This is a genomic window from Streptomyces sp. NPDC028711, from assembly GCF_055565415.1.
On sequence record NZ_JBVHUJ010000008.1, the window covers coordinates 284,143 to 395,183 of the forward strand.

Below are 111,041 nucleotides of genomic sequence, written 5' to 3' on the forward strand. Positions count from 1 at the left end.
AAGGGTGGAACGGACCGGTCGGACAGGCCGGTCAGGTGGGCCGGTCGGACGGACCGGTCGGACAGGCCGGTCAGGTGGGCCGGTCGGAGAGGCCGACCAGAGGGGCCTGTCGGACGGGTCGGTCGGACGGGCCGGACGGTCGGGTGTCAGGCGAAGGGCTGGGGGTGCGGGTTGATCTCGTCCTCACCCCGCACCGGATGGCCCATGGCGGCGGGCGCCGCGTAGAGCCGGGGGTGCGCCAGGTAGCGGGCCCGGTGCACGAAGGACAGCGGCATGAGCTGAGGGATGAGCATCCGTACGACGGTGGCTCCGACCTGCTCGGCCTCGTCGGTGGTGAGGTCGACGGCGACGACCTCACAGCCCGCGGCGTGCAGCCGTTCGAGCAGCCAGGCCAGGGCCGGCAGCGGTTCCTCGGACGGGGCCCGGGGAAGGTCGCGCAGCCCGTGCACCGGGCGTTCGCCCTCCAGCAGGAAGTCGAAGCGGTGCCGCTGGGAGAGCGGGCCGGACAGCAGGGCGCCGTCGACGACGCTGACGATGTCCTCCTCCTCCGCGGGGGCCGTGGAGTCCTTCTCGGCGGCCCGCGCCATGTGACGGAGCGCGATCCGCAGGGAGGACGCCTCGCGGTAGAGCTTGGCGATCCCCTTGCCGGGGTCCAGCTCCGCCGTCGCCGCGACGAGCTGGGCGATGACCCGGTCGTCGTCGGCGAGCTGCACCCCGTAGATCACCGGGATGCCGAGGTCGGTGGTCGCGTCGTACAGCTGGGTCCGCAGCCGTTCGCTGCTGCCGCGCTCCACGAAGGCACGGAACTCCGGGGCCAGTTCGTCCGGGTCGAAGTCCAGCCGGGGCAGCCGCAGCCGCTGGAGCCAGGTCAGGGCGATGGCGTCGCGTTCGACGATCTCCAGGATGCCGTTGACGACGGCGGCGGCCGGATCGGAGTGTGCGGCACAGCCGGTCGAGACCGGGTGGACGTAACGCTCCGCCATGGACTCCACCGGGTTCTTCAGCCAGACCTGCATGGCCGGCACGTACACCGGGCGGTTGCGGGTGAAGGACCAGCCGCGTACCCAGCGCATCGGACCTTCGGGGTCGGTGGGGACGAGCCCGCTCCGGGGGTCGGCCAGTTCGGCCGGCGAGCACCGGGGCCAGCGGTCGCTGGGGATGGCGTCCTCGCCGAGTTCGGCGGCGGTCGCCCAGACGATCTGCTCGGGGTCCCGGGCGCAGGAGGAGTAGCGTTCCAGCGATTCGGCGACCGCGAGGTGCGCGGCGCGCTCCGGGTCGAGGTCACCGCCGGCTCCGTCGAAGTTCCCGGAGCTGGGGTTGTGCTCCCAGCCGGTCTGCTCGCTGAGGACTTCGCCGGGGTTGCCGAGCGAGGCCGTGAAGATCGGGAAGTCGGGTTCGCCCTCGGCGACGGGGAGCCGGGTCACCCGGTTCACCAGGCCGTAGGAGGAGGCCAGTTGACCGATGCGGAGGAGAGATTCGGGTATGGCGGGGTGTTCGGCCCCGGCGGCCTCGGCGGCCCCGGCGGGGCTCTGGCCCATCGTACGAACGGTCATCATGCACGCTCCGTGTCCCAGCGGAACGTCCGTGCCGCGAGGGCCGTGAGCCCCGCGGCCGTCGCCGCCATCACTGTCCAGTCGAGCCACAGGGCGTGGCGTGTGATCCCGCCGACCACGTCGTGGCGCAGGGCGTCTCCGAACATCGCCAGCGGGGTCCAGGAGAGCGGCCCGGCCACCGAGTCGGGGAGGAGTTCGAGGGGGAACAGCAGTCCTGTGCTCATCAGCAGGACCGGGGTGAGCAGCCCGGAGATCGCGTTGGTCACCTCGGGCGAGGACAGCAGTCCGCCGAGCAGGTAGCCCAGGGCGAGCAGCATCACCAGGCCGATGGCCGTGGTCAGCAGCAGCCGCAGCATCGAGGCCGGCTCGAGCAGTCCGCCGGCGACGGCGCCCGTTCCCATCAGGGCCAGTACGGCCAGGGCCAGCAGGCCTCGGCCCGGGATGAGCGAGAGCAGGACGGCGGGCCGCCGGGCCGGTGTCGTCGACAGCAGCCGCAGGGTGCCGCTGGCCCGCATCGCGACGAGGGCGGAGGCGGTGCCGGTCAGGGCGAGCGAGAGCAGCGCGAAGGCGAGTACGCCGGGGATCACGAAGGCCATGGGGTCGAACAGCGCGGACCCGTCGCTGCCGACGGCCGTGACCTCCCAGCCCCGCCAGTCGGTGTCGTCCAGCGCGGCGCGCACCGCGGCGACCACCGACGGCTGTTCCGGGTCCACGGCCATCCGCAGGGTACGGGAGGCCGCGTCGGGGACGATGACCGCCGCCTTGTCCGGCTGTGGGCCGGCCTCGGCGACGGCCACGGCGCTGCTGCCGCCGCCGAGGGCCTCCTGCAGGGCGGTCGCCTGGGTGGCGGGGCCGACGACGGCGAGGTCGAAGGGGCCCCGTACCCAGGTGAGTTGCATGAGGACGACGAAGAACACCGCCATGAGGAGCGGGAAGACCACGGTGAAGAAGAGCGCCGCGGGATCGCGCAGGAGCTGTCGGGTCATGGCCCGGGAGAGCGCCTTCCACTGGCGCGTCGTCGACACGGGTGGTGCGTCGAGACCGATGCGGTTCATCGCCTGCCCTCCTGTTCCGATGCCGTGCCCGATGCCGTGCCCGATGTCATGTCCGAGGCCGTTTCCGAGGCCGTTTCCAACGAGGTTCCGGTGAGGCGGAGGAACACGTCCTCCAAGGTCGCGGGGCGCGGCCGGACGTCGGCCGCGGGGTCGAGCCCGGTGATCCACGCGGCGGTGGCGTGCGGCTCCTCCGCCGTCACCTCGAACCGCGTCCGGCCCGAGCGTCCGGCCGACTCGACGGCCGTCACGGCGTCGCCGTGACGTGCGCGCACCTGGTCGGCGAGTTCGGCCCGTCCGGTTCGTACGGAGACGACACCGCCCGGCGCGCACCGGGTGATCAGCTCTGCCGGAGAACCGGCTGCCACCACCCTTCCCTCGTGCATGACGGCGAGCCGGTCGCACATCTCCTCGGCCTCGGCCATGGCGTGGGTGGTGAGCAGGAAGGTGGTGCCGCCGGCCTGGGCCCTGCGGATCAGGTCCCAGACGGCGTGCCGGGCGTGCGGGTCGAGTCCGGTGGTGGGTTCGTCGAGGACGACCACCGGGGTGTCGCCGACCAGCGCCGTGGCAAGCAGCAGCCGCTGCTGCTGGCCGCCGGAGAGCCGGGCGGAACGTGCCCCGGCCTTCTCGGCCAGGCCTATCTCGTCGAGCAGGGCGTCCACGTCCCGGGGCGCCGGGTACAGCGCGGCCCAGGTTTCCAGGGTCTCCCGCACCTTCAGCCTCGGGAAGAGGCTCGCCTGCTGGGGCTGGAGGGCCAGGGAGGCCCGCAGGAGGTCGGTCCGTACGAGCGCGTCCTCACCGAGGACGCGGACCTGCCCCGCATCGGGCCGGCGAAGGCCCGCGATGGCCGAGATGGTACTGGTCTTGCCGGCTCCGTTACGGCCGAGGAGACCGAATATCTCGCCCGGGGCGACGGAGAAGGAAATTCCCGCCACCGCCTCGATGTCGGCGTATCTCACCCGTAGGTCGACGACTTCGAGGACGTTCTCCGAACTTTCTGGGAATTCCCTGACGTCTGGGAGCTGACTGGTCATGGCCATCTCTGCTCTCGCCCTCTGGATCAGCAGTCGTGGAAAGGGGCGGGAACTACTGCCAGCCGTTGACCGGCTTGCAGCGCGGGATCTGAACCGGGTGCGGGGTGTGAACCGAGTGCGGGATGTGCGCCTGGATCTCGCAGATCAGGTCGCCGACCTCCGGCGGCACGGGCACCGGTACCGGCCACTGCGGCCCGCCGTGCCGGTCGGCGCTCTGGCCGGCGATGTGTCCCTCGCCCTGCTCGGCGGCCGACGCGCTGCCCGCCGTCACAGCGAGACCGGTGATCGCCAGAGCCAGACACGCAGCCGCTGAAGTGATTCGAATCCGCACTGTTTCCCCCTGTTTTCGGCTTCCGTGTTCCCTCTGCGTTTCCGCTGAGAAAGACAATGCCAGCGGGGCAGGGGCCACTCCACGGCACTTGGTGTCAGCTTGCTGCAGGAGCCCTTGCAACAAGCTGACGGACGGGAAGAACCGCAGGTCGGACACGGAAAGCCGCACACCCGTCCCCCGGGGCCCCGAAGGGACCGCACTGGCGCATCCTCATCCGGCCCGGCGGGCCGGCATCGCCCCGGATCTTTGGTCCGCACATCAAGAACACGCCAAGATGGCACCGAAGACGCTTCGAGAACCCGGGGGGACCATGACGGAGAGGGAACCGGCCGAGGAGCACCTCGACGGGTACGCCGCCATCCTGGCGGACGTGTGCGCGACCGGCCGGGGGCTCACCCGTGACGAACGCGACGCCCTGCGCTCCCGCGGCGAGCGGGCCGCGGAGTCCGGCATCGGGCTCCGGGCCGCCGTCCGCGCCCACCTGACCGCGGCCGAGCGGCTGCGCCCCGGGCTTCCGAATGCCGCCGCCGACCACCTCCTGAGCGCCGTCGAGCAGGCCGTCGACGCCTTCGCCGAGGGCCACGAACGGGCCCAGCGCCTCGCGGTGCGCCAGGAGGAGGCGGCACGGCGGGAGTTCATCGACGACCTGCTCCACGGCCGCAGCGACCTCGGCCGCCTGGCCGAGCGCGCCGAACGCTTCGGGCTGCTCCTGTCCCACGCCCACGCCGTGGCCGTCGCCCAGGGCCCGGAGCCGTACGACGACGGGTACGCGGTCACCCGTACCGTCGAGTCCTCGCTCACCGCCCGCTTCGGCAACCGCCGGCTCCTGCTCACCACCAAGGACGGCCGGCTGATCTGCGTCGCCCCCGCCGACGAGCCCGACGTCCTCGCCCACTTCGCCAAGCAGGCGTACGCCGCGACCGACGGCGGCCGGGTCGCCGTCGGCCGCGCGCACCCGGGGGCGGGCGGTGTCGTCCACTCCTACGAGGAGGCCCTCAACGCCCTCGACCTCGCGGACCGCATGCACCTCGACGACCCGGTCCTGTACGCCGCCGACCTCCTGGTCTATCCCGTCCTCACCCGTGACCGGCAGGCCATGGCCGACCTCGTCCGCACCGTCCTCGGGCCGCTCAAGGAGGCCCGCGGCGGCGCGAGGCCCCTCCTCGACACCCTGAGCGCGTACTTCGACACCGGCTGCGTCACCGCCCAGGCGGCCCGCCGGCTCAATCTGAGCGTGCGGGCCATGACGTACCGCCTCGACCGCATCCACCGGCTGACCGGCGCGGACCCCGGCGACCCGGTCCAGCGCTACACCCTCCAGACCGCCGTCGTCGGCGCCCGCCTCCTGGACTGGCCCGACCAGCCGCTCTGAGCTGCGCGAGCCCCCCGTCGACGAGGACGCACACAAGCGGCATCAAGAACGCGTAAAGACTGCCGGAACCCTGCAGTGAACGTCCGTACCGCCCCGTGGGAAACTCCCAGGACAACGGGAGAGACACAGCACGGGGACAGGTGGGGCACATGGGCTGGTTTCTCGGTCTCGGCATCGTCGGTCTGGTGCTGCTCGTCCTGGCCCTGGTGCTCGACGGGGTGCTGGAGGGGGTCCTCGACGGGTTCGGCGGGGGTCTCGACGGGTTTCTCTCGTTGCCGGTGATCGCCGGGTTCGTGTCGGCGCTCGGGTTCACGGGGGCGATCGTCCTCGGAACCACCGGTACGGGGGCGGGGGGCGCCGCCGGTGCGGGCGTGGCCGTGGGGGGTGTCGTGGGGTGGGTGACCTGGCGGTTCAGCCGGGCACTGACGCGCGACGGGGCCGCGCCCGCACCGCGGGGCGAGGACCTGGCCGGTACGAGCGGCTCGGTGGTCACCGCGATCCCGGCGGACGGGTACGGCGAGGTCCTGCTGTATCTCGCGGGCCAGCCGGTGAAGTACGCGGCGAAGGCCGACGCTCCCGTCGCCCGCGGCACCGAGGTGTGGGTCGAGTCCGTGCTGTCACCGACGTCGGTCACCGTCCGGCCGGTCGAGCGATGACCACCCGCCGCCCGCTGTTCTTCAAGGTTCGTCTCTGATCGAAAGGGGTTCCCATGAGCCCTGTACTGGTGTCCGTGGTGGGCATCGTCGTCCTTCTCGTCCTGCTCGCCCTCGTCGTCATCACCCGCTACAAGGTCGCCGGGCCCAGCGAGGCGTTCATCATCACCGGCCGGCGCGGCAAGCAGGCCACCGATCCGGCCACCGGGCGGGTGTTCACCGACAACAGCGGCCAGAAGGTCGTGGTCGGCGGCGGCGTCTTCGTCGTCCCGTTCGTCCAGCAGAAGTTCACGCTCGACCTCTCCAGCCGGCACATCCCCGTCGCCGTCCGCGGCGCGGTCACCCTGCGCGGAGTGAAGGCGAACCTGGAGGGCGTCGCGATCGTCAAGGTCGGCGGCACCGAGGACTCCATCCGGGCCGCCGCGCAGCGGTTCCTGATGCAGCAGGACGGCATCGTCGGCTTCACCCAGGAAGTGCTGTCCGGCGCGCTGCGCTCCATCGTCGGCCGGATGTCGGTCGAGGACATCATCCGCGACCGCGCGGCCTTCGCCGGGCAGGTCGCCGAGGAGGCCGAGGCCAGTCTGTCGGGTCAGGGCCTGGTCCTCGACGCCTTCCAGATCCAGGACATCACCACCGAGGGCTCCTACCTCGAGGACCTCGGCCGCCCCGAGGCCGCCCGCGCCAAGCAGGAGGCGGACATCGCCGAGGCGGTCGCCCGCCGCGCCGCCGAACAGGCCCGGCTGAAGGCGGAGGAGGAGATCGCGATCGCGCAGCGCACCCTCTACCTGAAGCAGGCCGAGATCAAGGCCCAGACCGACGAGGCCGCCGCCCAGGCGAACGCGGCCGGCCCGCTCGCCGAGGCCGACCGCCAGCAGCAGATCCTCACCGAGCAGGAGAAGGTCGCCGAGCGCCAGGCCGCCCTGACCGACCGTCAGCTCGACACCCAGGTCCGCAAGCCCGCCGACGCGGCCCGCTACCAGGCCGAGCAGGAGGCCGAGGCCCGCCGTATCGCCCTGGTCAAGCAGGCCGAGGCCGACGCGCAGCGTTCCCGCCTCACCGGTGAGGGCGAGAAGGCCCACCGCGCGGCTCTCGCCGACGCCGTCCGCATCGAGGGCGAGGCCCAGGCCGCGGCCATCGCCGCCAGGGGCTCCGCCGAGGCCGAGGCGATGCGCAAGAAGGCCGACGCCTTCGCCCAGTACGGCGACGCGGCCGTCCTGCAGATGCTCGTCGAGGTCCTGCCGCAGGTCGTCGCCAAGGCGTCCGAGCCGCTGTCCGCCATCGACAAGATGACCGTCATCTCCACGGACGGGGCGAGCCAGTTGACCCGCACGGTCACCGACAACGTCGCCCAGGGCATGGAACTCCTCTCCTCCACCACGGGAGTCGACCTCGCCCAGCTCCTCCAGGGCATCACCCGGAAGAAGCCGGTCCCCGGCCCGGCCCAGCCGGTACCGTCCGCCGACGGCGCCATCGAGATCACCGACTGAGCGAAGAACCGAGAGAGGGGGGGCGCGGTGAGAACCGGCTTCAGGATCCACGCGGGGGCACGGTGAGAACCGGCTCCAGGATCCACGCGGGGGCTCAACTCGCCCTCTCCGGCCTGGGACTTCTCGCCGCGACCCTCGCCGCCGTGCCACTCCTCCCCCCGTTCGCGGACGAGTGGCTCCTTCTCGGCACCGGCATCGCCCTGCTGGTGCCCCTGCACACGGCGACGCTCGTCCGCGCCATCGCCGTCGGCTCCCGGGACATGCGTTTCGCGAGCAGCAGGGCGAACCAGTGGCGCGCCCTGCGTTCCCTGCCCCGGCGCGTCCAGGCGCTGCTCGCCGCCATGGGCCTGGCCGGCCTGGCGCTGATCACCGGTGTCGGTGCGGACGACTCCTCGCTCCAGAAGGCGGACTCCGTCCGGGGCCGGTACTTCGCCGTCGACCCCACCGACCCCCGACGCACGCGGTTCGAGATCACCAGGGAGACGTACGAGACGCTCCGCAAGGAGGACCAGCGGGTGGCGTTCGCGTCCTACGCCCTCGTCGCGGCGGGGGGCGCCGGTCTGACGCTCGTCTTCGCGAGGCTCGACGGCCGGGTGGCCGGACGGTGAGCGGCCGGCCGCCGTCCTCGCGGCCGCACGGTGGAGTGTGGGCGGGTGACCCGCTAGGCCGCATCTCCACAGACTTCAGGTGATACGGGGAGGGACCATGACCGCGCTACCGCACCAGGGAACCGAAGCCCCACGGAACGGCGACGGCCACATGGTGGTCTGCGGCGACGACGGGCTCGCGCTCCGGCTGGCCTCCGAGTTACGGGACGTCTACCGCCAGCGGGTCGTCCTCGTCGCGCCCGGCGACGGGTCCGAGGAGACGGAGCCGTCCGCCGTACTGTCCCGGGCGTCACGACTTCTGCGCGGGGCCGACGGCGCGTCCCCGCACCCGAGGGACGTCGTATCGGCCTCCCCCACGGAGACGGCGCTGCTGCGGGCCGGAGTGGACCGGGCCGCGGCCCTGGCGCTGCTGTACGAGGACGACGAGACCAACCTGCGGGCCGCGCTCGCGGCCCGCAGGCTCAACCCGGGCCTGCGGCTCGTGGTCCGCATGTACAACCGGAAGCTCGGTCAGCACCTGGAGGAACTCCTCGACCAGGCCGCCCTGGTGACCGCTCCCGGAACCGACCGGGCCGTTCTCGACGCCTCCACCACCGTCCTGTCCGACGCGGACACCGCGGCCCCCGCGCTCGCGGCCACCGCCGTCGCCGGCACGAGCAAGGTCGTCCAGGCCGACGGCGTACTCCTGCGCGCCGCCGAACGCACCCCGCCCGGCCCCGACGAGGTCCCCGAACCCGGCCTGTGCACCCTGGCCCTGCTCTCGTCCACCGCCACCGACCCGGCGGGCGCGGAGGGTTCGGAGAGCAGCGGCCCGCAGGGCCCGCTCCTCCTGCCCGACGACCGGGCCGTGGCGGGTGCGAGCGGGCGCGGCAGCGTCGTCCTGGAGACCGTGCGGTACGCCGGTCCCAGCCTGTCCGCACGGCGACTGGCCCGCCGGGGAGCGCCGCTGCGGGAGCTCTTCTCCAGCCGCCTGAGGTGGGCGCTCGCCGGCATCGTGGTCTCCGTGCTCGCCCTGACGGCGGCCTCGGCGCTGCTTACCGACGCGGATCCCGTGCACGCGGCCTATCTGACCCTCCTTGATCTGTTCTCGATCAACGACCCGGCGGTCGAGGAGTCGACCACCCGCCAGATCCTCCAGCTCCTCTCCGGCCTCGTGGGCCTCGCACTGCTGCCGCTCCTGGTCGCCGGAGCGCTTGAGGCGCTGGGCACCTTCCGCGCCGCGGGCGCGCTCCGCCGCCCGCCCCGCGGCCTGTCCGGCCATGTCGTCCTGCTCGGCCTCGGCAAGGTCGGCTCCCGTGTCCTGGCCCGGCTGCGGGAGCTGGACATCCCCGTGGTCTGCGTCGAGGAGGACCCCGACGCCCGTGGCATCCCGCTCGCCCGGGCCCTCGGCATCCCCGTGGTCCTCGGCGACGTCACCGAGGAGGGCGTGCTGGAGGCCGCCAAGATCCACCGGGCGCACGCCCTGCTCGCCCTCACCAGCTCCGACACGACCAACCTGGAGGCGACGCTCTACGCCCGCACGGTCAAGCCCGACCTGCGCGTGGCCCTGCGCCTGTACGAGGACGACTTCGCCACCGCGGTCCACCGCACCCTGCGTACCGCGCACCCGGAAGCCCTCACCCGCAGCCGCAGCGTCTCCCACCTGGCCGCACCGGCCTTCGCGGGCGCGATGATGGGCCGCCAGATCCTCGGCGCGATCCCCGTCGAACGCAAGGTCCTGCTCTTCGCCGCCCTCCTCGTCGCCGGCCACCCCCAGTTCGAGGGCCGCACCGTCGCGGACGCCTTCCGCCCCGGCTCCTGGCGCGTCCTCGCCCTCGACACGGCCGCCCCCACGACCCGCCGCCCCGACCTGGCCTCCTCCCACCGAGCGGGCGAGGAACCCCAACTCCTCTGGGACCTCCACCCCGGCTACGTCCTGCGCCCCGAAGACCGAGTGGTCATCGCCGCCACCCGCCAAGGCCTGGCCGAACTCCGGGCCACGTCCCCGGAGCCCCACCCGAACCCGCGATAACCGCCGGGCGACCTAGGGGGGCGACCTCCGTATGCCCGATCCGCTAGGCTGTCACCGGTCAGTCGACCTGCAGGGCCCCTGCCCGGGAACCGTCCCTCCGGACCCACCCCGACAGCACCCCGCCGGAAACCTGACCAGGGCGCTTGTCTCAACCGTCCGGCGTTCCCCCCGGGGTCCCGGCCAGTCTCTTCGACAAGCCCCGCCTTCGTAGCTCAGGGGATAGAGCACCGCTCTCCTAAAGCGGGTGTCGCAGGTTCGAATCCTGCCGGGGGCACAGTGTTGGACGATGTCGAGGGTCCTTTCGCCGGGAGGCGGGAGGACCCTTGGCGTATGGGGGATGGTCTCGTGGACGTGTTGCCGTTCGTCGATGAGCATGCCGTTGTCGTCGATGCCGGGGCCCAGGAGTTGTGGCAGCGGCTGGTCGTGGGGGTCGAGCGGGCGCTTTCGCGGGAGGGTGGGGCTCGGTACGCGCGGGTGGTGCGGGCTGTGCCTCGGGGGGCCGGTGGGGTTCGGCCTCTTGCCGAGGGGTCCGAGTTTCCCGGGTTCCGGGTCTCCCGGGTCGTGCCCGGGCGGGAGCTCGCGCTTCGGGGCGGGCACCGGTTCTCCTCGTACAGCCTCGTCTTCCGGATCGAGGAGCTGACCGACGGGCGCTGCCGGTTGCGGGCCGAGACCCGGGCCGCGTTTCCCGGGGCGGCGGGGTGGGTCTATCGGCTTCTCGTCATCCGTAGCGGCGGGCACGCCCTCGGCATGCGGCGGATGCTCGCCGGCTACCTGCGGCCGTAGTGGCCTGGAGAGCCCTTCAGCGGAGTTCCTCCGGGCAGGCCGTGCCGCGTGAGAGCTTGTACGGGGCCGCCAGGCGGTAGACGCCCGCCTTCGGGGCGAGCAGTTCCGTCCACTCGTCGCCCTCCGTGTCCGCCTCCGCCTTGAACAGGCAGCCCTCCTTGTTGGCGAAGACCTTGGGGAGCTCCGTCTCCGACTCCTCGCGGGCCAGCTTCGAGGCCTCCGTCTCCTGCGGCGGTTCGATCTTGCCGCCGTTCTCGTCCACGAGCGCCAGCCACGGGGAGTACGGGACGCGGATGAGGACCCTGCCGGGGCGGTCGACGCTGATCACGACCTCGTTCGCCTCCGCGCTGTGCACCTCGGCCGGCGGGTCCGCGAGGGGGGTCGGGTTCTCCACCTCGTACAGGCGCCAGTTCGCGTCCGACCAGACCTGCTCCAGGTACGGCAGGCCCTCGCCGACCAGTTCCGCCTCCTGCTCCGCGCCCGAGTCGGGCTTGCCGGTGGGCAGGACCACGTAGTGGACGGCCCAGCGGTCGAGCCACTCCTGGTAGTTCACGGCGTTCAGGGTGTCGTCGTAGAAGAGCGGGTTCCGTTCCATGTCGGCCTGGCGGTTCCAGCCCCGTGCCAGGTTGATGTACGGGCTGAGCGCCGACGACTCGCGGTGGCTGGACGCCGGTACGACCTCGACCCGCGCCTTCCCCGCGCCCCGCACCTGGAGCTGGTTGACGAGCGGCGCGAGCTCCCGCGCCCAGGAGGCGTCCGGTGCCGTGCGGATCACGTCGTCGACGCCCTTGAAGCCGATCCAGAAGTTCAGCCCCGCGAAGGCGAGCAGCAGCGCGTACCAGCGGCGGGAGCGCGGCGCCGTGTACGGCAGGGCCGCGAGCAGCACGACTCCGGCGAAGAGCATCGGAAGCCGCGAGATGTTCGAGCCGATCTGCGAGTCGATCAGCCAGGTCAGGAGCGTGCCGATCGTGTAGACCGCCGCGGCCGTGCGGACCGTCCGCCAGTCCGCCGGGACGAGGAGGAACACCAGCGCCCCGAACGCCAGCGGCAGCGCCGTCGAGCCGAACGCCATCGGCTGCGTGCCGGAGAAGGGGAAGAGCCAGGAGGAGAGGGCGACCACGGCCACCGGCGCCAGACCGAGGGCGTACGCCCCGGGGCGCCGTTTGTTCAGGAACAGCGCCGCCGCCGCCACCCCGAGGAACAGACCCGCGACCGGGCTGCACGCCGTCGCCAGACCGGCGAGCGGCGCGGCCACCGCGGCCTTCGCCCAGCGCTTGCGGCGCCAGCGGTGCGGCCAGCAGAACACGGCCGCGACCGCGCCGAGCGCGAACATCATGCCCAGGCCGAACGTGACCCGCCCCGACAGCGCGTTGCACAGGAGGGCGAAGACGCCCGCGACCGAACAGGCCAGCGGGTTGCGGACCGTCGGGACCCGCACCAGGATCAGCGCGATCAGCGCCGCCGACAGGGTCCCGGCCACCATCATCGTGCTGCGCACACCGAGCAGCGACATCAGGTACGGCGACACGACGCTGTACGAGACCGGGTGCATCCCGCCGTACCAGGCCAGGTTGTACGCCGAGTCCGGGTGCCGGCCGACGAACTCCGCCCACGCGTCCTGCGCGGCCAGGTCCCCACCGCTGTTCGCGAAGAAGAAGAACCAGAGGACGTGGATGACGGCCGCGAGTCCGGTCGCCGCCATGACCGTGTGGCGACGCTTCCGCCGGACGACCGGAGGGCCGGGGATCGTGGCCGTGGCGGGCGGATCCATGGGGGGCGGGGTGTTCCGCTGCGCCGGGAGCACTATTCGCGACTGTGAAGTAGGACCGGATTCTGAGTCACGGTCGGCTTCACCGGTGGCTTCACGTTCGGCTTCACGGGCGGATCCGGCTTCGGCGCGGTCGGGACGGGATTCGGGGGCGGTGGGGCGGACCGGGGCAGGGGCGGGGACGGGGGCGGAGTCGTCGTCGGATCCGCTGTCGGCGCGGTCGGCGCGTGTCGGCTCGGCGGTGGTCACTGCGGCCCTTTCCCGTACTGCCCGTCTCACTTCTCACGTGTGTCACGCGTGCGTCTCGTCCCCCGAAGACGCTAACAGCTGGGCGCCCCGGAGAACCGGGGCGCCCAGCCGAGCGGGTGGCTTCTCAGCCCGCGCGGGTGTTTCTCGGCCCGCGCCCGCGCCGCTCAGCCCACGCGCGTCAGCTTCTTGTCGAAACCGGGCTCCACCAGGTCCGTCTTGAGCGCCACCGGGGAGCTGACCTTGCCGGCGCCGGTGCCGATCGACACCTGCCCGACGATGTCGCCCGCCCTGCCCGCGTGCGGGAGGACCTTGCCGCCGTCCGTGAGCTCCAGCTTCACCTGGAGGCCCGGCCAGCCGATCGCCTTGAGCTCCTTGGTGGCGACGACCGGCGTGTGGCCGCCGAGGCCGTCGTCGACGTACCCGAGGACCTGGCCCTCGCGGACCACGGCGGCCGAGGTGACGTCTTCCTTGGCCTTCTTGATCAGCTCGTAGCTGTAGTCGATGGAGAGCTGGAGCTTCTCGCCGAGCTGGTCGGCGTCCTTCGCCCCCATCACGATGCCGAGGATGCGCCTGATCTTGCCGTCGACGACCGTGTTGGCCGACCAGAGCAGATTGCCGCCCGCCGGGGTGGAGGAGCCGGTCTTGATGCCGCTCACACCCGGCTTCAGCAGGATGTTGTTGTTGTTCTCGACCCGGCCGACGCCGTCGATCGTCGCGTTCGGCATGTTCACGATCTCCCGGAACACGTCGTACTGCATGACCGCCTTCGCCAGCTTCAGCTGGTCCTGCGGGGTCGACACGGTGCTGTCGAGGAGACCGGACGGGTCCGTGTACGTGGACCGGGTCATGCCCAGGTCCTTGGCGGCGGCGTTCATCTTCTCGACGAAGGCGGCCTCCGAACCGGCGTCCCAGCGGGCGAGGAGCCGGGCCACGTTGTTCGCGGAGGGGATCATGAGGAGCTGGAGGAGCTCCTTCTCCGAGTACGTCTGGCCCTCCTGGACCGCCGCCGTCGACTCGTGCTCCGCCCTGGCCTCGTCGGCGGCCTTCTTGTCGATGGTGATCTCGGGCCCCTGCTGCTGCCCCTTGAGCGGGTGGTCGCGGAGGATCACGTACGCCGTCATCGTCTTCGTGACGCTCGCGATGGGGGCCGGCTTCTGCGCCCCGTACGTGCCCATGGAGCCGACGCCCTCGACCTCGACGGCGCCCTGCCCCTCGGTCGGCCACGGCATCGTGAGGTCGCCGCCCTCGAAGGTGAAGGTCGGCGCGGCGGAGAGCGTGAGGACGGGCGCGGGAAGCGGGCGGACCATCTGCACGATCGCAAAGACGATCAGGACGAGCAGCACGAGCGGCGTCCAGATCCGGACCCGGCGCATGGTCGTCCGCAGCGGGGTCGGCGGAGGCGGCGGCGTGTTCGTCAGCTCGGCGAGCAGGTCGAGCGGCGGCAGCGGCGGCAACGGCTGCTGCCGCGTCCGCTCCGCCTCCGCGAGAGCGGCCGGCGGGGGTACGGGGGTGGGGGCAGGGGCGGGAGTGGTGGGCCGGGCGGTCGTGGCGGGCCCGGCCGCCTCCGGTGCCGGTGCCGGTGCCGGTGCGGCTGCGGCTGCCTTGGGGGCCTTCTGCGCCGTGCCGGCGCGCTCGGCGGCCTTCTCGGCCTTCTGCTCGGCCGGGATGTCCGCACGCAGCGGCAGGAAGGTGCTGGTGCGCTCGCTGTCGGAGTCCGCGCCCAGGCCGGGCGGGAGCTTCAGCGCGGTCGTCGGCTGATCCACGGGGGGCGCCACGGGCAGACGGACGGCCTTGAACATGGTCGTCGGCTGGTCGACCGGTTCCGGGTCCTCGTCGTCAGCCGGGGCCGGGGAGCCGGACTCGGGCGCGGACGCGGACGGCGACGGGGATGCGGGGTCGGACGCGGTCGGCGGGGTGGGCTCCGAGGGCTTCTCGTCCGCCGCCCCCGGCTTCCGCGCCGCGAACCACGAAGCGGCGGACTCCTTGGCCTCGCCGGGCTCCTCCACGGGCTCCTGGACGGGCTCCTCGGCGGGTGCCGCGTCCACGTCGTCGGTCGGAGCCTCTGCCGCGGTCTCTGCCTGGGCGTCAGCCGTCGCCGTGCCGGCCGGCTCATCGGCCTCGGCGTCGGCATCGGTCTCGGCATCGGCCTCGACACCCGTCGGCTCGTCCTCCGGCTCCGGCTCGGGCTCGCCCTCGGGCTCAGCCTCCGCCCCCGGCTCCCCCGCCGTCGCGACCCACGCCGCCACCGCCGCCTTCAGGCGCTCACTCTCCGGCTCGTGAGGCTCCGGCTCGTGAGGCTCCGGCTCCGAGTCCGACGCCGGCTCCGGCTCCGCCGTCGGCGCGTCGTCCTCCGGGGTCCGCGGGGCCAGGTTCTTGAAGACGGCCGTCGGCTGGTCGACCTGAACCGACGAGGCCGACGAGGCGTCTGACTCACGTAGCACGGAGAGCCGAGGATCCCGGCCGCCGCCGCCCGAGGCCGCCGTCTCCTGAGACGACCCCTGCTGCTCCGCCCTGTCGGGGGACTCGCCCGCCACCGTGCCTCCTCCATGCGTCATGCGTACGTACGGACCATGTACCGGTCCGTGTACCAGTGTCCTGTGTGAACCCCTTGGCCCCCGTGCTAGACGAGAACGACATACCTACTGGTTCCCGGATGAACCACCCAGGCACTCTCGACAGATGAATGTGAGAGGGGTCACCCTGTCATTCATCCACGCGGGGAGGCATGGATGGGCAGGAGCCGCAGAAGTATTCCGGAAGAGCTTCTGTTGCTCGCTCTGGACCCGACCACGGGTACCACAGCGCAGCCGCAGTCGCTCGACCTCGGTCTGGCCGGAGCTCAGCTAGTGGAGCTGGCGCTGGCAGGCCGGATAGCCCCTGACGGGGATCGTATCGCCGTGGTGATGCCACGGCCGACCGGAGATCCGACCTTGGACTCCGCACTGGAACTGCTGCGCAGGCGTGGCAGTCCGGTCCGGGCCGTCCACTGGATCGGCGGGCCCCGACTGGGGCTCCGCCAGACGTATCTCTCGCATCTGGAGCGATGCGGCATGGTGCATGCCGTGGAGGGCCAGATGTGCGGGGTGTTGCCGACGACTCGCTACCAGGCGACGGAGACGGCTATCAGTCGGGAGATCCGTTCCCGGCTGGACAGTGCGATCCGCACCGGCGTACCGCCGGACCCGCGGACCGCGGCGCTCGCCGCGCTGGCCCACGCGGTCGGTCTCGGCAAGCACCTGTACCCCGGCAACGAAGGACGATCGTCGCGGTCCCGGCTGCGCGATCTGATCCGGCACGACCCCATGGGCGGACTCGTGGCGCACGCCGTGATGGACGTCCAGAACGGCGCGGCGGCACAGCCGCGCCGGAGCGCCGCGGGTGTCCCGGCGCAGCCTCGCGGCAGCATGGCCCGCGCGGCGGCGCACTAGGACGACTCCGAGGACTCCGAGGAACCCAACCGGGAGCCGCGCGGTGTGCGGGGCGGTCAGGACGGCCGCCCCGCACACGTACGCGCGCCACGAGGGCACCCGTACGTACGCCCTCCACACGTCCCACACCAGGAAGTGCGCCGGAACGTTCCTGTTCCGCCCGCGCATACGTTGTGGTCATTTTCCAGCGCACACCCGGCCATTGGTGGCAGTCTGCCAAGCGGTAGATACTCACAGCTACGCAGCAGACAGCCGGAGGTGCAGTTTCCGTGGCGTCCAACGTCAATCCCACCGTCAGGCGACGCCGATTGGGCCAGGAGCTGCGCAAGCTCCGCGAGGCGAAGAACATGACGGCCGAGCAGGTCGCCGAGCGTCTTCTCGTCTCCCAGTCCAAGATCAGCCGGCTGGAGAACGGCCGTCGCTCCATCAGTCAGCGCGATGTCCGTGACCTGTGCGGCGTGTACGAGGTCGAGGACGAGCGCATGGTCGACTCCCTCATGCAGATGGCCAAGGACTCGCGCCAGCAGGGCTGGTGGCACGCCTTCGGCGACATCCCGTACAGCGTGTACATCGGTCTGGAGACGGACGCGGAGAGTCTGCGGATGTACGAGTCGCAGATCATCCCCGGGCTGCTCCAGACCCCCGCGTACGCGGAGGCCGTCATCTCGGGCGCGATGCCGGAGTCGACACCGACCGACATCGAGAAGCGGGTCACGGTCCGCACCCGTCGTCAGGAGCGGATCCGGGACGAGGAGCGTCCGCTGCGCCTGTGGGCGGTCATCGACGAAGGTGCGCTGCACCGGATCGTCGGCAGCAGGCAGTTGATGGCGGAGCAGCTGGAGCACCTCCTGGAGCAGTCGCACCTGCCGCACGTCACCGTGCAGGTGATCCCGTTCGAGATGGGCGCGCACCCGGGGATCAGTGGCCAGTACTCGATCCTGGAGTTCCCGGACACCTCCGACTCCAGCGTCGTGTACATCGAGGGCGTGACGAGCGACCTGTATCTGGAGAAGGCGCAGGACGTCGGCAAGTACAGCGTCATGTACGAGCACCTCAGGGCGCAGGCGCTGAACGTGGAGGCGACCCGTGACTTCATCTCGGAGATGGCGAAGAAGCACGCCAGGGGCTGACTCCGAGCCGCCGGCGGGAACTCCGAGCCGGTCGAAGCAGGCTCCCACCCGGCCGGGGCAGGCACGGTACACCGGGTGATCGCTTCCACGGAAGCCGATCTGGAATATGCCACTCGGACGTGTGAACGCCGGTCCCGCCGGCGGGGACCGGCGAGTAGCGTCGATCACGCCGCCAAGAAGGTCGGTGCGACATCCCCACTGGCAGAACCGGAGTTGAGCGTCATGGCGATCATTCAGGGTGCAACGGACACGTGGACCAAGTCTTCGTACTCCGGCGGGAACGGGGCCTGCGTCGAAGTGAAGTCCCCCGTCCTCGCCGCGATCGCGGTACGGGACTCCAAGGCCCCCGAAGGCCCGTCCCTCTCCTTCGGACCGGGCTCGTGGAACGCGTTCGTCGGCGAGGTGAGCAACGGGGCCCTCTGAGCCCCGGTGCGCCCGTCACCAGCAGTACCCGAAGAGCCCTCTCGTCCGGTCCGCCGTCCTGGCCGAGGGGGCTCGGTCGTGCCCGGAAGTCCCGAAGCTCCGAAGTCCCGGAAGCTCCGCAGCCCCGGCTCAGCGCAGCTCGTCCACGTACCGGTCCGTTCCCGGCACCGTCGGGATGAACGGCGCCACCAGTTCCACCCGGCCTCCCGCCTCCCCGAGTGACTCCAGGTCCGCGAAGTGCTCCGCCCAGCACTCCCGGGGGTCCCGTTCCAGGAACCAGAGCAGCGTCAGGCGGGTGTCGACGCCCTCGACCTGCTTCACGTACGTCATGCGGTCGCCGGGCAGCGGGGTCGGCCGGAAGACCGTGACCATCGCCGCCGGTGAGCCGGCGAGGCGGCGCGGGAGCTCCCGGGTCCGCAGCCGGTCGAGCAGCGCCGCCCGCTCCTCGGGGCCCTCGGCGCCGACGACCTGGAGGACGAGCCCGGCGTAGGGGTGGTCGAGGGCGTGGAAGTCGCGGGGGCCGGCGGGCCCGTCGCGGTAGACGGTCGCCTCGTGGTCCTGGAACGAGGTGAAGACGTGCGTCCGTTCCTGGTGGACGCGGCCGTCGCGGTTGAGCCGCTTGTTGATGCCGACGGTCCACCTCATGTGTTCGTCGTAGCGGCCCTCGGTGATCCAGTACGTGGAGAGGTAGCAGCCGGCGGTGACGGGCTGCGCGACGGCGGACTTCTCCGGGCGGCGCAGTTCCCGGAGGTCGCGGGTGGCGACCCAGCGGCGGCCGGCGTACATCCAGGGCATGGCCATGGCGCCCGCGTAGTAGTGGTCGTCCTCGTACCAGCGGTTGTACGCGTACTCGTGGCCCGGGTGCGGTTCGACCAGGGTGATCAGCGCGTGTCCCGGCCGGACGCCGTACGGGCCGACGGAGGCCAGTTCCGCGTACGCCTCGCCTGTCGTGACGGCGGTGCCGCGGGTCTCCTCGCTCACTCGCGTACCCCTTCCCAAGTAGGTGACGGAGACCTACTCTGACGGACCGTCAGATGCTTTGCCAGGGTCGAGAGGGGTTCGGATGCCGCTCCGGGGGAAGACGGTCGTCGTGTCGGGTGTCGGCGCCGGGCTCGGCCACCGTGTCGCGGAGACCGTGGTGCGGGACGGGGGCAACGCGGTGCTCGGCGCGCGGACCGGGGGCAATCTCGCCACGTCCGCGGCCGCGATCGACCCGGAGGGGCGCCGTACCGCGTACCGGGTCACCGACATCACCGACGAGGAGCAGTGCGAGGCCCTCGCCGCGCTCGCCGTCGAGCGCTTCGGCGGGCTCGACGCGGTGGTCCACGTGGCCGCCCTGGACTCCCACTTCGGCGGTCTCGAGGACGCCGACTTCGCGATCTGGCAGGCCGTCCTCGACGTCAATCTGCTCGGCACGCTGCGGATGACCCGGGCCTGCCTTCCCGCGCTCAAGGAGCACGGCGGTTCGGTGGTCCTGATCGGTACGCAGTCGGCGGTGGCCGCGCCCTCGCAGGTGCGGCAGGCGGCGTACGCGGCGTCGAAGGGGGCGCTCACCTCCGCGATGTACTCGCTCGCGCACGAGCTCGGGCCGCACCGGATCCGGGTCAACACCGTGCTGCCCGGGTGGATGTGGGGGCCGCCGGTGCAGGCGTACGTCCGGTTCGCGGCGGACGCCGAAGGGGTGCCGGAGGCGGAGGTGCTCGGCCGGCTGACGGAGCGGATGGCGCTTCCGGAGCTCGCGACCGACGGGGACGTGGCGGAGGCGGTGGCCTTCCTCGCCTCGGACCGGGCGCGGGCGATCACGGGACAGTCCTTGCTGGTCAACGCGGGTGAGCTGATGCGCTGACCCGGCTCGGGAGCGCTCCGCGAAGCAACAGCACCAGTTCATGGACATGAACGAGAGTCAGTGAACAGAACGATTTTACTCTCCCTTGACCCTCCATTGCATTGTCCCCGCCTTGCCGCACGCCACACCATGAACGGCGTTCACAAGGCGGACCAGACCCCTGGAGGGGGCTCCATGAACAGTCTCGACTGGGCCGTGCTCATCGGCTACTTCGGCGTGATGGTCGCGATCGGCGTCTGGTCCCACAAGCGCGTGGACGACGTCTCCGACTTCTTCACCGCCGGAGGCAAGATGCCCTGGTGGCTCTCCGGCATCTCGCACCACATGTCGGGCTACAGCGCCGTGATGTTCACCGGGTACGCCGGCATCGCCTACACCTACGGCGTCACGTCCTACGTCACCTGGTCCTTCCCCATCGCGATCGGCATCGCCATCGGCGCGCACCTCTTCGCGCCCCGCCTCAACCGGCTCCGGTCGCGGCTCCACGTGGCGTCCCCGCTTGAGTACCTGAAGAACCGCTACAACCTGCCCACACAGCAGGCGCTCGCCTGGTCCGGCGTCCTGCTCAAGATCGTCGACGTCGGCGCCAAGTGGGCGGCCATCGCCACCCTGCTCTCCGTCTTCACCGGCATCTCCCTCAACCAGGGCATCCTCATCACCGGCGTGATCACCGGCATCTACTGCACGGTCGGCGGCCTGTGGGCCGACGCGCTCACCGAACTCGGCCAGTTCATCATCCAGTTCTTCGCCGGCATCGCGATGCTCGTCGCCGTGCTCGCGAAGCTGGGCGGCTTCAGCGCCCTGTGGACGGTCTGGGACCGGCCCGAGCTCCAGGGGCACACCGCGCCGACCGCCGGCCCGTACACGCTGACGTTCCTGCTCGCGTACCTCTTCATCAAGACCTTCGAGTACAGCGGCGGCATGTGGAACCAGGCCCAGCGCTACATGGCCACCCCCAACGCCCGCGAGGCGACCCGCTCCGGCCGGCTCTCCGCCGTCCTCTGGTTCGTCTGGCCGCTGGTCCTCTTCTTCCCCATGTGGGTCGCGCCGCTCCTCGTCACCCCCGAGAAGCCCGACGCCTCCGACTCGTACGCCCTGATGACCGAACAGCTGCTGCCGCACGGTCTGCTCGGCCTGGTCATCGTCGGCTTCTTCTCGCACACCATGGCCATGTGCTCCTCCGACGCCAACGCCATCGCGGCCGTCTTCACCCGCGACATCGCGCCCGTCCTGAGCAGGTCGGCCCGCACCTGGTCGCAGCGGGCGGGGCTGCTGGCCGCCCGCTGGTCGACCGTCGCCTTCCTCGGCCTGTCCATGGCGGTCGCGACGCAGATCAACTCCCCCACCTTCAAGGACATCATCACCGTCGTCATCAAGTGGGTCGCCGGACTCATGGGACCGATCGCGATCCCGTTCATGCTCGGCCTGCTGCGGAGCTTCCGGAAGTCCGGTCCGACGGCGGCGCTCGTCTCGTGGGCGGCCGGCCTCTTCGCCTTCTGGCTGACCAACTACGGCCTCGACGGCATCGAGCTGCAGATCCAGATCGTCTCGCCGCTCGCCACCTCCCTGATCCTGTACGTCCTCATCGGCTTCATCAGGCCGGAGGACACCCCGGAGCGGGACGCGGTCCTCGACAAGCTCCACTCGGACGACGGCAGCCCGGCCGGAGGAGCCGCGATCCCGGCCCAGGCCGGAAGCGACCGCTCGGATCAGCCCCTCGGATAACGGGCCAGCCAGCCCGGTGAGGACTCGGCGGGGGTGTGCAGGGCGGCGCCCTGGGTCATCTCCATCGAGAAGTCGTCCGCGAGTTCCAGGACCGTCGCACGGCCCTCAAGCTCGGCCAGCCAGGCCGGCGGGAGGGCCGTCTCGCCGTGCAGGGCGCCGAGCAGCGCGCCGGTGAGCGCGCCCGTCACCGCCGAGGGCCCGTCGTGGTTGACCGCGAGCCGTAGCCCGTGCCGTACGTCCTCGCCGACGAGGGCGCAGTAGACGGCCGCCGCCAGCTGTCCCTCGGCCCGGTCGGCGTCCGCGCCGAGGGCGGTCACCCGCTCCGGGTCCGGCGCTCCTTCCCGTACGGCTCCGAGGGCGCGGCCGAGTGCCTCGGTGACCGGCTCGTGGCCGGGGCGGGCCGCCAGCTGTTCCAGGGCCCGGTCGACGGCCGCCTCCGGGGAGCCGCCGCGCGCCAGGCCGTGGACGGTGACCGCGAAGGCGCCGGCGGCGAGGGTCGCGGTGGGGGCGCCGTGGGTCTGGGCCGCGCATTCGACGGCGAGCTGGCAGACGAGCTGGGGCTCCCAGCCGACGAGCAGCCCGAAGGGGGAGGAGCGGACGAGCGCGCCGGAGTCGTCGGCGGTGGGGTTCTTGGGCTTGTCGAGGGTGCCGATGCGCTCGTCGCCGAGGCCGGTGAGGCAGGCGCGGGGCGGGTTGCGGCGGGCGTAGAGCCACTCCTCGCGGGCGAGCCAGCCATTGTCCTTGCGGCGTTCGTCGGGGCCCCAGTCGCGCTGGGTGGCGGCCCAGCGCAGATGCGCCCGGTGGACGTCGGTGGGCGGGTGCCAGGCGCCGGTGTCGCGGCGGACCTGGGCGCGGATGAGGCCGTCGACGGTGAAGAGGCCCATCTGGGTGGCGGCGGTGACGGCGCCCCTGCGGCCGAACGCGGGGACGTGCTCGGTGAGTCCGTCAGGTCCGTGGGCGTCGCGGATCCCGTCGAGGGTGAGCTCGTCGACGCCCGCGCCCAGGGCGTCGCCGAGGGCCCCGCCGAGCAGACAGCCCCGTACGCGGGCCCGGAAGTCCTGCTGTTCGGCGCGGCCCCACACGGCCGCGGCTGTCGTGGCCACGACGTGCCCTCCCCCCGTAGACCGGTCTGCGCAGCACTGTAATCGACCGGGTACGTCCGTTCGGGGGACGGAACGTTATGTGATCCGACGCCCTTCAGGCCGCTTTTGACCGAAGAGCGCCGGACCTCCACCTCACTCCGTGGGCAGGACCGGCAGCAGCTCCGGGAGGTGGCCGTCGGAGGCCTCCGCCGTGCGGCGGCGCTCCTCCGGGACCTCGCCGTACAGGGTCGTCCGGGGCTTCGCCGGGCGGCCCGCCGCCTCCGCGATGGCCTCCAGGTCGCGGATCGAGCGGTACGAGCCGTAACTCGACCCGGCCATCCGGGAGATGGTCTCCTCCATCAGGGTGCCGCCCAGGTCGTTGGCGCCCGAGCGGAGCATCTCGGCGGCACCGTCCGTGCCCAGCTTCACCCAGCTGGTCTGGATGTTCGGGATGTGCGGGTGGAGGAGGAGGCGGGCCATCGCGATGACCGCGCGGTTGTCGCGGGCGGTCGGGCCGGGGCGTGCGATGCCCGCCAGGTAGACGGGCGCGTTGGTGTGGATGAAGGGGAGGGTCACGAACTCGGTGAAGCCCCCTGTCTCCTGCTGGATGCGGGAGAGGGTGCGGAAGTGGCCGAGCCAGTGCCGGGGCTGGTCCACGTGCCCGTACATCATCGTGGACGAGGACCGGATGCCCAGCTCGTGCGCCGTGGTGATCACCTCGATCCACGTCGCCGTCGGCAGCTTGCCCTTGGTGAGGACCCAGCGGACCTCGTCGTCGAGGATCTCGGCGGCCGTGCCGGGGATCGAGTCGAGCCCGGCCTCCTTCGCCGCCGTCAGCCACTCGCGGATCGAAAGACCCGTCCTGGTGGCGCCGTTGACGACCTCCATCGGCGAGAAGGCGTGCACGTGCATGCCGGGGACCCGCTCCTTCACCGCGCGCGCGATGTCGAAGTACGCGGTGCCGGGCAGGTCCGGGTGGATGCCGCCCTGCATGCAGACCTCGACGGCGCCGACGTCCCACGCCTGCTGGGCGCGGTCCGCGACCTGGTCGAGGGAGAGGGTGTACGCGTCGGCGTCCGTGCGCCGCTGGGCGAAGGCGCAGAAACGGCAGCCGGTGTAGCAGACGTTGGTGAAGTTGATGTTCCGTGTGACGACGTAGGTGACGTCGTCGCCGACCGCCGCCCTGCGGACGTCGTCCGCGATCCGGGTCAGCGCGTCGAGCGCGGTCCCGTCGGCGTGCAGCAGCGCGAGCGCCTGCGGGTCGGTGAGGCGGGTCGGGTCGTCGGCGGCGACGGCGAGGGCCTCGCGGACGTCGGTGTCGATGCGCTCGGGGACCATCCCGGGGGCGGCGGCCTCGCGCAGCGCCTCCCAGTCGCCGTACACCTCGTCGAAGTCGTCACGCCGGTCGTGGGTGCGGCCCGTGGTGTCGATGGTGCGGTGCAGATCGGTGCGTCCGACGGCGGTGAACGCCTCGTCGGGCTCCTGCCAGGGCAGGCCGCGCACCTCCGCGTCCGGGTTCGCGAGGCCGGTCCCGGGGTCGGCGAGGGCGCGGACGTGCGGGAGGAGCCGGGGGTCGAGCCAGGGTTCTCCCCGGGTGACGAACTCGGGGTAGACGCAGAGGCGTTCGCGCAGTTCGAAGCCGGCGACGGCGGAACGGGCGGCGAGCTCCTCGATCTCCGGCCAGGGCCGCTCGGGGTTGACGTGGTCGATGGTGAGCGGCGAGACCCCGCCCCAGTCGTCGATGCCGGCGGCGATGAGCCGCTCGTACGCGGAGTCGACGAGGTTCGGCGGGGCCTGGAGGCAGGCGGAGGGCCCCATGATGAGCCGGGCGACGGCGACGGTGGCGACGAGGTCGTCGAGCTCGGCGTCGGGCGTTCCGCGCATGGCCGTGTCGGGCTTGGCGCGGAAGTTCTGGATGATCAGCTCCTGGATCGAGTGGTACGCCCTCGCCACCCGCCGCAGCGCGAACAGGGACTCGGCCCGCTCCTCCAGGGTCTCCCCGATACCGAGGAGCAGCCCTGACGTGAACGGGACGGAGGAACGTCCCGCGTCCTCCAGGACCCTGAGGCGGACGGCCGGTTCCTTGTCGGGGGACCCGTAGTGGGGGCCGCCGGGCTCCGACCAGAGCCGGGTCGCGGTCGTCTCCAGCATCATGCCCATGGACGGGGCGACCGGCTTGAGGCGCTGGAAGTCGGTCCACGACAGCACGCCGGGGTTGAGGTGCGGGAGGAGGCCGGTCTCCTCCAGGATGCGGATCGCCATGGCCCGCACGTACGCGATGGTGTCGTCGTACCCGTGCGCGTCGAGCCACTCGCGGGCCTCGGGCCACCGGTCCTCCGGCTTGTCGCCCAGGGTGATGAGGGCTTCCTTGCAGCCCATGGCGGCCCCGCGCCGTGCGACGTCGAGCACCTCGTCCGGCGACATGAACATCCCGTGCCCGTCCCGGCGCAGCTTGCCGGGGACGGTGACGAAGGTGCAGTAGTGGCACTTGTCGCGGCAGAGCCGGGTGAGCGGTATGAACACGCTCTTCGAGTACGTGATGACCCCGGGCCGCCCGGCCGCGTCGAGCCCGGCGTCCCGCACCCGCCCGGCAGACGCGACCAGGTCCGTCAGGTCGTCCCCCCGCGCCCGCAACAGCACGGCGGCCTCACCGACATCGAGCGCCACCCCGTCCCTGGCCCGCTTGAGGGCGCGGCGCATGGCGTTCGCGGTGGGCCGTGCGTCCTGGTGATCCGTCATGGACCGAGCATACGAGTGTCTCCGGAAGGGACAGGAGGCGCTTTCAGACCTTGAGTACGGAGACGTTCGGCCCGCGGAGCCGTTCGAGGTCCTCCCTGTCGGAGGTCAGCACGACGACCGGCGGCTGGGCGGCACGGGCGGTCGCGGCCACGATGGCATCCAGCGCGTACTTGTGGCCGCCGCTGCTGTCGACGTCGGCCAGAAGACCGACGGCCGCCGCCGCGATCTCCTTGGTGACCGGCTCGACGGTCAGCCGGGAGAGGGCCCAGGAGACCCGCGCCCGGTGCGCACCCTTCGGGTCGGCCTCGACGATCGTGACCGCACTGACGACGACCCGCATGTCGTCCAGGCGCGCCGCCTCCAGGCGCGCCGTCATGGTGCGGTCACCGCGCAGGTACCGGGAGAGCCCTTCGGAGTCGAGTACGAGAGTGCCGCTCACGCGGCCTTCTCCGCAGCGTCGCCCGGCTGGGACGCGCGGCGCCGCGCCTCGCGCAGCTCCGCGCGGGCCGCCTCGATCTCCTCGGAGGTCAGCGGGCCGTGGATCTCCTCGTTCGCCGCCACCAGTTCGGCGAGATTGTCCCGCTCGATCTGACGCTGGACGGCATGCTCCACGTACGCGGAGAAGCCGCGGGAACCGACGCGGGCATTCACCGCCTCCGTGGTGCCGACGTGAAAGGACACGGACTTGGTGTGCGTGGGTCCCTCACCGGCGTCGTACATCGATTCACCCATGCCGGCGACTCTAACAGAACTTCCATGAGAGAGGGTGGAGCTCTACAGATACCGGGCGAACTCGTCCACAACTCCCAGCACCTCCCGCTCACCCCCCGGCGGCAGCTGGAGGACCACCTCCTCGCAGCCCAGTTCCTCGTAGCGGGCGAGCTTTCCCGGGTTCGGGCGGACCGCGTACGGGACGACCTGGAGGGCCTTCGAGTCGCGGCCGGCCCCCTCCCACACCTCCCGCAGGACCGGGAGCGACTCCGCGAGGCCCCGGCCGCCGATCGGCATCCAGCCGTCGGTCCCCGCGGCGATCCGCGCGAAGAGCTTCGGGCCCGCCGCGCCGCCCAGGAGGACGCGGGGCGCGCCGCCGGCGGGCTTGGGCCAGGCCTCCGACGCGCGTACCAAGTCGCCGAACGCGCCCGTGTACGCCGTCGGTTCCGGTGCCCACAGGGCCCGCATCAGGTTCAGCCGGTCGTGGGTGAGCTCCCGGCGGGCGGACCAGTCGACGCCGTGGTCGGCGGCCTCCTCGCGGTTCCAGCCGTAGCCGACGCCGAGGGTGAAACGGCCGCCGGAGAGGTGGTCGAGGGTGGCGATCTGCTTGGCGAGGGCGATCGGGTCGTGCTGGGCGAGCAGGGTGATGCCGGTGCCGAGCCCGAGCCGTTCGGTGACGGCGGCGGCCTGCCCGAGCGCCACGAAGGGGTCCAGGGTGCGCCCGTACTCCCGGGGCAGCTCGCCGCCCGCCGGGTAGGGCGTGGTCCGCTCGACGGGGATGTGGGTGTGTTCGGGGAGGTAGAGCCCGGCGAAGCCCCGCTGCTCGAGCTCGCGCGCGAGCCGCACGGGGGTGATGGTCTCGTCGGTCAGGAAGATCGTGGTCGAGATCCGCATAGCGGCACGGTAGGGGGTGCGGTGCGGATTTCCGAGGGGTACGGCGGCGGCGCCGCGCGGTTCCCGGGGCGGGCCCCCGGAAATCCGCCTGCGCCGCCCCGCCCCCGCGCCTACCGTGGCCCGGTGCTGAAACGAATCGAGACGTACTACGACGCCGTACCCCGGTCCTCCGCCCGTGCGGAGGAGTTCGGGCCGCTGACCCTCTTCGTACGAGAGGGGGAGGGGTGGCCCTACTACGCGCGGCCGGCCCTGGGGGCCGCCGGTGAGATCCCGGTCGAGGCCGTGGAGGAGGTCCGGGCCCGGCAGCGGGAGCTGGGTGTGCCCGAGGCCTTCGAGTGGGTCGCGGAGACGACCCCGGGGCTGCGGGCCGCCGTGGAGGCGAGCGGGCTCACCGTCCACGAGCACCCGCTGATGGTCCTGGAGGGGGACGGGGCCGCCGTACCGGAGCCGGAGGGCGTCACCGTACGGATGGTCGGCGCGGACGACTCCGCCCTGGAGAGCGCCACCGCCGCCCCGCACGCCGCGTTCGGCGTCGCCCCCGAACCGGGCACCGCGGCACGCGTCGGCGCCAGGATCGAGGCGGGGTGGACCCGGCTCGCGGCGGCCCTCGACGGTACGGGGCAGGCCCTCGCCGCCGGCCAGCACCAGCCGGTCGGGCCGGTCTCCGAGGTCGTCGGCGTCGGCACCGTCCCGGCGGCGAGGCGCCGGGGCCTGGGCCTCGCGGTGACGGCGGCCCTGGTCGCCGACGCCCGCGCGCACGGGGCGGAGCTCGTGTTCCTGTCGGCGACGGACGCGGACGTGGCCCGGCTGTACGGCCGACTCGGCTTCCGTACGGTCGCGACGGCCCTCATCGCGGAGGCGTAGGGCCCCGGGCGAGCGGCGACGGGGTCGGTCGGGCGCTGAGCCGGTACGCCCGGGGAAGCGGGAAAAAGACGAAGGTGGCGGGACCCCCCACGGGCCCGCCACCTTCGCGTTTCTCGGATGACTCAGGATTCGGCGCACTGACAGGTCAGTCGGCGACCACCAGCGACGGCGTCTCCTTCGTGAGGACCTCACCGCGGAAGAAGGCGGGGCTCCTGCGCTGCATGACCAGCATGATCACCACGCCGAGGAGCAGCAGCCCGACGCCGATCACGAAGACCGAGCCCATCCCGAGGACCGAGGAGCCGGAGCCGTAGGCCGGGTCCCACATGTCGTAGAGCGTCTTGCCGAAGACGGCGGTCAGCATGAGGCCGCCGATGCCGGGGAGGACGCCCTTGACCATCAGGTTGCGGAAGGACCCGGTCAGCTCCTTGCGGAAGAACCAGACGCAGGCGAAGGCCGTGATCGAGTAGTAGAAGCAGATCATCAGGCCGAGCGCGTAGATGGTGTCGACGAGGACGTTCTCGCTGACCAGGCTCATCACCGCGTAGAACACTCCGGTGGCTACGCCCGCCCACACGGTGGCCCGGCCCGGCGTCTTGAAGCGCGGGTTCATCCGGGCGAAGGACGCCGGCAGCGCCTCGTACGTGCTCATGGCGAGCGCGGTGCGGGCGACCGGGATGAACGTGGTCTGGAGGCTGGCGGCGGCCGAGGCGAGGACGGCGACGAAGAGCAGGATGCCGAGGCCGGGGCCCATGACCGGGCCGGCGAGGACCGCGAAGACGTTGTCGGAGGTCTCCGGGTTGCCGAGGCCGGTGCCCTCTTCGCCGATGCCCGCGTACATCTGCACGGCGATGGCGACCAGCAGGTAGGAGGCGACGATGACGACCATGGCGAGGAAGGCGGAGCGGCCGGGGGTGCGGGCGCTGCCGGTGCTCTCCTCGTTGATGGACAGGCAGGCGTCCCAGCCCCAGTAGATGAAGATCGACAGGGAGAGACCCGCGGTGAAGGCGGAGAAGGACTCGACGCCGAAGGGGTTCAGCCAGGTCAGGGAGAAGTCGAGCGATCCGGCGGCGGTGTCGGCCTTGCCGATCGCCAGGAAGGCGAAGATCACGATGACGGTGAGCTGCAGGCCGACGAGGGCGTACTGAACCCACTTGGTGGCGGTGATGCCGCGGTAGCTGATCGCCGTCGCGATGCCGATGAAGGCCAGCGTGGTGAGGATGTGGACGGCTTTGTTGTCGTCCAGGGCGGCGATGCTCCCGCTGCCGGTGACCTCGCCCGCCGTGAGCCAGAAGAAGGAGGTGGCGACGCCGGCGAGGTTGGAGAGGACGACGATGGTGGCGACCAGCAGGCCCCAGCCGCACATCCAGCCGATCTTCGGACCGAAGGCCTTCACGGACCAGGTGAAGGAGGTGCCGCAGTCGGGGAGGGCCCGGTTCAGCTCGCGGTAGGCGAACGCGACGAGCAGCATCGGCAGGAAGCCCGCGAGGAAGACCGCGGGCATCTGGAGCCCGACCTCGCCGACCGTGGGGCCGAGCGTGGAGGTCAGACAGTAGACGGGGGCGACCGTCGAGATGCCGATGACGGCGCCGCCCATCAGCCCGACGGAGTTGCCGCCGAGGCCCTTCTCGCGCACACCGTCGGTGCCGCCCGGGGCGTTGACGCCCCTTACCTTGTCTCCGGCCTGGGGCCGTGCTTCCACCTGAGTCATGAACAGGACGTTAAATGCTGCGGTTTCCACATCCGGAGGTCTTGACTCCGCAAGACTCGCCGATCTTCTGCCTTGCTTTACGAGGCGCAACAGGGACAGCCGCCAATGATTGAAAGATCGACGACCGCGAGGGGCCGACCAACTGGTAGGTCGGTCGGCCCGTGTCCGGTATGCGGGAACCGCAGCCAAGCCCGAAATGTCCGTTTTCAAATTTTCCGAAGGAATTTTTCAGCCACAGGTCCGGCCCTGCGTCACCCCGGCCAGACAACGGCCTGCAGCTCGCTGTACGCGTGCAGCGCGTACGAGCCCACGTCCCGTCCGACCCCGCTCCTCTTGAATCCGCCGAACGGCGCCTCCATGTTCCGTCCGATCGTGTTCACCCCCACCCCGCCGGCCCGCAGCCGGGCCGCGATCCGGAAGGCGCGGGCCACATCGCCCGACCACACGTAGTCGATGAGCCCGTAGTCGCTGTCGTTGGCGAGCGCGATCCCCTCCTCCTCGTCGTCGAAGGGGACGACCACGACGACCGGACCGAAGATCTCCTCCCGCACCACCCGCATCTCGTTCGTGCAGTCGGCGAGCAGCGCCGGAGCCACGTAGAAACCCCTGGCGAAGCCGGGGCGCTCGCCGCCCGCCACCACCCGCGCCCCCTCCTTCCGCCCGAGCTCGACGTACGACTCCACCCGGTCGCGGTGGGCCGCCGAGATCACCGGACCGACGACCGTGCCCCGCTCCGCCGGGTCCCCCACCTTCATGAAGGCCAGATATCCGGTGAGCTTCTCGACCAGACGCTCGTAGATCCCGCGCTGGGCGAGCACCCGGGTCGGGGCCGTACAGATCTGGCCGCTGTAGAAGGCGAACGTCGTCCCGATCCCCATGACCGCCGACTCCAGGTCCGCGTCGTCGAGGACGAGCGCCGCGCCCTTGCCGCCCAGCTCCATCAGCTGCCGCTTGAGCTGCCGGCCGCAGACCTCGCCGATCGCCTGCCCGACCGCGGTGGAGCCGGTGAACGACACCATGTCGACGTCCGGGGAGTCCACGGCCGCCTCGCCCGCGTCCGCACCGGACCCGGTGACCACGTTCACGACACCCGCCGGGACCCCGGCCTCCTCGAGGGCCCGGGTCATCGCGTACACGGAGAGCGGGTCCTGCGGGGCGGGCTTCACGAGGACCGTGTTGCCCATCGCGAGCGCCGGGGCGATCTTGCCCGCCGGGTTGGCCCAGGGGTTGTTGTACGAGGTGATGCAGGTGACCACGCCGACCGGGCGCCGCACCGCGACCGCGCCGAACACCCCGGCCCTCCCCATCGGACCCGCCTCGTTGATCTGCGGGGGCAGCGCCTGCTCGACCGGTTCCATCGCGCCCCGCGCGTACCGCCGGAAGCGGGCCGCGCCGACGGCGACCTGCATCCCGCGCGCGGTGGCGGTCGTCGCGCCCGTCTCGGCGCGGGCGAGGAGCGTGTGCGCCCCGGCGTCCCTGGCGATGAGGTCGGCGGCCCGGTCGAGGATCGCCGCCCGCTCCTCCGGCCTCGTACGGGACCAGGGGCCGAAGGCCTCCCGGGCCGCGGCGGCGGCCTCGTACACCTGCCGTCTGCTCGCCTCCGGCGCGAGGCCGACGACCTCCTCGGTGGCCGGGTTCACCACCTCGTAGTGGCCGCCGTCGGGCTCGACCCACTCGCCGCCGATGAAAAGCCGCTCGGTCCTCATCGCGTGCTCACCGTCCTCGTGTCACGGCCCGAGCGCAGCACGCGCCCGGGGACCGCGCCGGTCACCCGGTCGTCCCGCACGGTCTCGACCCCGTTGACCCGCACCGACACGATCCCGACCGCGCGCGAGTCGAGCCGGGGACTGGCGCCCGGCAGGTCGTGCACGAGGGTCGCGGGGCCCGCGTCGATCCGCTCCGGGTCGAAGAGGACCAGGTCGGCGTGGAAGCCCTCGGCGATCCGGCCGCGCTCGCGGAGCCCGAAGAGCCGGGCCGGGTCGTCGGTCAGCATCTTCACGGCCCGCTCCAGGGGCACCAGCTTCCGGCCGCGCAGGCAGTCGCCGAGGAAGCGGGTCGTGTACGGGGCTCCGCACATCCGGTCCAGGTGGGCGCCCGCGTCGGAACCGCCGAGCAGGACGTCCTCGTGCTCCCAGGTCTCCCGGCGCAGCGCCCAGGACGCCGCGTCGTTGTCGCTGGGCATCGGCCACAGGACGGTCCTCAGGTCGTCGACGGCGCAGATCTCGACGAGGCACTGGAAGGGGTCCTGGCCGCGCTCGGCGGCGATGTCGCCGACGACGCGCCCGGTGAGCCCCTCGTTCTCCTTCGCGTACGTGTCCCCGATGACGTACCGCCCGAAGTGGGCGAGCCGCCGGAACACCCCGGCCTCCCGGGAGTCGGCGCGCCGCAGCATCCCGGCCCGCACCTCCGGGTCGCGGAGCTTCGCGATCCGCTCGGGGACGGGGAGGGCGAGGATCTCGCCCCACCCCGGGATGAGGTTGAGGGCGCAGAACGTGCCGAGCGACATGTTCATGGGGGTGAGGATCGGCATGGTGAGGGCGACGATCCGGCCGCCGGCCGCGCGGGCCCGCGCGGAGGCGGTGAGCTGGCGCGGGACGCGTTCGGGGACGGCGGCGTCGATGGTGAGGACGTTCCAGTTGAGCGGGCGCCCCGCGGCGGCGGTCATCCCGACGAACAGCTCGATCTCCTCGTCGGAGAACTGGTCGAGGCAGCCGGCCAGGATCGCCTCGATCTGGGTGCCCTCGTGCTCGCCGACGGCCGCGGAGAGGGCGAGGAGCTCGGCGGGCGTCGCGTGCCGGGAGGCGACGGGGGCGCCGTCGCCGTCGGAGTGCGTGGACGACTGGGTGGTGGAGAGCCCCCAGGCCCCGGCCGCCATGGCCTCCTTGAGCAGCGCGACCATCTGCTCCAGTTGCCCGGGCGTGGGCTGCCCGCCGACGGCGTCGGCGCCCATCACGTACCGGCGCAGGGCGCAATGCCCCACCATGAAACCGGCGTTGACGGCGATCCGCCCCTCCAGGGCGTCGAGGTACTCGCCGAAGGACGACCAGCTCCAGTCGACGCCCTCCTCCAGTGCCTTCAGGGCCATGCCCTCCACCTTGGACATCATGCGGCGCGTGTAGTCGGCGTCCTCGGGCCGCTCCGGGTGGAGCGGCGCGAGCGTGAAACCGCAGTTGCCGCCGGCGACGGTGGTGACGCCGTGGTTCATGGAGGGGGTGGCGTACGGGTCCCAGAACAGCTGGGCGTCGTAGTGGGTGTGCGGATCGACGAAGCCGGGCGCGAGGACGAGCCCGGTGGCGTCCCCGGTACTCCGTGCCTCCTCCCGCACGGCACCGGGCTCGGCGACGAACGCGATCCGGCCGTCGCGTATGCCGACGTCGGCGACGAAGGCGGGCTCGCCGGTGCCGTCCACGACGGTGGCGCGCGTGATGAGGTGGTCGAGCATGACGGTCCCTTTCTGCGCGGGTCTCTTTGGGGGGTGCGGGTCTGTGTGGTGACGCGGGTGTGCCCCGGACCGGGGCCGCCGCGGAACGGCCTCCGGCCGGGGCCGGTACGGGGCGGCGGTCCGGGAAGACACCACCCCGCGCTCATGGCGGCGGCCGGGGGCCGTGGCGAGCGGCGCCCGTTGTGGCCGGTCGCCCCGCGTGGACGGCGCCCACCCCGCCCGTTGCCCAGCCCCGTTGTGGCCGGCCGCCCCGCTGGGACGTCGCCCACCCCCGTTGTGGGCATTCGTTCCGCTGGGGCGGAACGGGTGGGCACAACGGACGGCGCCCCCTGCCGGGCCTAGGCTTCCGCGCCTGAACCCGCACCCCGTTGTGCGGTGCGGGTCCAGGCACAAGGGGCGGAGGCGCCCGCCGAAGGGCGCCGTCCCGTGTGCCCACCCGTCCCGCCCAGCGGGACGATTGCCCACACGGGGGTGGACGGTGGCCCGGGCGGCCGCCCACACGGGGGTGGGCAGGGTGTACGCCCCAACGGGCCAATCGCCCACACGGCAGCGGGCGTCCGCGCGGGCGGCTGCCCACACGGGCAGCGGGCCGTGGCACGGGCGGCCGACGCGAGCGGCGCGCCCGTCAGGACCCGGCGCCCCGCCGGAAGCGGGTCGTCCGGTGGATCGGGTCCGTGTCGATCTTCGGGATCACGTGCTCCCCGATCAGCCGGATCGAGTTCATCGTGTCCTCGTACGAGATCCCGATCGGCAGCCCGAAGGACAGCTGGTCCGCCCCCGCCTGCTCCCACCGCTTGCACTGCGCGAGCACCTCCGAGGGGTCGCCGCAGATCATCAGCTCCTCCTGGATGAGGAGTTCGATGATCTCGGCCGAGTACTCGGGCAGCAGCTCGGGCCACTCGGGGATCCCCTCGGGCCGGGGGAACGTGTCGTGGTAGCGGAAGAGCAGCGACTGCAGATAGTTGAGGCCGCCGCCGACCGCGATCTCGACCGCCTTGTCGTGCGTCTCGGCGCAGATCGCCGTCGACGTCACCATGACGTTGTCGTTGACGAAGTCGCCGATCGCCCTGGCCTCCTTGATCGCGGTCTTGTAGGACTCGACGACCCACTCCATGTCGGAGACCTTCTGCACGCTGAAGCCGAGGACGCCGAGCCCCTTCCTGCCGGCCATGGCGTACGAGGAGGGGGACCCGGCCGCGTACCACATGGCGGGGTGGGACTTCCCGTACGGCTTGGGGAGGACCTTGCGGGGCGGCAGCGACCAGTGCTTGCCCTGGAAGCCGACGTACTCGTCCTGGAGCCACATCTTGGGGAACTCGGCGATCGTCTCCTCCCACAGCTCCTTGGTGTGGTTCATGTCGGTGATGCCCGGCATGAACCCGAGGATCTCGTGGGAGCCCGCGCCCCGGCCCGAGCCGAACTCGAAGCGTCCGCCGGAGAGGTGGTCGAGCATGGCGACCTTCTCGGCGACCTTCACGGGGTGGTTGACGGGCGCGAGGGGGTTGAAGATGCCGGAGCCGAGGTGGATCCGGTCGGTGGCGTGGGCGAGATAGCCCAGGTAGACGTCGCTGGCGGAGAGGTGCGAGTACTCCTCCAGGAAGTGGTGCTCCGAGGCCCAGGCGTACTTGAAGCCGGACCTGTCCGCCTGGATGACGTACTCGGTCTCCTCCATGAGCGCCTTGTGCTCGGCTTCGGGATCGGTCTCGGCGCGCTTGCCGACGTATCCCTGTACGAAGATCCCGAATTCCAAGGGGGTTCACCGTCCTCGTCGTCACCAGCATTTCTGACTGACCGTCAGATTCTCGATGTGCCCGACTGTCGCACCGCGGGGTGGGCTCGTCAATAGCTGACGGACCGTCAGAAGAGACTGACTCCCGCCAGCCAGCCGCCGTCGATCACGAACGGCTGGCCCGTGATGTACGCCGAGTCGTCCCCGGTCAGGAAGAGCGCGAGGGCCGCCACCTCGTCCGGGCGCCCGATCCGCCCGAGCGGCACGAGCTTCCGGTACAGCTCGGCCGTCGCCGCCGGGTCCACCCCCTCCGGGTTGCTCATGGGGGTGTCGATCGCCCCCGGACAGACCGCGTTCACCCGGATCCCCCGCGCGGCCAGCTCCAGGGCGGCGACCCGGGTGAGCCCGAGGACGGCGTGCTTGGAGGCCGCGTAGGCGCCGACCCCGGCCATCCCGGTGAGCCCCGTGTACGAGGCGGTGTTGACGATCGTCCCGCCGCCGGCCGCCGCGATCTCGGGCGCGACCGCCCGGATGCCCAGGAAGCAGCCGGTCTGGTTGACGGAGACGATCGCCCGGAACTCCTCAAGGGGGGTGGAGAGCAGCTCGTTGAAGCGGAGGATGCCGGCGTTGTTGACGAGCCCGTCGACCTTCCCGAACCGCTCCTTGGCCGTCGTCACGGCCGCCGCCCACTCCTCCTCGCTGGTCACGTCGAGGTGGACGTACAAGGCCCCCAGCTCCTTGGCCAGCGCCTCGCCGGGGCCGTCGAGGACGTCCCCGAGGACCACCTTCGCCCCCTCGGCGGCGAACAGCCGCGCCTCCTGCTCGCCCTGCCCGCGCGCCGCGCCGGTGACGAGGACGACCCGCCCCTCCAGCTTGCCCATGACTGCCACGCTCCTCAGTTCAGACGGGGGGCGACCTCCGTGCCGAAGGCCGCCATCTGGTCGACGAGTTCGGTACGGCTCCGGGAACGGAACCGCACCTGGATCTGGTGCACGCCCATCTCCCCGTACGCGCGCAGGGAGGCGGCGATCTCCTCCGGGCGGCCGCTCAGGGTGCGCCGGCCGGTCTGCCAGGCGGGCGTGCCGACGTACAGCGGTTCGACGATTGCGCCCACGGTGATCGGCTCCTCGATGCCGGCCTCCGCGCGGAGCCGCAGCAGCCGCTGGATCTGCTCGGCGAGCCGGTCGCGCGGATCGCCCTGCGGCAGCCAGCCGTCCCCCTTGAGCGCGGCCCGGCGCACGGCGGCCGGGGACGAGCCGCCCACCCAGAGCGGGACCCGCTCCTGCGCGGGCCGCGGCAGCTGGCCGAGGTCCTTGAACGCGAACCGCTCCCCCAGGTGCTCGGGGAACTCCTCCGGCCCGAGCGCCGCCCGCAGCGCGTCCACGGTCTCGTCGAGCACCGCGCCCCGGCGCGCGAAGTCCACCCCGAGCGCCTCGAACTCCTCCTGGACGTGCCCGGCCCCGACCCCGAGGACGAGCCGGCCGCCGGAGAGGTGGTCGAGCGTCGCGTACGCCTTGGCGGTGACCAGCGGATGACGCAGCCCGACGACGGCGACGTGCGAGAGGAGCCGGACCCGCTCGGTGGCGGCGGCGAGGAAGGAGAGGGTGGCGACCGGGTCGTACCAGACGGTGCTCATGGCCGCGGCGAGCCGGCGCGGGATGGCGACGTGGTCGCAGCTCGCGAGGTAGTCGAAACCGTGCGCGTCGGCGGCCCGTGCGACGGCGAGCAGATCCGCCGGCCCGGCCGCCGCCTCCCAGGCCTCCGCGTAGAGGGCGGACTGCGACTGGACGGGAAGCTGCATCCCGTAGACCACCATGGGAAACCCCCTTGCGCCCCGGACCGACCGGGACCAGACCTGACGGACCGTCATTTACGCGAGCGGGCCCATGCTCGTACCTGACGGCTCATCAGACAAGGGGTGGGGGCTTGTCGGGGTTGTTCGGCTGCGGGCGTACGGGGTCGGGTGGGCGGGGCCGGACGCGCGTCCGCTCGGGCAGCGGGGTGGCTGCCCGAGCGGGGAATCGCGTGCGTACGCCGGTATGCGGTACGCCCGTACGTCAGGTGCTGTCCGGCGCGTCGACAGCCCTGGCATGGCGCACCACGGCCGAGCCTGCCAGGCAGACGATGACCACGGCGCTCAGCAGCGCCAACGCCTTCGCCCAGGCGAAGGTGGTGCCGAGACTGCCGCCCAGCAGGTCGACGGTACGGGCGCTCGCGACTCCGTGGAGCGCGATGACGACGACGGCAAGACCCGCGGCGGCGGCCCAGACGATCAGCGTGTCCCGGGCGGCGAGCCATGCGGCGCACACCAGGCAGAGCACGGTGACGACCACGGACATCGTCTCCGCGTCACCGCCCGAGCGCAGGCCCGAGAGGTCCGTCGGCAGATGGAGGAGGCCGCAGGTGAACAGGGCGAGCGCCGCGGGCCAGCGCAGTGCCGAGCGCAGCGCGGGAGAGGCGCTGTGGCTGCCGGGCCCGGTGGCGAGGGCGCCGTCCAGGGCCGACTTCCGCTGCTTGGCCCCCCGGGAACGCTTCGGGACGGTGACGACGGGGGTGGTTCCGTCGGCCCGTGCGTCGTCCTGGCCGGGTTCGCCCTTGGCCGCGGTGGCGTCCCCGCCGGGGGTGGGCTGCCAGTCGCTGCTGTCGGCGCCGAGGATGCCCACGAGCTGGACCACGTCCTCGATCGGCCGGCCCACCGCCGCGGCGCGCAGCGTGGTCTCGGCCTGGTGGAGGTCGTAACCGGACGCGTTCAGGAGCGCGAGCAGTTGGCGCACCTCCCCGAGGGGGCGCGTGACGGCGGCGGCGCGGAGCGCCACATCGGCGGGGCTGGAGAGTTCGCCGGTCTGCTGGAGGCGGGCCACGAGCGCGGCGACCTCCTCGACGGGACGCTCGGTCGCGGCGGTCCGCAGGAGCGTGTGGACCGCCTCGTCACCGGAAGCGTCCTGGGCGGGGTCCGCGTCCTGGGCCTGGTCAGGGCCCTGGGCCGAGGCCGGGTCCGGGGCCGGTACCTCAGAGGGATCGCTCTGGACCTCCGGGACGGCCTGCGGCTCGGGATCGCTCACCGCCTCCGGAACGGCCTTCGGCTCCGGGTCGGTCACCGCCTCCGGAACGGCCTTCGGCTCCGGGTCGCTCACCGCCTCCGGATCGCTCGGCATCTCCGGGCCGGCCACGGCCTTCTCCCCCCGTGCGGTGTCGACGTCCTGCGCCGGGCCCGCCGGGAGCCCCGTCACGATCGGGGCGGTCGGTACGGCGGGGGCCATGGGCGGCCGCTCGGGGAAGGGGGGCGCGTCGAGTGTCGGGGGGAAGGGGGGAGGCGGGGGCGGGGGCGCGGACGAGGGTGACGGGTACGGGGACGGGGAGGGGTACGCGGACGGAGAGACAGCCGACTGGTGGCCCGGACCCGGAGCGGGCTCTGTGGTCGGTTCTATGTCTTTGTCCGCGGGATAGATGTGCGGGAGGTCGGGGGTCATGTCAGCTCCGTTCGTGAACATCCCTGGGGCGTCCACCATGGCTGTCTTGTGATGTGCAAGAAACGCACACTTGACTACTATTAGTGCGCATTTCACGACATGAGGCCATCACAGGGCAGCCTTATTCGACCAACGGGGTGACCGACGGTCTGGACCACGACACGCGGGCGCGGGCAGGGCCGATCCCCGGGGCCGGACGGACCCGGGGATCGCGGTGCCGCCCGGGACCTTCAGGGCCGCCAGAGACCCTCCGGCGTCAGGCCGAGCAGCTCGATGGCGTTCCCGCGGACGATCCGTTCCACGACGTCGGGGGCGAGGTGCCCCATCTGCGCCTCGCCCACCTCGCGCGACTCGGGCCAGGTGGAGTCCGAGTGCGGGTAGTCGGTCTCGTACAGGACGTTCCCCGCCCCGATCGCGTCAAGGTTGCGGAGCCCGAAGGCGTCGTCGAAGAAGCAGCCGAAGACGTGCCCGGCGAAGAGCTCGGAGGGCGGGCGCAGCACCTTCTCGGCGACTCCGCCCCAGCCCCGGTTCTCCTCCCAGACGACGTCGGCGCGCTCCAGGATGTACGGGATCCAGCCGATCTGCCCCTCCGCGTACATGATCCTCAGGTTCGGGAAGCGCTCGAACTTGCCGCTCATCAGCCAGTCGACCATCGAGAAGCAGCAGTTCGCGAACGTGATGGTCGAGCCCACGGCCGGCGGGGCGTCGGCGGAGGTGGACGGCATCCGGCTGGAGGAGCCGATGTGCATGGCGATGACCGTGCCGGTCTCGTCGCAGGCACGGAAGAAGGGGTCCCAGTGGTCCGTGTGGACGGAGGGGAGCCCGAGGTGCGGCGGGATCTCGGAGAAGGCGACGGCCCGGACCCCGCGCGCGGCGTTGCGGCGCACCTCGGCGGCGGCGAGCTCCGGGTCCCAGAGCGGGATGAGCGTGAGCGGGATGAGCCGCCCGTGGGCCTCGGGGCCGCACCACTCCTCGACCATCCAGTCGTTGTACGCGCGGACGCAGAGCAGCCCGAGCTCGCGGTCGCCCGCCTCGGTGAAGGTCTGCCCGCAGAAGCGGGGGAAGGTGGGGAAGCAGAGCGCGGACTGGACGTGGTTGACGTCCATGTCGGCGAGCCGTTCGGGCACGGAGTGGGAGCCGGGGCGCATCTGCTCGTACGTGATGACCTCGAGCCGTATCTCGTCGCGGTCGTAGCCGACGGCGGTGTCGAGCCGGGTGAGGGGCCGGTGCAGGTCCTCGTAGACCCACCAGTCGCCGATGGGTCCTTCGTCGCCCTTCGCACCCATGACCGGGGCGAACTTGCCGCCGAGGAAGGTCATTTCCTTGAGGGGCGCGCGGACGACACGGGGTCCGGTGCCGTGGAAACGGGACGGGAGCCGGTCCCGCCAGACGTGCGGGGGCTCCACGGTGTGGTCGTCCACCGAGATGATCTTCGGGAAGGTCTCCATGGCCTTCACGGTAGCGCTGATCTGACGGCCCGTCAGCTATCGTGCCGTACTACGGTCGCGCAACGGCCGTACTACGGGCCCACAACGGCTGACCCGATGCTGACGGAGTCCCTCCGGACAAGGCAGACTGTCCTGGGCGAAACCAGCGGTACGGGCAGGGGGAGCTATGGACCGTGAGGACGGAGCGCGAGTTCCGGTACAGCGGGCTCCGAGGACGCGCGCGGGCGCGGGTGCCGAGTCCGGCGCGGGCGCGGGCAGAGGTCCCGCAGCGACAGCGGACACCGCCGTGGGCACGGCGACCACCGCCTCCGCGAACGCGGACACCACCATGCACGCGGCCACCGGCACGGACACCGCCGCCACCGGAAGCCCCGCCGATCCCGCTCCCACCCCCGCCCTGCGCTTCGCCGTGCTCGGGCCCGTGCGGGCCTGGCGGGACGGGGAGCCCGTGCCCACCGGGTCGCCCCAGCAGCGTGCCCTGCTCGCCGCCCTGCTCCTGCGCGGCGGGCGTACCGCCACCGCGTCCGAGCTGATCGACGCGCTCTGGGGCGAGGAGTCGCCCTCGCAGGCCCTCGCGGCCGTACGGACCTACGCCTCCCGGCTCCGCAAGGCCCTCGACCCTAAGGTCCTCGTCAGCGAGTCCGGCGGCTACGCCCTGCGCACCAAGGCGCTCGACCTCCTGACCGCGCAGGAACTCGCCGCCGAGGCCGAGAAGCTGCGGGTCGCCGGGGACCGCGCGGGCGCCCGCGACCGGCTCGCCGAGGCCCTCGACCTGTGGGACGGCGAGGTGCTGGCCTCCGTACCCGGCCCGTACGCGGAGACGCAGCGGACCCGCCTGGAGGAATGGCGGCTCACCCTCCTCGAGACCCGCCTGGACATCGACCTGGAGATCGGGGCACACGCCGAGGCCGTCTCCGAGCTGACCGCGCTGACAGCCGCGCACCCGCTGCGCGAGCGGCTCCGCGAGCTGCTGATGCTGGCGCTGTACCGCAGCGGCCGGCAGGCGGAGGCGCTCGCCGTGTACGCCGACACCCGCAGGCTCCTCGCCGACGAACTCGGCGTCGACCCCACGCCCGAACTCTCCCGGCTCCAGCAGCGCATCCTGCGGGCCGACGCCGAACTCGCCCGCCCGGTCGAGGAGGCCGCCCCGGCCGCCACGCCCGTCGCCCGCCCCGCCCAGCTCCCGGCGACCGTCCCGGACTTCACGGGCCGTGCCGCGTTCGTACGGGAGCTCGGCGCCCGGCTCGCCACCGCCGAGGGCCACGTCATGGCGGTGTCGGCGCTCGCGGGCATCGGCGGCGTCGGCAAGACGACGCTGGCCGTGCACGTGGCCCACGAGGCGAGGCCGCACTTCCCGGACGGCCAGCTGTACGTGGACCTCCAGGGAGCCGGGAACCGCGCCGCCGCCCCGGAGACCGTCCTCGGCTCCTTCCTCCGCGCGCTCGGCACGCCGGACTCGGCGATCCCGGACTCGCTCGACGACCGGGCGGCGCTCTACCGCTCGACGCTCGACGGGCGCCGGGTCCTGGTCCTCCTCGACAACGCCCGGGACGCGGCCCAGATCCGGCCCCTGCTGCCCGGCACGGCGGGGTGCGCGGCCCTGGTCACGAGCCGCATCCGGATGGTGGACCTGGCGGGGGCGCACCTGGTCGACCTGGACGTGATGTCCCCGGAGGAGGCGCTGCAGCTCTTCACGAGGATCGTCGGGGAGGAGCGGGTCCAGGCGGAACGGGAAGCGGCCCTGGACGTGGTCGCCGCGTGCGGGTTCCTGCCCCTGGCGATCCGCATCGCGGCGTCCCGGCTCGCGGCCCGCCGGACGTGGACCGTGTCGGTCCTCGCGGCGAAGCTGGCGGACGAGCGGCGGCGCCTTGACGAGCTGCAGGCGGGTGACCTCGCGGTCAAGGCGACCTTCGAACTCGGCTACGGCCAGCTGGAACCGGCCCAGGCCCGCGCCTTCCGCCTCCTCGGGCTCGCCGACGGACCGGACATCTCGCTGGCGGCGGCGGCCGCCGTCCTCGACCTTCCGCTCCGGGACACGGAGGACCTCCTGGAGGCCCTGGTCGACACGTCCCTCGTCGAATCGGCGGCGCCGGGCCGCTACCGGTACCACGACCTGGTCCGCCTCTACGCGCGTGCGTGCGCGGACCGCGACGAGCAGCCCCCGTCGGAGAAGGAGGCGGCCCTGTCGCGCCTCCTCGACTTCTACCTGTCGACGGCGGCGCGGGTGTACGCGATCGAACGCCCCGGCGACCGCCTGGTCGACCACCTGGAAGCGACGGCCTACGAGGGCCTGACCTTCACGGACCGCCACGAGGCCCAGGACTGGCTCTACGCGGAGGCGAACTGCCTCCTGGCCACGGTCCGCCAGTCGGCCTCGTCCCCGACGACGCTGCGCCGAGCGGTGGACCTGCTGTGGGCGTCGCTTGACCTCGGAGAATCGGGCGCGAACTCCAGGGAGTTCGAGGCGACGGGCGTCGTCGTACGCGAAGCCGCCCGCACCCACGCGGACGCCAGGGCCGAGGGCCGCGCGCTCATGGTCCTCGCGGGTGTCCACCACACGGCGGGCCGCTTCGAGGAGGCGGACCGCGACGCCGAACTCGCCCTGCCCCACGCGGACCGGGCCGACGATCCGGTGCCGGCCTGCTGGTCCGCCAACGCCCGGGGCATCATCGCGCTGTACCAGAACCGTTTCGCGGAGGGCGAGCAGTACCTCACCGAGGCGATCGAACGCTTCCGTGGCATCGGGGACGAGCCGGGGGAAGCGAGCGCCCTCTGCAATCTGTCGCGCATCCACCTGGCCACCGGCCGTACGTCGAGCGCCATCGCCCTCGCCCGGCAGGGCACGGAGATCTACGACTCGATGGGACACGCGCTCCGGGGTGCCAACGGGCGGTACGCCCTCGGTCTCGCCCTCACCCAGGACAACCAGCTCACCGCGGCCGGCGAACAGCTCCGCGAGGCGCTGGCGGTCTTCGCCGACAGCAGGCAGCGACTGTGGGAGGGCATGACCCTCTTCCGGCTGTCCGAAGTGGACCTCGCCGCCCGTCGGCACGCCCAGGCCGCGTCGAACGCCGAGATGGCCCTCACGGTGCTGCGCGGCATCGGAGGAGAGTGGCGGCGGGGCAACGTCCTCACCGTCCTGGGCCGGGCGCTCTTCGGCATCGGTCAGAGCGGCCGGGCCCTGGTCTGCTGGCAGGAGGCGCTCGGCATCTTCGACGACCTCGGGGCTCCGGAGGCCACCGAGGTCCGTGCGCTGCTGGCCCCCGCGAAGGCCGCTTAGTCCGCTCTGGCCAGTACGTTCATCGTTTGTTTATCGCCGACCGGCATGCTTCACCGCATGACGATCCGCCGCGTCGGGGGGCAGACGGGTCGCCGATGAGGGTCACAGCCCCTGAGTACTAGGGTGATCGGCCCCGGAGATTCGTCCAGCTGTCCACGGGGGAACGGCTGGACGAATCTCCTCACATCCCGGACATCACACGCAGGAGTTGACGAGCATGACCGACCCGATCAAGCAGGACCCGATCATCAAGCCCATGGACATGCACGCCACCTCGGAGCCGGCGGTCGACGCGATCACCGACAAGATCACGGGCAGCCGCGACGAGACGGTCACCACCAAGGACATGCACGCCACGACGGAGCCGGCGGTCGACGCCATCACCAAGAAGGTCACCGGCGGCGCCGCGGAGACCATCACCACGATGGACATGCACGCCACGACGGAACCGGCCAAGTAGACCATTCCCGACGGGGAACGGCCGCGGCGGCGACTTCGGGGGAGCCGCCGGGGCCAACCAGGGAGGTCCGGTCGACGGGGGAGCACACGGGTTCGGGGGACACCCGGCGGAACCAGGGGGGATCCGTCCGGGCAGGGCCCGTGCGCGACGCGATCGGACCACCGCACCAGGAGGGGCCGGGCATCCGCCCGGCCCCTTCGGCCGTCAGCGGGCGTAGGAGCCCAGGCCGATCAGGCAGTACACGTACTCGCTGACGACCGCGCCGTTCATGGTGTAGCGGTGCGAGAAGGCGTACTGCGTCTTCGGGTTGGAGTTGCAGTTGTCCATGTCCGAGGTGAACGGGAAGGTCTGGATCACCTTGTAGTGCGCGTCGGACGCCGAGCACGGGACCTCCTCGACGTCGTCGACGGTCTGCGCGGTCGTCGAGTCGGGGAGCGAGCCGTTGAGGCACGTGCCCTTGTCGTACGGGTCGGGCTCCTCCTCGGTCGGGGTCGCCGTGGCCGTCGGATCGAGGTCGAAGGTGGGGAACGGGGAGTACGAGAAGGTCGGCACCGGGCCCGGGCCCCTGGAGCCGGCCGTGTCGTCCCCGTCGTCCGACAGGAGGGACGCGCCGCCGATGATCGCGCCGATGACGAGGAGCGGGACCAGACACCCGAGGACGCCGGACTTCTTGGCGGGCTGCGCCCCGGCGACCGTGATGCGCAGGTGCACGGTGCCGTCGCCGAGCCGGGCCGCGACGAGTTCGCCGTGGCGGCAGGGGCGGACGGTGAGGTGGGCGGGGCCGGTCGGCAGCTGGACGGTGATGATCACGCCCTGGGCTGCCTGCTGGGGGGTGAGGGTGAGGGGGATCTCTTGCGTCGACACCGGCTGCTCCTGGAGAGGGGGAGGTGAAGGACTGCCCATATGACGTGTACACAAAGGAAGTTGGTTGCGCACGCGACGCGGCGCCGCCGAGACGCCCGTCACCCGACGGGCCCGTCACCGCCCCGCCCGCGCCGACAGCCCCCGCCCCCGCAGCTCCCCCTTCAGCACCTTCCCGCTCGCGTTCCTCGGCAGCTCCGGTACGAACTCGACCTCCCTCGGCACCTTGTAGTTCGCCATCTCCCGCCGCGACCAGGCGATCAGGTCGTCCGCCGTGACCCGCGCCCCCGCCCTCCGTACCGCGAACGCCTTGCCGACCTCCCCGAGCCTCGCGTCGGGGACGCCGATCACGGCCACGTCCGCGATGTCGGGGTGGAGGCCGAGGAGCTGCTCGATCTCCGCCGGGTAGGCGTTGAAGCCGCCCACGATGAACATGTCCTTGAGGCGGTCGGTGATCCGCAGGTTGCCCGCCTCGTCGAGGACGCCGATGTCGCCGGTGCGGAGCCAGCCGTCCTCGTCGATCGCCGCCGCCGTCGCCTCGTCGTCCTCGAAGTAGCCGCTCATCACGTGAGGGCCCCTGACCAGGACCTCGCCGGTCGGCGAGAGGCGGACCTCGGTGCCGGGGATCGCGCGGCCCGAGGTCGTGGCGACGGTCTCGTCCGGGTCGTCGCGGCGGCACATGGTGACGATGCCGCTCGCCTCGGAGAGGCCGTACGCGGTGAGGACCGTGCCGACGCCCAGGTCGGCGCGGAGGCGTTCGACGAGCCGGAGGGGGACGACGGCCGCGCCCGTCACGACGAGGCGGAGGGAGGACAGGTCGTGGGCGGGGCGTGCGGGGTGGTCGAGGAGGGACTGGTGGAGGGTGGGCGGTCCCGGCAGGACCGTGACGCGTTCGGCGGCGATGTTGGCGAGGACGGTGTCGACGGTGAAGACGGACTGGGGGACGATCACCGCGCCCCGCATCAGGCAGGCGAGGATCCCGGCCTTGTAGCCGAAGGTGTGGAAGAAGGGGTTGACGACGAGGTAGCGGTCGCCCTCCCGGAGGCCGGCGAGCCCGGCCCAGATCGCGTAGCAGCGCAGGCTCTGGGCGTGGCTGATGACGGCGCCCTTGGGACTGCCGGTGGTGCCGGAGGTGTAGATGATGTCGGAGGGGGCGGTGGGGTCGATCCCCTCGGCCCGTGCGCGGACCCGCTCGGCGGGGACGGTGTCGCCCTCCGCGAGGAAGGCCTTCCAGGTGGTCCACTCCTCGGGCGCGGTGTCCCCGAGGACCACGACCTTCTCCAGGTGCGGCAGCGGGACTCCGGAGCGGCGCAGGGAGGCCACGTACGAGGTGCCGAGGAAGGTGCCGGTGACGAAGAGCAGCCGGGCCCGGGAGCGCTGGAGGACGTGGGCGGCCTCGGTGCCCTTGAAGCGGGTGTTCAGGGGGACGAGGACGGCGCCGGCGGTGACGGCGCCGAGGGCGGCGACGATCCAGTCGAGGGTGTTGGGGGCCCAGATCGCGACCCGGTCGCCGGCCCGGATGCCGGTGGCGAGGCAGGCGGCTGCGGCCCGTTCGACGCGTCCGCCCAGCTCGGCGTAGCCGACGCGGACACGGCCGTCGACGACCGCCTCCCGTGCGCCGTACTTCTCGGCCGCCGCCCGTACGAGACCGGGGATCGTGCCCCACTCCAGGTCGCCGCGCGGATCCTGACCCGGCTCCATGTCCAGCTCCATGACCGACCTCCCGTAGCTGACTATCCGTCAGATTAGTTGTAACCTGACGCGCTGTCAGCACCGCTGTCGCACCGGGAGGTTCCGTGCTCAAGGACGCCACCGCCATCGTCGGGATCGGACAGACCGCCTTCGCGAAACAGCTCGCGGAGACGGAGAAGGCCCTCGCCTGCCGGGCGGTCCTCGCGGCCCTCGACGACGCCGGGATCGACCCCTCCGAGGTCGACGGCTTCGCCTCCTACACGATGGAGGAGACCGACGAGGTCGAGGTCGCCAAGGCCATCGGCGCCGGAGACGTCACCTTCTTCTCCAAGGTCGGCTACGGCGGCGGCGGCTCCTGCGCCACCGTCGGCCACCTCGCCGCCGCCGTCGCCACCGGCCAGGCGAGCGTCGGCGTCGCCTGGCGCTCCCGCAAGCGCGGCAGCGGCCCGCGTCCCTGGAAGAACACCGCCGTGCAGCTGCCCACTCCCGGCCAGTGGACCCGCCCCTTCGGGCTGCTCCGCCCCGCCGACGAGATCGGCATCCTCGCCCGCCGCTACATGCACGAGTACGGCGCCACCCGCGACCACCTCTTCAACGTCGCCCTCGCCTGCCGCAACCGCGCCAACCAGAACCCCGACGCGATCATGTACGAACGCCCCCTGACCCGCGAGATGTACATGACCGCCCGCTGGATCAGCGAACCCCTCTGCCTCTTCGACAACTGCCTGGAGACGGACGGCGCGCTTGCCTGCGTGATCGTGAGCGCCGAGCGGGCCCGCGACTGCCGCCGGAAGCCCGTGTACGTCCACTCCGTCGCCCAGGGCCTGCCCGCCCAGCACCACGGCATGGTCAACTACTGGAACGACGACCCGCTCACGGGCCCCGCCTGGACCGCCGCCCGCCACCTCTGGAAGCACGCCGACTTCGGCCCCCAGGACGTCGACGTCGCCCAGATCTACGACGCCTTCACCCCGCTCGTCCCACTCTCCCTCGAGGGCTACGGCTTCTGCGGACGCGGCGAGGGCGCCGCCTTCACCGAGGGCGGAGCGCTCGAGATCGGCGGCCGGCTGCCCCTCAACACCGGCGGAGGAGGGCTCAGCGAGGCGTACGTCCACGGCTTCAACCTCATCACCGAGGGCGTGAAGCAGCTTCGCGGCACCTCCACCGCCCAGGTCCCCGATGCCGCCACCTGCCTGGTCACGGCAGGCGAGGGCGTCCCCACCTCCGCCCTCCTCCTCAGGAGCTGATCCCGATGCTGACCCCCGTCACCGACGAGGACGGCGCCCCCTTCTGGGAGTACGCCGCCCGGGGCGAACTGCGCGTCCAGAGCTGCGCCGACTGCGGCGAGCTCCGCTTCCCGCCGCGCCCCTGCTGCCCGCACTGCCGGTCGTTCGCGAGCGAGTGGCGGCTGATGTCCGGACGCGGCCGGATCTGGTCGTACGTCCTCCCCCACCCGCCACTCCTGCCCGAGTACGCCGCCCAGGCCCCGTACAACGCGGTGCTCGTCGAACTCGCCGACGCCCCCCGCATCCGCCTCGCCGGCAACGTCGTCGCCGCCCCGGACGCACCGCTGAACTCGGTCGACCCGGCCCGGCTCCGGATCGGCGCCCCGGTGAAGGTGGCCTTCGCCGCGATCGACGGCGTCACCGTCCCCCGCTGGCTCCTGGAGCGCGGATGACCATCCGTGTGGACCGCGACAAGGAGACCGGGGTCGCCGTCGTCACCCTCGACAGGCCGGAGAGGCACCACGCGATCACCCTGGGCATGGCGCGCGAACTCGGCGCCGTCTGGCGGGGGTTGCGGTACGAGGACGAGATCCGCGCGGTCGTCGTCGCCGGGGCCGGAGCACGGGCCTTCTGCACCGGCATCGACCGGGAGGCAGCGGGGAACGTGCCGCAGCCCTCGTCCCCGTACACGATCGACGACCCCCTCCTCACGATCGGCCCCAAGGCCAACGACCTGTGGAAGCCGGTGATCGCCGCCGTCGAGGGCATGGCCTGCGGCGGGGCCTTCTACCTGCTCGGCGAGGCCGAGTTCCTGATCGCGGGCGAGGACGCCACCTTCTTCGACCCGCACACCACCTACGGGATGGTGAGCGCCTTCGAGACCGTCCACATGGCGCAGCGGATGCCGTACGGGGAGGTCGCCCGGATGGCGCTGATGGGCGGCGCGGAACGGATCTCGGCACGACGGGCGTACGAGACGGGGCTCGTCAGCGAGCTGACGGAGCCGGGCGGGGCGCTGACCGCCGCCCGCGAGGCCGCCGCCGTCATCGCCTCGTACCCGACGGAGGCCGTCCAGGGCACGGTCCGCGCCCTCTGGTCGGTGAAGGAGACGGCCCGCGCCCAGGCCCTCGCGCTCGCCCCGCACCTGGTGGCCCTCGGGAACCTGCCGGCGGACCGGCAGGCCGGACTGTTCACGACGAGGGCGAGGAGCTTCCGGACGCGGTAGGGGCCGTGGCGGCGTCCCGCTTGCGCACGTCGTACACCCAGCAGTTCTTCACCCGGCCGACGGCCTTCGGGGACTTCATCGCGACCTCGAAGGTCTTCTCCTCGTAGCTGCCGACGGTGACGACGGCCACGGCCGAGTCGACCGCCGCCCCCGAGGCGCCCTTGAACTCCAGCGTCACCTCGTACGTCCCGGGGAGCGCGTCGTGCGACGTGATCCTCAGGTTCGCCGTGGTGTCCGCCTTGCGGGCCGGCCTGCCCTTGCGCTTCTTCTGCGCGGGCTTCACACAGTCGACGACCACGACCTCGACCCGCGCCCCCGAGGGAGCCGGGCTCGCCGTGGCCGTGGAGCCGCTGCCCGAACCGCTGTAGTCGTCGTTGCTCTTCTCGTCGCTGGAGCAGCCGCCGCCGGAGTCGTCCGAGCGGCTCTTGCCGCTCTTGCTCTTGCCGCCGCCACCGCCGCCGCTGCTGCTGCTGCTGCCGCCCTTGCCGGTCTGGAATCCGGTCAGCGCGAGCACCACCACCGTGAGCGTCGCCGCCATCTTCAGGCGTGTGCGTCGCATCGCCGCTCCCGTCCGTTCCTGTCGTGTCCGCGCCACTCTAACGGCGGCCCCGGTGCCGCGTGGCGGGCCCCCCGCACCCGGCGTAGCGTCGGGAACGAGAGCCGGACCGCCAAGGAGGCCGCATCGATGATCCGAAACATCGCCGGCTCGGTCCTCGCTCTCGTCGGAGCGGCGGCCGCCGTCTGGAGCCCCTTCCGTGCCTGGTACGACGGCCGTCACGGCCGCGACTACGCGATCGGGGACCTGTTCACCGGCATCACCGGAGACAAGGCGGACGTGTTCGGCTCGATCCTGCTGCCCTTCCTCTTCGCCGCGCTCCTCGCCCTCGTCGGCGTGGTGCTGCGCTTCCGGCTGCTCGTCGCCCTCGCCGGGTTCGTCGTCCTCGGCTTCACGGTCCTGTGGATGGTCCGGGTCGGGCAGGCCGAGGGCGGCCTCGCGGTCGGCGGCGACGGCGCGGGGCTCGGCGACGGCGTCGCGAACGCCCTCGGCGGCGGGGTCCTGCTGCTGATCGGCGCGCTCGTCATGGCGGGCAGGACCCGCGGGCGCCGGGTGGACCGGCACCCCCGGCACACCCACCCGCCGCTCGACGGCCCGCCGCGGGACACGGCGCCCGACGGTCCGCGCGGACACCCGCAGGCCTCGGGCCCGTACGCGCCGACGCAGACCTCCGACGTGCCGACCTGGGACCCGGACCGGGAGAACCCGCCGCCGAAGAACACGCCTTGAGGCCCTCGGGGCCCCGGCGGACTACCGGGCGCCGGACCCCCGCCCCGTCGCCGTTCCCTTGACCGCGTCGAGCGCGTACACGCAGCGGTCCTTGCTGCACGCGTACACGACCCCGCCCCTGGCCACCGGCGACCCGGTGATCTCGCCGCCGGTCGCGAGCTTCCAGCGCAGCTGACCGCCGGTCGCGTCCAGGGTGTAGAGGACGTGGTCGGCCGAGCCGAAGTGCACCCGTCCGTCGGCGACGACCGGGGAGCCGACCAGCTCGCCGCCCGCCGCGAACCGCCACCGGGGCGTGCCGGTGACCGCGTCGAGCGTGTACAGCGCGCTGCCGCTGCCGACGTGCACGTTGCCGTCGGCGACGAGCACCGGCTCGGCCGACTGGCGCGGCTCGGTCGCGATCCGCCAGCGGTCCTGCCCGGTGGTGGCGTCGATCGCGTACACCGTGCCGAGGTGGTCGGAGAGGTACACCCCGCCGCCCGTCACCGCGGGACCCGGCGCGAACGTCGGCGGCGAGAGGAAGACCGCCGGCGCCTCGAAGTGCCAGCGGACGTGCCCGGCGGCGATGTCGATGGACAGGACCCGGGTCCCGGCCGACACGTACACGCAGCCGTCCTCGGCGGGGGCCACCCGGACGGGCACGTTGGCGCAGGAGGCGGCGTCGCCGATGGGGTACGACCAGCGCTCCGCCCCCGTACGGGCGTCGAGCGCCTGGAGCCGGGCGTCCCGCCACACGTACACGGTGTCGCCATGGACGGCGGGCCCCGCCTCCGGGGTCTCGAAGTCGGTCTGCGCGCCGGTGATCTCCCACAGCTTCGCGCCGTTGGAGGCCTCCCAGGCCTGCACCCCGCCGCCGCGCGTACCGGTGACGACCGTGCCCCGGTCGACCTGGAGCGAGTACACCCAGGCGTCCGTCCGCAGCCGCCAGCGCTCACTGCCGTCGGTCGCGTCGAGGGCGTACAGGGTGGGCCCGTCGGAGGCGTGGATACGGCCCGAGGCCACGGCCATGGACCAGGCCACGTCCCGGGTCTTGAACTGGCGCCGGCCGCTGCCGGTGTCCAGGGCGTGTACCTCGAACGAGGTCACGTACAGCAGGTCGCCGGCGACGACCGGGGTGCCCCAGACGTCGTTCGACATCCGGAAACGCCAGGGCCGCCAGGGGCCCGGCTCCGGCGTGGCCTGGTCGGAGCCCTGGGAGGGGACGTTCACCGGGCGGGAGCCGGGCGGCGGGCCTGGCTCTCCCGCGTACGAACCGGGGTCGGCGCCGTGCGGGCCGCCCCCGGGCGGACGGATCCAGCCGGTCGCGGGACCGGCGTCGGCGCTCCGGCCGACGGCGAGCGCGGCCCGGGTGTCGGCGACCCGGGGGCCCGGGCCGATGGGGACGGTCGCGCCCCCGAGGCGTACGGGCCCGCCCGCGCTCTCGGCGGGCCCGGCGTGCCGGCCTCCGCCGACGGGCGCGGGCTCGGGACGACGGCCGCCGCCGACCGGCGCGGGTTCGGGGAAGCGGGGGTCGCCGCCGTGGTCACCGGGCTGCCGGGGCGGGCGCGGCGGGATCGGGGGCGCGGTCGGAGCCGGAGCGGGACGGCCGCCGCGGCGGGTCTCGATCATGGCGGTGGCGCTCGCCGGCAGCCAGGCGGACGCCGTGCCGCTGTCGTCGCTGCCGGGGCCGAAGAGATGCGGGGCCAACTGGGCCTGGAGGTCGGCGGGGGACGGGCGCCGGGTGACGTCCATCTGCATGCAGGAGTCGATGAGGGGCCGCAGCTCGTCGGGCAGGCCCTCCAGGTCGGGGCCCTCACGGAGCAGCATGAAGACGGTCTCGACCGGGTTGGCGCCGTGGAAGGGCGCGTGGCCGGTGGCGGCGAAGACCAGCATCGAGCCGAGCGAGAAGACGTCGCTCGCGCCGGTGACGCTGCGCGAGTCTCGGGCCTGCTCGGGCGACATGTAGGCCGGGGTGCCGACGGCGACATTGGTCATGGTCAGGCGCGTGTTGGAGACGCCCGACGCGATGCCGAAGTCGATCACCCGGGGGCCGTCCTCGACGACGAGGACGTTGGAGGGCTTGAGGTCACGGTGGACCAGGCCCGCGCCGTGGATGGACTGCAGGGCCTCGGCGACACCGGCGGCCAGCCAGCGCACGGCCTGGGCCGGGAGCGGCCCGCACTCGTTCACTATCTCTTCGAGCGAGGGCGCGGGGACGTAGGCGGTCGCCAGCCAGGGCACGGCGGCCCGGGGGTCGGCGTCCACGACGGCGGCCGTGTAGAAGCCGGAGACCGCCCGCGCGGCCTCCACCTCCCGGGTGAAGCGGACCCGGAACAGCTGGTCCTCCGCGAGCTCCGTGCGCACGGTCTTGATCGCCACGCGCCGGCCCGAGGCCGAGCGCGCGAGATAGACCAGGCCCATCCCGCCCGCGCCGAGCCGGCCCAGCACCTCGAAGGGCCCGATACGTCTCGGGTCGTGCTGCGTCAGCTGTTCCACTTGCCTGCCACCTCCCCGTACGGGCCATGAGGGTACGGCCCCGTGGCGCTGATTCTTCCTGTCCGAGGGCCCGGTTGCGAACCCGGGGGCGGATCGGGGTGTCACAGCTCATATGGGGGTGGTCCCGCTCGGTACCGTACCGGCCCGTACGGGACCGTACAGGTCAGGACGTGTCAGGTCATACCGGCAGGTTTCGTTTCCGGGAGGCGTGTCGGTTCTCCGGGGCGCGCCGGTTCGGCGGGGCGCGTCGGTTCTCCGGGGCGCGCCGGTTCTCCGGGGCGTTTCGTCTCCGTGAAGCGTCTCGGCTCGCCGGGCGCCTTCGGTTCGGCGAGGACGGCGAAGCGGGCGCCCTGGTTGTCGTGGAGGACGGCGATGCGGCCGTACGGGGTGTCGAACGCCGGGGTGGCGACGCGGCCGCCGAGGCGGACGGTGATCGCGCAGGCCTGGTCGCAGTCGTGGACGGCGAAGTAGACGAGGACGTGGCCGGGCATCTCGGCGGGGAAGTCGTCGGTGATGACGGCGCGCCCGCCGAAGGCGCTGTCGTCGCCGGGGCGGGAGCCGGGGGGCGACCAGACGCGGTAGTCGAAGCCGGCGTCCCTGCCCACCTCACCGGCGTCGGCCTGGCGGCCGAGGTAGCCGAAGACGGTGGCGTAGAAGGTGTCGACGGCATCGGGCCGGCGTGTGTACACCTCCATCCAGCAGAAGGAGCCCGGCTCGTTCACGACCTCGAAGCCGTCGTCGTCGCCCGACTGGCGGAGGCCGAAGACGGCGCCTCCGGGGTCGGCGGCGAGGGCGAGGACGCCGAACGGGCCGACGGGGTAGGGCTCCATGACCATCTGGCCGCCGGCGGCCTTGATCCGGGTGGAGAGGGCGCCCGCGTCCCGGGTGGCGAGGTAGAGGGTCCAGGTGGTCGGCATGCGGCCGTCGCGCTTGGGGAGGAGTCCGGCGACGCGTCGCCCGTCGAGGAGTGCCTCGTCGCGGTCGGGGTCGAAGGTCCAGCCGAAGAGCTCGCCGTAGAAGCGCTTGCCCGCTTCCAGGTCGGGGAGCTGTGCGTCCACCCAGCAGGGGGTGCCCTCAGTGCGTGCCGCCATGGGTCCACGCTAGGACGGCGCGGGGGGACCCGCATGCCCCGATATGCGAACAAACGAGCGATTTAGGGGGTGGGGGCCCTTGGGGCGCCCGGGTTGTCCACCGAAGTTGTCCACAGCCTGTTCATAAGGCTATTCGAGTACGGGACTCCCCCGGCCGGCCCGCCCGCACCCCGCACTGGCCTGAACCCGCCCCTCGGAGGTCGCGCCCCGGACCCGCGCCGACCTCGCACAACACCCGCGGACAGGGTCGCACCCCATTTGCAGTCGGCCGAATCGCGCGCCGACACCCCCTCGGTAAGCTGACGGCATGACAGGACAAGTACGCACCGTCGACGGCCGCGTGGCCGGACGACGCGGCCAGGCGACGCGGCAGAAGCTGCTCGACTGCCTCGGTGAGATGCTCAGCTCCTCGCCCTACCGGGACGTCAAGGTCATCGATGTGGCCCGGAAGGCGGGTACTTCACCCGCGACGTTCTATCAGTACTTCCCGGACGTCGAGGGAGCGGTCCTCGAGATCGCGGAGGAAATGGCCAAGGAGGGCGCCGGGTTGACCGAACTGGTCTCCGGCCGCTCCTGGGTCGGCAAGGCCGGCTGGCAGACCTCCGAGGAACTCGTCGAAGGCTTCCTCGACTTCTGGCGGAAGCACGACGCGATCCTCCGGGTCGTGGACCTCGGCGCCGCGGAGGGCGACAAACGGTTCTACAAGATCCGCATGAAGATCCTGAACTCGGTCACCAACTCCCTGACGGACGCGGTGAAGGAGCTCCAGGCCAAGGGCAAGGTCGACAAGGAGGTCAGCCCCGCCGCCATGGCCGGTTCGCTCGTGGCGATGCTGGCCGCGGTCGCCGGGCACCAGAAGGGCTTCACGACCTGGGGCGTGAAGCAGGCCGAACTCAAGCCGAACCTGGCCCTGTTGGTACACCTGGGCATCACCGGCAAGAAGCCCACCAGATAACCCCTCCGGAGATACGAGACTCCTTCCCCCGTCCTGTCGTCGACGCCGACGGCGGCCCGCCCCCACGGACCGCCGTCGGCGTCGCCGTTTCCCCGGCCGCAGAGCCCGACTCCCCGAGCGCCGCGACGCTCCCCTCACCGCCGGGTCAGCCGGAAGACTCTGATCTCGCGCTCCACCCGTGCCTGGTACGTGGCGTACGGCGGCCAGAACTCAAGGGCCGCCCGCCAGGCCGCCGCCCGCTCCTCCCCGGTGAGCAGCTCCGCCCGTACGGGGATGTCGTCGCCCCGCCAGTTCACCTCGGCGTCCGGATGGGCGAGGAGGTTCGCCGTCCACGCCGGGTGGCCCGGGCGGCCGAAGTTGGAGCCGACGAGCAGCCAGCCGCCGTCCGGCTCCGGCATACAGGCCAGCGGGGTGACCCGGGGCAGCCCGCTCCTCGCGCCCCGGGCGGTGAGCAGGACCCCGGGCAGCATCCGGGCGCTGAGCAGCACTTTTCCCCGGGTGAGCCGGTGGACGGCCTTGTCCACGGCGGGGACGACACGGGGGGCGATCCGGGCGAAGGTCCGGGTCGAGGAGATCTTCTGCGTGAGTCTGCGGCCGAGGGACATCTACGCCGCCACCTCTCGGAGGAGTCCGGTCCGTTCCGCGGCCCGTGCGCGCAGCCGCCGTACGGGTCCGAAGAGCAGTTCGTCGGATGCGGCCCGCTCGTAGAAGAGGCGCGCCTCGTGTTCCCAGACCGTTCCGGTGCCGCCGTGCAGCTGGAGGGACTCCCCCGTCGTGGCCCGCAGGGCTTCCAGGGCGTGGGCGAGCGCGAGCGGCCCGCTCTCCGGTCCCGGGCCGGGTTGGCGTGCCGCGCAGTGGGTGAGGGAGCGGGCGGCCTCGATCCGGGCGTGGAGGTCGGCGAGCCGGTGTCCGGCGGGCGGGCCGGCCCCTTCCCGGGAGGTGACGTGGGCGACGGTGCGGTCGAGGGCCCCCCGGGCCGCGCCGACGGCCTCGGCGGCCAGCATGACGGCGGCGGTGCGGCCGGTGGCGGCGAGGGCGCCGAGGACGTCGGCCGGTTCCTCGCCGAGGAGTTCGGCTCCCGTGTCGCGGAACTGGACGGTGGCGCGGGCGCGGGTCGGGTCGAGGGCGGGCTGCCGGGCGCGGACGAGGCCGTGCGCCCCGGGCCCGTCGGTCCGTACGAGGAAGAGGAGCGTACGGCTGCGGGCGAAGCCTCCGGCGTGGGCGGCGACGATCAGGAGGCCGGCGCTGTGTCCGTCGAGGACGTGAGCGGCCTCGCCGTACAGCCGCCAGCGTCCGTCGGATGCGCGGGCCTGGACGCCGCCCGCGCGGCCGCCGCCTGACCAGTCGTCGGCGGTGTTGTCGCCGGTGAGGCCGAGGGCGAGGGCGAGGGGCCCGGCCACGGCGAGGGCGCAGGTGAGGGTGGAGTCGGCGAGGCGCGGGAGGAGCGCGGCGCGCTGGGCGGGGGTGCCGAGGGCGGTGAGGAGCGGGGCGGCGAGGACGCCGGTGGCGAGGAGCGGGGAGGGGGCGAGGGCGCGGCCGGTCTCCTCGCAGACGAGGGCGAGTTCGGCGGGCCCGTGCCCCGCGCCTCCGTACTCCCGGGGGAGGGCGAGCCCGGCGAGGCCGAGGGTGGCGGACAGCGCGGCCCAGAGCTCGGGGTCGTACCCCTGGGGGGCGGCGGTGGCCGCGCGGTTCCGGCCCGGCCCGGCCCGTTCGGCGAGGAGGCCCCGAAGGGCGCGGCGGATCTCCTGCTGCTCCTCGGTGAGCGGGATGGTGAGCGGGATGGCGAACGGGGCGGTTCCGGCGGCGGGCGCTGTGCTGTCGGCTGCGTCCATGGGGCTCCCTCCGTATCTGACGGAGCGTCATATTAGGTGCGGGCGCGTCCGCTTGCCCAGAGACGCGCCGGTCCCCATTCACTCGATCTGATGTACCGTCAGATTCATGGATGCCACCCCGCGCCCCGCCCGTCGCGTCGCCGTCGCGGGCGTCGCCCTCGCCGACTGTGGCCGGGTCGACGGGCCCACCCCGTACGCGCTGCACGCCCAGGCCGCCCGTCGCGCGCTCGCGGACAGCGGCCTGGACCGGTCGGTGATCGACGGTCTCGCCTCGGCGGGCCTCGGCACCCTCGCCCCGGTCGAGGTCGCCGAGTACCTGGGGCTTCGCCCCCGCTGGGTGGACTCGACCGCCGTCGGCGGCGCCACCTGGGAGGTCATGGCGGCGCACGCCGCCGACGCGATCGCCGCAGGTCACGCGAACGCGGTCCTCCTCGTGTACGGCTCCACCGCGCGCGCCGACATCCGCGCCCGGCGGCGCACCGCGAACCTCTCGTTCGGGGCGCGCGGCCCCCTCCAGTTCGAGGTCCCGTACGGGCACACCCTGATCGCCAAGTACGCGATGGCCGCCCGCCGCCATATGCACCAGTACGGGACGACCCTGGAGCAGCTCGCCGAGGTGGCCGTCCGGGCGCGGGCGAACGCGGCGCTCAACCCGGAGGCGATGTTCCGCGACCCGATCACCGTCGACGAGGTGCTGTCGGGGCCGATGATCGCGGACCCGTTCACCAAGCTGCACTGCTGTCTGCGCAGCGACGGCGGCTGCGCGGTGCTGCTCGTCGCGGAGGAGTACGTCCAGGACTGCCGTACGACCCCGGTCTGGGTGCTCGGCACCGGCGAACACGTCTCGCACACCACGATGTCGGAGTGGGAGGACTTCACGGTCTCCCCGGCGGCGGTCAGCGGCCGGCTGGCCTTCGAGCGGGCGGGTATCGGGCCCGCGGACGTCGATGTCGCCGAGATCTACGACGCCTTCACCTATATGACCCTGGTGACCCTGGAGGACCTGGGCTTCTGCGCGAAGGGCGAGGGCGGGCCCTTCGTCCAGGAGAAGGACGGGCTGCCGGTGAACACGGACGGCGGCGGACTCTCGGCCTGTCACCCGGGCATGCGGGGGCTCTTCCTCCTGGTGGAGGCGGTGCGGCAGCTGCGCGGCGAGGCACCGGGCCTCCAGGTGCGCCGACCGGACGGAAGCCTGCCGGAGGTGGCGGTGGCCTCGGGGACGGGGGGCTGGTTCTGCTCCTCGGGGACGGTGGTGCTCGGCCGGGGCTGACCATGACCCCCTCCGGATCTATACAGGCGTCATAGACATGCGTGTAGGACATCCGTATAGTCGTGTCCGCGGGCAGGGGAACGGCCCGCACCCACCCGACAAGGAGTCCCGTCATGAGCAGCACCGTGAAGCCCGCCAAGACCGTCCTGATCTCCGGCGCCTCCATCGCGGGACCCGCCCTCGCCCTCTGGCTGCACCGCTACGGCTTCACCCCCACCGTCGTCGAGCGCGCCCCCGCCCTCCGCACCGGCGGCTACAAGGTCGACATCCGGGGCACCGCGATCGAGGTCTGCCGCCGGATGGGCGTCCTCGACGAGGTCCGCGCGAACTCCACGGACATGCGGGGCGGTTCGTACGTCGACGACGAGGGCCGCACGGTCGGCGAACTGCCCGCCGACATCTTCGGCGGACGCGTCGAGGGGGACGACGAGATCATGCGCGGCGAACTCGCCCGCATCCTCCACGACCGGACCCGCGACGACGTCGAATACCTCTTCGGCGACTCGATCGCCGCACTCACCGACGACCCCGAGGGCGCCGACGGCGTCACCGTCACCTTCGAGAGCGGCACCGTCCGCCGCTTCGACCTGGTCGTCGGCGCCGACGGACTCCACTCGAACACCCGGCGCCTCGCCTTCGGCCCGGAGGAGCGCTACAAGCGCCACCTCGGCGCGTACGTCTCCATCTTCACCGCCCCCAACCACCTGGGCCTCGACCGCTGGGAGACGTACCACGCGCTCCCCGGCAAGCTGGTGTGCGTCTACAGCTCGGCCGGCGAGACCGACGCCAAGAACCTCTTCGTCTTCTCCTCGCCCGAGGAACTCCCGTACGACCACCGGGACATCACCGCCCAGAAGCGACTGCTCACCCGCACCTTCACCGGCGACGGCTGGGAGATCCCCCGGCTCCTCGGCCACGCGGCCGACGCCGACGACTTCTACCTCGACGCGATCTCCCTCATCGAGATGGACCGCTGGTCGAAGGGGCGCGTCGTCCTCCTCGGCGACGCCGCCCACTGCTCCTCCCCCGCCTCCGGCCAGGGCACCGGCCTCGCCCTCATCGGCGCGTACGTCCTCGCGGGCGAACTGGCCCGGGCCGGCGGCGACCACGCCGTCGCCTTCGAGCGGTACGAGGCGCACATGCGGCCCGGTGTGGAGCGGAACCAGCGGATGGCCGAAGGCTTCGTCAAGGAGATGACCCTGGACGCGAAGTGGAAGATCGCCCTGCGCATGCTCATGGTGCGGACCCTGCCGAAGACCCCGTGGAAGAACCTCATCGCGAAGAAGATCCGCGCCGACATCCAGGCGGCGGCGAACGCGGTGCCCCTGAGGGACTACACCCCGCTCACGGACCACGCGGCGCCCACCCACGGCAACGGCACCCCGCGCCCTACGGTGGCCGCATGACCGACTTCCACCACGCCCTGCGCTCCCTGAAGGTCTGGGACACCGAGCTGCCCTCCTTCGACCCGGCGGGCGCCCCGCCCGAGCCGCTGCCGCTCTTCCACGACTGGTTCACCGCGGCGGTCGCGGCCGGCCAGACCGAACCGCACACCCTCTCCCTCGCCACCGCCGACGAGGACGGCAGGCCGGACGTCCGTACGGTGATGCTGCACGACGCCGACGCCCGCGGCTGGCACTTCGCCTCGCACGCCACCAGCGCCAAGGGCCGCCAGCTCGCCGCCCGCCCCGAGGCCGCCCTCGGCTTCTACTGGCCGGTCCAGGGCCGCCAGGTCCGCATCAGGGGCCACGTCACCACCGGCACCCCCGAGGAGGCGTACGAGGACCTCCACGCCCGCACCACCGGAGCCCTCGCCTCGGCGCTCGTGGGCCGGCAGAGCGAGGTCCTCGACGCCCCCGAGACCCTCGCGGAGGCGAGCGCGGCGGCCTGGCGCCGGGCCGAGGCGGAGCCGGACGCCCCCGCGCCCAGCTGGACCCTGTACATCGTCGAACCGGCCGAGGTGGAGTTCTTCCAGGGCGACGGACACCGCCGCCACCTGCGCCTCCGCTACCGCCGCGACCCGGCGTCCGGCACCGGCTGGCTGCGCGAGCTGCTCTGGCCCTGAGGGCGCACCATGGAAGAGGAGGTGGGTGAACCATGGGAACGTACATGGACGTGCACCGGGGCATGGTGGGCATCACGGCCGAGCAGCTGAACGAGGCGCACCAGGCCGACCTCGCCGTCGAGAAGGACGAGGGAGTGCACTTCGAGAAGGCGTGGGCCGACCCGGAGTCGGGGACGGTCTACTGCCTGTCGCACGGCCCGTCGGCCGAGGCGGTCCAGCGGGTCCACGCCCGCACGGGCCACGCGGCCGACGAGATCCACGAGGTGTCCCTCATGGTGTGAGGAGCACGGCGCGACCGGGCGGGGAGTTCTCGAGGGCCCTTCCGACAGACCCTAGGAGTCGCCCCCCGCCCCGTACGGAGACCAGCGCTCGCTCCTCATGAGGTTCCCGAGCCCGGCCCAGGCGAAGTTCATCAGCGTCGCCGCCGCCTCCCGCGCCGTCACCCCCGGCGTGTCGTTGGCCCAGGCGGCCAGCGACTCGGCGGAACCGACGAGCGCCTGCGCGAGCGCGGCCACGTCCCGCTCCGTGATGGCGGCGCCGCCCCGCGCCTCCCGAGCCGCCTCACCGATGAGAGCCGCGACGAACGCCGTGATCTCGTCCCGCATCCGGGCCGCCTCCCCCGCGAACGGCTCCCCCTGCGTCCGCGCCTGCCGGCTCAGCACCGTCCAGGAGTCGGGGTGCTCGGCGGCATAGGTGAAGAAGGCGAGCAGCCCCGCCCACAGCCGCTCGTCGGGCGGCGCGCTCCGGTCGGCGACCGCCTCGGCCACCACCGCGAGCAGCGCCTGCGCCTCCCGCCGGATGACGGCGGTGAAGAGCTCCTCCTTGGAGTTCAGATAGAGGTACACGAGCGGCTTGGAGACCCCCGCGAGCTCGGCGATCTCGTCCATGGAAGCGGTCTGGTACCCGTGCCGCGCGAAGCTCCGCACGGCCGCGTCCAGCATCTGCCGCTCCCGCACGGCCCGCGGCAACCGCCGCGCCCTCGCCCCGTCGGCCATGGCGCCCCACCCCTGCTTCCAAGATCCACTGGATGCCCCGCAGAAGCGTACGTGCCCCCTGCCCGGAGGGGGGCAGGGGGCACGAAAGGCTGTCAGAAGGCGAGCCGTGGAGGCGTCAGGCCGCGACGGCGACCTTCGGCTCGGCCTCGCGGCCGCCGGCCAGGTCGTCGATCGGGGACGCCGAGGCGTTCTCGTACGCGGTGAGGTCGAGGATCTTCTCGCGGGCGGAGACGATCACGGGGACCAGCGCCTGACCCGCCACGTTCGTCGCCGTCCTGATCATGTCCAGGATCGGGTCGATCGCCATCAGGAGGCCGACGCCCTCCAGGGGGAGGCCCAGGGTGGAGAGGGTCAGGGTCAGCATGACCGTCGCGCCGGTGAGGCCGGCGGTGGCCGCCGAGCCGATGACGGAGACGAAGGCGATGAGCAGGTAGTCACCGATGCCGAGCTGCACGTCGAAGATCTGCGCGATGAAGATCGCGGCGAGCGCCGGGTAGATCGCGGCGCAGCCGTCCATCTTGGTGGTGGCGCCGAACGGGACGGCGAAGGAGGCGTACTCCTTCGGGACGCCGAGGCGCTCGGTGACCTTCTGGGTGACCGGCATGGTGCCGACCGAGGAGCGGGAGACGAAGGCCAGCTGGATGGCCGGCCAGGCGCCCTTGTAGAACTGGAGCGGGTTGACCTTGGCGACCGTGGCGAGCAGCAGCGGGTAGACGCCGAACATGACCAGGGCGCAGCCGATGTAGACGTCGGCGGTGAAGGTCGCGTACTTGCCGATCAGGTCCCAGCCGTAGTCGGCGATGGCGAAGCCGATGAGGCCGACGGTGCCTACGGGTGCGAGCCGGATGACCCACCACAGGGCCTTCTGGAGGAGCTCCAGGACCGACTCGGAGAAGGTGAGGATCGGCTTGGCCTTGTCGCCGAGCTTGAGGGCGGCGATGCCGGCGACGGCGGCCATGAAGACGATCTGGAGGACGTTCAGCTCGGTGAAGGGCGTGATGACGTCCGTCGGGATGATGCCGGTCAGGAAGTCGATCCAGGAGCCCTCGCGCTTCGGCAGCTTGCCGTCCTGCGGGGTGAGGCCGGTGCCGGCGCCCGGGTTGGTGATCAGGCCGATCGCGAGGCCGATGGCGACCGCGATCAGGGAGGTGATCATGAACCAGAGCAGGGTGCGGGTGGCGAGCCTGGCGGCGTTGTTCACCTTCCGCAGGTTGGTGATCGACACCAGGATCGCGAAGAAGACGAGCGGGGCGACGGCCAGCTTGAGCAGCTGGACGAAGATGTCGCCGACCTGGCCGAGGGTCTCCTTCAGCCAGGAGACGTCCTGGCTGCGGGCGATCCAGCCGAGCAGGACGCCGAGGACGAGACCGAGGATGATCTGGGCCCAGAAGGGGATCTTCGGTATGCGCGAGGAAGCCGGGGACTTCTGCTCGGGTGTGGTCGCGGACGCGGACACAGACACACTCCACAGGTGCGTATCGGGCAATACGGGGACGGGGGTGCGGCACACACGCGTTTTCACGCGGGCCGCTGCATGATGCCGGGTCAGAGCTCGCGGCAACAGACCGCGGGCATACGGCCGCGGCGACAGACCGCGGACATACAGCGGCACAGATCGACGTGCAGGCGCACCACGAGCGGGGTGCTCGCGGCATCAGAGGGGCGCACTGCTGTCTTCATGCCGAACACGTTAACACTTGAACTTTGAGAACCTCAAAGCCCTTCTTTGGGGCGCGGGGACGCCCTTCCGCCTCCGAAACGCAGAACACCCCAGGCGGGAGCCTTGGAAGCTCCGCCCGGGGCAGATGATCTGTGATGAAGCTTACGCAGCCTTTACGGGGCTACAGCGCGTCCTCCTGGGACCGGTTCGCGGCCAGTCGGTCCTTGGCGCGGTCGACCTTCGCCACGACCTGGGCGCTCGCGTCGTCCCGCACCTTGCGCAGGAGGACGAAGCTCAGCGGCGCGGAGATGACGAGCGAGAGCATGAGGACCCAGAGCAGGTTCGAGTCGCCGAGGCCGCGCGGCAGCGCACCGACGTAGACGAGACCCCACAGGGCGAGGAAGCATCCGGCGAAGACACCGAGACGCATCAGCGTGTAGCGGAGCATGTCAGCCCACTCTTCCGTTCCGACGTTCCGAAAAGTTCCCAGGCTCCCATACGGGACGAGTGCCCCTCCAGTGAAGCACGGAGGGCGGGGGCGCCCGGGACCGGGCCTCTTGAGCACCTTGCCAGTAATAGCTAAACTCGCTTCATGACCCTTACGTTCGAGATGGACCCGGCGGTCGACCGCACCCTGCGCGACGGCGTGCTCTCCCTCTGGGCCGACGTCTCCAACGCCGGCGGCTCGGTCGGCTTCGTCCCTCCCGTCACTCCCGACGACATCCGTCCCGTCCTGCTCAAGCACCTCATCGGGATGACCGAGGGCGGCACCCGCCTCCTCGTCGGCCGGGACGAGAACGGCGAGGTCGCCGCCACCGCCTTCTTCACCTTCAACACCCACCCGCTGATGACCCACTGGGTGTGGCTCTACACGGTGATGGTCCACCCCCGGCACCAGGGGAAGGGATACGGCCGCGACCTCATGGCGGCGGTCGAGCACACCGCCCGCACCGCCGAGGGCTTCGAGGGCATCGAGGCGATCCGGCTGACCTGCCGGGGCGGCACCGGCGTCGACGGCTTCTACGCCCGGGCCGGATACAAGGAGGTCGGCCGCGTCCCCGACGCGATCCGGGTCGCCCCCGGCGACGACCGCGACGACATCATGATGCTGCTCCCCCTGACCTGACCCGGAGGACCTGCCCCAGAAGACCCGACCCGACCCTCTCGGTCCGCCCGTCGGAGGACATGACGACGGCGGCGGCGGAGCTGTGGATCCCGGTGGAGCACGCCGGGGCATGAGAAGAGGGCCCGGCGGGGGATCACCCCACCGGGCCCTGCTCACTCGTTCGTCGTCAGACCCGCATCGCCTGCGGCGTCTCCCGCAGGCCCGCGTCCGGTCCCGGGTACTCGCGGATGATCTCGTACCGGGTGTTCCGCTCGACGGGCCGGAAGCCCGCGTCCCGGATGAGTTCGAGCAGGTCCTCGCGGCCCAGCTTGTTCGGCGTGCCGTAGTTGTCGGCGTCGTGCGTGATCTTGTACTCGACGACCGAGCCGTCCATGTCGTCGGCGCCGTGCTGGAGCGCGAGCTGCGCGGTCTGGACGCCGTGCATGACCCAGAAGACCTTGACGTGCGGCACGTTGTCGAAGAGCAGCCGGGAGACCGCGAAGGTCTTCAGGGCCTCGGCGCCGGTCGCCATCGTCGTGCGCGCCTGCAGCCTGTTGCGGATCTTGCCGTCCTGCATGTCCACGAAGTCGTGCTGGTAGCGCAGCGGGATGAAGACCTGGAAGCCGCCGGTCTCGTCCTGGAGCTCGCGCAGCCGCAGCACGTGGTCGACGCGGTGACGCGGCTCCTCGATGTGCCCGTACAGCATGGTCGAGGGGGTCTTGAGCCCCTTCTCGTGGGCGAGCCGGTGGATCCGGGACCAGTCCTCCCAGTGGGTGCGGTGGTCCACGATGTGCTGCCGGACCTCCCAGTCGAAGATCTCGGCGCCGCCGCCGGTCAGCGACTCGAGACCGGCTTCGATGAGCTCGTCGAGGATGTCGGAGGCCGACATCCCGGAGATCGTCTCGAAGTGGTGGATCTCGGTGGCGGTGAAGGCCTTCAGCGAGACGTTCGGCAGGGCCTTCTTGAGCTCGGAGAGGGAGCGCGGGTAGTAACGCCAGGGCAGGTTGGGGTGGAGCCCGTTGACGATGTGCAGCTCGGTGAGGTTCTCGTTCTCCATGGCCTTCGCGAGGCGCACGGCCTCCTCGATGCGCATGGTGTACGCGTCCTTCTCGCCCGGCTTGCGCTGGAAGGAGCAGTAGGCGCAGGAGGCGGTGCAGACGTTGGTCATGTTCAGATGCCGGTTGACATTGAAGTGGACCACGTCGCCGTTCTTGCGGGTCCTGACCTCGTGGGCAAGACCGCCGAGCCAGGCGAGGTCGTCGGACTCGTACAGGGCGATGCCGTCCTCACGGCTCAGCCGCTCACCGTCCCGGACCTTCTGCTCAAGGTCGCGCTTGAGTCCCGCGTCCATGTACGGCCGCCTCCCTTTTCTCCGAAATAAGCCCTGCCCACCGTACTCTCAGCTCTCTTCGGGCAGCTCTCCGACCCGGTTCTCCCACTTCGTGGAGAGCACGATGGTCGTCCGGGTGCGGGAGACGCCCTTGGTGCCGCTGAGGCGGCGGATGGTCTTCTCCAGGCCGTCGACGTCGTTGGCGCGCACCTTGAGCATGAAGGAGTCGTCGCCGGCGATGAACCAGCAGTCCTCGATCTCGGCGAGGTCCTTGAGGCGGCGGGCCACGTCCTCGTGGTCGGCGGCGTCGGAGAGGGAGATGCCGATGAGGGCGGTGACGCCGAGGCCGAGCGAGGCGGCGTCGACGGTGGCGCGGTAGCCGGTGATGACTCCGGCGGCCTCCAGTCGGTTGATGCGGTCGGTGACGGAGGGGCCGGAGAGCCCGACGAGCCGGCCGAGCTCGGCGTACGAGGCACGACCGTTCTCGCGCAGAGCCTGGATGAGCTGCCTGTCCACGGCGTCCATAGGTATGAAGCCTTCCATTGTCCAGCGATACCGCGAGTTTAGGTATAGAATCTAAGGTACACAGGGGTCGACACCCTGTGAATCTTTCAGCAGATCAAAGACGATCTTTCAGGAGTGGTGTTCACCGTGTACACGATCGAGATGGCCTACGCCCGTATGCGCGAGCTGCAGGACCTGGCCAACCGCTCGCGTGCCCACCAGCCGACCGCCGCCTCGAGGCGTGCCGACAAGAAGCACGCCAAGAAGCGCTAATCAGACCGCGGTTCCGACCGGGGGGTCGCGCCACCGAGCTCTCCCTCCCAACGGCGGTACAGCCGGTGCGGCACCCCCGCCGCGTCGAGCACCCGCCCGGCGACGAAGTCCACCAGATCCTGGATGTGCGTCGCCCCCGCGTAGAACGCCGGAGAGGCGGGCAGCACCACGGCGCCCGCCTCGTCCAGCGTCACCATGTGCTTGAGCGTCTGACCGTTCAGCGGGGTCTCCCGCACGGCGACCACCAGCGGCCGCCGCTCCTTCAGCGTCACGCTCGCGACCCGCTGCAGCAGGTCCTTCGAGAGCCCGAGCGCCACTCCCGCTACCGCGGCGGTCGAGGCCGGCACCACCAGCATCCCCTTCGCCGGGTACGAGCCCGAGGACGGCCCCGCGGCCAGATCGCCGGCCGCCCAGTACCGCACGTCGCCCACGTCGACCGTGAACGTACCGGGCTTCCCGTCGGCGCCCCGCGCCAGCCAGGTCTCCAGGTCCTCGCGCCAGTGCGCGTCCCGGAAGGAGATCCCCGTCTCGTCGAGCAGCGTGAGCCGCGAGGCCCGCGACACGACGAGGTCGACGCTCTCCCCCGCGGCGAGCAGCCCCCTCAGCACGGCGGCGGCGTACGGCGTGCCCGACGCCCCGGAGACCCCCACGATCCAGGGGGTGCGCTTGCCGTCGTTCATGCCGTCGAGCCTATCCGTCATCAGGCCGGGGCTACGGGGTGAGCCCGCGGACCAGCAGGTCGAGGAGGGCGCACACGAAGAGGCTGATGCCGATGAAGCCGTTCGTCGTGAAGAACGCCCGGTTCAGCCGGGACAGGTCGTGCGGCTTCACGATCGAGTGCTCGTAGCAGAAGGCGACCGCCACGATCACCAGACCGGTCCAGAAGAAGAGGCCGGCGCCGGTCGCGAGGGCGTACCAGACGAGCAGGCCCGTGGTGACGACCGCGGAGGCGCGGGCGCCCCACAGCGCGGCCGGGATGCCGAAGCGGGCCGGGACGGACAGGACGCCGTGGGCGCGATCCGCCTGCACGTCCTGGCAGGCGAAGATCAGGTCGAAGCCGCCGATCCAGACGCCCACCGCGAGCCCCAGGATCACCGCGTCCCAGGACCACGCGCCGGTCACCGCGATCCAGGCGCCGATCGGCCCGATCGCCTGGGCGAGCCCCAGGATGGCGTGCGGGAAGTTGGTGAACCGCTTGCCGTACGGATAGACGACCATCGGGATGACGGCGAGCGGCGCGAGCGCCAGACAGAGCGGGTTGAGCAGGGCGGCGGCGCCGAGGAAGACGACGACGGCGATCCCGGCCCCGGTCCACGCCGACCGCACGGACACCGCGCCGGTCACCAGCTCGCGGTGGGCGGTGCGGGGATTACGCGCGTCGATCTCGCGGTCGATGATCCGGTTGCAGGCCATGGCGAAGGTCCGCAGGCCGACCATGCAGACGGTGACGAGGAAGAGCGTCCACCAGTGGATGTTCCTGTCCGTCTGGTACATCGCGGTGAGCGCGGCGGTGTACGCGAAGGGCAGCGCGAAGACCGAGTGCTCGATCATCACGAGCCTCAGGAACGCCTTCGTACGCCCCGGCTGGGCGCCCGGTACGGCGGCCGTGGTCACAGGCCGTACTCCTTCCAGCGGCGGTCCACGAGGGCGGCCGTCGCCGGGTCCGACTCGACCATGTCCGGCCAGCCGCCGTCCCGGGTGTAGCCCTCCTCGGGAAGCTTCTTGGTGGCGTCGATACCGGCCTTGCCGCCCCAGAACTGCTGGTAGGAGGCGTGGTCGAGGTGGTCGACCGGGCCCTCGACGACCGTCAGGTCACGGGAGTAGTCGGTGTTGCCGAGGGCCCGCCAGGAGACCTCGTGCAGATCGTGCACGTCACAGTCCTTGTCGACCACGATGATCAGCTTGGTCAGCGACATCATGTGCGCGCCCCAGATGGCGTGCATGACCTTCTGCGCGTGCTTCGGGTACTTCTTGTCGATCGAGACGATCGCGCAGTTGTGGAAGCCGCCCGACTCCGGCAGGTGGTAGTCGACGATGTCCGGCACGATGATCTTGAGGAGCGGCAGGAAGAAGCGCTCCGTCGCGCGGCCGAGCGGACCGTCCTCGGTCGGCGGCCGGCCGACGACGATCGACTGGAGCAGCGGACGCTTCCGCATCGTCACGCAGTCGATCTTCAGCGCGGGGAAGGGCTCCTGCGGCGTGTAGAAACCGGTGTGGTCGCCGAAGGGACCCTCCGGCAGCATCTCGCCGGGCTCCAGCCAGCCCTCGATGACGACCTCGGCGTTCGCCGGGACCTGGAGCGGGACGGTCTTGCAGTCGACCATCTCGATCCGCTTGCCCTGCACGAAGCCGGCGAAGAGGTACTCGTCGATGTCGCCCGGCAGCGGGGCGGTGGAGGCGTACGTGACGGCCGGCGGGCAGCCGAAGGCGATGGCGACCGGCAGCCGCTCGCCCCGCTCCGCCGCGACCGCGTAGTGGTTCCGGCTGTCCTTGTGGATCTGCCAGTGCATGCCGATGGTGCGCTTGTCGTGCCGCTGGAGCCGGTAGAGGCCGAGGTTCCGCACCCCGGTCTCCGGGTGCTTGGTGTGGGTGAGGCCCAGGTTGAAGAAGGAGCCGCCGTCCTTGGGCCAGGTGAAGAGCGCGGGCAGCCGGTCGAGATCGACGTCGTCGCCGGTGAGCACCACCTCCTGCACGGGGGCGTCGTCCGACTTCACCTTCTTCGGCGGGACGTGGACCATCGAGCCCAGCTTGCCGAAGGCCTCCCGGACCCCGACGAAGCCCTGCGGGAGCTCGGGCTTGAGCAGGCCGCCGATCTTCTCGCTGATGTCCGTGTACGACTTCAGACCAAGCGCCTTGAGCAGCCGGCGGTCCGTCCCGAAGACGTTCATCGCGAGCGGCATGGCGGAGCCCTTGACGTTCTCGAAGAGGAGCGCGGGGCCTCCCGCCTTGTTCACCCGGTCGACGATCTCCCCGACCTCCAGGTACGGGTCGACTTCGGCCTTGATGCGCTTGAGGTCGCCTTCGCGCTCGAGGGCCCTGAGCAGCGAGCGGAGATCGTCGTAAGCCATAGGGGCAAGTATCGGTCACCGGCTACCCTGGACCTGTCACCGGGGCCGCCGTAGCGCGCCCCCGCCACCGCTTCCAGGGGGCTCTCCCACATGCTCAGGGCGCTGCTGTTCATCCTGCCGCTGGCGCTGATGATCTACGCCTTCATCGACTGCCTGAACACCCCGGAGGACGAGGTCAAGCACCTTCCGAAGCCGGTCTGGGCCATCGTGATCCTGCTGTTCTCGGTGGTCGGCGCGGTCGGCTGGATCGCCGCGGGCAAGAACCGCCGTCCGAGGACCCGGGGCGGTGCGGGCGGCTGGGTCGCCCCCGACGACAACCCCGAGTTCCTGAAGTCGCTCAAGGACGAGAAGAAGAACGGGGCCGTCCCCGACGAGCCGGACGACCTCGACGAGCTGGAGGCGGACCTCCGCCGCCGCGAGGAGGAGCTCAGGAAGCGCGAGCAGGACGGCGACAAGGGCACCGAGAGCTGACGGCACCGAGCCGCGCGGCGAGCGGCGGAACTGATGGCATCGGAGCACAGGGAGCGGGGGAACTGATGGAGCTGCGGCTCCTGGCCACGTTCGAGAAGGTCGCGGACGTCCTCTCCTTCACCCGGGCGGCCTCCGACCTCGGCTACGCCCAGTCCAGCGTCACCGGCCAGATCCGCTCCCTGGAGACCTCGCTCGGCGTGGAGCTGTTCGAGCGGCTCGGCAGCCGGATCCGGCTGACCGAGGCGGGCGAGCGGCTCCTGCCGTACGCGCGCCGGATGGCGGAGCTCGCGGAGGAGGCCCGTACGGCCGTCGAGGTCACCGCGGAACCCTCGGGGACGATCGCCGTCGGCACCATGGAGTCCCTCACCTCCTACCGGCTGCCGCCGCTCCTGGAGTACTTCCACCACCGCTACCCGGGGGTGCGGCTGACGCTGCGGCCCACGCTCGGCGACGAGACCCGGCAGGCGCTGCGGCAGGGCACGTACGACGTCGGCTTCCTGATGGAGCCGGAGACGGAGCACGAGGGCCTGGAGGCGGAGGTCCTCGCGCCCGAGCCGCTGGTCCTGGTGGCGGGACCGGGCCACGCCCTCGTCGGCCGTACGGGTCTGACCGCCGCGGACGTGGCCGGCGCCCAGCTGGTGGGCACCGAGCCCGGCTGCCCGTACCGCGACCTGTTCGAGGCGGAGCTGCGGGAGTGGGCGCCGCCGTTCATGGAGTTCGGCACGATCGAGGCGACCAAGCGGGGTGTGGCGGGCGGTCTGGGGATCGCGCTGCTGCCCCGGGTCGCCGTCTCCGCGGAGCTGGCGGCCGGGGCGTTGGTCGAACTGGCCTGGGAGGCCCCGTTCACGCTCTTCACACAGCTCGCGTGGCGGCGGGGGAAGCGGCTTCCGGCGCATGTCCGGCTGTTCGTGGAGCAGGCGCGGCGACTCGTGCGGGAGCAGAGCCCGACAGGCTGACCCTGAGGCTGGCGAGGACGATCAGCGGGACGCCGAGCGCCTGGACGAGCCCGATGTGATGCCCGTACACCGCCCAGTCGACGCCCATGGCGACGGCCGGGTAGGTGAAGGCGAGGACGGCGATCTTGGCGGTGGGCAGCTTGGCGTAGGCCGCGTACATGAGCACGTACATGAGCCCGGTGTGGACGAGCCCGAGGCCGACGAGCCAGAGCCACCCGCTCCCGAGCCCGGCGGCGGCGCCGAAGTCGGCGAAGGGAAGAAGGAGCGGCAGTCCGACGAGCACCTGGACGAGGGCGATGAGATGCGGCCGTACGCCGGTGATCCGCTTGGTGACGAAGGTCGCGAGGGCGTAGAGGACGGCGGCGGCGAGGGCGAAGCCGAGCCCCTTGAGGGAGGCGGTGTCCCCGGGCCGTACGCCGGAGACGAGGACGAGCCCGACGAAGGCGAGGGCGAGCCAGCCCAGCTTCCCCGCGGAGATCCGCTCCCTCATGAACACCGCCCCCAGCAGCACGAGGAAGAAGGGCTGGGTGTGGTAGACGACGGTGGCGAGGGAGATCGAGGTGGCCTCGTACGCCTCGAAGAGGAACACCCAGTTGAAGACGATGAAGACCCCGCCGAGGGCGGCGAGTCCCAGCTTCCTGCCGGTGAACCCGTGCCCGGTGAAGAACCCCCGGGCGAGGCTGTACGCGCCGAGGGCGGCGGCGCCGAAGAGGCACCGGAAGAACACCACCTCGAACGGTGAGGCTCCGGACTCGACGACGAAGACGCCGAGGGTGCCGGAGAGCACCATGGCGAGGGTGAGTTCGACGGTTCCCCTGGTCTCGTTTCTCATGGGAACGACGCTACGGACGGGCCCGGAACCGGTCCACGAGCCAGTGGAGGGTCCTCCCGATGGGGGCGATCGGCGGAGCCGATGGGGGGCCGTGGGGGCCGGTGAGGAGCCGGAATAGCGTCGCGGCGAGGGGAGTTGGCACGGGAACACCCCAGAGACCGGAGCAGACATGACCCTCGACGCGACAGGCGCCCCGGACCGCTCGTTCCTCTTCGTCCTCGGCAGTTCACGCTCCGACGGCAACACGGAGATCCTCGCCCGCGCCGCCGCCGCGCAACTGCCGTCCGACATCCCGCAGCGCTGGGTGGACCTGAACCGGCTGGCGCTGCCCGACTTCCAGGACGGCCGGCACGAGACGACGGGCTGGCCGGCCGACGAGAACGAGGAGCTGCTGCGAGAGGCGACGCTGGAGGCCACCGACATCGTCATAGCCTCGCCGCTGTACTGGTACAGCCTGTCCGCGCAGACCAAGCGCTACCTCGACTACTGGTCGGGCTGGCTGAACGTGCCGGAATCGGACTTCAAGCGGCGGATGGCCGGCCGGACGCTGTGGGGGGTGTCGGCCATGGCCGACGACGACCACGTCGTCGCGGAGGGCCTGGCGACGACGCTGCACCACTCGGCGGCGTACCTGCAGATGCGCTTCGGCGGCGTCCTGACGGGAACGGGCTCCCGCCCGGGCCGGGTCCGCGCCGACGAGCGGGCGATGCTGCGGGCGAAGACCTTCTTCGAGGAGGAGACGCCGCTGGCGCGGTTCCCTTACGAGGAGGCGGGCGTCGGCGTGTGAGGAGCCGGGCCGGGCGACCGTGGCACGACCCGCCCCTCGGCCCTCGGGTCGGCGGGCGGGCTCTCAGCGCGTGAAAGGACGAGGGTGCGCGAACAGGACGCCGGTGCGTGGGATGTGTGGGGCGCGGCCAGGCCGGGACGCACGGAGACGAACGCGGCCGGAGTGACCACGTGGTTCAACTGGACGCAGTGGCCCGACCACGGGCCCGACGAGACGATCCTCGGCGAGCTCTCCGGTGCGCGGGTTCTCGACCTCGGCTGTGGCAGCGGCGGAAACCTCGCTCACCTGGTCACGCTGGGGGCCGAAGCGGTCGGGCTGGACATCTCACCCGTGCAGGTGGCCAAAGCGCGTGAACGCTGGCCGCACCTCGACGTGAGGCAGCAGACGGCCGAGGAGTTCCTCGCGGCGGGCAAGGACGAGTTCGCGGCTGTCTGCTCGGTCTTCGGAGCCGCCTGGTTCACCGATCCCGCCGAGTTGCTGCCCCTGGTGCACGCCCGCCTCGGACCTGGCGGCGTCTACGCGTTCTCCCACAACCCTCCGGCTCTGGAGGGCTGTTACGGCCCGCAGGCGTCCCAGGTGCATCCGCCGGGAAGGGCGCGGAGCCCCTGTACGTGAAGCGCTGGGACTACGAGCCCGGCCGCTGGACGGAGCTCCTCCAGCGGGCCGGGTTCACGGACGTGACGGCCGAGGTGCTCGCGCCTCCGGCCGGGAAGCGGACAGGGACTCTGCTCGTCCGGGGCGTCAGGGCGGGGTAGGGGCCGCCGGATGGCAGGCGCACCCGCACACGAGGTAGCGGACTCCTTGTACGCCGCTGTCGCGGGGGACGTGGTCGCGGCAGCGGTCGTGGCGGCCGAGGACGCAGCGCGGTGACCTGTACTCCTGCTCGGGGGCCGTCAGGGACACGGTCACGGCGTCCGCGATCTCCGGTGTCATCCACCATCCGTCCCCCGCGCGGTCGCGGTGCGCACCCTCGTGCCCCACGGCGAGCACGCACACCGAACCGCCCCACACCGGCCGCACCGCCTCGGCGACGTCCAACACGGACCGCCGCGCACCGCAGCGGCTCATCGGGCGGCCCCGGCGTGGATGTTCCGCTGGTCGACGTCCACCCCGACGGTGGCCAGCCACAGCGCCCGCCGACGCCGCCGCTGCACCGCCGCCAGGTAGGGGCGTTCCAGGGGCGACCGGGAGCCGTCGAGCGGCGCCATCTGCTCCTGGGCGTAGGGCGACCGCCGGGCGGGGGCGCGGTGACGCGGCGCCCGGGGCCGGGGCGCCGGGTGCGGGTGGGCAACCGGGCGTGGCCGGTGCCGGCCGGTGGGTGGCAGGGTCAGCATGAGCAGCCCGAGCAGTAGGGGGATCAGGGCCCTGCCGAGTACGCGCGCGATAGGGTTCCGCACGTCATCAACTCCGTTGTTAGTTGGTGGCCGTGCCCCGGGGCCGGTTGCAGCGGTCGCCGGGGTCTTCCGTTTCGTGCCCCACACCGTAGAGCGTGATGCACTGTGATGCATCATGATGCAGCTAGAACCATCCGAACGTGTACTTGTGTGACTATCTAGCATGGATACATGAGCCTTGACCCGCAGTCGGCCCGCCCGCTGTACATGCAGCTGGCCGAAGTGATCGCAGCGAAGATCGAAACCGGGGAGTACGCCCCGGACCGGATGATCCCCACGCCGGTCCGTCTCGCCGAGGAGTACGGCATCGCCGTACTGACTGCCCGCCGGGCCATGCGTGAACTCCGCGAGCGCGGGCTGATCATCACCGTGCCCGGCAAGGGTTCCTACGTCACTCCCGCCGACGGCAGGTAAGGGTCGCCCCCTCTCAGAGGTAGGTCACCTGGAGGACGTATCCGCACGCGTATCGCGGGACGAGAAGCCCACCGCCCTGTGCGCGGCACGGATGATGTCCCCCGCCGCCCGTACGTACCGGCGGCTCTCCGCCGGGTCCTCCGCGATCCGGGCCAGATACTCGGCGCGGCGCAGTTCGCGGGCCGTGTCGGGGAAGCGTTCGATCTCGATGACGGCGGCCCACTGGATCAGAAATACGCGCAGCGGGGTGATATCGCTCTGCTCGATGGCTTCGGTCACGGCGGCACGCTGGCTGGCGTCCATCTCGGGCAACCGTTCCGGAGCGACCACCGCCAGGGCTGCCCGCAGCGCGGAGGGAGTCTGCTCGGGACGGGGGATGAGTTCTCCGGTGTGTTCAGGCTGTGCCGTCACCATGTCCTCCCAGGGGTGCCCCGGTCAGCGTATCCAGCGGCAGGCGGGACGGCGCCGACCGCGCGGAGCCGAGCAGGTGTGATGTCCCCGCGCCGCCGGGGAAGACATCGCGGTATGGACGAACAAGTCGCACGGCGTTGGCTCGCCACCGCCCTCGCCGAAGCCCGCGCCGGGCTCGCCGAGGGCGGGATCCCCATCGGGGCCGCCCTCTACGGAGCCGATGGGACGCTGCTCGGGCGCGGGCGCAATCGGCGCGTGCAGGACGGGGACCCGTCCGCGCACGGGGAGACCGCCGCCTTCCGGGCGGCCGGGCGGCAGCGCTCGTACCGGGGGACGACCATGGTCACCACCCTCTCGCCCTGCTGGTACTGCTCCGGGCTCGTCCGGCAGTTCGGGATCTCGCGGGTCGTCATCGGGGAGGCGGAGACCTTCCACGGCGGGCACGACTGGCTGGCGGAGCACGGGGTCGAGGTCGTGGTGCTCGACGACCCCGAATGTGTTGCTCTCATGCGGGAGTTCATCCAGCTCAACCCCGCCCTCTGGAACGAGGACATCGGCGATGAGTGAAGCCCGCCTTCCCACCGTCGACCTCCGTCTCGACCCCGGCCCTCAGCTCCCCGCCGTCGACCGTGCCCTGCGCGACGCCGGGTTCCTGCTGGTCGCCGGACACGGTGTCGACCCTGGTCTGCGGAAAGACATCCGGGCGGTCGCCCGACGGTTCTTCCATCTCCCGCCCGCCCTCAAGGAGCCGTACGCCGTGCGGGTCGGTGGCCGGGGCTGGCTCGGGCCCGGTGCCGAGGCCAACGGGTACGCGGAGGGGACCGCGACCCCGCCCGACCTGAAGGAGTCGCTCTCCTTCGCGGCGGACGAGCCGACCGGCGACCCGGCCGTGGACGCCGAGTGGTTCCTGCCGAACACCTGGCCCGCCGAGGTCCCGGAGCTGAGACCCCTGGTGGAGAACTACCTCGCACAGATGAAGGCGCTCGCCGACCGCGTCCTCGATCTGCTCGGCACGGCGCTCGGCGAGGAGCGGGACTTCTTCACCCGGCACACCGGGCACCCCACCTTCGGTTTCAACATCAACTGGTATCCGGGGCGGGAGCGGACGGGCGATCCGGAGCCGGGTCAGTTCCGGATCGGCCCGCACACGGACTTCGGCACGGTCACCGTCCTCGACCGGGAGGCGGGCAGGGGCGGGCTCCAGGTCTTCACCGACGCGGGCGGCTGGCAGGACGCGCCGTACGACCCGGCCGCCTTCACCGTCAACATCGGTGACCTGATGGCCGGTTGGACCGGCGGACGGTGGCGTTCGGGACGGCACCGGGTGCTGCCGCCGCCGGCCGACGTACCGACGGAGGAGCTGATGTCGCTGGTGTACTTCTACGAGTGCACGCCCGGGACGACGATCCACGGCATCGAGTCGCACGGGTACCTGCGGGCCCAGCTCGACGCCATCGCCACGGAGAAATGACACCATCCCTCACCACGACTCGAAAGCAGTGTCGAAAAGCGGGCCGCTTTCCCAACACACCGTCGATATCCTTGGGTTGACTGTGACGGGGGTGGCGGGGGCGTGGACAGGGAGCTGTACGGCCGCGAGGCGGTCCTGCACGAGACCGGGCTGGTCGCGCGGCTCAGCGGCCTCACGCGGCACGGTGCCGCCCGGGTGCCGTTCGAGCACGGGGACGATCCACCGGTCACGGTGTTCACGGGCGGGCGCGGCACGGGGAAGACCGCCCTGCTCAAGGAGGTCCGCAACCGCTACAAGGGCTACACCCCGCTCGCCCTGCTCGACTGCGCGCACATCGAGCCGCCCGCCGACCACGGCCCCGGCTGGACGCCGGTCACCGGGGCGCTCGCCGAGCTCGCCGTCCAGCTGTCGCCGAAGGTCCTCGGCGCCCGGCCCGTGCGGTTCCCCCGCCTCTCGCTCGGCCTGGTGGCCGTCGCCTCGCTCGGCTGGTCCCGGGAGGACGACGAGCGGGCCCGTCGCGACCTGCTGCGCCTCGGGCCGCTGCTCGCCACCGTCGACGCGACCCGGGGCGCCGCCGCCAACTGGGTCGGCAAGGTCCTCGCCAAGCTCGCCGCCCGGTTCGCGGAGGCCGCTGTCCCGCTCGCCGGGCTGCTCGCCGAGGCGACCGTGGAGACCGTCCTCGAAGAGGTCTTCGGGCGCCTCCAGCGCACCTCGGAGAACTGGTACGGCAGCTACCGCAACGCGGGCGGGCGCGGCAAGGCCGGTCTCCAGCAGCTCGCGATCGACTTCGAGCAGGGCGGCCGGCGCCGCCGCGAGGCCGAGGACTTCCTCGTCGGCGCCCTCACCGAGGACCTGCTGCACGCCTACACCGGGATTCGGCGCGGCAGCCGCATCGGCCGCCCGCTCGTCCTCCTCGACAACGCCCATGAGCCGCTCGGCCGGCAGCTCGTCGAACCGATCCTGCGCGCTCGCGCCGAGGGCCGCCGCGACCGGGTCGTCGTCCTCGCCGCCTCCCGGATCCGCGAGCACGAGGGGCTGCGGCACGCCACCAGGACCCGGCTGCCGGAGACCGCGCACCGGGCGCCGTGCCCGCGCGGGACGAGCGTCGGCTCCGGCATCCTCGCCGTCGAACTGACGCCGCTCTCCCCCGCCCAGACCCGCTCCGCCTTCGACCACCACGACCCGGCGGGCCGGACACCCCCCGAACTCGCCCGGGCCGTCCACCGGCTGACCGGCGGCCGCCCGCTCGGCGTGGCGCTCCTCGGCCGGGCCGCCGGCGAGGCCCCGGAGCACCTGCGGGCCGGGCTCACCCCGGCCGGGCTGCTCGACCTGACCGTGGAACTGCGCGAGGACACCCCGCCGGTGCCCGTCGCCCCCGCCCTGCTCGCCGAACTCCTCCCGGTGCGCAGACCCGGCCCGTACGCGGTGCTCGCCGCCGCCCACGACGAGGAGTCCGCCCGGATGCTGGCCCACGCCCGGCTCCAGGGCGAGTCCCTCGACGGGGACGTGGCGCTGCGCGTACGGGACCAGCTGCGCTCCGAGGACTGGCCCGAGGGCCCGGGGCACTTCGTCGCCGATCCGCTCCTGCGCGCGCTGCTCCTGCACCGGCTCCGCTTCGAGGACGGCGACCACCCGCACTACGCCGCCTGGCAGGCCGTCCACGAGACCCTGCACCGGCACTACGGGCCCGAGCCCGGCCCGTACCGGCTCCATCACGACCTGGCGCTCGGCCGCACCGAGGAGGCCGTCACCCATCTGCGGGAGACGTTCCCCGAGCAGGACGTCCTCGGCTGGCTGGGCCGGCTGCGGTTCATCGGATCCGCCCCCTGCCCCCGGGAGCGCGACAGGACCGGGCCCGACCCGCGCCGGGCGGTCGCCCTCGGCCAGGGGCCGCTCGGGGAGCTGCCGCCGGGGCTCGACGCCGACACCGCCGAACTCCACCTGTCCGTACGGCGGCTGCTGCACGCCGTATGGCTGCTCACTGATCCGCTCGCACTGCCCGACGACGAGGTGGCCGACCGCCTCGCGCACGAGCTGCGCCGGCTCTCCGGCCGTCATCTGACGGGCAGCGGTTCGCTCTGGGACGCGGCCACCCACTGGCCGCGCGACATCCGTGCCTGGCGGGAGCTCTCGCTTCCGCCGGGCCGCGAGGACGGAGTCTGACGCCATGCCCGACCGTCTGACCGACCGGCTGCGCCGCCGCGTCCGCACCCCCCGCCAGAAGCTCGTCGCCTCGGTCGTCGCGGCCGCCGTCGTCCTCGGCCTCGGCGGCTACGGCGTCGCCCGGCTCACCACCCCGGAGGACCGTTCCTGCGCCCCCGGCGTCGAACGGCCCGCCGGCAGCGACGAGTGCGTCGGCGTCAACGGCGGAGGCCACGACTTCGGCATCGCCGAACTCCGCGACATCGCCGCCGCCATCAGCGGGGAGAACGCCTCGCTCAAGGCCGGCGAGTACGTGACCGTCGCCGTCCTCCTGCCGCTGACCTCGACCGACAGCGGCATGCGGACCAAGGTGCTGCACGAGCTCCAGGGCGCGTACGCCTACCAGTTCCGCGCCAACCACGAGTCCAACGACGAGACCCCCAGGATCCGGCTCGTCCTCGCCAACACCGGCCAGGGCAACGCCCACTGGCGCACCACCGTCGACCGGCTCGTCACCATGACGGACACCGCCGACCGGCTGCGGGCCGTCTCCGGCGTCGCCACCTCCTCCACCGAGATGCGGGAGGCGGTGACCGCCCTCACCGGAGCCGGGATCGCCGTCGTCGGCACCACCATCACCGCCGACGACATCGCCAACGGCCCCGGAGCCGGCAACCGCTACCCCGGCCTCGCCCGCGTCTCCCCCACCAACACCGACGAGGCGAAGGCCCTCGCCCACTTCGGCAAGGTCGACGCCGCCAAGGCCTTCCTCGTCCAGGACACCCGGACCGGCGACCACTACACCGACACCCTCAAGTCCGCCTTCGCCGCCAACCTCAAGGGCGCCCCGCACGAACCGGCGCTCTTCACCTCCCCCGCCGACCCCACGGCGGAGGGCACCACCGCCAACACCTTCCGCCAGATCACCCATCTGATCTGCGACACCCGCGCCGAGACGGTCTTCTTCGCCGGCCGCCACACCCAGCTGCGCCAGTTCATCAACGCGCTCGGCGCGCGCGGCTGCGTCGACCGCGCCTTCACGGTCCTGACCGGCGACGAGGGCTCGTACCTGGGCGCCGACGAGAAGCTCGACCGGGACGCGCTGAAGGCGAAGCTGACCGTGCGGTACGCCGCACTCGCCCACCCCGACGCCTGGAAGCCGGCACCCGGCCGGCCCGTCCCGGCGACGGGCGGCTCGGTGGTGGCGTACTCGACCTTCGTGACGGACATCGCCCGCGCCTCGAAGACGCCGGTGGCCCTCGCGGACGGGCAGGCGATCGTCGCGTACGACGCGATGGCGACGGCGGTCCACGCGATCCGCCAGGCTACCCCGCAGGGCTCCCCCTACCCGCAGCTCGCGGACGTGGTCACCCAGTGGCCGCAGGTCAAGGGCTCGCTGCGGGTCCAGGGGGCGAGCGGCTGGATCTGCCTGGACAACTACGGGAACCCGTACAACAAGGCGGTCCCGATCGTGGAACTGGCCCAGGACGGCACCCAGCGCTTCGTCCAGATCGCCTGGCCGGAGGGCGAACCGCCGACCCTCTCCTGCCTCCCGCCGAAGCGCGGCTGACCGCCCTCCGCCGAGCGCCCGCCGCCGAACCGCGGCTGCCCCCCGCCTTCCCTCCTCCGCCCCCGAACGGCCGAGCCGGGCCGGGCAGCTGTTGTCGCCCCCGGCCGCTCCGCCGAAGCTGGGACAGCGGCGCGCCCGGCATGCCCTCCCGCCCCGGGGGTACGCGGGCAGCCGCATGACCGGACGAAGGGAGCGCCATCCATGGGAGTCGACTCCGCACCGGCGCCGGTGCCGGCGGACACGGGCACGGTCACCACGGCGGTCCCGGCCCGCCTCGACCGCCTGCCGTGGTCACGGTGGCACTGGATGATCGTGATCGGCCTCGGCACCGTCTGGATCCTCGACGGACTCGAGGTCACCATCGTCGGCAACGTCGCCGGCCGCCTCGCGGAGGAGGGCAGCGGCCTCGACATCACCTCCGCGCAGGTCACCGGCATCGCCGCCGCCCTGTACGTGGCGGGAGCCTGCTCCGGAGCGCTGTTCTTCGGCTGGCTCACCGACCGCTACGGCCGCAAGAAGCTCTTCATGATCACGCTGGCGGTCTATCTCGGGGCGACGGCGATGACGGCGCTGTCCTTCGAGTCCTGGTGGTTCTTCCTCTTCCGCTTCCTCACCGGCTTCGGCATCGGCGGCGAGTACGCGGCCATCAACTCGGCGATCGACGAGCTGATCCCGTCGCTCTACCGGGGCCGGGTCGACCTCATCATCAACGGCAGTTACTGGCTCGGCGCCATCGGCGGCGCGCTGCTCTCGATCGTCATGCTGGACACCGACATCTTCCCGAAGGACCTCGGCTGGCGGCTCAGCTTCGCCCTCGGCGTCGTCCTCGGCCTCGTCATCCTGCTCGTACGACGGCATGTGCCGGAGAGCCCACGCTGGCAGTTCATCCACGGCCGGGGGGAGGCCGCCGAAGGACTGGTGTCGTCGGTCGAGCGGGAGATCGGGCGGGAGAAGGGCGAGGCGCTGCCGCCGCCGGCCGGCGAGATCACGATCCACCAGCGCAGGAGCATCGGCTTCGGGCTCATCGCCAGGACGGTCTTCGCCCGCTATCAGCGCCGCGCGGTCCTCAGCCTGTCCCTCTTCATCGGGCAGGCGTTCCTCTACAACGCGATCACCTTCGGCTTCGGCGCCATCCTCACCACGTTCTTCGACGTGCCGACCGGGCACACCGGCTACTACTTCGCCGTCATCGCGGCGGGCAACTTCATCGGCCCGCTGCTGCTCGGCAGGCTCTTCGACACCGCCGGACGCCGGATCATGATCTCCTCCACGTACCTGCTGTCGGGCCTGCTCCTCTTCGGGACGGCGTGGCTCTTCGGCCGGGGCTCGCTGACCGCGACGACCCTGACGGCGTGCTGGTGCGTGGTGCTGTTCTTCGCGTCGACCGGCGCGTCCAGCGCGTATCTGACCGTCTCGGAGATCTTCCCCATGGAGACCCGGGCGATGGCCATCGCCTTCTTCTACGCCCTGGGTACGGCGGCCGGCGGTATCAGCGGTCCGCTGGTCTTCGCCGAACTCACCGAGTCGGGCGTCGTCGGTGACACGGTCCTCGCGTTCCGGATCGGCGCCGGGCTGATGTGCGCCGCAGGCCTGGTGGCGGCGTTCCTCGCGGTGAACGCGGAGCGGCGCTCGTTGGAGGACATCGCCGAACCGCTGTCGGTGGCGAAGCCGGACACCCCCTCCTGAATCAGGGCTCCCACTTCGGCCAGGGCGCGGCCTCCCGCTCGTACAGCTCCCGCAGGTGCCGCCACCGCTCGGGCGTCCACGCCCGCCAGTCCGTCGGGCGGCCGTCCAGCGCCTCGGCGAGCAGCTCGAAGTGGTCGTGCCACCGGGCGAGCGAGTCCAGGCGGTGCTCCCGCGACCCCCGCACCTCGTTGGTGAAACGCAGCACGGTCGACCCGCCGTCCCCGGAGGGCCCCGGCTCCAGATGGAAGCGGATCCGTCCGAGGGTCGTCGGTTCGACCGTGTACTCGGCGACGTAGTCGGGGTCCCAGGCGGTCACCCGCCCCGAGACCTCGGTGTCATCGGTGAGCCGGCGGAGGGTGACCCGGCCGCCGAGCCGGGGTTCCAGCGGGTCCGCCTCGCCGAGCCAGCCCGGCAGCCCCTCGGGGGAGGCGACCGCCGCCCAGACCTCGGGCAGCGGATGGGGAAGCTCGACGACGAACCGCAGCAGATGCGTGTCCCCGTCGTGGGTCTCGCTCCTGCCCCGGGGTATCTCGCTCATGTCTCCAGCGTGGCCCCGGGCCCCCTCACCCGCGAGCTCAGACGCCCGCGTACGAGTGCTTGCTGCTCACGAAGATGTTGACGCCGTAGTAGTTGAACAGGAAGCAGGCGAAGGCGATGAGCGCGATGTACGCGGCCTTCCGGCCCTTCCACCCGGCCGTCGCGCGCGCGTGGAGGTACGCGGCGTAACCGACCCAGGTGATGAAGGACCAGACCTCCTTGGCGTCCCAGCCCCAGTAGCGGCCCCACGCGTCGCCCGCCCAGATCGCGCCCGCGATGATCGTGAACGTCCAGAGCGGGAAGACGGCCGCGTTGACCCGGTACGAGAACTTGTCGAGGGAGGCCGCGGAGGGCAGCCGCTCCATGACCGAGCGGGCGAAGGCGCCGGGGTTCCCGCCGGTCGCGAGCTTGTTCTCGTACGAGTCGCGGAAGAGGTACAGCAGGGTCGCGACCGCGCCGAGGTAGAAGACCGCGCCGCAGAAGATCGCGGTGGAGACGTGGATCCACAGCCAGTACGAGTCGAGCGCCGGGACCAGCTGGTCGCTCGGGGTCTTCAGCCAGGTGGTGGCCATGCCCAGGTCGAGGAGGACCGTGGTCACCAGGGGCAGACCGATCCAGCGCACGTCCTTCTTGGCGAGGAGGAAGCCGAGGTACGCGCCGACCGCCACCGTGGAGAAGGTGGTGGAGAACTCGTACATGTTGCCCCAGGGGGCCCGCTGCACGGCGAACGCCCGGGAGACCACGCCCGAGGCCTCGACCAGGAAGGCGAGGGCGGTGAGCGAGACGGCGATCCGGCCGTACAGGTCGCCCTTGACCGTGCCGCCGGCGGCGCCGGGGCCGTCGGGCACGTCACGGGTGCCGGCGGCGGCGCGGGTGACGACCTTCGGCTTGTCCAGGACGGCGGTGCCACCGGCCTGCTTGGCCTGGACCGTCACGGCGGCGGCGGTCGCGGCGCGCGGGGTGAGGGCGGCGGCGGTACGGCCGACCTTGCTGCGGCTGCCGAGGACCCACTCGGCGATGTGGGCGAAGAAGGCCAGGGTGTAGACGGCCATCGAGGAGTAGATGAGCAGGTCGCTCGTCTGCGCCAGGCTTTCGTTGGTCGTGGCGGCGAGGATCACTTGTCGGCCTCTCCAGAAGGGGCGGGGTCTTCCGCGGGTTCTTCCGCGTGTTCCGGCAGGGCGTCCGGATCGGCTTGCGTGGTGGGGGGCGCCTGCGCGGTGAGCGCGACCGCGAGGTCGCCCAGCTCCTCCGGCAGCTTGGCGGACTCGCTCCGGCCGAGCCCGGCCATCTCGACGACGGTCACGCCGTCCTCACCGCGGACGGCCCGGACCCAGACCCGGCGCCGCTGGATGAAGAGCGAACCGGTCAGGCCGGCGATCGCGGCGATCGCGCCCGCGAGGGCGAGGCCGTTGCCGGGCTGCTGCGAGATCTGGAAGCTCGCCCACTCCTTGATGTCCTTCTCGAAGGTGATCGAGCCGGCGCCGTCGGGCAGGGTCATGGTGCCGCCGGGCAGAATCCGCTTGGCGAGCTTGTTGCCGGACTCGTCCGTGAACTGCTTCATCTTGGACTTATCGAGCTGGTACACGTTCTGCGGCAGCCCGGAGTCGACCCCCAGGGAGCCGTGGAAGCCGGTGAGCGCCATGACGGGGAAGTCGAGAGCGGGGAACTGCGAGAACATGGTGCCCTGGCCGGCGCCCGCGAAGGTCGGCACGAAGAAGGCCTGGAAGCCCAGCTGTTCCTTCTCGCCCTTCTTGTCGCGGTAGCCGTCCATGACCTTGATCGCGCCGGTCGACGTGATGTTGTTGTCGATGGGCAGCAGCGGCACGGCGCCGTGGAAGACGGTCTTGCCGCGGCCGTCCCTGACGGTGACGACGGGCGCGTACCCGTGGGCGATCAGGTAGACCTTGGAGTCGCCCACCTCGAGCGGCTCGTTGACCCGGATGACGGCCTTCTTGTCCGTACCGCCCTGGGAGTAGGAGACGTTCGCCTCGAAGGTGCGCGGGGTGCCGCGCTGCGGGCCGCTCTTCTCGTACGTACCGGTGAAGGCGTCGAGCGTGAAGTTGAACGGTTCCAGCTCGTCGATGCCGAACTGGGAGCCGGACTTGAAGTCGTCGTACTGGGTGAGCGTGTTGGAGAAGCCGTCTCCCTCGACGATCAGCTTGCCGCCCTCGGACTTGAAGAGCTGGCCCCAGGCGAAGGCGACGAGCATCACGATCAGGGCGACGTGGAAGGCCAGGTTCCCGGCCTCGCGGAGGTAGCCCTTCTCGGACGCGATCGCGTCCCCGGCGGTGTGGGCGCGGAAGCGGCGGCCCTTGAGGAGGGTGAGCGCCGCCTCGCGGACCTGCTCGGGTTCGGCCTCCGTACGCCAGGTCGTGTACGCGGGTAGGCGGTCGAGGCGCCGGGGGGCACCCGGCGGGCGGCTGCGGAGCTGGCCGACGAACTGCCAGCTGCGCGGGACGATGCAGCCGATGAGGGAGACGAACAGCAGGATGTAGATCGCGGAGAACCAGACCGAGCTGTAGACGTCGAAGAACTGGAGCTTCTCGTAGAGCGGGGTGAGGGTCTCGTGCGCCTTCTTGAAGTCGGCGACCTTCAGCTCGTCCGCGCTGGTCTGCGGGATGAGGGAGCCGGGGACGGCGCCCAGGGAGAGCAGGAAGAGCAGGATCAGCGCGACCCGCATGGAGGTCAGCTGCCGCCAGAACCAGCGGATCCAGCCGATGACCCCGAGCGCGGGACCGCCGATGCCGGTCTCTTCCCGGGGAGCGGTCGACAGCTGGGCCCCGGCCGCCTCTTCGGCGGCACGCCCGGTCTCGCTCGTTTCGGTCTTGCTCATGGAACTCAGATCCCCACCGTGAAACCGCTGGACCAGCCCTGCATCGTGGCGACCATGCTGTCCCACGCGCCCGTGAGGAGCAGCACGCCGGTGACGATCATCATGCCGCCACCGATCCGCATCACCCACACATAGTGCTTCTTCATCCATCCGAACGCGCCGAGGGCCTTGCGGAAGGCGACGGCGGCGAGCACGAACGGTACGCCGAGGCCGAGGCAGTACGCGAAGGCGAGTATCGCGCCGCGGCCCGCGCTGGCCTGCTCCAGGGCGAGGGCGTTGACCGAGGCGAGCGTCGGGCCGATGCACGGGGTCCAGCCGATGCCGAAGAGCGCGCCGAGGACCGGTGCGCCGATCAGGCCGGTGACGGGCTTCTTGTGGAAGCGGAACTCGCGCTGGGTGAACCAGGGCATCAGGCCGAGGAAGAAGACGCCCATGAGGATCATGAGTACGCCGAGGACCGTGGTGAGCGTCTCGCGGTACTCCTGGAGGGTCGACCCGAAGTAGCCGAAGAGCGCGCCGCCGGACACGAACACGGCGGTGAATCCGAGGACGAAGAGGACGGCCCCCGCGGTCATCCGGCCGCGCCGGCTCTCGGCGAGGTCGGTGCCCGTGACCCCGGTGACGTAGCTGAGGTAGCCGGGGACGAGCGGCAGGACGCACGGCGAGAAGAAGGAGACCAGGCCGCCGAGGACCGCGAGGGGCAGGGCGAGCAGCAGGGCTCCGCTGGTGACCGTCTCGTTCACCGGCTCACTTCTCCTTGAGGAGGGGCTCGATCATCGACCGGAGCTTCTCCTCGTTGAGCGCCATCAGCGAACGGGCCGCGATCTTGCCCTCCTTGTCGAGGACGACGGTGGAGGGGATGGACTGCGGGCTGAGCGTGCCCTTGGGGAAGCCGAAGAGGATGAGCTTGCCCTGCGGGTCGTAGAGGCTCGGGTAGGTGACCCCGTAGTCCTCTTCGAAGGCGAGCGCGGGCTGCTTGTTGGGGTCGCGGGTGTTGAGTCCGACGAACTCGACGCCCTTGCCCTTGAGGTCCTTGGCGACCTTGGCGAAGTGCGGCGCCTCGGCGCGGCAGGGGCTGCACCAGGAGCCCCAGGCGTTGAGGACGACGACCTTGCCCTTGAGGTCGGCGACGTCGAGCTGCCTGCCGTCGAGGGTCTCGCCCGCGAGCTTCCCGGTGGACGCGCGCTCGCCCTTGGCCGCGGTGGAGATGCCGCCCGTGTTGGTCACGAAGTTGGTGTTGCCACCGCCGCCGGACGTGCCGTTGCTGTCGCCGCCGCAGGCCGAGAGCGCGAGGGCGGCGGACAGCACTCCGACGGCGAGCAGGGTGCGTCGAGGGGCACGACCGGCGCGACTGACACGACTGCTAAGGCTCATGTGAAAAGTTTCGCATGGGCGTTTGGGGGATCTTGGGCACCCCCCTACGTGCCCGTAAAGCCCCTTGTCAAGATCTCCTAAGCGAAAGGCCGGTTCCTAGGCGGTCGGGGTGGTCGTGGGGGTCGTGGCGGGCCTGAGGAAGCTGTTCCAGCCGCCGGCGGGCTTCTGTCCCACGTCCAGCGAGCGCAGCTTGCCGAGGATCTTCGGGTCCTGGACGTCGAGCCAGTCCACGAACTGCTTGAAGGAGACGAGCCGGACGTCCTTCTTCCCGGCCATTCCCTTGAGCGCGTCCTCGACGGCGTCCATGTAGATGCCGCCGTTCCACTGCTCGAAGTGGTTGCCGATGTAGAAGGGCGCGCGGTTCGACTCGTACGCGCGCGTGAAGCCGCCGAGCAGGGCGTCGGTGGCCTGCTTGCGCCAGCCCGGGTAGCGCGAGGGCATGCCCTTCGTCGTGTTCTTCGACTGGTTGGCGAGCATGTTGTAGTCCATGGACAGGACCTCGAAGGAGTGCCCGGGGAAGGGCACGGCCTGGAGCGGCAGGTCCCAGATGCCCTGGCGCTTGTCGGGCCAGGTCTGGCGGCCGCCGGGCGAGCTGGCGTCGTAACGCCAGCCGAGGCGCTTGGCGGTGGGGAGCAGGTTGTCCTGGCCGAGGAGGCAGGGGGTGCGGCCGCCGACGAGCTCCTTGGAGTAGTCGAAGGGCAGCGGGTCGAGGTCGGTCCAGCCGCTGTTCGTCTTCCACTCGGTGACGAACTTCATGGCCTGGTCGATCTCGCTCTGCCACTGGGCCGGCGTCCAGTTGCCGACGGAGCCGGAGCCGCCGCAGAAGTGCCCGTTGAAGTGGGTGCCGATCTCGTGGCCTTCGAGCCAGGCCTGCCGGACGTACTTCAGCGTGTCCTTGATGTGGTCGTCGGTGAGGTAGCCGATGTCGGAGGCGCCGACGCGGTTGTTCGGCGGGCGGTAGAGGTTCTTCTTCGACTCGGGGAGGAGGTAGATCCCGGAGAGGAAGAAGGTCATCGCCGCGTCGTGGTTCTTGGCGAGTTCGAGGAAGCGCGGGAAGAGGCCGTTGCCGACCTCGCCCGCGCCGTCCCAGGAGAAGATCACGAACTGGGGCGGGGTCTGGCCGGGTTCGAGCGGGACGGGGGCGTCGGGCTGGTGCGGCTGCTTTCCGGTGTCGGCCGTGGAACCGTCACCGATGAGCCGGGCGTCGTCCTTGGTCGGGGTGGCCGTGCTCGGGTTCGCCGAGACGTCTCCCCCCTTGCCGGGTCCGGAACGTCCCGGCTTGTCCTGGTTGTTGGTGCTGCACGCGGCCACACCCATCGCCGCCGCGGCGCCGATGCCCGCCCCGAGCAGCCCCCTTCGACTGATCCCACTGATCCCGCGCATGACATCCCCATTCGCGCTGACGTATGACCTGAACGTCATCCAAACCGACAATGAGTGAGATGCCGGGAGGAACACGTAGGTTCCGGGAAATAGCACAAAAATTTCAGGGCGACCGGTTGGCATGAACACCACCCGATCGCCCTGAACTGTGGACCGCGCACTCCCTCGCTGTCCAGTGAACCGCTGAGCTCGCCCAGAAGGCCCTGCCCAGGTCTACGCCCCGAAGGCCTTCGACTTCCCCTTGGCCGGCTTCGCGCCCGCCCTCAGGTGCACGGGCACGAGGTCGAGCGCCGGCTCGCTGTACCCGACCGAGACGATCCGGTCGCCCTGGTACGTGAACGAGGTCAGCGAGGCCAGCGTGCACTGCCGCCGCCGCGGGTCGTGCCAGAGCCGCCGCTTCTCCACGAAGCTGCGGACGATCCAGATCGGCAGCTGATGGCTCACGCACACCGCCTCGTGCCCCCGGGCCGCGTCCTTCGCCGCGTCGAGCGCACCCATCATCCGGACGACCTGCTCGACGTACGGCTCGCCCCAGGACGGCTGGAACGGGTTGGTCAGGTGCTTCCAGTTCCCGGGCTTCCGCAGCGCCCCGTCGCCGACACCGAAGGTCTTGCCCTCGAAGACGTTCGCCGCCTCGATCAGACGGGGGTCGCTCGCCACGTCGAGACCGTGCGACTTGGCGACCGGCATCGCCGTCTCCTGCGCCCGCTCCAGCGGGGAGGCGACGACATACGTGATGTCCCGGCCGGCCAGGTGCTCGGCGACCCGGTCCGCCATCTCACGGCCGAGCTCGGAGAGGTGGTAGCCGGAACGGCGCCCGTACAGCACCCCGTCGGGGTTGTGGACCTCGCCGTGCCGCATGAGGTGGACGACGGTGATGTCGCTCGCCCTGGCCTCCTTGTCGATGTGCCGGCTCATGCCGTCGCCTCCGCGGCGGCACGCGCGGCGGCCGGCAGGGCGGCGGCGATCCGCTCGATCGCCCGCTCGTCATGGGCGGCCGACACGAACCAGGACTCGAAGGCGGACGGCGGCAGGTAGACGCCGTCGGCCAGCATCGAGTGGAAGAAGGCGTTGAAGCGGAAGGCCTCCTGCTGCTTCGCCTCGTCGTAGTTCCGCACCTCCTCGGAGGTGAAGAAGACCGAGAACATGTTGGAGGCGGTCTGCAGCCGGTGCGCCACACCCTCCTTGGCGAGGGCGCCGGTGACGAGACCCTGGATCTCCTTCGACACCGCGTCGACCTTCTCGTACGCCGCGTCGTCGAGCAGCCGCAGCTGCGCGAGCCCGGCGGCGGTCGCGATCGGGTTACCGGAGAGCGTGCCCGCCTGGTAGACCGGCCCGGCCGGCGCCAGGTGCCCCATGACATCGGCACGGCCACCGAACGCGGCGGCCGGGAAGCCACCGCCCATGACCTTGCCGAACGTCAGCAGGTCGGCCTTCACGCCGTCGACGCCGTACCAGCCGGCCTTCGACGTACGGAAACCGGTCATCACCTCGTCGGAGATGTACAGCGCGCCGTTCTCCCGGCACAGGTCCGCGAGGCCCTGGTTGAAGCCCGCCACGGGCGGCACGACGCCCATGTTGCCCGGCGAGGCCTCGGTGATGACACAGGCGATCTCGCCCGGGTGCGCCGCGAAGGCGGCCCGCACCGCGGCCAGGTCGTTGTAGGGCAGCACGATCGTGTCCCCGGCCTGGGCGCCCGTCACACCGGGCGTGTCCGGCAGCCCGAGCGTGGCGACACCGGAACCCGCCGCGGCGAGCAGCGCGTCCACGTGACCGTGGTAGCAGCCGGCGAACTTGACGACCTTCGCGCGCCCGGTGAACCCGCGGGCCAGCCGGATCGCGGACATCGTCGCCTCGGTGCCGGAGGAGACGAGACGCACCTGCTCGACCGGCTCGATCCGCGCGACGATCTCCTCGGCGAGCGCGACCTCACCCTCGCCGGGCGTACCGAACGAGGTACCGCGGGCCACCGCGGCCTGCACCGCGGCGGTGACCTCGGGGTGCGCGTGGCCGAGGATCATCGGTCCCCACGAGCACACCAGGTCGACGTACTCACGACCGTCCGCGTCGGTGAGGTACGGACCGGAACCGGACACCATGAACCGGGGCGTACCGCCCACGGCCCGGAAGGCACGCACCGGTGAGTTCACGCCGCCGGGCGTCACGAGGGAAGCGCGGTCGAAAAGCGTCTGTGAGACTGGGGCTTCGTATGAATACGGCACTGTGATCCTGACCTGCGAGAACGACTTCGGGCACGACATCGGGAACGGAGGGACGACGGTGAGCATCCTGTCTGTTACGCCGAAGCGCTCCCCCTCCGCGTCTGCGAAACTGGGGCCTCATAGGGATGACTCACGGAATCCATGGTGTCAGAGGCCACGGCGTTCTTGCGGACAGGTGTTTCACCGTACGAACGCGGGGGAGGTCACTGACACGATGATCGGGTCGCGCGGCGGGGTCGTGTTGCCGAGAAGAAGCAGTCGGGTGGAGATATGCATCGCGGTGGCGGACCGGGCGAGGGGACGGACGACCTGGGTCCGGAGTCTGCCCGGCGGGGGAGGCACCGGCGCCGGCGGGCGGAGGACCCGACCGCGTCGGAGCGCCGGGCGAGCCCGGAACCCGCTGCGGAACCACCTCCCGCTCCCGGGGGCCGGAGCTTGGGCGTGACGTACAAGTACTTCGGCGCGCCCAACAGCGCGACGGCGGCCCAGGTCCCGATCTCGATGCGCCCCGAGGAGCTCGGCGGGGACGAGCTCGGCATGGGCGGCATGTTCACGAAGATCAAGCCGGAGACCATAGCGGCCATGGTCCTGACCGGCATCCAGGGCATGCCCCTGAACAAGGTGCCCCCGCTGGAACTGGTGGTCCTGCATCCCGACTACGCGGTGGTGAAGCTGCCGATGACCGTGGTCGACCCGCTCCGCGCGATCGGCGAGGAATCCGTCGGCGCCGCCGCCTTCATCTGGTCCACGGTGCCCGACCGCGGCGGCCCGCGCGACGCCTTCGACGTCTACCAGCTGCTCCACGAGTGGCAGGACTTCTCCGTCCGCCTCCACGAGGCGGGCCACCAGCCGTACTGCCTGGTGTGGCCCTGAGCGGAACGCCCCGCAGGTCCCACTCCTCCCGGCAGGCGTTTCGCCGCACTTCCAGCGTTCATAAGTGCTGAAATTAGGACGAATGGTATGTGATGCGCGGACATCGCGCCCTGAGGGAGCAGCCCGTTTGCCCCGGGGAGCCCGTGCGCCCGGTGGGAGCCTGACGAGGAAGGACGACGCGTGAGCGGAGTACAAGCGGCACGAGGCGTACGAGTGGCCGGCGAACCGATGCAGATCGGCGAGGTCGCCGCACGCACCGAACTGTCCCTGCGCACGATCCGGCAGTACGAGGACAGCGGCCTGGTCGTCCCGTCCGCGGCCTCACCGGGCGGCTTCCCGCTCTACACGGACGCGGACGTCTCCCGGCTGATGGTGGTCCGCCGGATGAAGCCGCTCGGCTTCACCCTCGACGAGACCCGGGACCTCCTCACGGCCGTGGACCGGCTGGCCGCCGAGCGCGCGGGCACGGAGACGGAGCTCGACCCGGACGAGCGGGCCGCGCTCCTGGCCCGCGTCCGCGGCTACGAACAGGCCGCGGCGGAACGGGTCGCCGAACTGCGGGCCCAGCTGGCCCGGGCGGAGGAGTTCGCCGACTCCCTCCGCCGCACCCGCCTGACGGCGACACCGGTGTGACGGCGACAGCGGCTTGAGGGTGCCGCCGGTGCGAGGGTGCCGCCGGTCGGGGAGCTCGGGGCGTCGCTCAGGAGGTGAGCGGCCACCGCTCAGGAGGTGAGCGGCCACCGCTCAGGAGGTGAGTGGCCACCGCTCAGAATGTGAGCGCCTCGGCGAGGTCGTGGAAGAAGCGGGCGTACGCGGCCGGGCTCGGCGGGGTCTCGGGATTCCACGCCAGGGACCGGACACCGGCCAGGGCCCCGTCCGGCGCGGTGGCGTGGGCCCGGTCGTCGAAGAGGACCAGGTCGGGACGGAGCTCGGCGGCGCGGCCCCAGTCACCGGTGAGCCAGTTGGCGCCGGGCCCGTGCCCCGGATCGACCAGCCGGACCCCGAGCTCGGCGAGCCGCGCCAGCTCCGGCCAGGCCTGCGGCCGTGCCAGGTGCACCTGGTCCGGGCCGGCCCCGGAGAGGGCGAGCACGGCGAGCCCGCTCCGGACGGCGGCCTCCCGGAGCGCCTCCTCGGCGCCCCGGAGCAAGGCCGATGAGCCGGCCTGACCTGCTCCGGCGCCCGGCCCCGCCGCCCCCGTGGCCCCCGCCGCCCCCAGGCTGACCGCCAGCGCGCCGAAGCGGCCGAGTATCGCCGACAGCCTCAGCTCGTTGCCGACGGAGAGCGCGACGAGCGGCACCCCCGCCCGTTCGGCGACGGCCTCGTCGAGCGCGTACGGGCTCTTCCCGTCGTAGGTCACGTCGACGATCACGTCCGGCCGCAGCTCCCGCAGCCGCGCCTCGTCCAGGCCGCGCCCCGGCCCGAGGTAGGTCACCCCGGCCGCCCGCAGCCCGCCCTCCTTGGCCGGGTCGAGGACCTCGCCGTCGTGCCCGGAGCCGTACACGGCGACCGGCGTCACGCCCAGGTCGCACAGGGCCGCCCCCGCCCGCACGTATGCGATCACCCGCCGCGGCACACGCGCCGCGCCCAGCTCCGTACCTCTGTCGTCCGTGAATCCCCATGGCTGCGCGCCGGACATACGGCTGCTCCCTCCCCGGCCGGAATGTGCCTCTTCCGCCACCTTGGAGCGGTTCCCCGGCGCGCACAAGAGGGCCTCCGGCCCTCGCCCGGCGGCCGGGGCGGGAAGGGCCCAGCGGGGCGGGGAGCGCGGTCCCGGGACCCCTGCCGAAAGCCCCCCATGGTGGTGTTAACTGAACAGACCGGGAGGAAGCAGCAGGAATCCCTGGAGTGAGTCATGTCCTTGCCCGGCCGGTTCTCCGACCCCCGTGTGATCACGCTCGCCGGTCTGCTCACCGTCTCGACGGCGGTGTGGCTGTCGCTGAGCCTGCGGTCCCGGGCCCGCGACCGGGCCCGGGCGCCACTGGAGCGCGTCTGGCACCCCCAGGAGTCGGTGGAGCTGACGCCCGCGGAGGAGCACGCCTTCGGCCAGGTCGTCTCCCGACTCTCCCCGGGCTCGCCGGGGGACCTGCGCTGAGAGGCGGAGCCGAGCCTCTCAGGCGCGCGGATCGCGTCCCGTCGTGGCGAGCAGCCGCTCGAAGACGGTGGCGTCCGCGGGCACGTCGACCGCCTCCCCGAAGACGTTCATCCTCCGGGCCATCGGCGCCATCCCCTCCACCTCCTCGACGAGCCCCGCGACCACCTCCGGGTCGGGCGCGAAGCTCCGCCCGGTGGCGCGGGCCAGGTCCCAGGCGTGCACGGTCAGGTCGAGCAGCACCATGGACCCGACGGTCCGCGCGGGCAGCCCCATGGCTCCGGACGTGCCCTCCTCGGCACCGGGAGCCGACCAGGCCTCGACGAGCTTGCCGGTCTCGGCCTCGAAGAGGTCGCGCCAGTCCGCGTCGGCGAGCCGGTCGGGGGTGCGGGAGAAGTCGGCCGGCTGCTTGGCGGCGAGGGCCTGGAAGTTCACGACGACGTCGAAGAGATGGTTGAGCAGGGCGCGCACGTCGTACTCGGCGCAGGGCGTGGGCGCGCCGAGCGAGGCGTCGGCGGTGGCCCTGACGAGGGGTGTGGCCTGCGCGGCGGCGGTACGGAGCAGGTCACCGATACGGGGCGGGGCTTCGTTCGTCATGGAACCGATGCTGGGGGATCATGCCCACCGGCGTCTTGAAGAAACGCGCCAGGGCACGGAGAGGATCCCGGGCACGACGAAGGATCCCTAGCATCGGAGGATGTCCGCTTCCGCTCCCCGCAGGGACACCCGGGGCATCGTCGACCCCGCCGAACTGCTCTCCCGGGTCCGCTTCCGCCGCCACGCCCCGGCACCCGAACTGCGGCCCTATCTGGAGCACTACTGGCTGATCGACTGGGAACTGCCGGAGCCGTACGCGAGCCACGTCGTCCCGCACCCGTCGGTGAACATCGTCTTCCAGCGGTACGGAGCGCTCGGCGCCCCGGCGGCAGCGGCGGAGGTGTCCGCCGAGGTGGCCGGGGTGGGGCTCGGTCTGTTCACGCACAAGCTGACGGAGGCGGGCCGGGTCTGCGGCGTGCAGTTCCGGCCCGGCGGCTTCCGCCCCTTCGCGCCCGCGTGGCCGGTGTCGGCCTGGACGGGCCGCCGGGTCCCCCTCACGGACGCGTTCCCGCGGCCGGCCCCGGAAACCGACCCATCGCCGGCCGCCCTCTTCCCCGACACCGACCCGCTGTCGGCCGTCCTCTCCCCCGACGCCGACCACGCGCGCGTGGCGGCGCTCGACGCCTTCCTCCTGGCCCACGGCCCCGCTCCGGATCCGGACGCGGCTCGGGCCATGGAGCTCGTCGACCTGATCCGCGCGGACCGGTCGGTCCGCAGGGTCTCCCGGCTGGTCTCGGCGACGGGCCTGTCCGCGCGTTCCCTCCAGCGTCTCTTCGCGAGCCGTGTCGGCGTCGGCCCGAAGTGGGTGATCCTGCGCTACCGCATCCACGAGGCCCTGGAACGCGCCGAGGCGGCGGAGGGCACCCCGGACTGGGCGGCCCTCGCGGCCGAGCTGGGATACAGCGACCAGGCCCATCTCGTACGGGACTTCACGGCGACGATCGGGGTGCCGCCGACGGCGTACGCCCGTGGAGTGTCAGGGGCCTGACCCCGGCCTGATCGGGACGACAGCCCTAGGAGGCGTCCTCCGGCGCGGTGAGCGGCCGGGTGAAGTGGAAGGCCACGATGTCGAAGCGCTCGCGCAGGTAGAAGCGGTGGGCGCCGGTGCGGTGGGTGCCGGAGTCCAGGTTGAGCTCGTGGCAGCCGGCGGCGCGCGCCCGGGCCTCCAGGTGGGCGACGAGCGCGTGGCCGACACCGGTGGAGCGGCTGGCGGCGGCGGTCACGAGGTCGTCGACGTAGAGCTTGCGCAGGGAGCTCGTGTTGTGGATGATCCGCCAGCCGGCCGCGCCGACGCAGCGGCCGTCGTCCGCGTACGCGGCGGTGAAACGGAGCCCCTGCGGGTGGCCGGCCTCGTGGACCTCGCGGAAGAGCTCCGGGGTGAGGTGGGGGCGGAGTTCGGAGAGGACCGGCAGGAGGTCGCTCTCAAGGCGGGGGTCGCCGAGCTCGAGGTCGATGATCTTCATGGCGGGACGGTACCGCGCACCCCACGAGACCCGCCGCCCGGCCCTCGCCCGACCGACCGCACTGCGCCCGCCACCACCTGCGGCGACCGCCACCGGCACCGAATTCCCTGGCCGCCCGTCCCTCCCCGATGCGATCCTGTCCCCGTGAACGGACCGGAGATCCAGATCAGCTTCGCCCCCGGCCTCGGGCTCTTCGTCTCGCCGGAGCGGCGCGCGGGCAGCACGACCGTGACCACGGACGGCGCCTCCTCGCTCGGCCATGTCGTGGAGTCGCTCGGCGTACCCCTCACGGAGGCCGGGACGCTCCTGGTGGACGGGCTGCCCGTCGACACCTCGCACGTCCCGGTCGCGGGCGAGACGGTCGTGGTGGAGGGCGTGGCCCGTCCGCAGCCGGTGCCGGGCGCACCGCTCCGGTTCCTGCTCGACGTACACCTGGGCACGCTGGCCCGGCGGCTGAGGCTGCTCGGGGTGGACGCGGCGTACGAGAGCGCGGACATCGGCGACCCGGCGCTCGCCGCGCTCTCCGCGCGGGAGCGGCGCGTCATGCTCTCGCGGGACCGCGGTCTGCTGCGCCGCCGCGAACTGTGGGCGGGCGCGTACGTCTACAGCGACCGGCCGGACGAGCAGCTCCGCGACGTCCTCGAGCGGTTCGCGCCCCCGCTCGCGCCGTGGACGCGGTGCACGGCGTGCAACGGGGAACTGAGCGACACCGACAAGGACGCGGTCCGCGAGCGTCTGGAGCGGGGCACGGAGAAGACGTACGACGTGTTCGCGGAGTGCGTGGGGTGCGGCCGGGTGTACTGGCGCGGCGCGCACCACAGCCGTCTGGAGGAGATCGTCTCCGACGCGGTACGCGAATTCGGCGGCGCGACGACGGCCTGACGCCCCGGATGTCGGGCCCGACAGCCGGCCCGACCGGACCCTCGGACCGAGCCGCCCCTCAGACCGACCGGCCCTCGGACCGACCCGCCCGTCAGGGCGCCTCGGCCGTCAGATAGCGCTGCACGGTCGGACCCAGCCAGGCCACGATCTCCTCGGCGGACATGTCGACGGCCGGCGGCAGCCGCAGGACGTAGCGGGTGAGCGCCATCCCGAGGATCTGGGACGCGACGAGCGCCGCCCGGTGCGGCGCCTCCGCCGGATCGGGGCAGACGCCCCGGGTGATCGGCCCGAGCTGCTGGGCGAAGATCTCCCGCATCCGTTCGGCCCCGGCGGCGTTGGTGACACCGACCCGCAGCATCCCGGTGAGGACCTCGTCCCGCTCCCAGCGCTCCACGAAGTGGGTGACCAGGACGGCCCCGATGTGCTGCGCGGGCAGCGCGCCCAGTTCGGGCATGCCGATCTCGATCTCGGAGGCGGCCGCGAACAGACCCTCCTTGTTGCCGTAGTAGCGCATCACCATCGACGGATCGATCCCGGCGTCACGGGCGATGGCCCGGATGGTGGCGCGGTCGTACCCGTCGGAGGCGAAGCGCTCGCGGGCGGCCTCCAGGATGGCGGCTCTGGTGGCGTCGGAGCGGCGGGCGGTCGTCATATCAACGACTGTAGGCCAACAGGCGTTGACACACCACCGAGGCGCCCCTACAGTTGCCAACAAGCGTTGACCAACGCCCGTTGGCCAACGATCGTGGGCACCCTGGAGGCAGCCATGAGCACCACGAAGAAGACCGACACGGACACCGAGACCGCCACCGACACCCAGGTACTCGTCATCGGCGCCGGCCCCACCGGCCTGCTCCTCGCCGGCGACCTCGCCGCCGCCGGCATCGACGTCACCCTCGTCGAGCGCCGTCCGCACGGCCTCGCCAACATGACCCGCGCCTTCGGCGTCCACGCCCGCACCCTGGAGCAGCTCGACGCCCGCGGCCTCGCGGACGAACTCCTCCGGACGGGCACGACCCTCAGCCGCGCCCGGCTCTTCGGCCGCCTCGACCTCGACCTCACCCGACTGCCCAGCCGCTTCAACCACCTGCTCGTCACCCCGCAGTACGAGGTCGAGCGCCTCCTGGAGCGCCGCGCGGTCGCCGCGGGAGTCACCTTCCGGTACGGGACGGAGCTCCGCGGACTGCGCCAGGACGCCGACACGGTCACGGCCGAGCTCACCGACCAGGACGGGACCCCGCTCACCCTCACCGCCGACCACCTCGTCGGCACGGACGGCGTCCGCAGCGTGGTCCGCACCGCCCTCGGCCTGCCCTTCCCGGGCGGCTCCGTGATCCGCTCCATCGTCCTCGCCGATGTCCGCCTCGCCGAGGAACCCGCCGAATCGTTCACCGTCAGCGGCTCAGGCGACACCTTCGCCTTCCTCGCCCCCTTCGGCGACGGCTGGTACCGGGTGATGGGCTGGAGCCGCACCCGCCAGGTCGCCGACAGCGAACCCGTCGACCTGGACGAGGTCCGCGAGATCACCCGCCGCGCCTTCGGCACCGACCTCGGCATGCACGACCCCCGCTGGATCTCCCGCTTCCACAGCGACGAGCGCCAGGCCCCGGCGTACCGCGTCGGCCGGGTCTTCCTCGCCGGGGACGCCGCCCACGTCCACTCCCCCGCCGGCGGCCAGGGCATGAACACCGGCCTCCAGGACGCCGCCAACCTCTCCTGGAAGCTCACCGCCGTCCTGCGCGGCGAGGCACCCGACCCCGAGGCACTCCTCGACAGCTACCAGTCCGAGCGCCACCCGGTCGGCGCCATGGTGCTCCGCAGCAGCGGCGCGATCGTGCGCCTCGCGATGGCCCACACCCCGCTCACCCGCGCCGCCCGCTCCCTCGCCGCCCGCTTCCTCAACGCGGTACGGCCCGCCTCCGCCCGCGCCATGGGCATGATCAGCGGCATCGGCATCGCGTACGCGCCCCCGGCGGGCGCCGGCCGCCCCGCGGGCCGCCGCGCGCCGGACCTGCGACTGCGCGAGGGACGGCTCTACGAACTGCTGCGCGGCGGCGAGTTCGTCCTGATCGCCCCCGAGGGCGAACCCCCGGCCCTGCCCGGCACCGCCCCGGTCTCCCCGAAGCACCTCATACGGGCCACCTGGACGGACCCGGCACGCCGGACGGCGGTACTGGTCCGCCCCGACGGCTACGTCCAGTGGACGAGCGGCCGCTGACCGGAGCCCGCGTCAGAAGACGTACGGGTCACCGGTGGCGAGCACCAGCACACGGTGCTGGTCGTTCACCGGGTTCCGGTCGGCCACCCCGTCCCGCCAGACCGTGGTGATGTCCACGGTCAGCTCGTCGGGAAGCCCCGCGGTCCGCAGATCGAGCGCCAGCTCACCGACGCCACCCACGGCCCGCAGCTCACCCGTCCGGCACGACACGACCCGGTCGCTGCTCCACAGACAGGCCGGCGGCAGCGCCTGACCACCCGCCATCGGCTCGGAGAAGGCCAGCCGGACCGTCGCCTGGGAGAGGTCCGAGGGCCCGTGGTTCTCACTGACCAGCCAGACACCGACCCTGCCGTCCCAGAGAGAGACATGACCGTGATGGGCCAGATCCGCCTCGCCCCCGCCCACCGGCCCCACAGCGCTGACACCGGCATCGGCACCGGCACTCACGCCCGCACCCCAGACCACCGTCGCCGCCGCCACCGTCGCCGCGAGAGCGACCCCGAGCACACCCTTCCGCATTCCACGCATGAGCCCAAAATACCTACAGACCATCCCATAGTCTGACAATCCATCAGCCAGCGTGTCCCATGGGACGCTCACCCCATGCTGACCGTCCGCTCCATCGCCCTCTTCGCGCTCGCGGCCCTCTTCGAGATCGGCGGCGCCTGGCTCGTCTGGCAAGGCGTCCGCGAGCACCGCGGCTGGATCTGGATCGGCGGCGGCGTCCTCGCCCTCGGCGTCTACGGCTTCGTCGCCACCCTCCAGCCCGACGCCGAGTTCGGCCGCGTCCTCGCCGCCTACGGCGGAGTGTTCGTGGCGGGATCCCTCGTCTGGGGCATGGCGGCGGACGGCTACCGACCCGACCGCTGGGACGTCATCGGCGCCCTCGTCTGCCTTGCCGGCATGGCCCTGATCATGTACGCCCCACGAGGCCGCTGACCGGCGGCCCCACCTATCCTGGCCGGGCGATCGACGAATCGACCACCTGCGCGAGGAGCACCCGACATGACCGCCCCCGGTACCCCCATCGCTGTCGTCACCGGAGCGAGCAGCGGAATCGGCGCCGCCACGGCCAGGCAACTGGCCGCCGCCGGCTACCGCGTGGTCCTCACCGCCCGCCGCAAGGACCGCATCGAAGCCCTGGCCGCCGAGATCAAGCAGGCCGGCCACCAGGCCACCGCCTACGCCCTCGACGTCACCGACCGCGCCGCCGTCGACGAGTTCGCCACCGCGTTCCCGACCCTCGCCGTCCTCGTCAACAACGCCGGCGGCGCCCTCGGAGCCGACCCCGTCGCCACCGGCGACCCCGCCGACTGGCGCCAGATGTACGAGGTCAACGTCATCGGCACCCTCAACGTGACCCAGGCACTGCTCCCGGCCCTCACGGCGAGCGGCGACGGCACGGTCGTCGTCATCTCCTCCACCGCCGGCCACTCCACGTACGAGGGCGGCGCGGGCTACGTCGCCGCGAAGAACGGCGCCCGCGTCCTCGCCGAGACCCTCCGCCTGGAGATCGTCGGCACCCCGGTCCGCGTCATCGAGGTCGCCCCGGGCATGGTCAAGACCGACGAGTTCGCCACGACCCGCTTCCGCGGCGACACCGACAAGGCCGCCAAGGTCTACGCCGGCGTGGCCGAACCCCTCACGGCGGACGACGTGGCCGACACCATCACCTGGGCCTGCACCCGCCCCCCACACGTCAACATCGACCTCCTGATCGTCCGCCCCCGAGCCCAGGCCTCCAACACCAAGATCCACCGCGAGCTGTAGAAACACGGGAGGGGCCGGCGCATCGCGCCGACCCCTCCCGCCCTCACCCGTGCACCGGCTCAGCCCTTCACACAGATGACCTGCTTCAGCTTCGCGACGACCTCCACCAGGTCGCGCTGCTGGTCGATCACCTTCTCGATCGGCTTGTAGGCGCCCGGAATCTCGTCCACGACGCCGGAGTCCTTACGGCACTCCACACCCCGCGTCTGCTCCTCGAGGTCCCGCGTCGAGAAGCGCCGCTTCGCCGCGCTCCGGCTCATCTTCCGGCCGGCTCCGTGGGAGGCCGAGTTGAACGAGGCCGCGTTGCCGAGGCCCTTCACGATGTACGAACCGGTGCCCATCGAGCCCGGGATGATCCCGAACTCCCCGGAGCCGGCCCGGATCGCGCCCTTCCGGGTGACCAACAGGTCCATGCCCTCGTACTGCTCCTCCGCCACGTAGTTGTGATGGCAGGAGATCACCTGGTCGAAGGTCACCCGCGCCTTGCGGAACTCCCGGCGGACGACCTCCTGGAACAGCGCCATCATGATCGCGCGGTTGTACTTCGCGTACTCCTGCGCCCAGAAGAGGTCGTTCCGGTAGGCCGCCATCTGCGGGGTCTCCGCGACGAACACCGCCAGGTCGCGGTCGACGAGCCCCTGGTTGTGCGGCAGCTTCTGCGCCTCGCCGATGTGGTACTCGGCGAGCTCCTTGCCGATGTTCCGGGACCCGGAGTGCAGCATCAGCCAGACCGCACCCGACTCGTCGAGACAGAACTCGATGAAGTGGTTTCCACTTCCGAGCGTTCCCATCTGCTGTCGCGCCCGTTCATGACGGAATTTGACCGCATCCGCGACCCCGTCGAACCGCGACCAGAAGTCACCCCACCCCGCCGTAGGGAACTGGTACAGCCGCCCCGGGTCCACCTCCGAGCGGTGCATCCCCCGGCCCACCGGAATCGCCTGTTCGATCTTCGACCGCAGCCGTGACAGGTCGCCCGGCAGGTCGTTCGCCGTCAGTGACGTCTTGACCGCCGACATCCCGCAGCCGATGTCCACACCGACCGCCGCCGGACACACCGCCCCCTGCATCGCGATCACCGAACCGACCGTCGCGCCCTTGCCGTAGTGCACGTCCGGCATCACGGCCAGTCCCTTGATCCACGGCAGCGTCGCCACGTTCTGCAGCTGCTGCATGGCCCCGCCCTCGACCGTGGCGGGGTCGGCCCACATGCGGATCGGTACTTTCGCCCCCGGTACCTCTACGTACGACATACTTCCTCGATTCCCCCAAAAAGTCTGATAACGCAAAAACCGGAGCCAAAGCCCGTACAGGTGACAGCGGACCGGCATCAACAGCTGCGTGTGCGATAGACATTGTGTCCATCGGCCGGGTTCGCGCGGCAAACAGTTTTCGGGAAAGACTTCGGGAGAAGGGAGCCTGGGACCGTGCAGCGAAAGAGGTACGCCCCCGGCCGCACGGGGTCCGCGGCGCGCACCGCCGTCGTCCTCACCATCGGCCTCGGCCTCGGGATCGGCCTCACCGGATGCTCCGCCGACAAACCGGCGGACGACATCGCCGTGGACGCCAAGGCCGGCCGCGCCGCGCCCGTCGCGCCCCCCGGCCGCTACCGCACGCTCTTCGAGCCCTGCGGCTCCGTCTCGCACGCCACGCTCAGGGACCTGCTCCCCGGCGCCGCCGCGCTCGCCGACGCCGAGCGCGACAAGGCGTACCGGGGCGTCGCGGCGGTGACCTACGACACCGACCGGCGCGTCGGCTGCACGTGGAGGGCCGATACGCCGGACATCTCGCACCGTCTCGTGCTCGACGTCGAGCGGGTCGTGTCGTACGACACGGCCGTCAGCGACGACGCCCGGGCGCAGGAGGTGTACGTCCGCAAACAGCTGGCGGCGGGCATCCCCCTGCCCCCGACGGCCCCGCCGACCCCCACGAACCCCGTCGATCCCACCCACCCCACAGCCACGTCGAGCGCCACGGCCCCGGGCGGGAGCGCCGCCCCCGGCCAGACCCCGGGGAAGACCCCGCAGGGCACCGCCGCACCGACCGGCACCCCGTCTCCCCAGCCGCCCACGGGCACCGGCACGCCCACCGGCACCACCACCGCGACCACCGGCACCGCCGCCCCCACCGGCCCCACGCCCCCCGGCGACCTCGTCTCCACCGGCCTCGAACCCCGCGTTCTCGAAGGCCTCGGGGACGTCGCGTACGTGAACGACGTCGTGAGCACGGTCGGCGCGAAGGGCTCCGAGCGTGCCGTCAGCGTGGTGTTCCGCACATCGAACGTCATCGTGACCGTCTCCTACCGGGAGCGGACGGCGGGTTCGGTCGAGGCCCCGGACAGCCAAGAGCTGCAGGAAAAGGCCCGGAATCTGGCGCGGCTGCTCGCCGAGCGCCTGGAGGAGTAGCGGTTCGGCTCCGCACCGTGACGCGGCGGCGACCACGTAACGTGTCGCCGTACCCGTGGCCCACCAGCACCCGTGCCCGTGGCCGCCGGACCTCCGGCCGGACCGCACGACAAGCGACTGAAGGAACCATGCAGCGATCAGCCCCGCGACTCACCCGCATACTCGCCTGCGCCGCCGTCCCGGTGATGCTCGTCGTCGCCGGCTGCTCATCGGACTCCGGTGACGGGGCCGGGTCGAAGGACAAGGGTGGCGCTTCGGCGTCCGCCACTCCTTCGCCCTCGCAGACGACGAAGACGGTCGAGCCGGCGAAGTTCGCGAAGCTGCCCCAGGCGTGCAAGGCGATCTCCGCCAAGACGACGGCTTCGCTGGTGCCCAAGGCGAAGACGAAGAACGGCACGCCCGCTCCGTCCAGCGATCTCAGCAGCCGTGGCGGCTGTTCGTGGAACGGTCTCGCGGACAAGGGCGTGAAGGGCTCGCAGTACCGCTGGCTGGACGTGTCGTTCTACCGGTACGAGTCGGACGTGTCGCTCGGCAGCGGTCAGGAGCGGGCGGGGGTGAACCTCGCGAAGGAGCTGGCGAAGGTCGAGGAGACACCGAGCGCCAAGAAGCTTCGTACGGCGACGGCCACGGGCATCGGCGACGAGGCGAAGACCGTCGCGTACCAGGTGCGGAAGACCGACGAGGACTTCGTGTACGCCTCTGTCGTGGCGCGTACGGGCAACGTCCTGGTGCTGCTCTCGTACAACGGTGCCGGGTACGCGGGCGCGGCCACCCCGTCGGATAAGACGATCATGGAGGGCGCGGTGAAGGCGGCCAAGGAGGCGGTGGCCGCGGTCGCCACCGCGAACAAGTAGTGCGGCGAGTGGCCAACAAGTAGTCACAAACCTGCGCACAGTGGCACGTGCGTGCGGAGCCCGTCCCTCCCCCGGGGGCCGGGCTCCGTGTGCATGTGCCACTCTGTGCGCGCGGGATGTCGAATGACGGGGAGGGGATCGCGGGTGGCCGCGATGCAGCTGACACGCACACACCGGATACTCATCGGCCTCGTCATCGCCGGTGCGCTGATCATCGCGGGGATCGGTTTCGCGGGTTCGTACGCCGCGGTGCGCGAGCTCGCGATGGACAAGGGCTTCGGCACGTTCTCCTACTTCTTCCCGATCGGTATCGACGCGGGCATCTGTGTGCTGCTCGCGCTTGATCTGCTGTTGACGTGGCTGCGGATTCCGTTCCCGTTGCTGCGGCAGACGGCGTGGGTGCTGACGGCGGCGACGATCGCGTTCAACGGTGCGGCGGCGTGGCCGGATCCGCTGGGTGTCGGGATGCACGCGGTGATCCCGGTGCTGTTCGTGGTGGCGGTCGAGGCGGCGCGTCATGCCGTGGGCCGGATCGCGGACATCACGGCGGACAAGCACATGGAGGGTGTCCGGCTGACGCGCTGGCTGCTGTCTCCGGTGCCGACGTTCCGGTTGTGGCGCCGGATGAAGCTGTGGGAGCTGCGCTCGTACGAGCAGGTGATCAAGCTGGAGCAGGAGCGGTTGATCTACCAGGCGCGTCTGCAGGCCCGTTACGGCCGGAGCTGGCGTCGCAAGGCGCCGGTGGAGGCGTTGATGCCGTTGCGCCTGGCCCGCTACGGGGTTCCCTTGGCGGAGACGGCGGCGGCGGGCCTGGCGGCGGCGGGCATCGAGCCGGCGCTGCTGCCTCCGCAGCCGCAGGTGCAGGTGCAGCCTCAGCTCCAGCAGGTGTCCCAGGCCCCTCAACAGCCGCAGCTGCCCCAGCCGGGTCAGCCGGGTCAGCCCCAGCTTCCCCCGCAGTCGCAGCAGCCCCAGGGCCAGCCGGAGGCGCCGAACCACGACAGTCCCTGGTTCCAGGCGCCGCAGCTGCCGACCGAGGCCCACGAGACGGCGTACGACCCGCAGTACGTCGATGGTCTGGCGCCCACTCCGGTCGCCGTACCGCTCGGCCCGGAGGACGCTCCCGTCCCGGGCCCGGGCCAGGAGCAGGGCCCGGAGTCGTTCGCGCCGTACCCGGAGTACCTGGAAGAGCCGCCGACGGACGACTTCAAGGAGGCCGTGTACAAGATCACGCGGCTGTACGCGGAGGAGACCCGGCAGTTCATCGAGGACGAGGAGCTCCGGAAGCGGCTGGCCGAGCACTACGGTCTGGCCGAGTTCCCTGACACGCACGTCGAGCTGCTGAGCCGGCTGGTCCCGGAGGTCCGGGACCAGATCCGCCAGGAGATGGCCGAGCACGACCCGGCCTGACCGACGCGCCGGCGCATGCGAAGGGGCCGCCACCCGGATCGGGTGGCGGCCCCTTCGCATGGGTCACGCCCCGAGCAGCTTCCTCACCCGGTCCGCGCCCACGGCGAGCAGCAGCGTGGGCAGGCGGGGGCCGGTCTCCCGGCTGACGAGGAGCTTGTACAGCAGGGCGAAGAAGGCGCGCTGAGCGAGCTTCAGCTCGGGCGTCGGCTTGGCCTCGGGGTCGAGGCCGGCCATGACCTTCGGGACGCCGTAGACGAGGGTGGTGAGCCCGTCGAGCGACCAGTGGGTGTCGAGGTCCTCCAGGAGCAGCCGGAGCGACTCGCGGCCCTGGTCGTCGAGGGAGCCGAGGAGCTCGGTGTCGGGCTCCTCGCGGACGATGGTGCGCTGGTCGGCGGGGACCTGGCTGGTGATCCAGTTCTCGGCGCGGTCGAGCCGGGGCCGGACCTCGTCGAGGGAGGTGACGGGGTTCTCCGGGTCGAGTTCGGTGAGGATCCGGAGGGTCTGCTCGTCGTGTCCGGCGGTGATGTCCATGACGGAGGCGAGCGTCCGGTACGGGAGCGGGCGCGGGGTGCGCGGGAGCTCTCCGGCGGCGGTGCGGGCGGCGCGGGAGTGGGCGGCGGCGTCGGCGGGCAGGACGGTGCCGTCGGCGACCTTGGCCTCCAGCTTGTCCCACTCGTCGTAGAGCCGCTGGATCTCCTGATCGAAGGCGATCTTGAAGGACTGGTTGGGCTTGCGGCGCGCGTACAGCCAGCGCAGCAGCGGGGCTTCCATGATCTTCAGCGCGTCGGCGGCGGTCGGTACGCCACCGCGTGAGGAGGACATCTTGGCCATGCCGCTGATGCCGACGAAGGCGTACATGGGGCCGATGGGCTGGACGCCGTCGAAGATCTCGCGGACGATCTGGCCGCCGACGACGAAGGACGAACCGGGCGAGGAGTGGTCGACGCCGGAGGGCTCGAAGATGACGCCCTCGTAGGCCCAGCGCATGGGCCAGTCGACCTTCCAGACGAGCTTGCCGCGGTTGAACTCGCTGAGCTTCACGGTCTCGGAGAAGCCGCAGTTCGCGCAGGTGTAGGCGAGCTCGGTGCTGTCGTCGTCGTACGAGGTGACGGTGGTGAGGTCCTTCTCGCACTGGCCGCAGTACGGCTTGTACGGGAAGTAGCCGGAGGCGCCGCCGGAGCCGTCGTCCTCGCTCGCCGCGCCGGAGCCCAGCTCGGCTTCGAGTTCGGCTTCGTCGACGGGCTTCTGCGACTGCTTCTTCGGTGCCTTCTTCGTCCGGTACTGGTCGAGGATGGCGTCGATGTCGGCGCGGTGCTTCATGGCGTGCAGGATCTGCTCGCGGTAGGCGCCGGCGGTGTACTGCTCGGTCTGGCTGATGGGGTCGTACTCGACGCCGAGCTCGGCCAGCGATTCGACCATGGCGGCCTTGAAGTGCTCGGCCCAGTTGGGGTGGGGCGAGCCGGCGGGGGCCGGGACGGAGGTCAGCGGCTTGCCGATGTGCTCGGCCCAGGACGCGTCGATGCCCTCGATGCCGTTCGGCACCTTGCGGTAGCGGTCGTAGTCGTCCCAGGAGATGAGGTGCCTGACCTGGTGGCCGCGGCGGCGGATCTCGTCGGCGACGAGGTGCGGGGTCATGACCTCGCGGAGGTTGCCGAGGTGGATCGGGCCGGACGGGGAGAGGCCGGAGGCGACGACGACCGGTTTGCCAGGCGCACGTCGCTCCGACTCGGCGATGACCTCGTCCGCGAAACGGGAGACCCAGTCGGTCTCGGTGCTGCTCTGAGCCACGGTCGGTACGTCCTTCTTCCTGAGGGGGTTCTGCCTGACGGCCCTGCGTAAGCCATTCTCCCAGACGGAACAACACTCTCCGAGGTTGTCCACAGCCCGAGGTTGTCCACAGGCGGGAAATTCACGTTGCGCCGCCATGGGACACTTGACAAGCGAATCAGACCTGACGAACTCAACAGGAACGGAAGCTCATGGCCTCGGTCCCTTCCCTCGCTTCGACCGTGCAGCAGCGCCTCGCGGACGGCCTCTCGGCGGCTCTGCCGGAAGCTGGCTCCGCCGACCCGCTGCTGCGACGAAGCGACCGGGCCGACTTCCAGGCCAACGGCATCCTGGCGCTCGCCAAGCGGCTCAAGGGCAATCCGCGTGAGCTGGCGACCCAGGTGGTCGCCGCGATCCCGGAGAACGACGTCCTCGCGGAGATCGAGGTGTCGGGCCCCGGCTTCCTGAACATCACGGTCACGGACGCGGCGATCGTGCGGACCCTCGCGGCCCGCGCCGCCGACGCCCGGCTCGGCGTGCCGTTCAACGAGTCGGCGGGGACGACGGTCATCGACTACGCCCAGCCGAACGTGGCGAAGGAGATGCACGTCGGCCACCTGCGCTCGGCGGTGATCGGCGCGGCGATGGTCGAGATCCTGGAGTTCACTGGCGAGAGCGTGGTCCGCCGGCACCACATCGGCGACTGGGGCACCCAGTTCGGCATGCTCATCCAGTACCTGATCGAGCACCCGCACGAGCTGGACCACAAGGCCGAGGACGGCGGCGAGGTCTCCGGTGAGGAGGCCATGTCGAACCTGAACCGGCTGTACAAGGCCTCGCGTGCCCTGTTCGACTCCGACGAGGAGTTCAAGACGCGGGCCCGCGCGCGTGTGGTGGACCTGCAGGCCGGTGACGAGGAGACGCTCGCGCTGTGGCAGCGGTTCGTCGACGAGTCGAAGATCTACTTCTACTCGGTCTTCGACAAGCTCGACATGGACATCCGGGACGCCGACGTGGTCGGCGAGTCCGGCTACAACGACATGCTGGCGGAGACCTGCCAGATCCTGGAGGAGTCGGGCGTCGCGGTCCGCTCCGAGGGTGCGCTGTGCGTGTTCTTCGACGACGTGAAGGGCCCGGACGGCAACCCGACGCCGCTGATCGTCCAGAAGTCCGACGGCGGTTTCGGGTACGCGGCGACGGACCTGTCCGCGATCCGTGACCGGGTGCGGAACCTGAAGGCGACGACCCTGCTGTACGTGGTGGACGCCCGGCAGTCGCTGCACTTCAAGATGGTCTTCGAGACGGCCCGCCGGGCGGGCTGGCTGAACGACGACGTGAAGGCCGTCCAGCTGGCCTTCGGCACGGTCCTCGGCAAGGACGGCAAGCCGTTCAAGACCCGCGAGGGCGAGACGGTGCGGCTTGTTGACCTGCTGGACGAGGCGGTGGACCGCGCGACGACGGTGGTGCGCGAGAAGGCCGAGAAGGTGGGTCTCACCGAGTCGGAGATCGTCGAGAACGGCCAGTACGTGGGCATCGGCGCGGTCAAGTACGCCGACCTGTCGACGTCCGCCGCGCGTGACTACAAGTTCGACCTGGACCAGATGGTCTCGCTGAACGGCGACACCTCGGTGTACCTGCAGTACGCGTACGCGCGGATCAGGTCGATCTTCGGGAAGGCGGGGGACCGTACGCCGCTGGCCCACCCGGAGCTGGAGCTGGCTCCGGCGGAGCGTGCGCTGGGCCTGCACCTGGACCAGTTCGCCGAGACGGTGTCGGAGGCGGCCTCGGAGTACGCGCCGCACAAGCTCACGGCGTACCTGTACCAGCTCGCCTCGCTGTACACGACGTTCTACGACCAGTGCCCGGTCATCAAGCCGGCGCCGGCGCAGGAGGTCGCGGAGAACCGCCTCTTCCTCTGCGACCTGACCGCCCGCACGCTCCACCAGGGCATGGCCCTCCTGGGCATCAGGACGCCCGAGCGCCTCTGACGCTCCCCGGCCGCGAGGCCTGAGGACGAAGCCCCCGGCACGGGAGTCCCGTGCCGGGGGCTTCGCCGTCGACGCATGTCGTCAACGAACCTCGTCAGCGAACCTCGTCAGCGAATCTCGTCACCGAGCCTCGTCACCGAAGGGAGTGCGAGGTCCGGCCCGACACCTCGTCGATCTCGGTGTGCGCCTTCTGGAGCAGCTGGGAAGCGAGGTCCATCAGGGCGCGCGCCCCGGCGATCTCCTCGCCCACCCGCAGCTGCTCCGGATCGGAGGGGTGACGGTTCGCGGTGCCGTGGGCCCGGAACTCGGTGCCGTCGCTGAGCCGGACCATGGCCGCGGCCCGTGTCCGGTCGCCCTCCTCCTGGAACTCCATTTCCACATGCCATCCGACAAGCGTGTGCATCATGAGGACCACCTCCAGCGAGGTACCTGTCGGCTACCTCTCCAGAGTGCGCCGGACGGCGTTCAGTGGCGAGCCGACCCCAGGTTCTGGGCGACCTCGGTGGCCCAGTAGGTGAGGATCATCTGGGCGCCGGCCCGGCGGATGCCGGTGAGGGTCTCCAGGATGGCCTTGTCGCGGTCGATCCAGCCCTTCTCGGCGGCGGCCTCGACCATCGCGTACTCGCCGCTGATCTGGTACGCGGCGACGGGCACGTCCACGGACTCGGCGACCTTCGCGAGCACGTCGAGATAGGGCCCTGCGGGCTTCACCATCACCATGTCGGCGCCCTCCTCCAGGTCGAGCGCGAGCTCCCGCAGGGACTCCCGCAGGTTGGCGGGGTCCTGCTGGTAGGTCTTGCGGTCGCCGCGGAGGGAGGAGCCGACGGCCTCGCGGAAGGGGCCGTAGAAGGCGGAGGAGTACTTCGCGGTGTACGCGAGGATCGACACGTCCTCCTTGCCGATGGTGTCGAGGGCGTCCCGGACGACGCCGACCTGGCCGTCCATCATCCCGGAGGGCCCCACGACGTGGACGCCGGCGTCGGCCTGGACCTGGGCCATCTCGGCGTAACGTTCCAGCGTGGCGTCGTTGTCGACGCGTCCCTCGGCGTCGAGGACGCCGCAGTGGCCGTGGTCGGTGTACTCGTCGAGGCAGAGGTCCGACATGATGACGAGCTCGTCGCCGACCTCGGCCTTCACGTCGCGGATGGCGACCTGCAGGATGCCGTCCGGGTCGGTCCCGGCCGTACCGGCGGCGTCCTTCTTCTCGTCCTCGGGCACGCCGAAGAGCATGATCCCGGAGACCCCGGCCTCCAGCGCCTCGGCGGCGGCCTTCCGTAGGGTGTCACGGGTGTGCTGGACGACTCCGGGCATGGCCTGGATCGGCACGGGCTCGGTGATCCCCTCGCGTACGAACGCGGGGAGGATCAGATCGGCGGGGTGCAGCCGCGTCTCGGCCACCATCCGCCGCATGGCAGGCGTCGTCCGCAGCCGCCGCGGCCGCGCCCCGGGAAAGGATCCGTACGAGTTCATAATCCCGAGGCTACGCCCGCGGAAACGATGCACTTACCGACCACGTGTGGGCATAAACCCCGCCCCCCACCGTGTGGGCGATCGTCCCGCCGCCCTAACCCCGCACACCACCGTGTGGGCAGTCGCCCCGCCGCCCCAAGCCCCGCCCCCGCCCACCACCGTGTGGGCAATCGTCCCGCCGCCCTAACCCCGCACACCACCGTGTGGGCAATCGTCCCGCAGGGCGGGACGGGTGGGCACACGGGACGGCGCCCCCAGCCGGGCCCAGGCTCCCGCGCCCGAACCCGCACCACCAGCACGGCGCCCTCCTGCTGGGACCCGCACCACCCATGCCCTGGCAACGCGAAGGGGCGCGGAACCCCAAAGGTCCCGCGCCCCGAAGACGCACTGCGCTACTACGTCGTACGACGCCGCCGAGCGCCAGGCCGCCGCTCACTGGGCCGAGTGACAGGATCCCCCGCCTCCAGCGCGGCCTCCCGCCGCCGCAGCCCGAAGTCCGCGAGCGCCTCGGCGAGCTTGTGCACGGACGGCTCGGGCGAGAGAACATCCACCCGCAGCCCATGCTCCTCGGCCGTCTTGGCGGTCGCGGGCCCGATGCACGCGATCACGGTCACGTTGTGCGGCTTCCCGGCGATACCGACGAGGTTCCGCACGGTCGACGACGACGTGAAGAGCACGGCGTCGAAGCCGCCGCCCTTGATCGCCTCCCGCGTGTCCGCCGGCGGCGGCGAAGCCCGTACGGTCCGGTAGGCGGTGACGTCGTCGACCTCCCACCCGAGCTCGATGAGCCCCGCGACCAGCGTCTCGGTCGCGATGTCGGCCCGCGGCAGGAACACCCGGTCGATCGGGTCGAAGACGGGGTCGTACGGCGGCCAGTCCTCCAACAGCCCCGCCGCCGACTGCTCGCCACTCGGCACCAGGTCCGGCTTCACACCGAAGTCGACGAGCGCCGCGGCCGTCTGCTCGCCCACCGCCGCGACCTTGATCCCGGCGAAGGCGCGGGCGTCGAGCCCGTACTCCTCGAACTTCTCCCGTACGGCCTTGACCGCGTTGACGGAGGTGAAGGCGATCCACTCGTACCGTCCGGTGACGAGCCCCTTGACCGCCCGCTCCATCTGCTGCGGGGTGCGCGGCGGCTCGACGGCGATCGTCGGCACCTCGTGCGGCACCGCGCCGTACGAACGCAGCTGGTCGGAGAGCGACGCGGCCTGCTCCTTGGTGCGCGGCACGAGCACCCGCCACCCGAAGAGGGGCTTCGACTCGAACCACGACAGCTGGTCCCGCTGCGCCGGGGCGCTGCGCTCGCCGACCACGGCTATGACCGGCCGGTGGCCCTCGGGCGAGGGGAGGACCTTGCCCTGCTTGAAGACCTGGGCGATGGTGCCGAGCGTGGCGTTCCAGGTCCGCTGGCGGGTGGTGGTGCCGCCGATGGTGACGGTGAGCGGGGTGTCGGGCTTGCGGCCGGCCGCCACGAGTTCACCGGCGGCGGCGGCCACCGAGTCGAGCGAGGTGGACACGACGACGGTGCCGTCGGAGGCGCCGACCTCGGTCCAGCACCGCTCGTCGGCGGTGCGGGCGTCGACGAAGCGGACGTCGGTGCCCTGGGCGTCGCGGAGCGGGACACCGGCGTAGGCGGGTACGCCGACGGCGGTGGCGACGCCGGGGACGACCTCGAAGGGGATGCCCTCGGTGGCGCACGCGAGCATCTCGGCTCCCGCGTTCCCGTCGAGGCCGGGGTCGCCGGTCACCGCACGGACGACCCGCCTGCCGCCCCTCGCGGCCTCCATGACAAGATTGGCCGCGTCCCTCAACACGGGGACACCGGCGGTTGTTGACGCCTCGTCAACGATCGTCAGCTCCGGCGTGCTCACCCCCGCGCGCGCGTGGCCGCGAACGACCTCGAGCACCTCCGGCTCGGCGATCAGGACATCCGCTCCGGCGAGGGCCTCCACGGCCCTGAGGGTCAGGAGTCCGGGGTCACCGGGGCCTGCGCCGAGGAATGTGACGTGCCCATGGCCCGCGAAGGCCGGGGACAGCGGGCTGGTGGTCGGGCGGGTGGGGTTCAAAGTGCTCGCTCCCCCATAAGACCGGCCGCACCCTTGGCGAGCATCTCGTCCGCGAGTTCGCGTCCGAGCGCCATGGCCTCGTCGTGCGAGGTGGGTACGGGTCCGGTGGTGGACAGCTGCACCAGCGTCGAGCCGTCGGTGGTGCCGACGACGCCGCGCAGGCGCATTTCGGTGACAACCTGCCCGTGACCGGGGTCGTCGGCCAGCAGGTCGGCCAGCGCACCCACGGGTGCGGAGCAGCCGGCCTCCAGGGCGGCGAGCAGGGATCGTTCGGCGGTGACGGCGGCCCGGGTGAGCGGGTCGTCGAGCGCGCCGAGCGCGGCGACGAGGTCGGCGTCGGACGCCGGACACTCGATCGCCAGGGCCCCCTGGCCGGGGGCGGGCAGGACGGAGTCGACCGACAGGCGGTCGAGCGACAGGGAGCCGATGAGCTCCTCCGTTCCGCCGATGCGGTTGAGGCCGGCCGCGGCGAGGACCACCGCGTCCAGCTCTCCCTTGCGTACGTAGCCGATCCGGG

The 111,041-nt window shown here is 71.8% G+C and carries 106 protein-coding genes and 1 tRNA gene (1 of these 107 running past the window's edge); 49 read left to right on the forward strand and 58 right to left on the reverse strand.

The features are described from left to right. Positions 1–146 precede the first annotated feature (146 nt). The 4 genes from ACZ4VK_RS25110 to ACZ4VK_RS25125 are packed head-to-tail and all read right to left on the reverse strand — an operon-like array spanning position 147 to position 3,910. Positions 147–1,556 carry a YcaO-like family protein gene (locus ACZ4VK_RS25110; RefSeq protein WP_468356007.1) on the reverse strand — a complete coding sequence of 470 codons (1,410 nt, stop codon included), beginning with the start codon at positions 1,554–1,556 and terminating at the stop codon, positions 147–149. Continuing rightward, positions 1,553–2,608, reverse strand: a complete 1,056-nt coding sequence (locus ACZ4VK_RS25115; RefSeq protein ID WP_468356010.1) for an ABC transporter permease — start codon at positions 2,606–2,608, stop codon at positions 1,553–1,555. Before ACZ4VK_RS25115 ends, ACZ4VK_RS25110 begins: the two co-directional genes overlap by 4 nt. Beyond that, positions 2,605–3,639 (reverse strand): ABC transporter ATP-binding protein, encoded by a 1,035-nt coding sequence (locus ACZ4VK_RS25120; protein WP_468356013.1) that lies wholly within the window; start codon positions 3,637–3,639, stop codon positions 2,605–2,607. Before ACZ4VK_RS25120 ends, ACZ4VK_RS25115 begins: the two co-directional genes overlap by 4 nt. 52 nt (positions 3,640–3,691) lie before the next feature. Beyond that, on the reverse strand, positions 3,692–3,910 hold the full coding sequence (locus tag ACZ4VK_RS25125; RefSeq protein ID WP_468356016.1) for a hypothetical protein: 219 nt from the start codon (positions 3,908–3,910) through the stop codon (positions 3,692–3,694). Positions 3,911–4,280: 370 nt separating this feature from the next. Between ACZ4VK_RS25125 and ACZ4VK_RS25130 the strand changes: the two genes are divergently transcribed. The 7 genes from ACZ4VK_RS25130 (at position 4,281) to ACZ4VK_RS25160 (ending at position 10,884) form a co-directional block, all read left to right on the forward strand. Further along, positions 4,281–5,342 carry a PucR family transcriptional regulator gene (locus ACZ4VK_RS25130; RefSeq protein WP_468356019.1) on the forward strand — a complete coding sequence of 354 codons (1,062 nt, stop codon included), beginning with the start codon at positions 4,281–4,283 and terminating at the stop codon, positions 5,340–5,342. 149 nt (positions 5,343–5,491) lie between these two features. After that, positions 5,492–5,998 (forward strand): hypothetical protein, encoded by a 507-nt coding sequence (locus ACZ4VK_RS25135; RefSeq protein WP_468356022.1) that lies wholly within the window; start codon positions 5,492–5,494, stop codon positions 5,996–5,998. Positions 5,999–6,051: 53 nt separating this feature from the next. Next, a complete protein-coding gene (locus ACZ4VK_RS25140; protein ID WP_468356025.1) occupies positions 6,052–7,482 on the forward strand; it encodes a flotillin family protein in 1,431 nt (476 codons plus the stop codon). A 62-nt stretch (positions 7,483–7,544) separates the two neighbouring features. Then, positions 7,545–8,090, forward strand: coding sequence for a hypothetical protein (locus ACZ4VK_RS25145; protein WP_468356028.1), 546 nt, complete (start codon positions 7,545–7,547; stop codon positions 8,088–8,090). 97 nt (positions 8,091–8,187) lie between these two features. Then, positions 8,188–10,101, forward strand: coding sequence for an NAD-binding protein (locus ACZ4VK_RS25150; protein ID WP_468356030.1), 1,914 nt, complete (start codon positions 8,188–8,190; stop codon positions 10,099–10,101). A gap of 201 nt (positions 10,102–10,302) precedes the next feature. After that, positions 10,303–10,375 (forward strand) — tRNA-Arg (locus tag ACZ4VK_RS25155). Between the two features lie 287 nt (positions 10,376–10,662). Next, on the forward strand, positions 10,663–10,884 hold the full coding sequence (locus ACZ4VK_RS25160; protein ID WP_468356033.1) for a hypothetical protein: 222 nt from the start codon (positions 10,663–10,665) through the stop codon (positions 10,882–10,884). 16 nt (positions 10,885–10,900) lie between these two features. On the opposite strand, the gene ACZ4VK_RS25165 is transcribed toward ACZ4VK_RS25160, so the two are convergent. Beyond that, complete coding sequence (locus ACZ4VK_RS25165) at positions 10,901–12,901, reverse strand: MFS transporter (RefSeq protein ID WP_468356036.1); 2,001 nt, start codon at positions 12,899–12,901, stop codon at positions 10,901–10,903. A 164-nt stretch (positions 12,902–13,065) separates the two neighbouring features. Continuing rightward, on the reverse strand, positions 13,066–15,456 hold the full coding sequence (locus tag ACZ4VK_RS25170) for a D-alanyl-D-alanine carboxypeptidase family protein (RefSeq protein ID WP_468356039.1): 2,391 nt from the start codon (positions 15,454–15,456) through the stop codon (positions 13,066–13,068). A gap of 174 nt (positions 15,457–15,630) precedes the next feature. Here ACZ4VK_RS25170 and ACZ4VK_RS25175 point away from each other — a divergent pair, with 174 nt between their 5' ends. The 3 genes from ACZ4VK_RS25175 (at position 15,631) to ACZ4VK_RS25185 (ending at position 17,882) form a co-directional block, all read left to right on the forward strand. After that, the gene (locus ACZ4VK_RS25175; protein ID WP_389684944.1) at positions 15,631–16,329 is read left to right on the forward strand and encodes a GOLPH3/VPS74 family protein; all 699 of its coding nucleotides are present in this window, start codon (positions 15,631–15,633) and stop codon (positions 16,327–16,329) included. Between the two features lie 269 nt (positions 16,330–16,598). Continuing rightward, entirely contained in the window at positions 16,599–17,459 is an 861-nt protein-coding gene (locus tag ACZ4VK_RS25180; RefSeq protein ID WP_468356043.1) for a helix-turn-helix domain-containing protein, read from the forward strand. 222 nt (positions 17,460–17,681) lie between these two features. After that, complete coding sequence (locus tag ACZ4VK_RS25185; protein WP_389684946.1) at positions 17,682–17,882, forward strand: DUF397 domain-containing protein; 201 nt, start codon at positions 17,682–17,684, stop codon at positions 17,880–17,882. A gap of 129 nt (positions 17,883–18,011) precedes the next feature. Here ACZ4VK_RS25185 and ACZ4VK_RS25190 read toward each other — a convergent pair whose 3' ends face one another. After that, positions 18,012–18,863, reverse strand: a complete 852-nt coding sequence (locus ACZ4VK_RS25190; RefSeq protein WP_468356046.1) for a hypothetical protein — start codon at positions 18,861–18,863, stop codon at positions 18,012–18,014. A gap of 82 nt (positions 18,864–18,945) precedes the next feature. On the opposite strand from ACZ4VK_RS25190, the gene ACZ4VK_RS25195 reads away from it, so the two are divergent. Together ACZ4VK_RS25195 and ACZ4VK_RS25200 are read left to right on the forward strand one after the other, a co-directional pair. Next, a complete protein-coding gene (locus ACZ4VK_RS25195) occupies positions 18,946–19,728 on the forward strand; it encodes an SDR family oxidoreductase (protein WP_468356049.1) in 783 nt (260 codons plus the stop codon). A gap of 174 nt (positions 19,729–19,902) precedes the next feature. Beyond that, a complete protein-coding gene (locus tag ACZ4VK_RS25200; protein WP_468356052.1) occupies positions 19,903–21,453 on the forward strand; it encodes a sodium:solute symporter family protein in 1,551 nt (516 codons plus the stop codon). On the opposite strand, the gene ACZ4VK_RS25205 is transcribed toward ACZ4VK_RS25200, so the two are convergent. From ACZ4VK_RS25205 to ACZ4VK_RS25225, 5 genes are all read right to left on the reverse strand, one after another. Beyond that, a complete protein-coding gene (locus ACZ4VK_RS25205) occupies positions 21,438–22,556 on the reverse strand; it encodes an ADP-ribosylglycohydrolase family protein (RefSeq protein ID WP_468356055.1) in 1,119 nt (372 codons plus the stop codon). The genes ACZ4VK_RS25200 and ACZ4VK_RS25205 overlap by 16 nt on opposite strands. A gap of 132 nt (positions 22,557–22,688) precedes the next feature. Further along, positions 22,689–25,274 carry a bifunctional FO biosynthesis protein CofGH gene (locus ACZ4VK_RS25210; protein ID WP_468356058.1) on the reverse strand — a complete coding sequence of 862 codons (2,586 nt, stop codon included), beginning with the start codon at positions 25,272–25,274 and terminating at the stop codon, positions 22,689–22,691. A 43-nt stretch (positions 25,275–25,317) separates the two neighbouring features. Further along, positions 25,318–25,713, reverse strand: coding sequence for a PIN domain-containing protein (locus tag ACZ4VK_RS25215; RefSeq protein WP_468356061.1), 396 nt, complete (start codon positions 25,711–25,713; stop codon positions 25,318–25,320). Next, positions 25,710–26,006 carry a hypothetical protein gene (locus ACZ4VK_RS25220; protein ID WP_468356064.1) on the reverse strand — a complete coding sequence of 99 codons (297 nt, stop codon included), beginning with the start codon at positions 26,004–26,006 and terminating at the stop codon, positions 25,710–25,712. The genes ACZ4VK_RS25215 and ACZ4VK_RS25220 overlap by 4 nt, the downstream gene beginning before the upstream one ends. 42 nt (positions 26,007–26,048) lie before the next feature. After that, entirely contained in the window at positions 26,049–26,879 is an 831-nt protein-coding gene (locus tag ACZ4VK_RS25225; protein WP_468356067.1) for an LLM class F420-dependent oxidoreductase, read from the reverse strand. Positions 26,880–27,002: 123 nt separating this feature from the next. On the opposite strand from ACZ4VK_RS25225, the gene ACZ4VK_RS25230 reads away from it, so the two are divergent. Beyond that, the gene (locus ACZ4VK_RS25230; RefSeq protein WP_468356070.1) at positions 27,003–27,743 is read left to right on the forward strand and encodes a GNAT family N-acetyltransferase; all 741 of its coding nucleotides are present in this window, start codon (positions 27,003–27,005) and stop codon (positions 27,741–27,743) included. Positions 27,744–27,888: 145 nt separating this feature from the next. On the opposite strand, the gene ACZ4VK_RS25235 is transcribed toward ACZ4VK_RS25230, so the two are convergent. The 8 genes from ACZ4VK_RS25235 to ACZ4VK_RS25270 all read right to left on the reverse strand — a co-directional run bounded on the left by ACZ4VK_RS25235 (position 27,889) and on the right by ACZ4VK_RS25270 (position 39,543). After that, entirely contained in the window at positions 27,889–29,454 is a 1,566-nt protein-coding gene (locus tag ACZ4VK_RS25235; RefSeq protein WP_468356073.1) for an APC family permease, read from the reverse strand. Between the two features lie 251 nt (positions 29,455–29,705). Then, positions 29,706–31,160 carry an aldehyde dehydrogenase family protein gene (locus ACZ4VK_RS25240; RefSeq protein ID WP_468356076.1) on the reverse strand — a complete coding sequence of 485 codons (1,455 nt, stop codon included), beginning with the start codon at positions 31,158–31,160 and terminating at the stop codon, positions 29,706–29,708. Continuing rightward, complete coding sequence (locus ACZ4VK_RS25245) at positions 31,157–32,896, reverse strand: N-acyl-D-amino-acid deacylase family protein (RefSeq protein ID WP_468356079.1); 1,740 nt, start codon at positions 32,894–32,896, stop codon at positions 31,157–31,159. The genes ACZ4VK_RS25240 and ACZ4VK_RS25245 overlap by 4 nt, the downstream gene beginning before the upstream one ends. Before the next feature lie 625 nt (positions 32,897–33,521). Continuing rightward, positions 33,522–34,646, reverse strand: a complete 1,125-nt coding sequence (locus ACZ4VK_RS25250; protein WP_468356082.1) for an LLM class flavin-dependent oxidoreductase — start codon at positions 34,644–34,646, stop codon at positions 33,522–33,524. 107 nt (positions 34,647–34,753) lie between these two features. Further along, a complete protein-coding gene (locus ACZ4VK_RS25255; RefSeq protein WP_468356085.1) occupies positions 34,754–35,506 on the reverse strand; it encodes an SDR family NAD(P)-dependent oxidoreductase in 753 nt (250 codons plus the stop codon). Between the two features lie 14 nt (positions 35,507–35,520). Further along, the gene (locus tag ACZ4VK_RS25260) at positions 35,521–36,441 is read right to left on the reverse strand and encodes an LLM class F420-dependent oxidoreductase (RefSeq protein WP_468356088.1); all 921 of its coding nucleotides are present in this window, start codon (positions 36,439–36,441) and stop codon (positions 35,521–35,523) included. A gap of 241 nt (positions 36,442–36,682) precedes the next feature. Beyond that, positions 36,683–37,885, reverse strand: coding sequence for a hypothetical protein (locus tag ACZ4VK_RS25265; RefSeq protein ID WP_468356091.1), 1,203 nt, complete (start codon positions 37,883–37,885; stop codon positions 36,683–36,685). Between the two features lie 440 nt (positions 37,886–38,325). Beyond that, the gene (locus tag ACZ4VK_RS25270) at positions 38,326–39,543 is read right to left on the reverse strand and encodes an amidohydrolase family protein (RefSeq protein WP_468356094.1); all 1,218 of its coding nucleotides are present in this window, start codon (positions 39,541–39,543) and stop codon (positions 38,326–38,328) included. 166 nt (positions 39,544–39,709) lie between these two features. On the opposite strand from ACZ4VK_RS25270, the gene afsR reads away from it, so the two are divergent. Both afsR and ACZ4VK_RS25280 read left to right on the forward strand, forming a co-directional pair. Further along, positions 39,710–42,823, forward strand: a complete 3,114-nt coding sequence (gene afsR / locus ACZ4VK_RS25275) for an SARP-family global regulator AfsR (RefSeq protein WP_468356097.1) — start codon at positions 39,710–39,712, stop codon at positions 42,821–42,823. A gap of 217 nt (positions 42,824–43,040) precedes the next feature. After that, a complete protein-coding gene (locus ACZ4VK_RS25280) occupies positions 43,041–43,283 on the forward strand; it encodes a hypothetical protein (protein WP_468356100.1) in 243 nt (80 codons plus the stop codon). 204 nt (positions 43,284–43,487) lie between these two features. Here ACZ4VK_RS25280 and ACZ4VK_RS25285 read toward each other — a convergent pair whose 3' ends face one another. Continuing rightward, entirely contained in the window at positions 43,488–44,147 is a 660-nt protein-coding gene (locus ACZ4VK_RS25285; RefSeq protein ID WP_468356103.1) for an LppU/SCO3897 family protein, read from the reverse strand. A gap of 114 nt (positions 44,148–44,261) precedes the next feature. Continuing rightward, positions 44,262–45,857 carry a FadD3 family acyl-CoA ligase gene (locus tag ACZ4VK_RS25290; RefSeq protein ID WP_468356106.1) on the reverse strand — a complete coding sequence of 532 codons (1,596 nt, stop codon included), beginning with the start codon at positions 45,855–45,857 and terminating at the stop codon, positions 44,262–44,264. Between the two features lie 83 nt (positions 45,858–45,940). Between ACZ4VK_RS25290 and ACZ4VK_RS25295 the strand changes: the two genes are divergently transcribed. The 3 genes from ACZ4VK_RS25295 to ACZ4VK_RS25305 are packed head-to-tail and all read left to right on the forward strand — an operon-like array spanning position 45,941 to position 48,287. Beyond that, a complete protein-coding gene (locus tag ACZ4VK_RS25295; RefSeq protein WP_468356109.1) occupies positions 45,941–47,083 on the forward strand; it encodes a lipid-transfer protein in 1,143 nt (380 codons plus the stop codon). A gap of 5 nt (positions 47,084–47,088) precedes the next feature. Beyond that, a complete protein-coding gene (locus tag ACZ4VK_RS25300) occupies positions 47,089–47,514 on the forward strand; it encodes a Zn-ribbon domain-containing OB-fold protein (RefSeq protein ID WP_468356112.1) in 426 nt (141 codons plus the stop codon). Beyond that, complete coding sequence (locus ACZ4VK_RS25305; RefSeq protein ID WP_468356115.1) at positions 47,511–48,287, forward strand: enoyl-CoA hydratase/isomerase family protein; 777 nt, start codon at positions 47,511–47,513, stop codon at positions 48,285–48,287. Before ACZ4VK_RS25300 ends, ACZ4VK_RS25305 begins: the two co-directional genes overlap by 4 nt. On the opposite strand, the gene ACZ4VK_RS25310 is transcribed toward ACZ4VK_RS25305, so the two are convergent. Further along, a complete protein-coding gene (locus ACZ4VK_RS25310) occupies positions 48,253–48,846 on the reverse strand; it encodes a hypothetical protein (protein ID WP_468356118.1) in 594 nt (197 codons plus the stop codon). The genes ACZ4VK_RS25305 and ACZ4VK_RS25310 overlap by 35 nt on opposite strands. A 126-nt stretch (positions 48,847–48,972) precedes the next feature. On the opposite strand from ACZ4VK_RS25310, the gene ACZ4VK_RS25315 reads away from it, so the two are divergent. Continuing rightward, entirely contained in the window at positions 48,973–49,572 is a 600-nt protein-coding gene (locus ACZ4VK_RS25315) for a hypothetical protein (RefSeq protein ID WP_468356121.1), read from the forward strand. Positions 49,573–49,593: 21 nt separating this feature from the next. Here the strand turns inward: ACZ4VK_RS25315 and afsK are convergent, their stop codons facing one another. Both afsK and ACZ4VK_RS25325 read right to left on the reverse strand, forming a co-directional pair. Continuing rightward, positions 49,594–52,044, reverse strand: a complete 2,451-nt coding sequence (gene afsK / locus ACZ4VK_RS25320) for a protein serine/threonine kinase AfsK (protein WP_468356124.1) — start codon at positions 52,042–52,044, stop codon at positions 49,594–49,596. Positions 52,045–52,217: 173 nt separating this feature from the next. Next, a complete protein-coding gene (locus ACZ4VK_RS25325) occupies positions 52,218–53,135 on the reverse strand; it encodes a VOC family protein (RefSeq protein ID WP_468356127.1) in 918 nt (305 codons plus the stop codon). Positions 53,136–53,442: 307 nt separating this feature from the next. Between ACZ4VK_RS25325 and ACZ4VK_RS25330 the strand changes: the two genes are divergently transcribed. Next, on the forward strand, positions 53,443–54,090 hold the full coding sequence (locus ACZ4VK_RS25330) for a TetR family transcriptional regulator (RefSeq protein WP_030315615.1): 648 nt from the start codon (positions 53,443–53,445) through the stop codon (positions 54,088–54,090). A 134-nt stretch (positions 54,091–54,224) separates the two neighbouring features. On the opposite strand, the gene ACZ4VK_RS25335 is transcribed toward ACZ4VK_RS25330, so the two are convergent. Further along, a complete protein-coding gene (locus ACZ4VK_RS25335) occupies positions 54,225–54,695 on the reverse strand; it encodes a nitroreductase family deazaflavin-dependent oxidoreductase (RefSeq protein WP_468356130.1) in 471 nt (156 codons plus the stop codon). Beyond that, positions 54,696–55,922 (reverse strand): acyl-CoA dehydrogenase family protein, encoded by a 1,227-nt coding sequence (locus tag ACZ4VK_RS25340; RefSeq protein ID WP_468356133.1) that lies wholly within the window; start codon positions 55,920–55,922, stop codon positions 54,696–54,698. Between the two features lie 106 nt (positions 55,923–56,028). Between ACZ4VK_RS25340 and ACZ4VK_RS25345 the strand changes: the two genes are divergently transcribed. The 4 genes from ACZ4VK_RS25345 to ACZ4VK_RS25360 all read left to right on the forward strand — a co-directional run bounded on the left by ACZ4VK_RS25345 (position 56,029) and on the right by ACZ4VK_RS25360 (position 59,538). Next, positions 56,029–57,192: a thiolase C-terminal domain-containing protein gene (locus ACZ4VK_RS25345; RefSeq protein ID WP_468356136.1), complete on the forward strand. Its 1,164-nt coding sequence runs from the start codon at positions 56,029–56,031 to the stop codon at positions 57,190–57,192. Positions 57,193–57,305: 113 nt separating this feature from the next. After that, a complete protein-coding gene (locus ACZ4VK_RS25350; RefSeq protein WP_468356139.1) occupies positions 57,306–58,598 on the forward strand; it encodes an FAD-dependent monooxygenase in 1,293 nt (430 codons plus the stop codon). Further along, a complete protein-coding gene (locus ACZ4VK_RS25355; RefSeq protein ID WP_468356142.1) occupies positions 58,595–59,257 on the forward strand; it encodes a pyridoxine/pyridoxamine 5'-phosphate oxidase in 663 nt (220 codons plus the stop codon). The genes ACZ4VK_RS25350 and ACZ4VK_RS25355 overlap by 4 nt, the downstream gene beginning before the upstream one ends. Before the next feature lie 32 nt (positions 59,258–59,289). Further along, positions 59,290–59,538 carry an SCO4226 family nickel-binding protein gene (locus tag ACZ4VK_RS25360; RefSeq protein WP_468356145.1) on the forward strand — a complete coding sequence of 83 codons (249 nt, stop codon included), beginning with the start codon at positions 59,290–59,292 and terminating at the stop codon, positions 59,536–59,538. Positions 59,539–59,589: 51 nt separating this feature from the next. Here the strand turns inward: ACZ4VK_RS25360 and ACZ4VK_RS25365 are convergent, their stop codons facing one another. The 3 genes from ACZ4VK_RS25365 to ACZ4VK_RS25375 all read right to left on the reverse strand — a co-directional run bounded on the left by ACZ4VK_RS25365 (position 59,590) and on the right by ACZ4VK_RS25375 (position 62,360). Further along, complete coding sequence (locus ACZ4VK_RS25365) at positions 59,590–60,252, reverse strand: TetR/AcrR family transcriptional regulator (protein ID WP_468356148.1); 663 nt, start codon at positions 60,250–60,252, stop codon at positions 59,590–59,592. A 115-nt stretch (positions 60,253–60,367) separates the two neighbouring features. After that, entirely contained in the window at positions 60,368–61,708 is a 1,341-nt protein-coding gene (locus ACZ4VK_RS25370) for a dicarboxylate/amino acid:cation symporter (protein ID WP_468356151.1), read from the reverse strand. A 385-nt stretch (positions 61,709–62,093) separates the two neighbouring features. Further along, positions 62,094–62,360 (reverse strand): DUF4229 domain-containing protein, encoded by a 267-nt coding sequence (locus ACZ4VK_RS25375; protein WP_468356154.1) that lies wholly within the window; start codon positions 62,358–62,360, stop codon positions 62,094–62,096. A 144-nt stretch (positions 62,361–62,504) separates the two neighbouring features. Here ACZ4VK_RS25375 and ACZ4VK_RS25380 point away from each other — a divergent pair, with 144 nt between their 5' ends. Next, positions 62,505–63,038, forward strand: coding sequence for a GNAT family N-acetyltransferase (locus ACZ4VK_RS25380; RefSeq protein WP_468356157.1), 534 nt, complete (start codon positions 62,505–62,507; stop codon positions 63,036–63,038). Positions 63,039–63,204: 166 nt separating this feature from the next. Here ACZ4VK_RS25380 and mqnE read toward each other — a convergent pair whose 3' ends face one another. Then, the gene (gene mqnE, locus ACZ4VK_RS25385) at positions 63,205–64,368 is read right to left on the reverse strand and encodes an aminofutalosine synthase MqnE (protein WP_468356160.1); all 1,164 of its coding nucleotides are present in this window, start codon (positions 64,366–64,368) and stop codon (positions 63,205–63,207) included. A 48-nt stretch (positions 64,369–64,416) separates the two neighbouring features. Beyond that, the gene (locus ACZ4VK_RS25390) at positions 64,417–64,872 is read right to left on the reverse strand and encodes an Lrp/AsnC family transcriptional regulator (RefSeq protein WP_453516597.1); all 456 of its coding nucleotides are present in this window, start codon (positions 64,870–64,872) and stop codon (positions 64,417–64,419) included. Between the two features lie 126 nt (positions 64,873–64,998). On the opposite strand from ACZ4VK_RS25390, the gene ACZ4VK_RS25395 reads away from it, so the two are divergent. After that, positions 64,999–65,124 carry a hypothetical protein gene (locus tag ACZ4VK_RS25395; protein ID WP_468356387.1) on the forward strand — a complete coding sequence of 42 codons (126 nt, stop codon included), beginning with the start codon at positions 64,999–65,001 and terminating at the stop codon, positions 65,122–65,124. On the opposite strand, the gene ACZ4VK_RS25400 is transcribed toward ACZ4VK_RS25395, so the two are convergent. The 3 genes from ACZ4VK_RS25400 to ACZ4VK_RS25410 are packed head-to-tail and all read right to left on the reverse strand — an operon-like array spanning position 65,121 to position 68,192. Next, the gene (locus ACZ4VK_RS25400) at positions 65,121–65,804 is read right to left on the reverse strand and encodes a UbiX family flavin prenyltransferase (RefSeq protein ID WP_468356164.1); all 684 of its coding nucleotides are present in this window, start codon (positions 65,802–65,804) and stop codon (positions 65,121–65,123) included. The two genes, ACZ4VK_RS25395 and ACZ4VK_RS25400, sit on opposite strands and share 4 nt — an antisense overlap. Before the next feature lie 31 nt (positions 65,805–65,835). Then, positions 65,836–66,738, reverse strand: a complete 903-nt coding sequence (gene mqnP / locus ACZ4VK_RS25405; protein WP_468356167.1) for a menaquinone biosynthesis prenyltransferase MqnP — start codon at positions 66,736–66,738, stop codon at positions 65,836–65,838. After that, a complete protein-coding gene (locus ACZ4VK_RS25410) occupies positions 66,735–68,192 on the reverse strand; it encodes a menaquinone biosynthesis decarboxylase (protein ID WP_468356170.1) in 1,458 nt (485 codons plus the stop codon). The genes mqnP and ACZ4VK_RS25410 overlap by 4 nt, the downstream gene beginning before the upstream one ends. A gap of 90 nt (positions 68,193–68,282) precedes the next feature. Between ACZ4VK_RS25410 and ACZ4VK_RS25415 the strand changes: the two genes are divergently transcribed. Together ACZ4VK_RS25415 and ACZ4VK_RS25420 are read left to right on the forward strand one after the other, a co-directional pair. Next, positions 68,283–68,663: a PLD nuclease N-terminal domain-containing protein gene (locus tag ACZ4VK_RS25415; protein ID WP_468356173.1), complete on the forward strand. Its 381-nt coding sequence runs from the start codon at positions 68,283–68,285 to the stop codon at positions 68,661–68,663. Positions 68,664–68,728: 65 nt separating this feature from the next. After that, positions 68,729–69,619 (forward strand): LysR family transcriptional regulator, encoded by an 891-nt coding sequence (locus tag ACZ4VK_RS25420; protein WP_468356176.1) that lies wholly within the window; start codon positions 68,729–68,731, stop codon positions 69,617–69,619. Here ACZ4VK_RS25420 and ACZ4VK_RS25425 read toward each other — a convergent pair. Then, a complete protein-coding gene (locus tag ACZ4VK_RS25425) occupies positions 69,516–70,451 on the reverse strand; it encodes a DMT family transporter (RefSeq protein ID WP_468356179.1) in 936 nt (311 codons plus the stop codon). The genes ACZ4VK_RS25420 and ACZ4VK_RS25425 overlap by 104 nt on opposite strands. A 169-nt stretch (positions 70,452–70,620) precedes the next feature. On the opposite strand from ACZ4VK_RS25425, the gene ACZ4VK_RS25430 reads away from it, so the two are divergent. The 3 genes from ACZ4VK_RS25430 to ACZ4VK_RS25440 all read left to right on the forward strand — a co-directional run bounded on the left by ACZ4VK_RS25430 (position 70,621) and on the right by ACZ4VK_RS25440 (position 71,993). Then, on the forward strand, positions 70,621–71,238 hold the full coding sequence (locus ACZ4VK_RS25430; protein ID WP_468356182.1) for a flavodoxin family protein: 618 nt from the start codon (positions 70,621–70,623) through the stop codon (positions 71,236–71,238). A gap of 84 nt (positions 71,239–71,322) precedes the next feature. After that, a complete protein-coding gene (locus ACZ4VK_RS25435; RefSeq protein WP_468356185.1) occupies positions 71,323–71,853 on the forward strand; it encodes a class I SAM-dependent methyltransferase in 531 nt (176 codons plus the stop codon). Next, the gene (locus tag ACZ4VK_RS25440) at positions 71,850–71,993 is read left to right on the forward strand and encodes a hypothetical protein (RefSeq protein WP_468356188.1); all 144 of its coding nucleotides are present in this window, start codon (positions 71,850–71,852) and stop codon (positions 71,991–71,993) included. Before ACZ4VK_RS25435 ends, ACZ4VK_RS25440 begins: the two co-directional genes overlap by 4 nt. Here the strand turns inward: ACZ4VK_RS25440 and ACZ4VK_RS25445 are convergent. Together ACZ4VK_RS25445 and ACZ4VK_RS25450 are read right to left on the reverse strand one after the other, a co-directional pair. Beyond that, positions 71,980–72,279: a hypothetical protein gene (locus tag ACZ4VK_RS25445; RefSeq protein WP_468356191.1), complete on the reverse strand. Its 300-nt coding sequence runs from the start codon at positions 72,277–72,279 to the stop codon at positions 71,980–71,982. The genes ACZ4VK_RS25440 and ACZ4VK_RS25445 overlap by 14 nt on opposite strands. A gap of 23 nt (positions 72,280–72,302) precedes the next feature. Continuing rightward, entirely contained in the window at positions 72,303–72,635 is a 333-nt protein-coding gene (locus ACZ4VK_RS25450; RefSeq protein ID WP_468356194.1) for a hypothetical protein, read from the reverse strand. A 168-nt stretch (positions 72,636–72,803) separates the two neighbouring features. On the opposite strand from ACZ4VK_RS25450, the gene ACZ4VK_RS25455 reads away from it, so the two are divergent. Continuing rightward, positions 72,804–73,046, forward strand: coding sequence for a GntR family transcriptional regulator (locus tag ACZ4VK_RS25455; protein WP_468356197.1), 243 nt, complete (start codon positions 72,804–72,806; stop codon positions 73,044–73,046). Between the two features lie 24 nt (positions 73,047–73,070). On the opposite strand, the gene ACZ4VK_RS25460 is transcribed toward ACZ4VK_RS25455, so the two are convergent. Continuing rightward, a complete protein-coding gene (locus ACZ4VK_RS25460) occupies positions 73,071–73,457 on the reverse strand; it encodes a hypothetical protein (RefSeq protein WP_468356200.1) in 387 nt (128 codons plus the stop codon). A gap of 114 nt (positions 73,458–73,571) precedes the next feature. On the opposite strand from ACZ4VK_RS25460, the gene ACZ4VK_RS25465 reads away from it, so the two are divergent. From ACZ4VK_RS25465 to ACZ4VK_RS25485, 5 genes are all read left to right on the forward strand, one after another. Next, positions 73,572–74,024: a nucleoside deaminase gene (locus tag ACZ4VK_RS25465; RefSeq protein ID WP_468356203.1), complete on the forward strand. Its 453-nt coding sequence runs from the start codon at positions 73,572–73,574 to the stop codon at positions 74,022–74,024. Further along, positions 74,017–74,928: an isopenicillin N synthase family dioxygenase gene (locus tag ACZ4VK_RS25470; protein ID WP_468356206.1), complete on the forward strand. Its 912-nt coding sequence runs from the start codon at positions 74,017–74,019 to the stop codon at positions 74,926–74,928. The genes ACZ4VK_RS25465 and ACZ4VK_RS25470 overlap by 8 nt, the downstream gene beginning before the upstream one ends. A 102-nt stretch (positions 74,929–75,030) precedes the next feature. Beyond that, positions 75,031–77,091, forward strand: coding sequence for a hypothetical protein (locus ACZ4VK_RS25475; protein WP_468356209.1), 2,061 nt, complete (start codon positions 75,031–75,033; stop codon positions 77,089–77,091). A gap of 4 nt (positions 77,092–77,095) precedes the next feature. Next, a complete protein-coding gene (locus ACZ4VK_RS25480; RefSeq protein WP_468356212.1) occupies positions 77,096–78,640 on the forward strand; it encodes a hypothetical protein in 1,545 nt (514 codons plus the stop codon). Positions 78,641–78,841: 201 nt separating this feature from the next. Next, complete coding sequence (locus ACZ4VK_RS25485) at positions 78,842–80,326, forward strand: MFS transporter (protein WP_468356215.1); 1,485 nt, start codon at positions 78,842–78,844, stop codon at positions 80,324–80,326. A 1-nt stretch (position 80,327) separates the two neighbouring features. On the opposite strand, the gene ACZ4VK_RS25490 is transcribed toward ACZ4VK_RS25485, so the two are convergent. From ACZ4VK_RS25490 to hemL, 8 genes are all read right to left on the reverse strand, one after another. Then, entirely contained in the window at positions 80,328–80,864 is a 537-nt protein-coding gene (locus tag ACZ4VK_RS25490) for an SRPBCC domain-containing protein (RefSeq protein WP_468356218.1), read from the reverse strand. 37 nt (positions 80,865–80,901) lie between these two features. Continuing rightward, the gene (ccsB, locus tag ACZ4VK_RS25495; protein ID WP_468356221.1) at positions 80,902–81,981 is read right to left on the reverse strand and encodes a c-type cytochrome biogenesis protein CcsB; all 1,080 of its coding nucleotides are present in this window, start codon (positions 81,979–81,981) and stop codon (positions 80,902–80,904) included. Beyond that, entirely contained in the window at positions 81,978–83,696 is a 1,719-nt protein-coding gene (resB, locus tag ACZ4VK_RS25500) for a cytochrome c biogenesis protein ResB (RefSeq protein WP_468356224.1), read from the reverse strand. Before resB ends, ccsB begins: the two co-directional genes overlap by 4 nt. 5 nt (positions 83,697–83,701) lie before the next feature. Then, positions 83,702–84,439: a cytochrome c biogenesis CcdA family protein gene (locus ACZ4VK_RS25505; protein WP_468356227.1), complete on the reverse strand. Its 738-nt coding sequence runs from the start codon at positions 84,437–84,439 to the stop codon at positions 83,702–83,704. A 4-nt stretch (positions 84,440–84,443) separates the two neighbouring features. Then, a complete protein-coding gene (locus ACZ4VK_RS25510; RefSeq protein WP_468356230.1) occupies positions 84,444–85,070 on the reverse strand; it encodes a TlpA family protein disulfide reductase in 627 nt (208 codons plus the stop codon). Between the two features lie 96 nt (positions 85,071–85,166). Continuing rightward, entirely contained in the window at positions 85,167–86,444 is a 1,278-nt protein-coding gene (locus ACZ4VK_RS25515) for a polysaccharide deacetylase family protein (protein ID WP_468356378.1), read from the reverse strand. Between the two features lie 222 nt (positions 86,445–86,666). Beyond that, the gene (locus ACZ4VK_RS25520) at positions 86,667–87,371 is read right to left on the reverse strand and encodes a histidine phosphatase family protein (RefSeq protein WP_468356233.1); all 705 of its coding nucleotides are present in this window, start codon (positions 87,369–87,371) and stop codon (positions 86,667–86,669) included. Then, positions 87,368–88,714, reverse strand: coding sequence for a glutamate-1-semialdehyde 2,1-aminomutase (hemL, locus tag ACZ4VK_RS25525; protein ID WP_468356381.1), 1,347 nt, complete (start codon positions 88,712–88,714; stop codon positions 87,368–87,370). The genes ACZ4VK_RS25520 and hemL overlap by 4 nt, the downstream gene beginning before the upstream one ends. A 231-nt stretch (positions 88,715–88,945) precedes the next feature. On the opposite strand from hemL, the gene ACZ4VK_RS25530 reads away from it, so the two are divergent. Together ACZ4VK_RS25530 and ACZ4VK_RS25535 are read left to right on the forward strand one after the other, a co-directional pair. Continuing rightward, entirely contained in the window at positions 88,946–89,548 is a 603-nt protein-coding gene (locus ACZ4VK_RS25530) for a hypothetical protein (protein WP_468356236.1), read from the forward strand. A 213-nt stretch (positions 89,549–89,761) separates the two neighbouring features. Continuing rightward, complete coding sequence (locus ACZ4VK_RS25535; protein WP_468356384.1) at positions 89,762–90,181, forward strand: MerR family transcriptional regulator; 420 nt, start codon at positions 89,762–89,764, stop codon at positions 90,179–90,181. Positions 90,182–90,314: 133 nt separating this feature from the next. On the opposite strand, the gene ACZ4VK_RS25540 is transcribed toward ACZ4VK_RS25535, so the two are convergent. Next, positions 90,315–91,184, reverse strand: a complete 870-nt coding sequence (locus tag ACZ4VK_RS25540) for an ABC transporter substrate-binding protein (protein WP_468356239.1) — start codon at positions 91,182–91,184, stop codon at positions 90,315–90,317. A 216-nt stretch (positions 91,185–91,400) separates the two neighbouring features. Between ACZ4VK_RS25540 and ACZ4VK_RS25545 the strand changes: the two genes are divergently transcribed. Then, entirely contained in the window at positions 91,401–91,640 is a 240-nt protein-coding gene (locus ACZ4VK_RS25545; protein WP_468356241.1) for a hypothetical protein, read from the forward strand. 18 nt (positions 91,641–91,658) lie between these two features. Here ACZ4VK_RS25545 and ACZ4VK_RS25550 read toward each other — a convergent pair whose 3' ends face one another. Next, positions 91,659–92,234 carry a TIGR03086 family metal-binding protein gene (locus ACZ4VK_RS25550; RefSeq protein WP_468356244.1) on the reverse strand — a complete coding sequence of 192 codons (576 nt, stop codon included), beginning with the start codon at positions 92,232–92,234 and terminating at the stop codon, positions 91,659–91,661. 100 nt (positions 92,235–92,334) lie between these two features. On the opposite strand from ACZ4VK_RS25550, the gene ACZ4VK_RS25555 reads away from it, so the two are divergent. Then, the gene (locus ACZ4VK_RS25555; RefSeq protein ID WP_468356247.1) at positions 92,335–93,222 is read left to right on the forward strand and encodes a DUF6597 domain-containing transcriptional factor; all 888 of its coding nucleotides are present in this window, start codon (positions 92,335–92,337) and stop codon (positions 93,220–93,222) included. Between the two features lie 25 nt (positions 93,223–93,247). On the opposite strand, the gene ACZ4VK_RS25560 is transcribed toward ACZ4VK_RS25555, so the two are convergent. Continuing rightward, on the reverse strand, positions 93,248–93,697 hold the full coding sequence (locus ACZ4VK_RS25560) for a GNAT family N-acetyltransferase (RefSeq protein ID WP_468356250.1): 450 nt from the start codon (positions 93,695–93,697) through the stop codon (positions 93,248–93,250). Between the two features lie 144 nt (positions 93,698–93,841). Here ACZ4VK_RS25560 and ACZ4VK_RS25565 point away from each other — a divergent pair, with 144 nt between their 5' ends. Next, positions 93,842–94,579 carry a Mut7-C RNAse domain-containing protein gene (locus ACZ4VK_RS25565; protein WP_468356253.1) on the forward strand — a complete coding sequence of 246 codons (738 nt, stop codon included), beginning with the start codon at positions 93,842–93,844 and terminating at the stop codon, positions 94,577–94,579. A gap of 91 nt (positions 94,580–94,670) precedes the next feature. Here ACZ4VK_RS25565 and ACZ4VK_RS25570 read toward each other — a convergent pair whose 3' ends face one another. Further along, positions 94,671–95,231 carry a TetR/AcrR family transcriptional regulator gene (locus ACZ4VK_RS25570; protein ID WP_468356256.1) on the reverse strand — a complete coding sequence of 187 codons (561 nt, stop codon included), beginning with the start codon at positions 95,229–95,231 and terminating at the stop codon, positions 94,671–94,673. A 114-nt stretch (positions 95,232–95,345) separates the two neighbouring features. Here ACZ4VK_RS25570 and ACZ4VK_RS25575 point away from each other — a divergent pair, with 114 nt between their 5' ends. Then, positions 95,346–96,797 (forward strand): FAD-dependent monooxygenase, encoded by a 1,452-nt coding sequence (locus ACZ4VK_RS25575; RefSeq protein WP_468356259.1) that lies wholly within the window; start codon positions 95,346–95,348, stop codon positions 96,795–96,797. A gap of 12 nt (positions 96,798–96,809) precedes the next feature. Here the strand turns inward: ACZ4VK_RS25575 and ACZ4VK_RS25580 are convergent, their stop codons facing one another. After that, the gene (locus ACZ4VK_RS25580) at positions 96,810–97,325 is read right to left on the reverse strand and encodes a hypothetical protein (RefSeq protein ID WP_468356262.1); all 516 of its coding nucleotides are present in this window, start codon (positions 97,323–97,325) and stop codon (positions 96,810–96,812) included. A gap of 75 nt (positions 97,326–97,400) precedes the next feature. Between ACZ4VK_RS25580 and ACZ4VK_RS25585 the strand changes: the two genes are divergently transcribed. Continuing rightward, positions 97,401–97,736, forward strand: a complete 336-nt coding sequence (locus ACZ4VK_RS25585; protein WP_468356265.1) for a YnfA family protein — start codon at positions 97,401–97,403, stop codon at positions 97,734–97,736. Between the two features lie 66 nt (positions 97,737–97,802). Then, on the forward strand, positions 97,803–98,567 hold the full coding sequence (locus tag ACZ4VK_RS25590; RefSeq protein WP_468356268.1) for an SDR family NAD(P)-dependent oxidoreductase: 765 nt from the start codon (positions 97,803–97,805) through the stop codon (positions 98,565–98,567). Positions 98,568–98,626: 59 nt separating this feature from the next. Here the strand turns inward: ACZ4VK_RS25590 and ACZ4VK_RS25595 are convergent, their stop codons facing one another. Continuing rightward, the gene (locus tag ACZ4VK_RS25595; protein ID WP_468356271.1) at positions 98,627–99,820 is read right to left on the reverse strand and encodes an RtcB family protein; all 1,194 of its coding nucleotides are present in this window, start codon (positions 99,818–99,820) and stop codon (positions 98,627–98,629) included. Between the two features lie 174 nt (positions 99,821–99,994). Between ACZ4VK_RS25595 and ACZ4VK_RS25600 the strand changes: the two genes are divergently transcribed. From ACZ4VK_RS25600 to ACZ4VK_RS25610, 3 genes are all read left to right on the forward strand, one after another. Continuing rightward, positions 99,995–100,972 carry a DUF3558 domain-containing protein gene (locus ACZ4VK_RS25600; RefSeq protein ID WP_468356274.1) on the forward strand — a complete coding sequence of 326 codons (978 nt, stop codon included), beginning with the start codon at positions 99,995–99,997 and terminating at the stop codon, positions 100,970–100,972. Between the two features lie 128 nt (positions 100,973–101,100). After that, positions 101,101–101,826, forward strand: a complete 726-nt coding sequence (locus ACZ4VK_RS25605; RefSeq protein ID WP_468356277.1) for a DUF3558 domain-containing protein — start codon at positions 101,101–101,103, stop codon at positions 101,824–101,826. 144 nt (positions 101,827–101,970) lie between these two features. Further along, positions 101,971–103,233 (forward strand): DUF2637 domain-containing protein, encoded by a 1,263-nt coding sequence (locus ACZ4VK_RS25610; RefSeq protein ID WP_468356280.1) that lies wholly within the window; start codon positions 101,971–101,973, stop codon positions 103,231–103,233. A gap of 63 nt (positions 103,234–103,296) precedes the next feature. Here the strand turns inward: ACZ4VK_RS25610 and lysS are convergent, their stop codons facing one another. Next, positions 103,297–105,021, reverse strand: a complete 1,725-nt coding sequence (gene lysS / locus ACZ4VK_RS25615; RefSeq protein WP_468356283.1) for a lysine--tRNA ligase — start codon at positions 105,019–105,021, stop codon at positions 103,297–103,299. A gap of 191 nt (positions 105,022–105,212) precedes the next feature. Here lysS and argS point away from each other — a divergent pair, with 191 nt between their 5' ends. Further along, positions 105,213–106,988: an arginine--tRNA ligase gene (gene argS, locus ACZ4VK_RS25620; protein ID WP_468356286.1), complete on the forward strand. Its 1,776-nt coding sequence runs from the start codon at positions 105,213–105,215 to the stop codon at positions 106,986–106,988. 133 nt (positions 106,989–107,121) lie between these two features. On the opposite strand, the gene ACZ4VK_RS25625 is transcribed toward argS, so the two are convergent. The 4 genes from ACZ4VK_RS25625 to hemC all read right to left on the reverse strand — a co-directional run. After that, the gene (locus tag ACZ4VK_RS25625) at positions 107,122–107,391 is read right to left on the reverse strand and encodes a DUF1876 domain-containing protein (RefSeq protein WP_384110686.1); all 270 of its coding nucleotides are present in this window, start codon (positions 107,389–107,391) and stop codon (positions 107,122–107,124) included. 62 nt (positions 107,392–107,453) lie between these two features. Continuing rightward, on the reverse strand, positions 107,454–108,458 hold the full coding sequence (gene hemB / locus ACZ4VK_RS25630; RefSeq protein ID WP_468356289.1) for a porphobilinogen synthase: 1,005 nt from the start codon (positions 108,456–108,458) through the stop codon (positions 107,454–107,456). 395 nt (positions 108,459–108,853) lie between these two features. Beyond that, complete coding sequence (locus tag ACZ4VK_RS25635) at positions 108,854–110,524, reverse strand: bifunctional uroporphyrinogen-III C-methyltransferase/uroporphyrinogen-III synthase (protein ID WP_468356292.1); 1,671 nt, start codon at positions 110,522–110,524, stop codon at positions 108,854–108,856. After that, a protein-coding gene (gene hemC, locus ACZ4VK_RS25640) for a hydroxymethylbilane synthase (protein WP_468356295.1) crosses the window boundary here: on the reverse strand, positions 110,521–111,041 show its 3' portion. 466 nt of this gene lie beyond the right edge of the window; only the last 521 of its 987 coding nucleotides appear in the window; its start codon lies off the right edge, out of view; its stop codon occupies positions 110,521–110,523. Before hemC ends, ACZ4VK_RS25635 begins: the two co-directional genes overlap by 4 nt.

Bases quoted from the DNA above. Each gene is read 5' to 3' on its own strand.
- ACZ4VK_RS25520 (WP_468356233.1), bottom strand. From the start codon at position 87,371: ATGAGCCGGCACATCGACAAGGAGGCCAGGGCGAGCGACATCACCGTC.
- ACZ4VK_RS25390 (WP_453516597.1), bottom strand. From the start codon at position 64,872: ATGGACGCCGTGGACAGGCAGCTCATCCAGGCTCTGCGCGAGAACGGT.
- ACZ4VK_RS25175 (WP_389684944.1), top strand. From the start codon at position 15,631: ATGGGCAGGAGCCGCAGAAGTATTCCGGAAGAGCTTCTGTTGCTCGCT.
- ACZ4VK_RS25530 (WP_468356236.1), top strand. From the start codon at position 88,946: ATGCATCGCGGTGGCGGACCGGGCGAGGGGACGGACGACCTGGGTCCG.
- ACZ4VK_RS25550 (WP_468356244.1), bottom strand. From the start codon at position 92,234: ATGACGAACGAAGCCCCGCCCCGTATCGGTGACCTGCTCCGTACCGCC.
- ACZ4VK_RS25365 (WP_468356148.1), bottom strand. From the start codon at position 60,252: ATGGCCGACGGGGCGAGGGCGCGGCGGTTGCCGCGGGCCGTGCGGGAG.
- ACZ4VK_RS25605 (WP_468356277.1), top strand. From the start codon at position 101,101: ATGCAGCGATCAGCCCCGCGACTCACCCGCATACTCGCCTGCGCCGCC.
- ACZ4VK_RS25425 (WP_468356179.1), bottom strand. From the start codon at position 70,451: ATGAGAAACGAGACCAGGGGAACCGTCGAACTCACCCTCGCCATGGTG.
- ACZ4VK_RS25470 (WP_468356206.1), top strand. From the start codon at position 74,017: ATGAGTGAAGCCCGCCTTCCCACCGTCGACCTCCGTCTCGACCCCGGC.
- ACZ4VK_RS25400 (WP_468356164.1), bottom strand. From the start codon at position 65,804: ATGAACGACGGCAAGCGCACCCCCTGGATCGTGGGGGTCTCCGGGGCG.
- ACZ4VK_RS25560 (WP_468356250.1), bottom strand. From the start codon at position 93,697: ATGAAGATCATCGACCTCGAGCTCGGCGACCCCCGCCTTGAGAGCGAC.
- mqnE (WP_468356160.1), bottom strand. From the start codon at position 64,368: ATGGACGCGGGACTCAAGCGCGACCTTGAGCAGAAGGTCCGGGACGGT.
- ACZ4VK_RS25570 (WP_468356256.1), bottom strand. From the start codon at position 95,231: ATGACGACCGCCCGCCGCTCCGACGCCACCAGAGCCGCCATCCTGGAG.
- ACZ4VK_RS25485 (WP_468356215.1), top strand. From the start codon at position 78,842: ATGGGAGTCGACTCCGCACCGGCGCCGGTGCCGGCGGACACGGGCACG.
- ACZ4VK_RS25130 (WP_468356019.1), top strand. From the start codon at position 4,281: ATGACGGAGAGGGAACCGGCCGAGGAGCACCTCGACGGGTACGCCGCC.
- ACZ4VK_RS25120 (WP_468356013.1), bottom strand. From the start codon at position 3,639: ATGACCAGTCAGCTCCCAGACGTCAGGGAATTCCCAGAAAGTTCGGAG.
- ACZ4VK_RS25260 (WP_468356088.1), bottom strand. From the start codon at position 36,441: ATGGTGGTCTACGGGATGCAGCTTCCCGTCCAGTCGCAGTCCGCCCTC.
- ACZ4VK_RS25510 (WP_468356230.1), bottom strand. From the start codon at position 85,070: ATGAGCCTTAGCAGTCGTGTCAGTCGCGCCGGTCGTGCCCCTCGACGC.
- ACZ4VK_RS25375 (WP_468356154.1), bottom strand. From the start codon at position 62,360: ATGCTCCGCTACACGCTGATGCGTCTCGGTGTCTTCGCCGGATGCTTC.
- ACZ4VK_RS25465 (WP_468356203.1), top strand. From the start codon at position 73,572: ATGGACGAACAAGTCGCACGGCGTTGGCTCGCCACCGCCCTCGCCGAA.
- ACZ4VK_RS25350 (WP_468356139.1), top strand. From the start codon at position 57,306: ATGAGCAGCACCGTGAAGCCCGCCAAGACCGTCCTGATCTCCGGCGCC.
- ACZ4VK_RS25305 (WP_468356115.1), top strand. From the start codon at position 47,511: ATGACCATCCGTGTGGACCGCGACAAGGAGACCGGGGTCGCCGTCGTC.
- argS (WP_468356286.1), top strand. From the start codon at position 105,213: ATGGCCTCGGTCCCTTCCCTCGCTTCGACCGTGCAGCAGCGCCTCGCG.
- ACZ4VK_RS25200 (WP_468356052.1), top strand. From the start codon at position 19,903: ATGAACAGTCTCGACTGGGCCGTGCTCATCGGCTACTTCGGCGTGATG.
- ACZ4VK_RS25110 (WP_468356007.1), bottom strand. From the start codon at position 1,556: ATGATGACCGTTCGTACGATGGGCCAGAGCCCCGCCGGGGCCGCCGAG.
- hemL (WP_468356381.1), bottom strand. From the start codon at position 88,714: ATGTCGTGCCCGAAGTCGTTCTCGCAGGTCAGGATCACAGTGCCGTAT.
- ACZ4VK_RS25220 (WP_468356064.1), bottom strand. From the start codon at position 26,006: ATGGGTGAATCGATGTACGACGCCGGTGAGGGACCCACGCACACCAAG.
- ACZ4VK_RS25210 (WP_468356058.1), bottom strand. From the start codon at position 25,274: ATGACGGATCACCAGGACGCACGGCCCACCGCGAACGCCATGCGCCGC.
- ACZ4VK_RS25590 (WP_468356268.1), top strand. From the start codon at position 97,803: ATGACCGCCCCCGGTACCCCCATCGCTGTCGTCACCGGAGCGAGCAGC.
- ACZ4VK_RS25355 (WP_468356142.1), top strand. From the start codon at position 58,595: ATGACCGACTTCCACCACGCCCTGCGCTCCCTGAAGGTCTGGGACACC.
- ACZ4VK_RS25380 (WP_468356157.1), top strand. From the start codon at position 62,505: ATGACCCTTACGTTCGAGATGGACCCGGCGGTCGACCGCACCCTGCGC.
- ACZ4VK_RS25310 (WP_468356118.1), bottom strand. From the start codon at position 48,846: ATGCGACGCACACGCCTGAAGATGGCGGCGACGCTCACGGTGGTGGTG.
- ACZ4VK_RS25290 (WP_468356106.1), bottom strand. From the start codon at position 45,857: ATGGAGCTGGACATGGAGCCGGGTCAGGATCCGCGCGGCGACCTGGAG.
- resB (WP_468356224.1), bottom strand. From the start codon at position 83,696: ATGAGCAAGACCGAAACGAGCGAGACCGGGCGTGCCGCCGAAGAGGCG.
- ACZ4VK_RS25540 (WP_468356239.1), bottom strand. From the start codon at position 91,184: ATGTCCGGCGCGCAGCCATGGGGATTCACGGACGACAGAGGTACGGAG.
- ACZ4VK_RS25280 (WP_468356100.1), top strand. From the start codon at position 43,041: ATGACCGACCCGATCAAGCAGGACCCGATCATCAAGCCCATGGACATG.
- ACZ4VK_RS25340 (WP_468356133.1), bottom strand. From the start codon at position 55,922: ATGGACGCAGCCGACAGCACAGCGCCCGCCGCCGGAACCGCCCCGTTC.
- ACZ4VK_RS25580 (WP_468356262.1), bottom strand. From the start codon at position 97,325: ATGCGTGGAATGCGGAAGGGTGTGCTCGGGGTCGCTCTCGCGGCGACG.
- ACZ4VK_RS25170 (WP_468356039.1), bottom strand. From the start codon at position 15,456: ATGACGCATGGAGGAGGCACGGTGGCGGGCGAGTCCCCCGACAGGGCG.
- ACZ4VK_RS25245 (WP_468356079.1), bottom strand. From the start codon at position 32,896: ATGCTCGACCACCTCATCACGCGCGCCACCGTCGTGGACGGCACCGGC.
- ACZ4VK_RS25360 (WP_468356145.1), top strand. From the start codon at position 59,290: ATGGGAACGTACATGGACGTGCACCGGGGCATGGTGGGCATCACGGCC.
- ACZ4VK_RS25135 (WP_468356022.1), top strand. From the start codon at position 5,492: ATGGGCTGGTTTCTCGGTCTCGGCATCGTCGGTCTGGTGCTGCTCGTC.
- ACZ4VK_RS25335 (WP_468356130.1), bottom strand. From the start codon at position 54,695: ATGTCCCTCGGCCGCAGACTCACGCAGAAGATCTCCTCGACCCGGACC.
- ACZ4VK_RS25345 (WP_468356136.1), top strand. From the start codon at position 56,029: ATGGATGCCACCCCGCGCCCCGCCCGTCGCGTCGCCGTCGCGGGCGTC.
- ACZ4VK_RS25490 (WP_468356218.1), bottom strand. From the start codon at position 80,864: ATGAGCGAGATACCCCGGGGCAGGAGCGAGACCCACGACGGGGACACG.
- ACZ4VK_RS25325 (WP_468356127.1), bottom strand. From the start codon at position 53,135: ATGGCGGCACGCACTGAGGGCACCCCCTGCTGGGTGGACGCACAGCTC.
- ACZ4VK_RS25140 (WP_468356025.1), top strand. From the start codon at position 6,052: ATGAGCCCTGTACTGGTGTCCGTGGTGGGCATCGTCGTCCTTCTCGTC.
- ACZ4VK_RS25545 (WP_468356241.1), top strand. From the start codon at position 91,401: ATGTCCTTGCCCGGCCGGTTCTCCGACCCCCGTGTGATCACGCTCGCC.
- ACZ4VK_RS25240 (WP_468356076.1), bottom strand. From the start codon at position 31,160: ATGAGGACCGAGCGGCTTTTCATCGGCGGCGAGTGGGTCGAGCCCGAC.
- ACZ4VK_RS25625 (WP_384110686.1), bottom strand. From the start codon at position 107,391: ATGCACACGCTTGTCGGATGGCATGTGGAAATGGAGTTCCAGGAGGAG.
- afsR (WP_468356097.1), top strand. From the start codon at position 39,710: ATGGACCGTGAGGACGGAGCGCGAGTTCCGGTACAGCGGGCTCCGAGG.
- ACZ4VK_RS25300 (WP_468356112.1), top strand. From the start codon at position 47,089: ATGCTGACCCCCGTCACCGACGAGGACGGCGCCCCCTTCTGGGAGTAC.
- ACZ4VK_RS25195 (WP_468356049.1), top strand. From the start codon at position 18,946: ATGCCGCTCCGGGGGAAGACGGTCGTCGTGTCGGGTGTCGGCGCCGGG.
- hemB (WP_468356289.1), bottom strand. From the start codon at position 108,458: ATGAACTCGTACGGATCCTTTCCCGGGGCGCGGCCGCGGCGGCTGCGG.
- ACZ4VK_RS25235 (WP_468356073.1), bottom strand. From the start codon at position 29,454: ATGACTCAGGTGGAAGCACGGCCCCAGGCCGGAGACAAGGTAAGGGGC.
- ACZ4VK_RS25150 (WP_468356030.1), top strand. From the start codon at position 8,188: ATGACCGCGCTACCGCACCAGGGAACCGAAGCCCCACGGAACGGCGAC.
- ACZ4VK_RS25255 (WP_468356085.1), bottom strand. From the start codon at position 35,506: ATGGGCAAGCTGGAGGGGCGGGTCGTCCTCGTCACCGGCGCGGCGCGC.
- ACZ4VK_RS25270 (WP_468356094.1), bottom strand. From the start codon at position 39,543: ATGGAGACCTTCCCGAAGATCATCTCGGTGGACGACCACACCGTGGAG.
- ACZ4VK_RS25585 (WP_468356265.1), top strand. From the start codon at position 97,401: ATGCTGACCGTCCGCTCCATCGCCCTCTTCGCGCTCGCGGCCCTCTTC.
- ACZ4VK_RS25415 (WP_468356173.1), top strand. From the start codon at position 68,283: ATGCTCAGGGCGCTGCTGTTCATCCTGCCGCTGGCGCTGATGATCTAC.
- ACZ4VK_RS25265 (WP_468356091.1), bottom strand. From the start codon at position 37,885: ATGGCCCCCGCCGTACCGACCGCCCCGATCGTGACGGGGCTCCCGGCG.
- ACZ4VK_RS25430 (WP_468356182.1), top strand. From the start codon at position 70,621: ATGACCCTCGACGCGACAGGCGCCCCGGACCGCTCGTTCCTCTTCGTC.
- ACZ4VK_RS25410 (WP_468356170.1), bottom strand. From the start codon at position 68,192: ATGGCTTACGACGATCTCCGCTCGCTGCTCAGGGCCCTCGAGCGCGAA.
- ACZ4VK_RS25420 (WP_468356176.1), top strand. From the start codon at position 68,729: ATGGAGCTGCGGCTCCTGGCCACGTTCGAGAAGGTCGCGGACGTCCTC.
- ACZ4VK_RS25225 (WP_468356067.1), bottom strand. From the start codon at position 26,879: ATGCGGATCTCGACCACGATCTTCCTGACCGACGAGACCATCACCCCC.
- ACZ4VK_RS25330 (WP_030315615.1), top strand. From the start codon at position 53,443: ATGACAGGACAAGTACGCACCGTCGACGGCCGCGTGGCCGGACGACGC.
- ACZ4VK_RS25480 (WP_468356212.1), top strand. From the start codon at position 77,096: ATGCCCGACCGTCTGACCGACCGGCTGCGCCGCCGCGTCCGCACCCCC.
- ACZ4VK_RS25595 (WP_468356271.1), bottom strand. From the start codon at position 99,820: ATGTCGTACGTAGAGGTACCGGGGGCGAAAGTACCGATCCGCATGTGG.
- ACZ4VK_RS25575 (WP_468356259.1), top strand. From the start codon at position 95,346: ATGAGCACCACGAAGAAGACCGACACGGACACCGAGACCGCCACCGAC.
- ACZ4VK_RS25315 (WP_468356121.1), top strand. From the start codon at position 48,973: ATGATCCGAAACATCGCCGGCTCGGTCCTCGCTCTCGTCGGAGCGGCG.
- ACZ4VK_RS25185 (WP_389684946.1), top strand. From the start codon at position 17,682: ATGGCGATCATTCAGGGTGCAACGGACACGTGGACCAAGTCTTCGTAC.
- ACZ4VK_RS25455 (WP_468356197.1), top strand. From the start codon at position 72,804: ATGAGCCTTGACCCGCAGTCGGCCCGCCCGCTGTACATGCAGCTGGCC.
- ACZ4VK_RS25115 (WP_468356010.1), bottom strand. From the start codon at position 2,608: ATGAACCGCATCGGTCTCGACGCACCACCCGTGTCGACGACGCGCCAG.
- ACZ4VK_RS25555 (WP_468356247.1), top strand. From the start codon at position 92,335: ATGTCCGCTTCCGCTCCCCGCAGGGACACCCGGGGCATCGTCGACCCC.